We start from the raw sequence: 115,343 nt of genomic DNA on the forward strand, positions 1-115,343 counted from the left end.
CAGGAGGGGGGCCGCGGCGATCGCGGCGGCGGAGAGGGTGAGCGCGGTGCGACGGCGGCGGTGCAAGTGAGCCTCCCGGTCGGAGATTGTGCGGCGGTGCACAAAGTCTTGCGGTGATCGATGTTAGGGAGTGGCCGGTCTCTCGGCCACCTATTCGACCAACGATTCTCCGAGAGTTGGGGCACCCTCGGCCCTCACTAACCCCGCACTTGTCCCAGCCACTGCAACGTCCGCCGGATCTCCGCCGGGAAGGGGTGGCCCACGCCGTGCATGCGTTCGGCGTCCATGAGCAGCCGGGCCAGCGTGTCGTGGGCCGCCGCGCGGTCGCCGAGGGCGAGGAGCAGGTGGCCGATGCGGCGGCGGATCTCCAGGGGGCGGTCGCGGTCGTCGGAGGCGTAACGGTTCTCGTAGTAAGGGAGGAGCGCCCGGTACTCCGCGAGGGCCGCCGCCGGTTCGCCCAGTTGCTCCAGGCACTGCGCGGCCTCGTAGCGGAACTGGAGGGAGTGCGGGTCGGCCTGGCCGGACTCGGCGGCGCGCTCGTCGGCGAGGCGGCGCAGTTCGGGCAGGGCGCGGCGGTACTGCCCGTCGTCCATGAGCGTCGCCGCGTACTGCTTGCGCAGGGAGCGGACCACCGGGGAGTGCTCGCCGTGCTTGGCGGCGGCCGCCGGCAGGATCGAGCCGAGGATGTCCACGGCCTGGGTGATGCGCCCCTCGCCGAGGAGCCGCTTGACCTCGTCGACGGCGTGCACCACGTCGGTGTGGCTGCCGGGGGTCTGCCGGTGGTCGGTCCGGTCCGGCTGGATGGCGGGGGCGGGCGCCGGTGTCGTCGCGCGGTCGGGCCACGGTGCGTGCGGGCGCAGGAAGGGGCGGGTGGGGTCGAGCGGGCCGCCGGTCGGTACGCCGCGCGCGGGGAGCAGCGGGACCAGTTCCTCGTAGACCTCCTGGGCGCTGGCGTGCCGGTGCTGGGGGTCCTTGGCGAGGAGCCGGAGCACCAGGGCTTCCAGGGACTCGGGAACCTCGGCGCGCAGGCGGCGGACCGGGAGCGGCGGTTCGTAGAGGTGGCGGTGCAGGACGCCGAGCGCGGTGGAACCGGAGAACGGCACGTCCCCGCTGAGGAGTTCGTGCAGCAGGACACCCAGGGCGTACAGGTCGGTGTACGGGCCGACCGCGCCGCCCATCGCCTGCTCGGGGGCCATGTACGCGGGGCTGCCGATGGGCGAACCGGTGTGCGTGAGGCGGGTGGTGTCGGTGTCCATGACCGAGGCGATGCCCAGGTCGAGGATGCTGATCGTGCCGTCCTGCTTGACCATCACGTTCCGCGGCTTGAGGTCGCGGTGCACGATCGGCACGGCGTGCACCGCGGAGAGCACGGCGCACACCTGCGCGGCGATGGCGACGGCCCACTGCCACGGGTAGGGGTCGTGTTCGGCGAGGTGGTCGCCGAGGTCCGCCCCGTCCACGTACTGCATGACGAGGTAGAGGTCCTCGCCCTCCGTGCCCGCGTCGTGGACGGTGACGAGGCCCGGGTGGTCGACCTGTGCGGTGACACGGCACTCGCGCACGAAGCGGCGGCGCAGCTCGTCGGCCTCGGCGCCCGCGACGCGGTCGGGCCGAAGCAGCTTGACCGCGACACGGCGGTCGAGGCGTTGGTCGTACGCCGTCCAGACCTGGCCCATGCCGCCCTGGCCGATGAGCGTGGAGAGTTCGTAGCGCCCGGCGACTACGCGGCCGCCCGTCCCCGATGACACGTTCAGTTGCCGCCTTCCTGCTTGCGCAGGTAGTCACTGAGCTCGTCGAGCTCGACCTGTACTTGGTGGATGCGGGCCGGTGCGGGGCGCGTGGGCGGGGGCGGCGTCTGCTGGACCGGCGGCTGGTGCAGTTGGGTGGGCTGGAGGTGGACGGGGGCGGGTGCCTGCTGCTGCGGATAGCCGTAGGCGGGCTGCGGTCCCGCGTAGCCCGGGTACTGCTGCCGGTAGCGGCTGAAGTGCCGGATGTCCGCGAACAGGTAGTAGGCGACGGCCGCCAGGAGCGTGGTCAGGAGGATGACCATGCCCGCGTTGCCCGGTCCCTGGAACTCCTCGTCGCCCGGGTCGACGCCGACGAGCACCAGGGCCGTCACGTCGAGCGCGGTCACGAGACCGAAGAGCACCCAGTCGTACGACCTGCGGGTCACGATCGCGAGGCGCAGCATCGGCGCCCAGGCGAGCAGGCCGCAGGTCACGACGGCGAGGACCACGAACAGCACACGCAGCGTCACGTGGGTGCCGCCGGAGTTCGGCGGCGGTTGCTGCGGCGCATAGCCGTGGCCGTGCATGGCTGCTCCTGATGCCTGATGCGGCCGTACGTTCCCGCGGGGGAACGCACGGCCGAAAGTCGAAATACGAACTGATGCTGATTCGAGCGTATAGGCCGACACGTGGAAGCGGCCCGGGGTTGTACCGAACCGTTGCCGTACTGGTCACGTCCTGATCGCGGCCCGATCCCGCGCCCGCCCGGAACCCGGTCGGCTCATTCCGGCGGAAGCGTGCCGTCCGTCAGTCCGTCGTGCAGTCCCCGCACCAACTGCTCGCCCAGCCTGCCCGCGAGACGCAGGGCGTCCTCGAAGGCGGCGAGTGCGCGGAACCGCTCGCCGTAGCCGCGCTGCCCCTCCAGCGGCAGGCGCGGCAGCCGCAGCCTGCGGACGTCGAGCCTGGCCGCGGTGGAGGCGTAGCTGCTCGCCTGGCGGTTGTTGGCGGTGCCGCGCAGGAAGCCGGCGAGGAACCACGGGTCGAGGGCGGCCGGGTCGGGGCGCAGGAGGGTGAGCCCACGGCCGAGCGCGGCGCCCGCGGTGCTCTCGTCGATGACGCGGGCCGCGGTGCCGCCGCCGGAGACGGGAATGACGACGTCGCCGGGGCGGGTCACCACCGCACTGTCCTGTGACGGATCGGCCGACGGGTCGAGGGTGCCGGATGGTTCCGTCCCGGCCAGCACGTCGTGCTCGGTGAGGACGCGCGTGACACCGGGCGCGGCAGCCCCGGAACCCGCCCCCGCCCCCATCCCCGTACGCAGCAACAGGGCCCCCGCGCGCGCCAGTTCGCCCACGGTGGTCACCGGCCAGCGTTCCGCGTCGCCCGGCTTCGCGGGCGGCGGCATGAGGTCTCCGGTGCGCCGCACGGCTTCCCCGAGCCGCTCGCGGACGGCCGCAAGATCCTCGGCCCCGCCGCCCGCGGCCGGTGGCGGCAGCCGGCGGGCCGGGGCCAGGTCGACCTCGTCGTCGAGGAGTTCGAGCACCGGCACGCAGCGGGCGAGGCCGGGCCGCTCGTCGACGGTGCCGTTCCGGTCGAAGTCGCGCCAGAGGTCCACCACGGCGTCCTGCACCCGACGCCACGTCTGTCGGTCCCTGCCGTCAGCGGCACAGAGCCCCGCCGTCTCGATCAGGAGCAGCTCCGGCGGGGTCTTCGCGCCGGGCGTCGGCCTCTTCAGGACCCAGACGTGCAGGGGGATGTTGTACGGGGGCGCGGCCCCCGCGGGCAGCGCGATCACCGCACGCAGGGCGCCGCGGCGCAGGAGGTCGGCGCGCACCCGGCGCCCGGAGCGGCGGGACGCGGCGGCGGGCGGCATGAGCAGGACGGCGGTGCCGCCGTCCCGGAGCCGGGCCAACGCGTGCTGGACCCAGGCGAGTTCGGACTCCGTACGGGCCGGGAAGCCGTACTCCCAGCGGGGGTCGTAGGCGAGTTCGTCGTGCCCCCAGTTGCGTTCGTTGAACGGCGGGTGGCAGAGCACGGCGTCGGCCCGCTCCTCGCCGAAGGCGTCCGCGCGCAGGGTGTCGGCGGCCGCGGCGCGCACGGTGGCGTCGGAGTGCAGGGCCAGGCGCAGCGCGGTGAGGGCGGCGAGTTCGGGGGCGCTGTCCTGGCCGTGGAGGCGCTGGTCCGGGCGGGGGGCGACGGCTCGCAGCAGGGCGCCTGTTCCGCACGCGGGGTCGAGCACGGTCGGGGCGGGGCCCGCGAGCGCGGCCATCAGGTCGGCGGGCCCGGCCGGAGTGAGCGTGTACTGGCGGGGGTTGGCGTCGATGTACCGGCCGATCAGGAACTCGTACGTCTGCCGGGCCCCCAGCTCGGAGGCGAGCTCGGCCGCGCCGCGCAGCAGCGGGACGGAGGGCAGGAGCTGTCCGGCGTCCGGGACGCGTACCGCCGCTCGCTGCGGGCCGGCTCCGGCGGCCCCGGGGTTCCCGAAGCGCGGGGTGACGACCTGTTCGAGGGCCGCCGGGAGCAGTCGCGCCATCCGCTCGTCCGACACCGCGCTGACCTTCAGCCAGTCCGGATGGCGGTCGTGCACGAGGAGCAGGGCGCAGCCCGCGTGCAGGAGTGCGGTGACGGGGCCCGCGGGGTGACCCGCGAGGTGCTGCCAGACGCGTTCCTTCAGCGGGACCTCGCCGAGCTCACCCAGCTTGCCCTGGGCGCGCAGCCAGTCCTCGACCTGAGCGAGGGCGAAGGAGGGGCTGGTCTCGGTGCCTCCGACGGGCTTGGGGAAGTCGGGGTGGCGGCGGCGCCAGTTGCTGACGGCCGCCCGGCCGACACCGGCGAGCCGCGCGATCCCGGCGGCGGTCACCTCTGTCGCGTCGTCCCGCGCCGACTTGTCCCGCGCCGCCTTGTCCCCCACCGACTGGCTCCCCTCGGTCCCGCTGGCCCCGCCGCACACGTGCCCCGGCGCGGCGCTGTGGCGCCGAGCATACCTACCGCGTGCCGCACGCCCGCATTCACGGGCGTTAACGAACCATTCTTGTGAACTCGTGTTGACTCGGTTCACAAGCTCTGCTGAGATATCGGTAGCACTTCCGAGTTCCCGTGGGGGGATCTTCATGCGCGTCATGCGACGTACCACTCTTGCCGCTGTATGCCTGGCCACCGCCGCGACCGTCGGCCTCACGGCCTGTGGCACCGAGACAGGCGGCTCCAAGAAGAGCGAGGGGAAGGTGACGGAGGCCAAGAAGGAGACCGGCCCCTTCCCCGGCATGTCCGGGCCCGACATCGTCGACAAGGCGGTGAAGGCGACGACCGACGCCTCGTCCCTCAAGGTGAAGGGCAGTGTCCCCGACGAGACCGGCACCGTCGAGCTGGACATGGCCTTCGACACCAAGGGGCAGTGCGCGGGCACGATGGAGATGGGCGGGGAGGGTTCGCTCGACCTGATCACGACCGCGCGCACGGTCTACATGAAGTACGACGAGGAGTTCCTGCGCGCCCAGGGCAAGGGCCGGCCCGCGGCCGAGACCGAGGGCGCCGTGGACATGCTCGCGGGCCGGTGGGTGAAGTCCTCCGCGACCGACGGCGACGCGAAGGAGATCGCCTCGTTCTGCGACCTGGACGTGCTGCTCGCCGCGTTCAAGGACGTCAACTCCGCGGCCCGCAGGGGCAAGGCGACCACGGTCGACGGCACGCCCGCCCTCACGCTCACCGAGAGCGACGGCAAGGACCGGTACACCCTCTACGTCGCGACGGAGGGCAAGCCGTACCTCCTGAAGGTCGTGAACGAGACCGCCAAGACGCCGGAGAGCCTGGCGTTCGGCGAGTTCGACAAGCCGGTCGACGCGCAGCCGCCCGCCGGCGACGTCATGGACATCGACAAGCTGGCGGGCTGACCCTCCCGTCCGGCGCCGACCGGGGTGCGGCCGGGCTCACAGCACGTGCCGCACCCATACGTTCGGCTCCACGTACACCGCGTACCCGCGCTCCGGCTCGCAGAGCACCGGCACCAGCGCGCCCGGCACCTCCACGGGACCGGCGGTGTCGAACGGCAGCCCGGTCCACGCCCGCCACTGCGCGAGCGAACCGGACACCGTCATCGACGCGTGCGCCACCTTCTCGATGGTGCCGCCCGCCCGCACGTGCACCCGCAGCCACGGGTCGGCGGGCAGCCCGTCGTCCCGTTTGCGGACCGCGTACGCGTCGATCAGCGCGGCCGGTTCGAGGTGCTTGGCGTTCGGGCGGACCGGGGCGACGACCTCCGCGAAGCCACGCGCGCGTGCGTTCTCGCGCAGCGCGGCGAGCATCCGTCCGGAGACCCCCTTCCCGAGGAACTCCGGCGCCACGGTGATCTCGATCGCGCTCACCGTGTCCGGCTTCCTGCCGTGCCGCAGGTCCGAGAACGCCCAGAGCATGACCTGGTCCCAGCCGCCGTCCGGCAGTTCCCCGCGCCCGTCGGCGTGCAGCGCGAACGGCACGCTGAACGCCTTGGCCGCGACCGTGCCCCGCTCGTCGGTGGCCACCAGGACGTACTCGGGGAATTCCTTGACGATGCGCCCGATCATCGACCACGCGATGGGGTCGTTGCCGATGAACTCCGGCCAGGTGTCGTCCATCGCCCAGAGCGGCCCGGCGAGTTCGGGCCGCTCGGCCAGCGTCGTGATCTTCAGGTCCATGCCGCGGACGCTAGCGGGCACGGGCCCGCGTGTTAAGTCGTTTTCCGCCGTACGAAGCGGCTCAGCGCGCGTGGAACCGGCCGGGCGCGGCCGTCGGCCCCTCGCCCTCCGGCAGCTTTTCGCGCGGGCAGTCCGACAGGACCCGCTTCATCGCGTCCCGCTCGGCGCCCGTCACCCACACCTCGTACTTCTTCTTGACCGCCACCTGCCGTGCCACGTAGGTGCACCGGTAGCCCTTGTCCGGCGGCAGCCATGTGGCCGTGTCGCCGTCCCCCTTGCCGCGGTTGGGGCCCGCGTCGACGGCCAGGAGGTTGAGCGGGTCGTTGGCGAAGGCGATGCGCTTGCTCGGCTCCCATTTGCCCGCGCCCTTCTGCCAGGCGTCGGAGAGGGCGACGAGATGGTCGATGTCGACCTGGCTGCGGCCGCGCACGAACGTTACGTCTTTGCCGGTGTACGGATCGGGCGAGAGCTCACCGGAGGCCACTTCGCAGTCGCCGTCGCGGTACTTCACGTCCTTGAGGTCGCGCTTGAGTATGTCGTCGCGGGTCCCGCAGCCGTTGGAGTCCGTGTCGGCCCAGGGGCTGCCGAAGCGGTCACGGTCGTAACCCGTCCTGGGCGCGCGGCCCTTGACGGTGAGCGTGTCCACCGCGGCGAGCGCGGGGCCCGCCTCGGCGTCGGGGCCGGAGGAGCCGCCGGGCTGCTCCTCCAGGGTGCAGCCGGTGACGGTCGCGGTGACGGCGAGCGCGAGCAGCAGCGCGGCCCGAACTCCCTTGCCGTGAGCGCTCACCGGACGGTCACCTCCGCCCCGAGTGCGAGCGTGCCGGGCGTCACGACGTCCGCGTACACACCGATGCACATGCCGCGCGAGGCGGTGAGCGTCTTGAGGATGCGGTTGTCGGCCGGGAGGCCGCGCTGGGCCTGGGTGGTCATCACGCAGCGCTCGATGCGCTCCACGACGCGCAGGCGGAGGCCGCCGTCGAAGGCGATCTCCCGGCCCACCCAGTCCTCCTCGACCCACGGCTCGTCGGCGCCGACCACGATGTTCTTGCGCAGCCTGCGTACGTCGACGGGGTCGGAGTCACCGAGCAGTTCGCCGAGCGCGCGCAGCGAGGCGGTGCCGACGAGGGAGACGGCGCCCGCGTCCTGATGGCTCACCTCGTCCTCGCGGGCCAACTCGACGCCCGCGCCGAAGAGTTCGCCGAACCGCGGATCGCCGGGCCGCAGAGTCTCGCCGTCCGGAGTGGTGACGACGGGGTCGCCGCCGCCCTCGTCCCCCTCGTAGACGGCGGTGTACTCCAGCATCCCGGGCGTCCGCCGGAACCGGCGGCTGTTCTTGCCGCTCCCCAGCTTCCCGTCCTCGTGCCGCAGGGCCCACAGCCGGTCACCGGCCACGCCCCGCTCGTCGAGGACGAGCCGCTCGCGCTCCTCCCCCAGCATCGACTTCACCGGAAATTGGATGAGTCCCACAACGGCCCCATGCCCCACGGCACTTCCCCTCCCCTGATCCACGCGTTCGCGTCTCTCACCGCCACCGTACCGAGTGACTGGTTTAGACCATAACGCCCCCGCCGCATTACCTCCGGCGTAATCGACCTCCGCGCCGGCCCGCGGAAGTATCGGCCGTACCAGCAGGGAAGCCGACCGAGGAGCAGCAGATGACCGTCACGCCCGCCACCGAGGACGCCACCCGCGCCGCCGTCCAGACCTTCCTCCAGTGCAGGATGACCGGCGACGCCGAGGGGCTCGCCGCGCTCTTCGGCGACGAGGTCGACTGGATGCTCGCCGAGAACCCGGGCGTGCCGTGGATCCGGCCGCGGTCCACCGCCGCCGAGTGTGCCGCCCAGGCCGCCGAACTCGCCGCGCACACGGTGCCGGAGAAGGCCGGGGCCACGGTCGACACGCTGCTCGTCGACGGCACCGATGCCGTGATCTTCGGCCGGCTGTGGGGCACCGTGCGCGCCACCGGCAAGGCTTTCGAGGGCCCCTTCGCCCTGCGCCTGACGGTTGAGGACGGCCGGGTCACCCGGCACCACCTCTACGAGAACAGCCGCTCGATCGCCGACGCATGCGCCCCCTGAGCGAGCCCCCCTTGAGCGGCCACGCGTCCCCGTACGGCCGAAATCGGTTCACATGACTTGGTCAAACGAACAAGTGCCGTCTACCGTCACAACAGGGAGCCAATAGACCCCCACCAGGACATGGGCAGCCAGAGCTGCGGAAACAGGTGGTCATCGTGCAGAACCCCCAGAGCACACAGAGCGCCCGGAACTCCCGTACCTCCCGTACCTCTCGGACACATCCGAACCCCATCGTCACGGTGCGCCCCGCCGTGCCCGCCGATCTCGACTTCCTCGTCCAGGTCATGGAGACCGCCGCCACCTCCCACCTGGACCGCTGCTGCTGGGAGCCGCTCCTCGGCGAGCGGACCGACGTCACCCGGCGGATCCTGCGCACGCTCGCGCTCTCGCCCCGCACCCACTGGTGTCATCTGTCCCGCTTCTGGGTGGCGGAGGCCGCGCCCGTGACGGAGGGCGACACGGGCCCCCGCCCGGTGGGCGCCCTCACCGCCTACGATCCCGCGACCGAAGGGCACACCGCGATCGGCGAGCAGTGCGCCGCCCTCGCCGCGACCGCCGACTGGCCCGGCACGGCCGCCTTCGAGGACGTGTACGAGCGGCAGCGGATCTTCCTGTCCTGTCTGCCCGCGGACTACGCCGACGCCTGGGGCATCGAGAACGTCGCCGTCATCCCGGAGTTCCGGGGCACCGGCGTGGTGCAGGCCCTGCTCGACCACGCCCTGGCCCTGGGGCGCGAGCGGGGCTACGCGTGCGCGCAGGTCCTCTGCCTCAACGGCAACACGCGGGCCCAGCACACCTGGGAGCGCGCCGGGTTCGAGGTGCGGGCCGACTACCGGGGGCGGGAGTTCGAGGCGCTGATGGGCGCGCCCGGACTCAAGCTGCTCGTGCGGGAGTACGCGTAGTCCCGCACCATGCCCCCGTCGACCCCGCCTACTTGGCGCGCGTGAGGTTCAGCGTCGCCTCCAGGAGGCGCTCCAGGTCGGCCGCGGAGTCCGCGTCCGCCGCCGAATCCCCCTGGCCGTCCCCCATCACCAGGTGCCGCAGCGAGAGGCCGTCGAAGCCCTGGAGGAAGAAGCGGGCGACGACGAGGGGTTCGGCCGCGTGGGCTCCGTCCGTCAGGGCCAGCACGCCCGCGATGAGCTCCGCCGCGGTCTCCTCCAGGTCGCGCTGGTGGCGGCGGAGCAGCTCGTGCAGATCGGGGTTGCGCACGGCGTACGTGGTGAGCTCGATGAACAGCCGGAAGCGGCCGGGCTGTTCGCGCAGCGCCTGCCACAGCGCCTCGGCCATCCGCCGCATGGCCTGCTCGAAGTCGGCGGGCCCCTCCGTCTCCTCGGGGGCGGCGCCGCGCACCAGCTCCACGAGCTCGACGGTCATCTGCTCGATGACGGCGCGGTAGAGGTCCCGCTTGGTGCCGAAGGTGTAGTGCACCGTCGCCTGCGCCACGCCCAGCTCGGCGGCGATGGCGCGGGTGGATCCGGCGTCGACTCCCTCGCGGGCCATCAGCTCGATGGCGGCCTGGACGAGTTGCGGACGCCGCTCGGCGGCGGGGATGTGTGCCATGGCCCCAGAGTATCGGTGGACGTGACTCAATCAGTCGACCCTGACGTACGACTTCGTCACTCGACTTTGTCAGGTGACCAAGTTGCGCGTATGGTGGTCGGCGTAGGCAGGCGAAGGGCTGCTCTCCGGCCCCGCGCCCCGTACGCATCCCGCGATGGAGGCACCTCCCATGGCCCTGCTCCTCTACCGACTGGCCGGGCTCTGCTATCGGCGCCGACATGCCGTGGTGGCCGTCTGGCTCGTCCTGCTGCTCGCGGTCGGCGGCCTCGCGGCGGCGTTCTCCGGCAAGACCACCGACGAGTTCCGGGTCCCCGGCACCGAGGCGCAGACCACCGTCGACCGCATCTCGGACCGCCTTCCCGAGTACGCCAACGCCTCCGCCCAGGTCGTCTTCGCCGCCCCCGAGGGCGAGTCGCTCACCACGCCCGAGCGGCGCGCGGCGGTCTCGGCCGCGGCGGCGGCCATCGGCAAGGCGGACGGCGTCGCCCAGGTCATCGAGCCGTTCTCCGCGCAGGCGGTGTCCGAGGACGGGCGGATCGCCCTCACCCAGGTGGTGTTCGACACCCGTCTGCACGACCTCGGCGACGGACCGCGCGACGCGGTGCGCGAGGCCACCGAGAGCGCCGAGAAGGCCGGTGTCCAGGTCGAGTTCGGGGGTGACGCCTATACGCCGACGGTGACCGTGGAGGGCGGCGAGGCCATCGGCGTCGGTGTCGCGGTGCTCGTCCTGCTCATCACCTTCGGCTCGATGCTCGCCGCCGGGCTCCCGCTGCTCAGCGCGCTGGTCGGCGTGGGCCTCGGCATGGCGGGGCTGCTCGCGCTGACCGGCTCGTACGACATCATCTCCACCGCGCCGGTCCTCGCCCTGATGATCGGCATGGCGGTCGGCATCGACTACGCCCTCTTCATCGTCTCCCGCCACCGGCAGAACCTCGCCGAGGGGATGGAGCCCCGGGAAGCGGCGTCCCGGGCGGGCGGTACGGCGGGCAGTGCCGTGGTCTTCGCCGGGGCGACCGTGGTGGTGGCGCTGGCCGGGCTCGCGGTGGCCGGGGTGCCGTTCCTGACCGTGATGGGCCTGTCGGCGGCCGGGGCCGTGATCATCGCAATGCTGGTCGCCGTCACGCTGCTGCCCGCCCTCTTCGGGTACGCGGGCCGCTCGGTCGACCGGCTGCGTCTGCCGGGGCTCGGCGGCGGCAAGAAGAAGCCGGGCGAGGGACAGGAGAGGCCGGGCGAGGGGCGGACGAGGCCGGGCGGCGGGAAGCCCTCGGCGGGCGAGCGCTGGGTGCGCGGGGTCGCGCGGCGGCCCGTCCTCGTGCTCATCGCCTGCCTGGTGGGCATCGGCGCGGTGGCCATCCCCGCGAAGGACCTGCGTCTCGGGCTCCCCGGCAACGGCTCGTATCCCGAGAGCACCTCGGCACGTCAGGCGTACGACCTGGTCAGCGAGGGGTTCGGGCAGGGGTTCAACGGGCCGCTCATCGCGGTCGCGGAGGCCGAGGGGGCCGCCCCGCTCTCCGAGGGCGGCGTCAAGCAACTCGCGCAGAAGCTCGGCCAGTTGCCCGGTGTGGCGACGCCGCTTCCGCCCTCCGTCGACAAGACGGGGCAGCTCGCCGCGATCCCCGTGATCCCCAAGGGCGGCCCTGACTCGCGGGCCACCGAGGATCTGGTCGCGGACATCAGGGACGAGGGTGAGCGCGCGGCGGCGGACGCCGGGATGAAGCTCACGGTCACCGGCACCACCGCGGCCAACATCGACGTGTCGAAGAAGCTGAGCGATGCGCTGCCGCCGTTCCTCGCGGTCATCGTCGGCATCTCGCTCATCCTGCTCGCCCTTGCGTTCCGCTCGCTGCTCGTCCCGCTCAAGGCCGTCGTCGGCTTCCTGCTGAGCATCGCGGGGTCGGCCGGCGCCGTGGTGGCGGTCTATCAGTGGGGCTGGCTCTCGGACTTCATCGCGGTGCCGAAGGTCGGGCCTGTGGTGAGCTTCCTGCCGATCCTGCTGATCGGGGTGCTCTTCGGTCTCGCCATGGACTACGAGTTGTTCCTCGTGTCCCGCATGAAGGAGGAGAGCGCGCGCGGGGCCGCACCGAAGGACGCGGTGATCGCCGGGTTCCGGGACGGTTCGCGAGTCGTGGTGGCCGCCGCGCTGATCATGATCTCGGTCTTCGCCGGGTTCGTCATCGGCCACGACCCGATCGTGCAGCCGATCGGATTCGCGCTCGCCGTCGGCGTGTTCGTCGACGCCTTCGTGGTGCGGATGGCCCTGGTGCCCGCCGTCATGATCCTGCTCGGCAAGGCCGCCTGGTGGTTCCCGCGCTTCCTGGAGCGGACCGTGCCGCACGTGGACATGGAGGGCGAGCGGCTCTCCGCGCGACTGGCGGGCGACGCGCAGGCCGGGGCGAAGCAGGACACGGACGCCGCGGCCGCCGAGGGAGCCGGCGCCGGCGACCTGGTCGACAGCCACGCGGGCGGCATCGACCGCTCCCCCGCAGACCGGCGTGGGGCCGGCAAGTGACCCGTCCCCACGCGCCGCGTCCGGTTCCGGGCAACTCCATTCCCCCGTCGCCCCGGAACCGGTCGGGCTTGGGCCGGCTACGCGCCCGCGTCGCCGGCCCAAGCCGTCAGGCCGTGCGCGGCCAGCGCCTCGGGCACCCCCGCGAGGCCCGCCGCCTCCTCGATGTGCCGGACGCCTGCGGGCACTTCGCCCTCGTACACCCGTGCCGCGACCTCCGCCGCGGTGAGCCCGGTGAAGCGGGACTGCGACGTGGCGGTCAGGGCCCGCGTCGTCCGGCGCCCGCCCCGGTGCGCGTCGACCCGCACCGCGAACCGGTCGCCGCCCAGGTGGACGCGGGTCAGCGAGGCGGTGAGCAGCCCGTCCAGGCGGGCCCGGCGCGCGGCACGGAAGACGCCCGCCCTGCGCAGCCCGAACAGCAGGCCGGTGAGCGCGCCGGAGTCGAGGCCGAGCCGGGTGGTGACGTCCGGGACGCCGAGGGTGCGGCGCAGGGTGTGCTGGTCGGAGAAGGGGAACGGATGGTGGGTGCGCTCCCGGCCCGGCGGCCAGGTCGCGACGCGCAGCGGACGCGCCCGGCCCGCGTTCCCGTCCATGAGCTGGGCGACGGTCCAGCGCACCGCGTCCTTGCCGTGGGCCTCGCCCGCCCCGAGCACGACGGAGATGTCGAGGCGTTCGGCGCCGCCGACGGCCTCGGCCGCCCGGTGGGCCAGCAGATTGGTCAGGCCGGGGGCGACGCCGACGCTGAGCACGGCGGTCGCGTCGTGCTCGCGGGCGAGGGCGTCGTGCCGCTCGACCTCGGTGATCAGCGCGTGCGTCGCGGTGACGTCGACCAGACCGATGCCCCGCTCGAAGAGAAGCCGCGCGGGATGCGCGGCCGGGGTGCGGGGCTCCACGGAGAGCACCACGAGGGAGACCCCCTCCAGCGCCTGTTCCACTGAGGCCGGGTCGGCGAGGTCGACGCGCGCGGGGAGCAGGGTGCCGCCGCTGCCGGTGGCGAGTTCCACGGCGCGGGCCCGGTCGCGGCCGGCGACGATCACCCGGCCCGGCAGCCGCCCCGCGAGGTCGAGTGCGGTGACGCGGCCGACGGCGCCATATCCGCCGAGCACCAGGATATTCCCGTCCCGCTTCTTCATTTTCGTTAAATTCTGCATGACCCAATGAAATCAATTGGACCGGTGCCGAAGCAAGCGAAGACATCAATTCCGGGTTACCGGACACCGAACAGATTTCAACTTCCACACTTCTACGGGTATTACGTGACCCGCATCACGCGACGCGTCCATTGATCTGCTTGACCCGAAGAACTTCGCTGCTGAATGATGACACTTGAACCAGAAAACCGGGCAACGACGCCCGGTCACGTTCGACAACGGGGGCCCCACATGTGTCACTTCATCGACGAGTCGTAGGCCAACGACCGACCACGTCGGACCGCGACTTCTCCCATTTCCTCAAGGCGTCTGCACAAGTGCAGGTCAAGCGTGCCTCAGGCGTGCGCTGACCTCGTTTGCGACGCCTTGATCAAAGGCTGCCCGTTCCGGGCTGCACGCCTTCCTCACGATACCCTCGCACGAGGTCTTCACGTGTGCGACCGAAGGCCTTTGCGATGCCCTTTTCCGTTTACCCGCATGGGAGCAGCAAAGGTGTCATCGAGCTCATCGAAAGAATCAGCACACCAATTAAGCAACCGCTTTTTCGTCCTCTCCATCAGTAAAAGAGCGGACTTCCACGAGCGGATCGCCACCGGCTTGCACGACCTTATGGAAGAGTCCGCGGACCCCTCCATAAGCACCCCTGTATACCGCGAGACCTTGGCCAGATCCCGACGTTTCCTCGACCGTGCGGCACCCGGTCTCGACATACGGATCCTCACCGCGGACAGCACATCGGCCGCCGCCCGCGCTGTCCGGGAATCGCCCCTCGATGCCGCGCTCTCGCTGGTCCTGATCGACGCCGACGGGGCGGGCCTGAGCGCCGACCCCTTCGACCACTCGCTCCCCGAGGCCCTCGCCGAACTGGCCGACGCCCTGCCCGAGCCGCTGCGCGCCACGCTCTCCGCGCACAGCACCTACGTCTACGGGGTCGGCGCGTCGCCCGAGAGCCTCGCCGCCGCGCAGGTCGCCCGCCCCTACGTGCTGCGCGCACTGCCCGCCGACGCGTGGGTCCTCGCGGCCGACGTCATCTGCGCGTTCACCGACCACGTGCAGCTGCGGCACACCGGTTCCGCCCTACGCGCGGCCACCAAGAAGGGCCCCTCCGCCCTCGCCGCCGCCCTGCACGACTTCCTCGGCCGGCAGCCCGGCGCCGAGAGCGACGGGCCCTGGGGCCTGCACTACTACACGGGCTCCGTGGTCTCCGGCACCATCTCCGACCTGGACCGCCTGGCCACCGCCACCGGCAACCCGGTTCTGCGCGGGCCGAGCGAACACAGCCTGGCTAGCGGGGCGTTGGCGCGCTGGCAGCTGGACCGGGCGCCGTTCGTGATCGTCGTGACCAGCGGCATGGTCGACGAGTTCCGCGGCACCCTGGCCAATCTGCGCGACGCCCGCGCCCGGGGCTTCGTCCTCTGCGCCGACACCCCGCCCGACGCCTGGTTCCCCTTCCAGGGGACGGTCCACGCGGCGGAGGACTCCCGCGCCGTACTGGCCGCCAAGGGCATCCCGTACGTCTATCTCGACGACCCGGAACGCATCGCGGACGACCTCGCCGAGGCGTACGCCGCCTACCACGCGCACCGCGGCCCGGTCTTCCTGCTCGCCACGCCCGCCGTGCTCGACGCGACGGGCACCGCCGCCGAACTGAACCGGCCGGAAGCCGTCGAGCCGCCCGCGACCGCCGCCCTCCAGGTCGAGGAGAGCGACCTCGAACCGGTGCTGCGCATCGTCAACTCCGAGCCGAGCAGGCTTCTTTGGCAGTGCGGTGCGCTGGACGCCGAGGAGTCATGGCTGGTCCACGACATCGCCTCGCGGGCGGGCGTCGGCCTCGCCGACTCCCTCACCCGGCCCGGCAGCGTGGGCCGCCACCGCGGCGGAGCCGTGGTCGAGGAGTATCTGGGCACCCTCGGTTTGTACGCCTTCTCCTCGCGCGTCCACGCCTATCTGCACGAGGACGGCAGACTGCGCCCACGCGGCGAACAGGCCCTGTTCTTCCTCAAGAGCCGCCTGGGCGAGGCCGCCACACCCTTCTCGCCCCGCACGCTCGGCCGCCAGCTGCGCATCGTCCAGGTCACCGACGAGAAGGCACACCTCGCGCCGTACGCCGACCATCCCGTGCACGCCGACGCCCGCGCCTTCCTCAAGGCCGTACGCGAGGGGCTCGACGTCAGGCCGGGCGTCCTCGACGTACGCAAGGAGGCCATCGCCCGCACCCGCGACAGCGCGTCCGACGTGATCCACGGGCTGCCCGTGCTCCCGATGAGCGCCAACTACTTCTTCCAGCACCTTCGCACCGTGCTGGAAGACCTGATCACCCGGCACGGCTACACCTACACGGGCGTCTTCGACGTGGGGCGCGGCGGCATCTCCGCCGTCCGCAACCTGCCGCGCACCGGCCCCGGCTTCTCCGGCTGGTACGGCAGGGCGCTGATGGGCGACGCGCTGCAGGCCGTGCCCACCGTCGCCCTGACCCGCGACGACAACGTCCTCGCGTTCATCGGTGACGGCGCCGCGTCGCTCGTACCGGACATCACGCCGACGCTCGTGCAGCAGTCCGCGCTCTACGGAAGGCGGTTGCGGCAGAACGTCACCGTCTTCCGCCTCGTCGACGGCGGCCACTCCGTCATCCGCACCTACCACGAGGGCCGCACCGGCGCCGAGTCAAGCCGCCAGACACAGGTGCTCTCCCTCCTGGAACCCGAGTGGACCCGCCGTTACGGCGACCTCACCGTCCGCCACCGGCACATCACGGACGCGGCCCGTACGGACCTGCGCGGCCTGCTCCAGCAGCGTGCCGCCGTCACCTTCGCCTCGGTGCTGCTCTCCCACAACAACGAGGGCGACGGCCTGAGCCTGCTCTCCTCGCTCGGCTGGCAGCGCGACGAGCTGCCCGAGCTGACCTTCGCCATGGCGCGCGCGGCCCGCTGACCGCCCGCGTCCGCCCCCGCCCGCCCACGCACAGACGTCTCCAGACCACCACGAATCGGAGTCATCTCCCCATGCCGGCCACCTTCGGCTTCCTCGCGCACCCCATCAGTTCCGGCCACCGCAACCAGGTCCGCGCCCTCGACCTGCTCGGCCGCCTCTTCGACGACCACCGCGGCACACCCGAGCCGCCCGGCACCCGCCGCCACCACGTGCCCGTGCCGCTCCTCACCTCCGTGACCTCCGCCACCGGCGCCACCGCGACCGGCGAGGTCCGCCATCTCCCGTACACCGCCCAGCAGTTGCTGGCCCGGCCGACCACCGCACGTGACCTCGTCGTCGCCGAGGTCAGCGCGCTGCGCGAGGAGGCAGGCGCGCAGCTCGTCGGCCTCGGCGGTGCCACCTCCATCGTCGGCGACCGCGGCCTGTGGACCGCCGAACAGGTCGGCGTCCCCGTCACCAGCGGCAACTCCCTGACCGTGTACGCCGCCCACGCCGAAATCGGCCACGTCGTACGCCTGTTGGGGCTCACCCCCGAGAGCACGCGGGTCGCCGTCGTCGGCTACCCCGGCTCCATCGGCCTGGCCATCGCGAAGCTGCTGCTCGGCGACGGCCACCCGCTCGACCTGGTGGCCCGCATCGGCACCCAGTCGCCCGAGCGGCTCCTGCGCCATCTCGACCCGGTCCACCACGACCGGGTGCGGATCGTCGGGGACGTCGCGCAGTGCACCGCCGAGACCCTCCTCTACGTCACCGCCTCCTCGGTCGGCGGCCTGGTGGACCCCGCCGCGCTGCGGCCGGGATCGATCGTGGTCGACGTGGCGCTGCCCCGCGACGTGGCCGAGCCGCCCGCCCCGGGCAGTGACGTCCTGGTCATCGACGGCGGCCTGGTCAGCGCGTCGGACGAGGTGACGGTCGGCGACGGTTCGCTGCCCGCGCCCGCGCAGCAGCTCAACGGCTGCCTCGCGGAGACCATCGTGCTCGCCCTCGAAGGCCGCGCCGAGTCCTTCTCGCTGGGCCGCGAGCTGGACCTGGAGCGGGTGCGCACCATCGGCGCCCTCGCCGCCCGGCACGGCTTCCGGCCGACACCACTCGCCTCCTTCGGGCGCACCGTCCACGACGACGCCGTGCAGCGCCTGGCCCGCCACCACCGCCCCGCCCGGTCCGCGTCCCCCGCGCCCGCGCCCGACACGGCCGCCGAGACCCCGCGCCGCTTCGAGCAGCACGTCAACCCGCCCATGGCCCGCCTCTTCGCCGCCCACGGACTCGACCGGGTCTTCACCGGCGGCAACGGCGCCACCCTGACGACCGCCGACGGCACCGACTACCTCGACTTCATCGCCGGGTACGGCTGCCTCAACCTCGGCCACAACCACCCCGAAGTCACGGGAAGGCTGCGGCAGTTCCTCGACGCGTCCGCCCCGACCTTCGTGCAGTACGTGTCCATGCCCACGCACTCCGCCGAGCTCGCCGAGCGGCTCAGCGCCGTGTCCCCCGGGCGCCTGGAGCGGGTCTTCTTCAGCAACTCCGGTACGGAGGCCGTCGAGGCGGCGCTCAAGCTGGCGCGGGCCGGCACCGGCCGCAGCCGCCTCGTCTACACGGAGAACAGCTACCACGGCAAGACGCTCGGCGCGCTCTCCGTCACCGGGCGCGCGGGCCACCGCGCCCCCTTCGGCCCGCTGCTCCCCGAGACCGCCGAGGTGCCCTACGGAGACCTCGAAGCCCTGGAGCGGGCCATCGAGGGCGCGGCCGGCTTCATCGTCGAGCCGGTGCAGGGCGAGGGCGGCGTCGTACTGCCGCCGCCCGGATATCTGCGCGCCGCGCGGGAGTTGTGCCGCAAGGCGGGGGCGGCCTTCATCCTCGACGAGATCCAGACGGGCCTCGGGCGCACCGGGGCCCTGTTCGCCGCCGACCACGACGACCTCGAACCGGACATCCTCTGCCTGGCCAAGTCCCTCTCCGGCGGCCTCGTCCCGATCGGCGCGACCCTGTGCGACGCCGATCTGTGGGACGCGGCGTACGGCACCACCAACCGCTCCATGCTGCACTCCTCGACGTTCGGCGGCGGCAACTTCGCCGCAGCGGCCGGACTCGCCACCCTCGACGTCCTGACTGGCGACGACCTGCCCGCCCACGCCCGCAAGGTCGGCGAGCACCTGCGCGGCAGGCTGCGCGAGGTGACCGCACCGTACGGCTTCGTCAAGGACGTGCGCGGCGTCGGCATGATGACCGCCATCGAGTTCGACGGGGACTTCTCCGGCGCGGTGCGGGCGCTCACCGACGAGGCGCTCACCCGCTTCCCGGGCGATCTGCACACCCTCGTGGACTGGCTGCCCGACGAGCTGCGCGGCGCGCTCTCCGGCGTCGGCCGTGCCATGGAGTCGACGCTCGGCGACCTGATGTGCCTGCGGTTCGTCGGCACGCTGGCCCGCGACCACAGGATGCTGACCTTCGTCACCGCCAACCGCACCGGCGTCATGCGCATCCAGCCGCCGCTCGTCCTGGACACGGCGCAGGCCGACCGCTTCGTCGACGCGTTCGCCGAGGTGTGCCAGGGCCTCGCGCTCCACGCCGACCTGGGCGCCTACCGGCGGCCGGCCGCCTGAACTCCGCCCCGTACACACCCTCCTGCACCTTCTCGCACCTTCTTGCACCCGTGAAAGGAACAGCCACCATGAGCAACACCCTTCAGCAGCAGATGACGGACTACCTCGTCGACCGGCTCGGACTGCTCCCCGAGGAGATCGGCCCGCAGGCCCGCTTCAAGGAGGACATGGGCCTGGACTCCCTCGACATGGTCGAGCTCGTCTCCCTCCTGGAGTCCCACCTGGGCGCCGCGGTCGCCGACACCGCCCTGGAGCACCTCACGACCCTCCAGGACGTCGTCACCTACCTGGAGGAGCACGGCTCCACCACCACGTCCGAGGCCGCCGCGTGAGCGCCCGCCGCGTCGTCGTCACCGGTATCGGCCCGGTCACGCCCCTGGCCATCGGCGCCAAGCACTTCCAGGTGGCCCAGATGGAGGGCCGCAGCGGGATACGGCCCATAACCCGCTTCGACGCCACCTCCCTGCCCGTCCGGATCGCCGGCGAGGTGGACCTGCCCGAGGATCTCGCCCCGGACCGGCGCACCGAGAGGATCACCGACCGGGCGACCCACCTCGCCGCCGCGGCGGCCGAACTGGCCCTGCGCGACAGCGCGCTCGACCTGGCCGCCGAGGACACCGACCGGATCGGCGTGGTCATCGGCTCCGGCGTGGGCGGCGGCACAAGCACGGAGGAGAACCTCCGTGCCGCTTACGAGAAGGGCGGCTACCGCGGCCTGTCCGCACGGTTCATCCCGGCGACGATGGTGAACAGTTCAGCGGCCTGGATCGGCATCAAGTACGGCCTGACGGGACCCAGCAGCGCGTCGGTCACCGCCTGCGCCTCCGCGGCGGACTCGCTCGTCGCCGCCCACCAGATGATCACCAGCGGCGAGGCCGACGTCGTCATCGCCGGGGGCACCGACGCCCCGGTGATCGAGTCGGTGCTCGGCGGCTTCGCCAAGATGCGGGCGCTGTCGACGCGCAACGACGAACCGGAGCGGGCCAGCCGCCCGTTCAGCGCCGACCGGGACGGCTTCGTCCTCGGCGAGGGCGCCGCCGTCCTGGTCCTGGAGGAGGCCGGTCACGCGGCGGCGCGCGGCGCCGTGCCGCTCGCGGAGTTCAGCGGCTACGGGCGCTCCTCCGACGCGTATCACATCACCGCCCCGCGGCCCGACGGCTCGGGGGCCGCCAAGGCGGTCCGCGCGGCCCTTCGCTCCAGCGGGCTCACCCCTCAGGACGTCGACCTCGTCAACGCCCATGGGACGGCCACGTCCTTCAACGACGCGGGAGAGGCGGCTGCGTTGCACCTGGCGTTGGGCGAGGCGGCTCGGCGCGTTCCCGTGACGGCCACGAAGTCGCTCACCGGGCACACGCTCGGCGCGTCCGGCGCGATCGAGGCGGTGTCCGCCGTGCAGAGCATCGTGCACCGGGTGGTGCCGCCGACCGCCAACCTCGATGAGCCTGATGCGGCGCTCGGCCTTGATGTGGTGGGCGCGGGGGGCCGGGAGGCGGACGTCGACACCGTGCTGTCGAACTCGTTCGCCTTCGGCGGGCACAACGTTGTTCTTGTGTTCCAGCGGTACGGGAACCGCGGGTAGGCATGCGCAGCTCTCCGTCCGCGGCGCCGTCGTGGCCGTTCGCGCAGTTCCCCGCGCCCCTGACGGGGCGCGGGGGGCTTCGCTCCTACGAACCCAGGATCGACGTCAGGAACTCCCCGACCCAGCCAAGGAGTTCGCGTCCGACCAGTGGCTTTCCGCCGACCTTTGCCGTCTTCGGGCGCGGGACCAGGAGCTGGTGGACGTTGGCCTTGATGACCGTGCCGGGGTAGAGGCGCTTGAGCCTCAGTTCCTGCGACTCCCGCAGTTCCGCGGGGGCGAACCGGATGTTGTTGCCCTGCAGCACGATCTCGCCGACCCCGCACGCACGGGCCAGCATGCGCAGGCCCGCCACCAGGAGCAGGTTCTCCACGGGCTCCGGCAACTTGCCGTAGCGGTCGGTGAGTTCCTCGCGTACGGCCTTGACGTCCTCTTCGCTGCTCGCCGAGGCGATCGAGCGGTAGGCCGCGAGGCGCAGCCGCTCGCCAGGGGCGTAGTCGTGCGGGACGTGTGCGTCGACCGGCAGCTCGACCTTGACCTCCAGCGGCGGCTCCTCCTCCACGCCGCCCTCCAGGGACGCGCGGTAGTCGGCCACCGCCTCGCCGACCATGCGTACGTAGAGGTCGAAGCCGACGCCCGCGATGTGCCCGGACTGTTCGCCGCCCAGGAGGTTGCCCGCGCCGCGGATCTCCAGGTCCTTCATCGCCACGTACATGCCCGCGCCCATCTCCGTGTGCTGGGCGATCGTGGCGAGGCGCTCGTGGGCGGTCTCGGTCAGCGGCTTCTCCGGCGGGTACAGGAAGTAGGCGTAACCGCGCTCGCGGCCACGGCCGACACGGCCGCGCAGCTGGTGGAGCTGGGAGAGGCCGAAGTTGTCGCCGCGTTCGACGATCAGCGTGTTGGCGTTGGAGATGTCGATGCCCGACTCGACGATCGTCGTCGAGACGAGCACGTCGAACTTCTTCTCCCAGAAGTCCACCACCACTTGTTCCAGGGCCTGTTCGGACATCTGGCCGTGCGCGGTGGCGATGCGGGCCTCGGGGACGATGTCCCGCAGGCGGGCCGCCGCGCGGTCGATGGACTCGACGCGGTTGTGGATGTAGAAGACCTGGCCCTCGCGGAGCAGTTCGCGGCGGACGGCCGCGCCGATCTGCTTCTCCTCGTAGGGCCCGACGAAGGTCAGGACGGGGTGGCGCTCCTCGGGCGGCGTGGTGATCGTCGACATCTCGCGGATGCCGGTCACGGCCATTTCGAGCGTACGGGGAATGGGGGTGGCCGACATGGTCAGGACGTCGACGTTGGCCCGCAGCTTCTTCAGCTGCTCCTTGTGCTCGACGCCGAAGCGCTGCTCCTCGTCGACGATGACCAGGCCGAGGTCCTTGAACTTTGTCTCGGAGGAGAAGAGGCGGTGCGTGCCGATGACGATGTCGACCGAGCCGTCGCGCAGGCCCTCCAGGGTGGCCTTGGACTCCGTCTCCGTCTGGAAGCGGCTGAGCGCCCGTACCTTCACCGGGAACTGGGAGTAGCGCTCGCTGAACGTGCCGAAGTGCTGCTGCACCAGGAGCGTCGTGGGGACGAGGACCGCGACCTGCTTGCCGTCCTGCACCGCCTTGAAGGCGGCGCGGACCGCGATCTCCGTCTTGCCGTAGCCGACGTCGCCGCAGATCAGGCGGTCCATCGGGACCGTCTTCTCCATGTCCTCCTTGACCTCGGCGATGGTGGTGAGCTGGTCGGGCGTCTCCACGTACGGGAAGGCGTCCTCCAGCTCACGCTGCCAGGGGGTGTCGGGGGCGAAGGAGTGGCCGGGGGCCGCCATGCGGGCGCTGTAGAGCTTGATGAGGTCGGCGGCGATCTCCTTGACCGCCTTCTTCGCGCGCGCCTTCGTCTTCGTCCAGTCGGCGCCGCCCAGGCGGTGCAGCGTGGGGGCCTCCCCGCCGACGTACTTGGTGATCTGCTCCAACTGGTCGGTGGGGATGTAGAGCCGGTCGCCGGGCTGGCCGCGCTTGGCCGGGGCGTACTCCACGACCAGGTACTCGCGGGTGGCGCCCTGGACGGTGCGCTGCACCATCTCGATGTAGCGGCCCACGCCGTGCTGCTCGTGGACGATGTAGTCGCCGGCCTCCAGGGTCAGCGGGTCGATCGTCTTCCTGCGGCGGGCGGGCATCCGCTGGCCGTCCTTGCCGGCCGCCTTCTGGCCGGAGAGGTCGGTCTCGGTGAGGACGGCGAGCTTGAGCGCGGGGTCGATGAAGCCGTAGTCGATGGAGCCGCAGGAGACGTGCACGATCGAGGGCGTCAGCTCGGTGAGCTCGCCGTCCAGGCGGGCGGCGATGCCCTCGCCGCCCAGGACCTCGACGGTGCGGGCGGCCGGGCCGTGCCCCTCGGTCACGTAGACCGTGCGCCAGCCGTCGGCGAGCCAGCCCTTGGTGTCGGCGAGCGCCTTCGCGGTGTCGCCGCGGTAGGTCTCGGTGGCGTGCATGCCGAGCTTGAGGGTGTCGTCGTCAAGGTCCTCATCTGCCGCGAAGGGCGAGACGGACCACCACATCATGCCGAGGTCGCTCGCGTGGTCGCGGACGTCCGCGATGCCCCACAGGGAGGCCGCGCCCACGTCGATGGGGGCCTCTCCGCCCCCGGCGGTGGCGGCCCAGCTGGCCTGGAGGAACTCCTGCGAGGTCGCCACCAGGTCGGCGGCGCGGGTGCGCACGCGCTCGGGGTCGCAGACCACGGCCATGCTGTCCCGCGGCATGACGTCGAGCAGCAGCTCCATGTCGTCGACGAGGACCGGCGCGAGGGACTCCATGCCCTCGACGGCGATGCCCTCGGCGATCTTGCCGAGCAGCTCGCCCAGCTCGGGGTGCTGCTCGGCGAGGGCGGCGGCCCGCTCCCGTACGTCATCCGTGAGGAGCAGCTCGCGGCAGGGCGGGGCCCACAGGCCGTGCTCGGCGACTTCCAGGGAGCGCTGGTCGGCCACCTTGAAGTAGCGGATCTCCTCGACGTCGTCGCCCCAGAACTCGACGCGCAGGGGGTGCTCCTCGGTCGGCGGGAAGACGTCGAGGATGCCGCCGCGCACGGCGAACTCGCCGCGCTTCTCGACCAGCTCCACCCGGGAGTACGCGGCTGCCGCGAGGGCCTCCACGGTCTCGTTCAGGTCCACGCTCTCGCCGGAGCGCAGGGCCACGGGCTCCAGGTCGCCCAGGCCCTTGACCTGCGGCTGGAGCACGGAACGCACCGGGGCGACGATGACGGAGACGGGGCCGGTCTCGGGGTCGTCGGGCCTGGGATGCGCCAGGCGGCGCAGGACGGCGAGGCGGCGGCCGACGGTGTCGGAGCGGGGCGAGAGGCGCTCGTGCGGAAGGGTCTCCCAGGAGGGGTACTCGGCGACGCCGTCCGGCGGAATGATCGTGCGCAGGGCCGCCGCCAGGTCCTCTGCCTCACGCCCGGTCGCCGTCACGGCGAGGACGGTGCGCCCGGTCTCGCGGGCGAGGGCCGCGATGGCGAAGGGGCGAGCGGCGGGCGGGCCGACCAGGTCCACGTGCATGCGGTTGCCGTCGGTGGCGGCCTTGACCGCTTCGGCGAGTGCGGAGTCCTTGACGACAGCATCGAGCAGACCGTGCAGGCTCATGTGGGCTTTCGCTTTCCGTCCAGGTTCCAGGGCGCGCGGGGCAACGCGAAGGGCCCGGCAACGTCATACGGGCCGGGGGTCTCCAGCGTACGACCACGGACTGACAGCCGCTGGCCGTCAGGGCCCGCCCGGAAAGATCCGGCGCGCGATTCCGGCCCGTCCGGCGCGTGGATCCAGCCGGACCGGCACACACGCGTCGGCCCCCGGCAGGCATCGCCTGCCGGGAGCCGGCTCTCCCGCACCCCCGTGACGGAAGCTATTCCGTGGCGATCGCGTTCAGGACGTTCATCCGGCCCGCCCTGAAGGCCGGGACGAGCGCCGCGAACAGGCCCACGAAGGCCGAGCCGATGAAGACGGTGATGATCGTCGGCCAGGGGATCTCCAGGACCTTCAGGCCCTCCAGGGCGAGCAGCTTCTGGGCCGTCGCGCCCCAGCCCATGCCCAGTCCCAGGCCGAGCAGCGCTCCGAAGAGGGCGATGACCACCGACTCCAGGCGGATCATGCGGCGCAGCTGGCGGCGCGAGAGGCCGATCGCCCGCATCAGGCCGATCTCACGGGTCCGCTCGACCACCGAGAGGGCCAGGGTGTTCACCACACCCAGGATCGCGACGATGATCGCGAGGCCGAGCAGGCCGTAGACCATGTTCAGCATCTGGCCGACCTGGTCCTTCAGGGTCTGCTTGAAGTCGGTCTGGTCCATGACCTTGTACTGCGGGTAGTCGGCCATGGCCTTCTTCAGCGACGCGTACGCCGCCTCCTGCTGGCCCTTCTCCGCCTCGGCGAACATGATCTCGTTCGGCGGCATCCGGTCGGCGGGCACGTACTTCGCGGCGGTCGAGATGTTCACGTACATCGCGCCCGAATCGAGGGACGTGTCGCTCGACGTGATGGCCCGGACCGTCATCTCGGCCGTCCTGCCGTGGTCGAAGGCGAGCTTCACCTTGTCGCCGACCGTGATGCCGTGGTCCTTGGCGAATTCCTCGCCGACCGACATGGAGTCCGGCTTGTAGGCGTCGGCGAGCTTGCCCGCGACGGGCTCGGCGCGCAGGTCTTCGGCGTACGTCGCGTCGGCGGCGCTCAGGCCGACCCCCTTGGCGACCTTGCCGTTCGCGGCCGTCAGGTCCGCCTTGATGTCCTTGTACCGGGTGATGTGGGCGATGTGGTCGGCCTTCTCCAGGGACTTCGCGGCCTTGGGAGTGATCGCCTGCTCGTTCTCGGACTGGATGATGAAGTCCGCGCCGACCGACTTGTCGAGCTCGTCCGTTGCCGACGCGACCATCGAGGAGCCGACCACCGAGAGGCAGGCGACCAGGGCGAGGCCGATCATCAGGGCCGCCCCGGTGGCGCCGGTGCGGCGCGGGTTGCGCAGGGCGTTGCGCTCCGCCATCCGCCCGACGGGCCCGAACATCCGCAGGAGTACGGCGCTGATGACGCGGACCACGCCGCCCGCGAGGACCGGGCCGATGACGACGAAGCCGATGAGGGTGAGGACCACGCCGCCGCCGAGGAAGAGCGAGCCCTCGCTCGCCTTGTCCGCCTGCGAGGCGGTGTAGAGGCCGAAGGCGCCGGCGCCGGTGAGGACCAGGCCGATGAGCGCGCGCAGGACGCTCGCCTTGCCGTCGGCCGGTGTCCCGGCGTCGCGCAGGGCCGCCATCGGGGAGACCTTGGCGGCGCGCCGGGCGGGGAGGTAGGCGGCGAGGACGGTGACGACGATGCCGAGGACCATGCCGACCACGGGGGTCGTCCACTTGACGGTGAGGTCCTGGGTGGACAGTTCCATGCCCATGCCGGACATGAGCTGCATCAGGCCGATGGCGAGCCCGACGCCCGCGCCGACCCCGAGGACCGAGCCGATGACGCCTAGAAGGAGCGCCTCGACGAGCACGGAGCGGTTGACCTGCTTGCGGCTCGATCCGATGGCGCGCATCAGGCCGATCTCGCGGGTGCGCTGAGCGACCAGCATCGAGAAGGTGTTGATGATGAGGAAGATGCCGACGAGGAAGGCGATCCCGGCGAAGCCGAGCATCGCGTACTTCATCACGTCGAGGAATCCGCTGACGCTCTCGCGGCCGTCGTCCGACGTCTCCTGCTGCGTCTTGACCTTGTACGCGGCAGCCTCCGCGCCCATGGTCTCGCCGACGTTCCGCTTGAGGACGGTGTCGCTGACGCCCGCGTCGGCGGTGACGTTGACATGCGTGAACCGGCCTGTGCTGCCGAGGAGTTCGCGCTGGGCGGTCGCGGTGTCGAAGTAGACGATCGCAGCGCCGGGGTTGGTCACCTTGAAGGTGGCTATGCCGGAGATCTTGGCGGTGTGGTCACCGGAGACGGCGATGGTGCGCAGCTCGTCACCGATCTTGAGGTCGTGCTTGTCGGCGGTGTCGGCGTCGACCATCACGTCGGTGGGACCGCGCGGGGCGTGCCCCGAGGTGATGTCCATCGAACGCAGGTCGTTGTGCGTCCAGTTGCCCGCGATGGTGGGACCACCGCCGGTCGGACCCACGTTCTCCTTCTGGGAGTTGACGACGGTGACGGCGGTGCTGCTGACCGCGCCCTCCGCGGACTTCGCGCCCTCGGCCTTCTTCACCTGCTCGACGACCGAGGCGGGGAGCGACTCGGGCCTCCCGCTGTCGGGCGTCTCGCCCGAGTCCTCGGCGTTCTTGTTGGTGACCGTGACATCGGCGGACGTCGCGGCGAAGAGCTTGTCGAACGTCGTGTTCATCGTGTCGGAGAAGACGAGCGTGCCGCAGACGAACGCCACCGAAAGGATCACGGCCACCGCGGAGAGCGCCATACGGCCCTTGTGCGCGAAGAAGTTGCGCATCGAGGTCTTGAGGACGGTCATGACGTGCGCCCCCGGGCGTCGAAGTCCTTCATGCGGTCCAGGACGCTCTCGGCGGTGGGCGAGTACATCTCGTCCACGATCCGGCCGTCCGCGAGATAGAGCACCCGGTCCGCGTACGAGGCGGCCACCGGGTCGTGCGTGACCATCACGATGGTCTGGCCGAGCTCGGTCACCGACTTGCGCAGGAAGCCCAACACCTCGGCGCCCGCACGGGAGTCGAGGTTTCCGGTCGGCTCGTCACCGAAGATGATCTCGGGGCGGGCGGCCAGGGCGCGGGCCACGGCGACGCGCTGCTGCTGGCCGCCGGAGAGCTCGGTCGGGCGGTGCTTGAGCCGGCCCGCGAGACCGACGGTCTCCACGACCTGGTCCAGCCAGCCGCGGTCGGGCTTGCGGCCCGCGATGTCCATCGGGAGCGTGATGTTCTCGATGGCGTTGAGCGTCGGCAGGAGGTTGAACGCCTGGAAGATGAAGCCGATCCGGTCCCGGCGCAGCTGCGTGAGCTTCTTGTCCTTCAGGCCGGTGATCTCGGTCTCGTCCAGGTAGATCTGCCCGGAGGACACGGTGTCCAGGCCTGCGAGGCAGTGCATCAGGGTCGACTTGCCGGATCCGGAGGGACCCATGATCGCGGTGAACTGCCCGCGGGCGATGTCCACGTCGATCTCGTCGAGCGCGACGACCCGGGTCTCCCCGGTGCCGTACGCCTTCACGACCTGGCGCGCCCGTGCCGCCACGGCCGTACGCCCTCCAGTGCCCCCGTGCCTGGGAATGGTTACAGCCGTTGTCACGGTAAGTCTCCTAAGTCGGTTACGCGGTGGATCAGGTGTGCTCGGACGTGTTCGCCGCGCATAAAGAGTCTGGTCGTCCGACGGATCGGGCGCGCTGGTGCCCAGCGCAGTCTTTTGCTGGGGAAAACCCCACCCCCGAAGGGGTGGCTGGTCCGACCCGGGAGGCTTCCCCCGGTCCGCCCCCGTCGGCATAAAGCCAATCTAAGAAGCGGCCGGGGCCTTCTCGTCCTCCGGCAGTACGAACGCTTCTCGGTCCGCAGTACGGAGGTTCCCCTAGGGGATCTCCACCTCCAGGGGGAGCAGTTCTCGGGGTTGCTCCACCCTCCTGCTGACCGGACACCGGCCCACCTGCCGGGATGCTCTCCACCCCTGCCCCGCGGCCCACCCGGGTGAGAAGGTGGCCGGAAGCAATTAGATGCAGGGGGAAGGAATCTCGGTGGGCGGCACAGACGGCGTGGGCGGCACAGGCGACATACCCTCGGCCCCGCAGGACACCCGGCGGCGCGGCCCCGTCGTGGCCGCCCTCATGCTCGCCATGGCGCTCGCCGCCCTCGACTCCACGATCGTCTCGACGGCCATCCCCCAGATCGTCGGCGACCTCGGCGGCTTCTCCGTCTTCTCCTGGCTCTTCTCCGGCTATCTGCTCGCCGTCACCGTCACGTTGCCCATCTACGGCAAGCTCTCCGACACCTTCGGCCGCAAGCCCGTCCTCATCGCGGGCAGCATCCTCTTCCTGATCGGCTCGGCCCTGTGCGCCGTGGCCTGGAACATGGGGGCGCTCATCGCCTTCCGCATCGTCCAGGGCCTGGGCGGCGGCGCGCTCCAGGGGACGGTGCAGACGCTCGCCGCCGACCTCTATCCCCTCGAGGAACGCCCCAAGATCCAGGCGAAGTTGTCCACCGTGTGGGCCGCCTCGTCCATCGCGGGCCCCGCGCTCGGCGGCCTCATCGCCGCGTACGCCGACTGGCGCTGGATCTTCCTCATCAACCTGCCCATCGGCGCGGTGGCCCTCTGGCTGATCGTGCGTCACCTCCACGAGCCGCAGCGCGAGAAGGCACCGCGGGGGCGCACCGACTGGGCGGGCGCGCTCGCCGTCTTCGCCTGCGGCGGCGTCCTGCTCACCGCGCTCGTGCAGGGCGGTGTCGCGTGGGGCTGGCTCTCCGCGCCTTCGCTCGCGCTGTTCACGGGCGGGCTGCTGCTCGCGGCGGCCGTCGTGATCGTGGAGCGGCGCGCGGCGGAGCCGATCATCCCCGGCTGGGTCTGGCGCCGGCGCACCATCGCCGCGGTCAACCTCGCCCTGGGCGCGCTCGGCCTCCTGATGGTCGCGCCGACGGTCTTCCTGCCGACGTACGCCCAGTCCGTGCTCGGCCTCGCGCCGGTCGCCGCCGGGTTCGTGCTCTCCGTGATGACGCTGAGCTGGCCGGTCTCCGCCGCCCTGAGCCAGCACGTCTACCGCAGGCTCGGCTTCCGCGACACGGCGCTCATCGGCATCGGCGGCGCCGCGCTCTTCCTCTTCGCGTTCCCCTTCCTGCCCTATCCGGGGCAGGCCTGGCAGCCGGCGCTGATCATGCTGCTTCTCGGCGCGGCGCTCGGCCTCTTCCAACTGCCGCTGATCGTCGGGGTGCAGTCCACCGTCGGCTGGTCCGAGCGCGGCACGGCCACCGCGTCCATCCTCTTCTGCCGCCAGATAGGCCAGACCCTGGGCGCCGCGCTCTTCGGCGCGGTCGCCAACGGGGTCCTCACCTCGCGGCTCGGCGGCGCGGGTTCCCTGGACTCGGTGGCCCGCTCCCTCGAGAACACCGCGGACCCGGCCTCGGTCGCCGACCCCGAACGGCTGCGGCGCGCCGTCGACTCGGCGGTCGACACGGTGTACGTGGGGGCGGGGTGCGCGGCGGCGCTCGCACTTCTCGTACTGGCGTTCCTTGCGCCTCGGCGGTTTCCGGTAATCGGGGCGGACACCCCGGAAAACGGGGAGGTCAGCGCCCCGGAGAGCGGAACGAGCACCGAACTCGCCCCGCGTGAAAGCCCCGTGAACAGACCGGCGGACTAGACCGACCAATCAGTATGGGCAAAACCCTTCGCGGTTCTACTACTTACAAGTAACGTGCTCGATTCTCACCTCTCGCTCCCTGCGGTCCCGCACCGGACCGACGCCGCGCAAGGAGAACCGGGATGCCCTACCCTCACCAGCCCCAAAACCCTCAGTATCCACAGCACCCACAAAACCCTCAGTACCCGCAGAACCCTCAGAACCCGCAAAATTCTCAGCGCCCTCAGTACCCGCAACACGCCCGCCCCCCGCACCACCCCCCGGGCCTGCACGCCCCCTCGTACCCCACCTACCCCTGGCAGCCCGTCACGCCGCCCCCGCCCCCACCACCCCCACGGCTCCCCCGCCACCCCGCACTCGGCCGGCACAGCGACCTGCGCCACCTGCGCAGCGCCTACCGCTGGCAGCGCCGCGTCGCCACCCTCACCGCGCTCGGCTACTTCACCCTCTTCCTGATCCTGTCCGCCTTCGCCCCGTCCCTGATGACGAACACGGTCTCCGGCGGCCTCTCCACCGGCCTGCTGCTCGGCCTGTGCCAGGTGCCCGTCACGCTGCTCGCCCTAGGGCTCTACGAGTACACGGCCCGCCGCAGGGTCGACCCGATGGCCGAACGGCTGCGCAAGCTGGCGGAGTTGGAGGCCAACCGATGAGCCCCTCCGCTCTGCCGGTGAGCCTCGCCATCGTGAGCCCCGACGTCGGAAGCGGCGTCACGCTGGCCGCCGACTCGGCCCAGGCCATGTCCCTGGTGGCGTTCACCGCCGTCGTCACCCTCACGCTGCTCCTGTGCGTGATGACGGGCCCCGACCGCGACAACCTCGGCGAGTTCTACACCGGTTACGGCGCCCTCTCCCCCATGCGCAACGGCCTGGCCATCGCGGGCGACTACATCTCGGCGGCGACCGTGCTCGGCACCGGCGGCATCATCGCGCTCCTCGGGTACGACGGCGTGGTCCTGGCCCTGAGCACCGCACTCTCCCTGATGCTCCTGATGTTCCTCCTGGCCGAACCCCTGCGGAACGCGGGCCAGTTCACCATGGGCGACGTACTGGCCCGCCGGATGCCCGGACGGGCCGTACGCATCACCGCCTGCGCGGCGACACTCGCCGCGCTGATCCCCCTGATGCTGGTGCAACTGGCAGGCGCCGGCGACCTGCTCTCCTTCATCCTCGGATTCTCCGGCGAGGGCGTGAAGACGGCATGCGTCGTCGCACTCGGCGCCCTCATGATCAGCTACGCGGCGATCGGCGGCATGAAGGGCACCGCCCTCATCCAGATCCTGAAGATCGTGATGCTGCTCGGCTCCGGCGTGGTCATCGCCGCCCTGATCCTGCGCCGCTTCGACTGGGACCTCGGCGCGCTGCTCGCCGCCGCCGAGAAGGGCAGCGGGGCCGGCCCCGCGTTCCTCCAGTCCGGCCTGCAGTTCGCGGGCGGCCCCCACCCCGGCCTGGACATGATCAGTTCGGAACTGACGGTGGTCCTCGGCGGCGCCTGCCTCCCCCACGTCACGATGCGCATGTACACGGCCCGCAGCGCGCCCGAGATACGCCGCTCGATGTCCTGGGCGGTGTCCCTGGTGGCGCTCTTCGTCCTCATCATCACGATCGTCGGCTTCGGCGCGACGGCGATGATCGGGCGCCCGGCGATCGCACAGGCGGACCCGCAAGGCAACACGGCCTATCTGCTGGGCTCCAAGGCGGTGTTCGGCGTGAACGCCTCGACGTTCGAGACCCTCATCTTCACGGCGGTCACCACGGCGATCTTCCTCACGCTCCTCGCCTCGGTCGCCGGAATGATCCTCGCCTGCGCCAACTCCCTGGCCCACGACGTCTTCGCGCACCTGCGCCTGCGCAAAGAGCTCACCCCGCGCCGCGAGATGACCCTGTCCCGCGTCTCGGCACTGGCCATAGGGGGCCTGGCGATCGTCCTCGCGGTCGTGGTCCAGCACCACAACCTGCAACCGCTGGTCACCCTCTCCTTCTGCCTGGGCGCGTCGGCCCTCGCCCCGGCCCTGGTCTACAGCCTCTTCTGGCGCCGCTACACCCGCCGCGGCCTCCTGTGGACCCTGATCGGCGGCACCCTCGGCTCGATCATCCTCATGACGGGCACCAACCTGGTCTCGGGCTCCCCCACTTCAGCCTTCCCGGACCACGACTTCAACTGGTTCCCCTTCACCACCACCGGCATCGCCTCCATCCCCCTCGGCTTCCTCCTGGGCTGGCTGGGGACGGTGACGTCGGGCCCCGGCGAGTCGGACAAACAGCGCAGGCGGTACGAGGCGGTGGAGGGCTGGATCTTGGCGGGGGTGACGAGAAGGTAGAAGCCGCGGGGCAATCGGGTGGGTGGGCGGGTAACAATCCGCCGCGAAGCGGCGGCCTAGGAAACCCGCCCAGTCAGCGCAGCGAGACTGCTCCGCACATGCTCCATGTGCGCCCGCACCTCGTCCCACTCCTCACCGTGCTCCCGCAGCATCCGCTCGGTCTCCCGGGCAATGCCCTCCTCCCGGGAGACCGCGGCGGCGACCAGCTCCGCGCCCCGCGCCTCCGCGTCCTCCTGCCCGTGCCGTGCGGACTCCTCCGCCTCCGCGAAGGCCCGCTTGGCCTCGGACAGGCGCGCCTCGGCGGCGGCCACGAGCGACGCCTCGTGCGCCTCGGCCTCCGCCTCGCGGGCGGTGATCTCCGCCTCCGCTGCCTCCCGGCGCTCGGCGTGCTCCTTCTCCTGCTCCTCCAAAAGCGTGGCACTGCGCTGCCGCATCTCCCGCAGCGCCGCCAGGGCCTCGCCCCGCCACTCCTTCACGTCACGGCGGGCCGCGATCCGCGACTCGTCCGCGCTCGCACGGCAGGCGAGCAGCCGCTGCCGGGCCCGTTCCTCGGCCTCGCCGAGGACTTCGTCGGCGTACGCACGAGCGGCGTCGCGCAGCTCCCCGGCCTCCGTGTCGGCCGCCTCCGTCGCGCGCCGCGCATCGGCCTCGGCCGCCTCCCGTACGGCCGCGGCCTCCGCCTCGCTCAGGGCGAGGATGTGGCGCGCGCGCTCGCTCAGCGTCTCGTACGTCTGCGGGGCGAGCCGTGAGACCACGTCCCGCAGCCGCTCCGCCTCCGCCTCCATCTCCTTGGCGAGGACGGTGAGCCGGGCGGCGCGTTCCCACGCGTCGTCACGGTCCCGGGACAGATCGAGGGCGTACGCGTCCACCTGCTCGGGACGGTAGCCCCGTCCGCGCACGGTGACGAAGCCGTGCTCCGACGCCGCTGAACCGCTGCTCATCCTTGAGTCCCTCCTCCGACGCACCACGCGCGTACTACGCGATTGGCGCACATCTTGATGGATCAAGCGGAAGCGCTCATAACGCGACACTCCGCGCATCTCATCTGCTCAAGGATGCGTCATTTGCCATCAGAAGCCGGAATCGGGGTTCTCGGGGTCAGGTGATGCGGGGCAATCGGGTGGGTGGGCGGGAAAAATCGCCGCGCAGCGGCGGCTGGAAACGCGACGAGGCGCCCGTCCCCGCACCCACGGGGTCGAGCGCCTCGGTCACCTACCGGGGGGCGGGGGCTACAGCAACCCGTCCCACATCTGCTCAAGAAGCACCGACCACCAGCTCTCCGGCGAAGCCAACGCCGCCGGGTCGAGCGCGGCCAGCTGCCCCTGGAAGTCCACGGTCCAGCGGCCCGCCTGCTCCTGGTTGAGCCCGTAGCGAAGGCGCCACATACGGCCGAGCAGCGCCAGGCAACGCGCGAACTCCGGCAGCCCCGTGTTCACGAACTGCGGCGGCACCGGAGCACCACCGGGACCGGACTCCACCGGCACGGCGACGATGTTCGCCGTGCCGTACTGGACACAGATCGCGCGCCCGAAGTCACTGCCCATCACGAGGTACGAACCGGCGTCCGACGCCGGCTGCACCCCGCGCTCCTGCGCCGTCTCGGCGAGCGTCGGCACCGGACGCCCCGGCTGGGCCTGCGCCCAGAAGAACGGACCGAAGTCGACCGGCAGACCCGCCACCACGAGCGTGTGCGCCACGAGGTCGGGCACGCCCTGCCGCGACACCGCCCGCTGATCGAAGCGGAAGATGCCGGGCCCGAACGCGGCCATCAGCTCCTGCGCCACACCCTCCGGCGGGATCGGCGGCGCGGGCTGCACCTGCGGCAGCGGCGCGCGTACCGGCGCGGGGCGCGCCGGGCCGTCCGCGACCTGGTGCAACTCGGCCTGGTGCGCGATGAGCTGCTGCATGCCGCCCTGCCGGGACCCGTGGTCCCTGCCGTACGGGGCGATGCTCGTGATCCGCGCCTGCGGCCAGGTCTCCCGGATCATGCGGGCGCAGTACGCGCCGGGCAGCTCGCACGACTCCAGCTCGGTGTGGAGTTCGAGTACCTGCTGCGGCGGCACGTTCATGCCGCGCAGCTCGTGCAGGATCTGCCACTCCGGGTGCGGCGTACCGGGCGCCGAGCGGCGGATGAGCTGCTGCTCGGAGCCGTCCTGCGCGCGGTAACGGAGTACGGCCTGGTAGCCGGGGCCCACGGTCGGCTGGCCGGTGGGCGGCTGCGGGTAGCCGTAGGGCTGACCGGGTCGACCGGGCTGACCGGGTACGGGCTGACCCGGCGCGGGCGGCGGCATTCCGGGAGCACCCGGAGCGCCCGGAGCCCCGGGAGCCTGCGGCGGCATGGGCGCACCAGGACCGCCGACCGCGGGACCGGCCAGCATCGTCGCGGCGTGGTGAACACCGCCACCGGGAGCACCGGGAGCACCCGGAGCCGCGGGGGGCTGCGGCGCGCCAGGAGCTCCGGGAGCGCCGGGCGGGCCGGGAGGCTGCGGGGCACCAGGAGCGCCGGGAGCACCCGGCGGCTTGATCCCACCAGGGCCACCCAGGCTCGGGTCCGCCAACATCGTCGCCGCATGGTGCACCCCACCGGGAGGCGTGCCCGGAGCACCGGGCGGACCGGGAGGCTGCGGGGCACGGGGAGCCCCCGGAGCACCCGGAGCGCCAGGAGCACCCGGCGGCTTGATCCCACCAGGGCCACCCAGACTCGGGTCCGCCAACATCGTCGCCGCATGGTGCACCCCACCAGGAGGCGTACCGGGAGGCGTGCCCGGAGCACCCGGCGGCTTCGGCGCGTCCGGGGCCGCGGGCGGCTGAGGTCCTTCGGGGCCGAGCGCCGACACGAACTGCGTCGGGACGTAACCGCCCGCAGGAGTGCCCGGAGCACCGGGGCCCGAAGGCGGCGGCGTACCGCCCGGCGGCATGCCCGGAGTCCCCGGGGCGCCGGGAGGCGGCGGCGTACTCGCACCGCCGCTGCCACGGGCACCCCGCGGCGGCGCCTGCGCCTTGCTGGTCGCGGCGTCGGCGATGTCGCCCGCGCCGGGCGGCACGGAACCCTGCGGGTATCCGTACGCGGACGGGTCCGGAGCGCTCACGCCCGGAGGCGGCGGCATGTTCACCGCGGCACCGGCGGGCGGCGGTGGCAGGTTCGGCCCCGGAGCGGCCGGCGGCTGCGTACCGGGAGTGCTCGCCCCCGGAGGCGGCGGCAGGTTCGGGCCGTCCAGCGCGGGTGCCACCGTCGTCGACGGGAGGCCGCTGCCGCCGTGCATCAGCGCGGTCTTGGCCTCCGGCGCCACACCGGGCGGCGGAGCGTCGTCGTCACCGCCGACCAGCGGCGGCGCGAACACCGTGGCGGGCGCGGGCACCGAACGGTCGTCGCCCAGGTCCGCGTTGGTGTCCGTACCGGCCCACGGGGTGGCACCGACAGGCGCGTCATCGGACCCCCCGGCCGCGGGCCACGGCGTACCGCCACCGGGCGCCGCGGGAGAAGCCGACGCGGCGGGAGCCACGGGCGCCGCGTCCGCGGGGCGCGCATCCGACGGGGCCGCATCAGAGGGAGCCGCGTCCGAGGGACCCGCCCCTGGGGACGCGCCCGCGCCCGTGGACGACTCCCCCCTGCGATCCGGGATGCCCAGCTTGTCCGCCGCCTCCTGGAGCCACTCCGGGGGGCTCAACAGGAACGACGTCTGATTCAGGTCGACCCGCTCGGGCGGAGCCGGCGCCGCGTCCTCGGGCGTCAACTCCGGCGTGCCGTACTCCTCCTCGTACCGGCGGATCACCTCACCGACCGGCAGAGACGGCCAGAGCGTGGCGTCGCCGCTGTCCCGCGCGATGACGAGCCGCTGACGGCCGCCGTCGGACACCGGACCGTTCTCACGGTCCTCCGCCCACACGACGAAACCCAGCTCGAACTCCCGTACCCGCACCGCACGGTGCTGGTAGCCGGGCACATCGCCGTTGATCCATTCCTCGGCGCGCTCCTGCGCCTGCGCGAAGGTCACCATCGAGAAGTCACTCCCCCACCGGGACGGCGCGCGCGAAGCCACCGTCCACCATCAGGTTCGCCACGGTCTCCAACTCCGGCGGATTACCCGCGAGCCGGGACAAGAACGCGTCGAAGTCGTCACCGCACGGCAGCAGCAGCCGCTGCACCCGCTCGGCGGGCTGCCAGCCCGCCGTCTCCGAGACGTCCCGTGCGTCGTCGTACGCGCAGAACCACACCGAACCGATCTGGTCACCCTTGACCTTCACGGCCAGAATGCCGCCCTGCACGAACCCGACCCCCAAGTAGTCCTTGGTGAGATGGTCACGCAGGCATTTGTTCACGTACACCAGGTCGTTGACCGCGGCCTCGTCCCGCACCGTGAAGAACGGCTGGTCGATCAGGAGACCGAGCTCCGCGTCGAGCGCCGTACCCACCGGCGCGCAGCCGCCCGCCGCCTTCAGGAACGAACGGTAGGCGCCGGGGAGCCGGTAACCCAGCTCCTCCTCCGCGCCGAGAATCTCCTGCTCGCTCACCGCGACCGCCGACTTCGGCAGCGCCAGATGCGCGGGGCGGGTCTCCTGGAGCGGGCGCGTACCCCTCTTGTCCTGGTCCACCGGCGTCGTGGCGAGCCCGCCGTGGTGCCGCAGAAGCGCCTTCACCTCCACCGGGACCAGCTCGAGACGCCGACCGCCCGGCACGTGGTGCCAGGTCCAGCCGTGCGGGGTCGCCACCGGCGGGATCGTGTCCCACAGCTCATGGTCCGCCTCGGCCATCGCCGCGTTCGCGGAGACATAGTCCGTCAGGCGCAGCTCGTCGACACCGAAGCCCTCCGGAGGCTCGGCGATCTCGGCGGCCGCACGCGCGTAGGCCGAGAAATCCGGATAGCCGTGCTCGTCCACGCGCACGCCTCTGGGATGGCGCGTGGCCCGGACCGGGTCCGGGAAGTGCACGACCTGCCCGGCGTAGGCCGCGTTCGGCGGTGCGGCCTGCTGCCCCAGCCGACCTGTCGTCATGGCGGTTGCCCCCTGCGGCACTGTTAATGGTTTCGCGGATCGGTGTGCGTGGATCGATGTGCGTAGATCGATGTGCGTGGATCGTGCTACTTCGTCCTGCGTTCCGCGGTCTGCGGATGTCGACAGCCTATGCGCAAGGACGACACCGGTCACCGGGCCTCCGGTTCCATGACCAGCAGCCACCGGACCGTCACCGTGCGACGAAAGCCGGGCGTGTCGCGGTGCCCCAGCTTCCGCACCACCCGCCCCATTTGGCAGGCTGTCCCCGCAACGCGGGGGCGTGGCACACGCGGTCACAGCCGCGAGTTGCGGGGAGGGAAGCACCACCATGCACACGGCACAGACCGGTACGGCCCACAGTACGGCGGCCACGACGGCGCCCTCGGCGACCGCCGAACACCTCGCCGACGCGGGAGATCCACGCGTCGGCTGGAGCAGCGCGTCCGCACACGCACCCGTCCTGCGCCAGCGCCGCGACGGCATACTTCCCACCGTCGCCGCCGCACTCTCCGTGCGCGGCGCGACCCTCACGAGCACCGCGGGCCGCGGCGAGGAACCCCCCGCCCTGCACCCCCTCGTACAGGACTTCCTCGACACCCTCACAAGCGGTCAGCGCGAACGCTTCACCGGGCGGTGCGCCGAAGCCATCCTCATCTCGCGCCACCTCACGACGGCCGACGCGAGCCGCTCCAAACGCGCGGCACGCAAACCGATGACCAACGGCGAGGCCCGCAAAGCCCTCAAGCACGCCAAGCTCACCACCCGCCGCATCCGCGAGGACGGCGACCCGCTGCACGGCGGCTTCGCCCGCCCCTGTCGCTCCTGCACCGCCCTCACAGCGCACTTCGGCGTACGGATCGTGGAACCCGCGACACCCGAATCCTGATCTCCGTCACCGAGCCGCTGACCCCGAACCGCAACGAGGGCCACCCATGCACGCCGAACAGCACACCGAGAACCCCGCGCACGCCGGCCCGATCGCCGCGTCACCCCGCTTCCCCGTCCCCGTCGACGCCGCCCTGCGCGCCGCCGGCTGGACCCCCGGACGGTGGGACATAAAGCAGGCCGAGATCTGGGCCGACGTCCTGCGCCGCCACACCTCGCCCGCGGGACACCAGCACGCCGTCTTCCCCGCCGCCGTCGAGGCCTGGGCCGAATTCGGCGGACTGCACATCACCCCGCAGGGCCCCGGCCGCCACATAGCGCCCGCCGCCGTGCACCTGGACCCCCTCTACGGCCTCCACCTCGCCCGCACCCTCGGCGACCTGGGCCGCGCCCTCGACACCGAGGTGTGCCCCATAGGAGAGGAGACGGAGACCCAGGCACTCCTGGCCATCGACGCGGAAGGCCGCGTCTACAGCCTCGACCACAGCGGCGACTGGTACCTGGGCGCCCACATCGACGAGGCCCTCGCCACCCTGGTCTCCGGCACCCAGCCGGAACGCCTCAAGGCGAGCTGACGCCCGGCCGGGCCGCGGAACCTGCGGCCCCTCTGACGGAACCTAGGCAGCCGCCGGCAGCACCGCCGACACCCGGAAGCCACCCGCGTCCGTCGGGCCCGACACAAAGACACCGCCCAGCGCGACGACCCGCTCCTTCATGCCCACCAGGCCGTTGCCGCCACTGGGCAGCCGGGCGTCCCCCGGACCCACCTCCGGCGGCGGCTCGTTCTCCACCTGCATCGCGATCTCCGCACCCCGATGCGCGAGACGCACGTACGTCTTGGCGCCCGCCGCATGCTTGTGCACGTTGGTCAACGCCTCCTGGACCACCCGGTACGCGGTCTGCTCGACGTCCGCCGCGTACGCACGGGACTCACCCTCCACGGACAGATCCACCGCCATCCCCGCCGCACGCGACTGCCCCACCAACTCGTCCAGCTCCGCCAGAGACGGCCCGTCCTCGTCCACCGCACGTGACGCGGCGGCAGCGGCGGCGAACCCCACGGCGGCCAACGGCATCACGTCCGAGACCGACCCGTGCCGGCCCCCCGCGGCGGGCGTCGGCTCCCCCGTCCGCAGCACACCCAGCATCTCGCGCAACTCCGTCAGCGCCTGCCGCCCCATGTCACCCACCAGAGCCGCGTTCTTCACCGCCTTCTCGGGATCCTTCCGCGCCACAGCCTGCAAGGCGGCGGCATGCACGACCATCAGACTCACCCGGTGCGCGACCACATCGTGCATCTCCCGCGCGATCCGGGTCCGCTCCTCGTTACGCGCCCACTCCGCCCGCTCCTCGGCCCGCTCGGCCAGCAGCTGCAACTCACCCTTCAGACTGTCGGCACGCTCCCGCAGACTCTCCATCAGCCGCCGCCGCGCCCCGATGTACAGCCCGAGCAGAATGGGCGGCGCGGTCAGACCGATGGACGTGGTGATCGCGATGAACGGTATGAACCCCTCCGCGAACCCCAGATCCCCGCTCTCCATGTCCTGCCGAGTCCGCACGAGCGTCACGATGAGCGTCCCCAGCAGAGACATCCCGGCGAGCGACCCGATGATCCGCCGAGGCAGCTCGGAGGCGGCCAACGTGTAAAGCCCGACGACGGTAAGAAAAATCCCCATCTGAGCAGGCGTGATCGCAATCGAAATGAGCACCACGGCGATCGGCCACCGCCGCCGCAACACCAGCGAAGCCCCCGCCACCACCCCGAACGCGATCCCCACCCCCGTGGGAATCCCCGTGTCCCCCGCGAACGTGACCCCCTCGGCCCCGCACTCCGCGGCCGAGGCCAACGCGAGCCCCACGTCCAGCACGGCACTGCGCCGCCGCTCCCACCACCACGGCCCGCTCACGGCCGCGCTGTGGTTCTCCCCCGTCGTGGTCATGCCTTCCAGCCTACGGGCGACAAGCCCTCCTTTTCCGGCGAGTTTCCGGCTCGGTGATCGAACGCACGCGCTGTTCGACGCGAAACGAAACGGCCAGAAATCCCTCGAACTGTTGAACCGCTCCCGGTTCCCGGCCGGACGTCCGCATTCCGGACGAGGGTCGTCGCATGACAGAGATCACGGGCAAGTACGCCGACTTCGAGGGACTGCGGGAGCGGGCGATCGCTTTGCGGCGAGAAGGACTGAGCCGCCGCCAGATCCGCGACCGACTGCACGTCGACAACAACGACATACTCAACCGCCTCCTGGAGGGCGAGCCGGCACCGGAGTGGACGAAGCGCCCGAACGCGAAGGATGACCTCCGGGAGCGGGCGCGGGAACTGCGGCTTCAGGGACTCACGTACGACCAGATCCAGGTGGAGCTGGGGTGCTCGAAGAGTTCGATCTCGCTCTGGGTTCGGGATCTGCCGAAGCCGGAGCGGCAACGCACTCGCGAAGAGGCTTCAGCAATCGCGAAGCGCGGCTGGGGGGACACCATGCAGCGACGCGAAGAGAAGCGTCAGCGGACCAAGAAGGCGGCAACCGACGAGATCGGCGCACTGTCCGACCGCGAGCTGTTCCTCGTAGGCATTGGCCTCTACTGGTCCGAAGGGGCCAAATCAAAGTCGCATCGCCCGCAGGAGCGAGTTGACTTCATCAACAGCGATCCCCAGATGATCACGGTCTACCTGGCGTGGCTCCGTCTTCTAGGCGTGAGCGCCGACCGCCTGCGGTTCCATGTGTCGATCCACGAGTCGGCCGACGTGCCTGGCGCCGAGCGATTCTGGGCCGACCGGGTCGGGGCTGCCCCCTCAGCATTCGGCAAGACCACGCTCAAGAAGCACAACCCGAAGACCTCCCGCAAGAGCGTGGGCGAGGACTATCGAGGATGCCTCCTGGTGCGAGTCCAGCAAGGAGCCGACCTCTACCGTCGCATTGAAGGCTGGTGGTACGGCATAGTGTTGTCCGCGCACCAGCCCGATCAACCGAATCGGACATAGTGCACGAACCATCCCGGATCGTCTAAAGGTAGGACAAACGGTTTTGGTCCGTTGAATGAGGGTTCGAGTCCTTCTCCGGGAGCTGTCAAGTTCGGGTCCTGACCTCAAGGTCAGGACCCGCCCTCATTTCCGGCCCGCAACGCCCCGGTATCCTGCGGATGTCCACTCCCCGCACATCCGAAGCCGAAGGGCACCCCCGTGAGCGCCAACAGCCCGGCAGCCGTCGTCGTCCTTGCAGCGGGTGAGGGCACCCGTATGAAGTCGGCCACCCCCAAGGTCCTGCATGAGATCTGTGGGCGTTCCCTCATCGGGCATGTGCTCGAAGCCGCGTACGCGCTGAGCCCTGAGCGGCTCGTCACCGTGGTCGGGTTCGCCCGTGAGCAGGTCATCGCGCATCTGGGGTCGATCGCTCCGGATGTGCGCACGGCGTACCAGAGCGAGCAGAAGGGCACGGGCCACGCGGTCCGCATCGGTCTGGACGAGCTCGGCGGTGCTGTCGACGGGACCGTCATCGTCGTGTGTGGTGACACCCCGCTGCTGACCGGGGCGACTCTGCGGAAGCTGGCCGAGACGCACACCGGTGACGGCAACGCCGTGACCGTGCTGACCGCCGAGGTGCCGGACGCGACCGGTTACGGGCGGATCGTGCGGGACGGCGAGAGCGGCGCGGTGACCGGCATCGTCGAGCACAAGGACGCCACCGAGAAGCAGCGCCTGATCCGTGAGATCAACTCCGGTGTGTTCGCGTTCGACGGGCAGCTTCTGGCGAAGGCGCTGGGCAAGGTGCGTACGGACAACAGTCAGGGCGAGGAGTACCTGACGGACGTCCTGGGGATCTTGCGTGAGGCGGGGCATCGTGTGGGTGCGGCCGTGACCGGCGATCACGAGGAGATCGCGGGGATCAACAACCGTGTGCAACTGGCTGAGGCTCGTCGGACCTTGAACGACCGGTTGCTGACCGAGGCGATGCTGGCGGGTGTCACGGTGGTGGATCCGGCGTCGACGTGGGTCGACGCGACGGTGACGTACGAGCAGGACGCGCTCGTGCACCCGGGTACGCAGTTGCAGGGGACCACGCATCTCGGTGAGGGCGCCGAGGTGGGCCCCAACTCGCGGCTGCGGAACGTCCGGGTGGGCGCGGGGGCGCGGGTGGACAACACGGTGGCGTACGACTCGGAGGTCGGGGAGCAGGCGAGCGTCGGTCCGTTCGCGTATCTGCGGCCGGGCACGCGGCTCGGTCTGAAGGCGAAGGCCGGCACGTTCGTGGAGATGAAGAACTCGAACATCGGTGAGGGCACGAAGGTTCCGCACCTGTCGTACGTGGGTGACGCGACGATCGGTGATTTCACCAACATCGGTGCTGCCAGCGTCTTTGTGAACTACGACGGTGAGGCGAAGCACCACACGACGGTGGGGTCGCACTGCAAGACCGGTTCGGACAACATGTTTGTGGCTCCTGTCACTGTTGGGGACGGGGCTTACACGGCGGCGGGTTCGGTCATCACGAAGGACGTTCCGGCGGGTTCGTTGGCCGTGGCCCGTGGGCAGCAACGGAATATCGAGGGTTGGGTGGCGCGCAAGCGTCCGGGCAGCGCGGCCGCGAGGGCGGCGGAGGCGTCGTCCGGGGAGCCCGGGAATCCGGCAAGCGGGAGCTGACCGGAAACAGGTGCGTCGGACACGGCGTACCGTGATAGATGCACACCATTTCGGCCGGCTCTGCGCTTCGGGACTGTGTTTTCCGGGGCGCGCGAGGACGGCAGCGGGAAGAACTCGTCTGAGGAGACTAGTGCTGTGACCGGGATCAAGACGACCGGCGAGAAGAAGTTGATGCTCTTCTCCGGCCGCGCCCACCCCGAGTTGGCCGAGGAGGTCGCACACAAGCTGGGTGTCGGCATCGTGCCGACGAAGGCCTTCGATTTCGCCAACGGCGAGATCTATGTGCGGTATCAGGAGTCGGCTCGTGGCGCGGACTGCTTCTTGATCCAGAGCCACACGGCTCCGATCAACAAGTGGATCATGGAGCAGTTGATCATGATCGACGCGCTGAAGCGCGCGTCGGCCCGCTCCATCACCGTGATCGTGCCGTTCTACGGCTACGCGCGCCAGGACAAGAAGCACCGCGGCCGTGAGCCGATCTCGGCCCGCATGGTGGCGGACCTGATGAAGACGGCGGGCGCTGACCGCATCCTCACGGTCGACCTGCACACGGACCAGATCCAGGGCTTCTTCGACGGTCCGGTCGACCACCTCTTCGCGCTGCCGGTCCTCGCGGACTACGTGGGCGCGAAGGTCGACCGTTCGAAGCTGACGGTGGTCTCCCCCGACGCCGGCCGCGTCCGCGTCGCCGACCGCTGGTGCGACCGTCTGGGCGCGCCGCTGGCGATCGTGCACAAGCGCCGTGACAAGGACGTCGCCAATCAGGTCACCGTGCACGAGGTCGTCGGTGACGTGGAGGGCCGCGTCTGTGTCCTGGTCGACGACATGATCGACACGGGTGGCACGATCTGCGCCGCCGCCGACGCGCTGTTCGCGCACGGTGCGGAGGACGTCATCGTGACGGCGACGCACGGTGTGCTCTCCGGTCCGGCCGCGGACCGTCTGAAGAACTCCAAGGTGAGCGAGTTCGTGTTCACGGACACGCTGCCCGACCCGGGTGACCTGGAGCTCGACAAGATCACGGTGCTCTCGATCGCGCCGACCATCGCGAACGCGGTGCGTGAGGTCTTCGAGGACGGTTCGGTGACGAGCCTCTTCGACGAGCAGGCGTAGCCTTCGCGGGCTCACTGAAGATCGATTTCTGAGGCGGCCTCCCCGCCGGGTAGACTCACGGAGTTGCTCGGCGAGGGAGGCCGTACTCATTGGAGTACGACTGTCCGTTATCGACGCGCTCTTCGTAGCAGGCCGCCAGTCGTGGCCGGGTGACCGACCTTTCTGTCACCACTTTTACGAGGAGTGCACATGTCCGAGGTGAAGATCTCCGCGGAGCTCCGCAACGAGTTCGGCAAGGGCGCCGCCCGCCGTCTGCGTCGCGAGGACAAGCTGCCCGCCGTTGTCTACGGCCACGGCGCGGACCCCATCCACATCACGCTGCCGCACCACGGCACCCTGATGGCGCTGAAGACCCCGAACGTCCTGATCAACCTGGACATCGACGGCAAGAGCCAGCTGGTCATCCCCAAGGCCGTCCAGCGTGACGCCGTGCGCATCGGCATCCTCGAGCACGTCGACCTGCTCCTCGTCCGCAAGGGCGAGAAGGTCAACGTCGACATCTACGTGCACACCGAGGGCGAGCTCGCCCCGGGCGGCAACCTGCTCGAGCACGTGCTGAACGCGCTGCCCGTCGAGGCCGAGGCCACGCACATCCCGGAGTCGGTCACCGTCTCCATCGCCGGTCTCGAGGCCGGTGCGACCGTCCTCGCCAAGGACATCACGCTGCCCGAGGGCACGACCCTGGCCGTCGAGGACGACACCGTCGTCCTGCAGGTCCTGGCCGCGCAGGCCGAGGAGGCCTCGGAGACCGAGGCCGAGGGCGACGCCGCCGCCGAGGCCTGAGCCTTCGCCTTGCCGGACTGAGCTCCTTGGGGCTCGACTCTGCCGACCGCCGCTCCGCGCTCCTGCGCGGGGCGGCGGTTGGGCTATGAAGGAGACATGCAGATGACGACGGACCCCAGTGCGCCGTGGCTGATCGTGGGTCTGGGCAATCCAGGCCCTGGGTACGCCATGAACCGGCACAACGTGGGTTTCATGGTGGCCGATCTCCTGGCTGAGCGGATCGGGGGCTCGTTCAAGCGGAGCGGGCGTGCGCAGGCGCAGGTGCTCGAGGGCCGGATCGGTCCCGCGGGTCCGGGGAGCCGCCGGGTCGTCCTTGCGAAGCCGATGTCGTACATGAACGTGTCGGGTGGTCCGGTGACGGCGTTGCGTGATTTCTACAAGGTGCCGACGGCGAACATCGTGGCGGTGCACGACGAGCTGGACATCGACTACGGCACGCTGCGGCTGAAGCTGGGCGGTGGCGACAACGGGCACAACGGTCTGAAGTCGATGACGAAGGCGATGGGCAGCGACTACCACCGGGTGCGGTTCGGGATCGGGCGTCCGCCGGGGCGGATGCAGGTCGCGGACTTCGTCCTGAAGGACTTCTCGTCGGCGGAGCGCAAGGAGCTCGGCTACTTCGTGGACCGGGCCGCGGACGCGGCGGAGGCTCTGGTGATCGAGGGCCTGGAGCGGGCGCAGAGTGCGTACAACTCCTGAGCGGTGACCCAGGACTGTTGACTGAGCGCAGGCTCATGGCCAAGGATCGCCGCCATGAACGCGCTCCTACTCCTGCGCCGGGCGGCGATGGGCGCACTCGCGGCGCTGTTGCTCGTCGCGGGTGTCTGGGCGTCCTGGGGCACGGCGCAGCACGTGATGCTCACCGATGAGCGTGAGCGGGGCACGATGCGGGTGGCGCGCTGCTCCTCCGACACCTGCGCCGGTCCGTACGTCCCTTCGACCGCCGGTTCCCGGCCCCGCGCGGAGGTCGTGATCGACCGTTCGATCGCGGAGGAGAAGGGGGTGCGGGTGCCGGTGGCGGTGAGGCCCGGCACCGACGAGGTCGTCCGCACGGGTGGCCCCGGGTTCCTGCACGCGTGGCTGCCGCTGGGCGGCGCGCTGCTGCTCGCAGCGGTGGTGGTGGCGGGAGGCCTGCGCCTGCCCCGCACGGCGTGGGCCCTGGCCTTGGCGGGCGGCGCACTCCTGACAGCGTCGTTCGCAACCCTGACGTTCTAGCCCGGCGAAGCCCGGCGCCCACCAAGACCCGCCGCTGCGCGGCGATCTCCCCCGCCCACCCGCCCGATGCGGGTGATCGGGTGGGTGGGCGGGAAAGATCCGCCGCGCAGCGGCGGGACAGGGGCGCCACAGCGGACCCCCGCGGCGACAAACGCGCCCCGCGAGCCCGCCGCCCCCGCCAGCAAGAATCAGCCCGTGTTCCGCAGCCCCGCCGCCACACCGTTGACGGTGAGAAGCAGCGCCCGGCCAAGGAGCGGATCCGCTTCCTCGCCCGCGGCGGCCGCGTCACGCTGGCGCTTCAGGAGCGCGACCTGGAGGTAGGAGATCGGGTCCAGGTAGGCGTCACGGATGCCGAAGGTCTGCTGGAGCTCCGGGTGGGAGTCGAGCAGCTTCGTGCCGCCGGTGATGCGCAGGACTTCCTGCACGGTGAGCGCGTGCTCGGCCTCGATGACGTCGAAGACGTGCTTGAGCTCGTCCGGGACGAGAGTGTCCACGTAGTGGCGGGCGATCCGCAGGTCCGTCTTCGCGAGGGTCATCTCGACGTTCGAGAGGAAGTTGCGGAAGAAGTGCCAGTGCTCGTGCATCTCGCCGAGGACGGTGTCCAGACCGGCCTCGCGCAGCGCCTTGAGGCCGGACCCGACGCCGAACCAGCCGGGCACGATCTGCCGCGACTGGGTCCAGCCGAAGACCCACGGGATGGCGCGCAGCCCGTCGAGCGAGACGCCCGAGCCGGGGCGGCGGGAGGGCCGCGAGCCCAGGTGCAGGTCGGCGAGCTGGTCCACGGGCGTCGACGCGAGGAAGTACGTCGGCAGGTCCGGGTCCTCGACGAGCCGCCGGTAGGCGGAGTGCGCGGCGTCCGAGACGACGTCCATCGCCGCGTCCCAGCGGGCGAGGGCCTCGTCGGACTGGCGGGGGGCGGTGTGCAGGGCGGATGCCTGCAGCGTCGCCGCCACCGTCAGTTCGAGGTTCTCCCTGGCGAGGGACGGCACGAGGTACTTGTCGGAGATGACCTCGCCCTGCTCGGTCACCTTGATCTCGCCCTCGAGGGTGCCCCACGGCTGCGCGAGGATCGCGTCGTGCGAGGGGCCGCCGCCACGGCCGACGGTGCCGCCGCGGCCGTGGAAGAGGCGCAGGCGCACCCCGTACCGGTGCGCGACGTCACGGAGCCTGCGCTGGGCGCGGTGGATCTCCCACTGCGAGGTGGTGATGCCGCCGAACTTCGACGAGTCGGAGTAGCCGAGCATGACCTCCTGGACGTCGCCCCGCAGTGCGACGAGCCTGCGGTAGGAGGGGTCGGCGAGCATCTCGTCGAGGATGACGTCGGCGGCGCGCAGCTCGTCCGTCGTCTCCAGGAGCGGCACGATGCCGATCTTCGCCCAGCCGGCGTGCAGGTCGATCAGACCCGCCTCGCGGGCGAGGACCGCGGCCGCGAACACGTCGTCGGCGCCCTGGCACATCGAGATGATGTACGACTCGATGACCTCGGGCCCGAAGACCTCCAGGGCCTTCTTGACGGTGAGGAAGACACCGAGGGTCTTCTCTCCCGCGGCGTCAAGGGGGGCCGGCTGGGGGCCGAGCGGCCTGCGGGAGCGCAGCTCCTTGGCGAGCAGCTTCTGCCGGTAGTCGCGCGGCATGTCCACGTACCGCCAGGACTCCTCGCCCAGGCGGTCGAAGAGCTGGCCGAGCGCGTGGTGGTGGGCGTCGGCGTGCTCGCGTACGTCCATGGTGGCGAGCTGCAGACCGAACGCGGCGAGCGTACGGATCGTGCGGTTCATCCGGCCGTCGGCGAACAGGGCGCCCTTGTGCTCGCGCAGCGACGTCTGGACGAGGGTGAGGTCGTGCAGGAGCTCACCGGTGCCGAGGTAGTCGCGGCCGTCCTCGTGGGCGGTGCCGCGGGCCAGGCGCTCCTTGGTGTTCTCCAGCTTCTGCCGGATGCAGGTGGCCTTGAGGCGGTAGGGCTCCTCGGCGTTCAGCCGCTTGTAGCGGGGGCTGATCTCGGGGAGCCGCTCCAGGTCGAGCTGGAGGGACGCCTTCAGTTCCTCGGTGGCTCCGGTGTAGCGGATGGAGTTGGAGAGGAAGCCGCGCAGCTCGTCGACGAGGGCGAGGGCGTCGTTGATGCCGTGCTCGTGCTGGAGGATCAGGACGTCCCAGGTGACGGCGGGCGTCACGTTCGGGTTGCCGTCCCGGTCGCCGCCGATCCAGGTGCCGAAGGTGAGCGGCCGGGTGCCTTCCGGCAGCTGGACGCCGACCCGCTCCAGCTCGGCGGTGAGGTCTTCGAGGACGTCGCCGACGGCGCCCGCGTGCAGCTCGTCCAGGTAGTAGATGGCGTTGCGGGCCTCGTCCGCGGGTTCCGGACGGACGACGCGCAGCTCGTCGGTCTGCCACACCAGGTCGATGCTCTCGGCCAGGCGGGTGTCGTGGCGGCGCCGGTCGGACTCGATGACCGGGGTCTCGAGGAGCTCGGCGATGCGGCGCAGCTTGTTGAGGACGGAGCGGCGGGCGGCCTCCGTGGGGTGCGCGGTGAAGACGGGGCGCACGTTCAGGTGCTCCACGGTCTGGCGCAGGTGCTCGGGGTCGGCGTCCTTGAGCCGGTCGGCGGTACGGGCGAGGAGCCCGCCCTCGGCGGCCCGGCGGGCGCGCAGCTCGCGTCCGCGGTGGACCTGCTCGGTCACGTTGGCCAGGTGGAAGTACGTGGAGAAGGCGCGGACCAGCTTGGCCGCGGTCTCCAGTTCGGTGCCACCGAGCAGGCGTGCGGCGGCCTCGCCGTCCTCACGGGTCAGGCGGCGGACCTTCTCGACCAGTTCGAGGAGCTCGGAGCCCTCCTGACGTACGAGGGTCTCGCCCAGCAGATCGCCGAGGCGGCGGATGTCGGCGCGCAGCTCGGTGCTGGCTGTGGTGGTCTGGTCGTCGGCACTGCTCACAGGTGCGGCTCCTTGCAGTGTTGAAGCACGTCAGGTCTGGGAGGGGGTCCCCGGCAGGATAGGAATCCGTGTTCCGGGGGAACTAGAGAGAGCGGACCGCGCTGTCCGACCGTTTCCAAGGATAGGTGTCACTTCGCGGCACGGACTCGCGGCCTCTTGCCGCCGGGTTCCGCGCTGCCATACTTACGACGCCGTAGGTTACGGGACCGTAGCCAACACGGGACCCGTGATCGTGCGCCCGCCGCACCCGCGCCGTGACCTCACCCTCGACCCCACAGGGGACGTGCCCATGACCACATCTTCCGATGCGTATTCCGACACTGATGTGATCGAAGACGCTTCGCCCTCCCCCACACCCGCCGGCTCCCCCGTCCCCTCCGCGACGCTGGGCGGTGAGCAGAAACGTTCGCTGGAGCAGTTCGCTCTGCTGCTCTTCATCACCGTCCCGTTCCTCGCCCTGATCGCGGCGGTGCCGCTGGTCTGGGGCTGGGGGGTGAGCTGGCTGGACCTCGGCCTGCTGGTGTTCATGTACTACCTGGGCTGCCACGGCATCACGATCGGTTTCCACCGTTACTTCACGCACGGCTCCTTCAAGGCGAAGCGTCCGCTGCGGATCGCGCTGGCCGTGGCGGGGTCGATGGCGGTCGAGGGTCCGCTGGTGCGCTGGGTGGCGGATCACCGCAAGCACCACAAGTTCTCCGACGCCGAGGGCGACCCGCACTCCCCGTGGCGCTTCGGCGAGACGGTCCCGGCCCTGATGAAGGGCCTGTGGTGGGCGCACATCGGATGGATGTTCGACGAGGAGCAGACGTCGCAGGAGAAGTACGCGCCGGATCTGATCAAGGACCCGGCGCTGCGCGCGGTCTCCCGCCAGTTCCTGCTCTGGACGATCGTGTCCCTGGCGATCCCGCCGCTGGTCGGCGGTCTGGTGACGATGTCGTGGTGGGGTGCCTTCACGGCGTTCTTCTGGGGCTCGCTGGTCCGGGTCGCGCTGCTGCACCACGTGACGTGGTCGATCAACTCGATCTGCCACGCGGTCGGCAAGCGCCCGTTCAAGTCGCGTGACCGCTCCGGCAACGTGTGGTGGCTCGCGGTCCTGTCCTGCGGCGAGTCCTGGCACAACCTCCACCACGCCGACCCGACGTCGGCGCGGCACGGTGTCCTGAAGGGCCAGGTCGACTCGTCGGCGCGGATCATCCGCTGGTGCGAGCAGCTGGGGTGGGCGACGGACGTGCGCTGGCCCTCGGAGTCCCGTATCGACTCCCGCCGGAAGCAGAAGACCGTCGGCCCGGCATGATTGACGACGTGGCGACCGACTCCAGCAATTCCAGCCCCTCCAGCAAAGAGAAGCAGCCCCGGCGCGCGCGCCGGACCCGGATGACGGGTGCCGAGCGCCGGGAGCAGTTGCTGGACATCGGCCGCACCCTGTTCGCCGCCAAGGGCTTCGAGGGCACGTCGGTGGAGGAGATCGCGGCGAAGGCCGGGGTCTCCAAGCCGGTCGTGTACGAGCACTTCGGCGGCAAGGAGGGGCTGTACGCGGTGGTGGTGGACCGCGAGATGCGGGCGCTGCTCGACGGCGTGACGGGCGCGCTGACCGCGGGCCATCCGCGTGAGCTCCTCGAACAGGCGGCGTTCGCTCTCCTGGACTACATCGAGACGTACACGGACGGTTTCCGCATCCTGGTCCGTGACTCGCCGGTGGCGCAGTCGACGGGCACCTTCGCCTCGCTCATCTCGGACATCGCGACGCAGGTCGAGGACATCCTGGGCCAGGAGTTCAAGACGCGGGGCTTCGACCAGAAGCTGGCGCCGCTGTACGCGCAGGCGCTGGTCGGCATGGTCGCGCTGACGGGTCAGTGGTGGCTGGACGTGCGCAAGCCGAAGAAGGCGGAGGTGGCGGCGCATCTGGTGAACCTGGCGTGGCACGGCCTGGACGGGCTCGAGCCGAAGCCGCGCCTGATAGGCCACCGCAAGAGCTAGGACCCCGGTCCCGGGCTACGCCTGCTCCGGTTCGAGGAATTCCAGGCGGTTGCCCACCGGGTCGTCGGCGTAGAAGCGGCGGTGGCCCGGCAGGGCGTCGTCCCAGGTGACGGGCGCGCCCCGGGAGGCGAGGCGGTCCGCGTACGCGGCGATGTCCCGCACCCGCAGCCCTGGGTGCGCCTTGCGGGCCGGGCGGAAGCCGGCCTCGATGCCGAGGTGGAGCTGCACGGCCCCCGCGAGGAACCAGCAGCCGCCCCGTGCGGCGAGCGCCGGCGGCTTGGGGATCTCCGTCATGCCGAGCACGTCGCCGTAGAAGGCCCGCAGCTCCGGTTCGCTGCCGGGAGGGGCCGCCAGTTGGACGTGGTCGACGGCCACCAGCATCAGGCCCCGCCCTTCCGGGCCACCCCGAAGACCCTGCGGAAGGGGAACACCGTGCCGCCGGCCCCCGCCGGGTACGCCTTGCGCAGCAGCTCGCGGTACTCGGCGAGGAACGCGTCCCTGGCCTCCGGGTCGTCCTCCAGCGCCGTGAGGACCGGCCGCAGGCCCGTCCCCTTCACCCAGTCGAGGACCGGGTCCTGGCCCTGAAGGAGATGCAGGTACGTCGTCTCCCAGACGTCCGCCTCGCAGCCGAGCCCCACCAGCCGTTCCAGGTAGGCCGTCGGCGTGAGCACCGCGTCCGCGTGCCGCAGCCGCCCGCCTAGCCGGTCCCGCCACAGCTCGGACTCGCTCAGCTCCCGCATCAGTACGTGGCTGGGCGCGTCGAAGTTGCCGGGCACCTGGAAGGCGAAGGTGCCGCCCGGGGTCAGCGCCGCGATCCAGGCGGGGAAGGATTCGGGGTGGCCGGGGACCCACTGCAGGGTCGCGTTGGACAGGATCAGGTCGTACGTCCCCTCGGGCGGGGCCCAGTCGCCCGCGTCCGCCGGGGCGAAGTCGAGGCGGCCACCCCCGGAGGTGGGGCCCGCCAGGCGCTCGGCCTGCTCCAGCATCTGGGGGGAGTTATCGAAGCCCGTGACGTGCGCCGTGGGCCAGCGTTCGGCGAGGAGCCGGGTGACGTTGCCGGGGCCGCAGCCCAGGTCCGCGACGCGCGGCGGGCGGCCGCCGGTGGCGGGGAGTTCGGGGATGCGGGCCAGCAGGTCCACGAAGGGGCGGGCGCGGTGCCCGGCGTGGCGCAGGTACTGGCCGGGGTCCCAGGTGGGAGCGGGGGCTGCGGGCATGGAGCGGGACCTCCTCGATGCGCGGACCCCGACGTCGCACGGGTCCGCTGAAGTTCTGCTCCGCACGACTTCGTAAAGCTCCGTACGGATGCCGTACCGCCATCCTCAACCCGCAAGTATCTTGACGTCAAGAGACTTCATGTCGACAGACCCCCTACACTGATCGTCATGGAGGACGAGGTCGACCGTCTGGTCGCAGCATGGCGCCGGGAGCGCCCCGACCTCGACGTGGAACCACTCGAGGTGCTCAGCCGCGTCAGCAGGCTCGCGCGGCATCTCGACAGGGCCCGCAGGCTCGCGTTCTCCGAGCATCATCTGGAGCCCTGGGAGTTCGACGTGCTGACGTCGCTGCGACGCGCGGGCGCGCCCTACCAGCTCTCCCCCGGGCAACTGCTCACCCAGACCCTGGTCACATCCGGCACGATGACCAACCGCATCGACCGGCTCGCGAAGAAGGGGCTCGTCGAGCGGCTGCCCGATCCGAGCGACCGGCGGGGCGTGCTCGTGCGGCTGACCGAGGAGGGCCAGGACCGCGCGGACCAGGCCCTCGCCGGACTCCTCAAGCAGGAGCGGGCGATCCTCGCCGAGCTCTCGCGCGGACAGCGCGGCGAACTCGCCGGGCTGCTACGCCAGTTGACCGCCCCGTTCGACAACATCCCCGGCTAGGTCGACCGGCCCGACGCCTGCCCTGCGCGCGAGCGCGACGGCCGCGAGCGTGGAGTGGACGCCCAGCTTCCCCAGCACGTTCTGCATGTGCGTGCGCACCGTGTGCGGGGAGAGGAAAAGCCGCTCGGCGACCGCCTTCCTGCCCAGACCCGCCACCATGCAGCGGAGCACCTCGCGCTCGCGCGGGGTCAGCGACTCCACCAGGCGCTCGGATTCCGTGCGGTGCTTGCGGGCGGCGGTCAGCTCGCGCAGGACGCCGGTGAGCAGCGCGGGCGGCAGATGCGTCTCCTCCCGCAGCACCCCCCGGATGACCGTCAGGAGCCGGGAGAGCGAGCAGTCCTTGGCGACCCAGCCCGAGGCGCCGGCCTGCAACGCGAGGGCGGCCCTGCGCGGGTCGTCCTTCTCGGCGAGCACGACCGTACGGACCATCGGCTGGCCCGAACGGACCCCGGCCACCAGGGAGATGCCGTCCACCAGGCCGTCGGCGTTGCCCTCCTGCACGGAAGGCGCGGGACGGACACCCTGCACGGCGCTCGCGGACGCGCCCAGATCGGCGTCGACGAGCAGCACGTCGTATCTGCGCCCCTCGGCTATCGCCCGCTCAAGGCAGCGCAGTGCGGCCGGGCCGCTGCCCGCCGCGGACACGTCGACGTCGGGCTCCGCCGCCAGTGCCGCCGCGAGCGACTCGGCGAAGATGCGATGGTCGTCGACGACCAGGACTCGGATACGAACCACTGAAACCCCCTCCCCCAAGCTCTCCTCGAAGAGCAGGGGATACCCCGACGTCGGAGGACGTACGGTGCGGGCACGACACCCGGAACGGGGGTCGCCGCAGTCGCACGGCCGCCGCCGAGCTGTGACTGCCACCCCCACGCCGGGTGCCGTACCCGACTGTCTCGCCCCCTGATCAGTGCCGGCCCCCACCGGCACTGCCACTCAGAGTAGGGCCGCACGGCAGGAGCGGAAGGTAATTTACAGAACTGACTGGCCAGCGCGTTTAGGGTGAGCCGTATGTTTCGTATTGAGACAGGAGTCGACAAAGACCGGTTCGCTCTGCTCCTCGCCGGTCTCGAGGACGCGAACTCCGCGGCCTCCCCCGTGATCCGCGCCCTGCGCGGCACCCCGCAGGACCGTGAAATACCGCTGGCCGTCTGGCTCATGGAAGAAACGGAAGGCCTCGTCGGCGGTCTCGCCGGACACACCTGGGGCCGCTGGCTCCACGTGAACTACCTCTGGGTCAGCCGTAGTCACCAGGGCGCCGGCCTCGGCGCGAGCCTCCTCGCCGAGGCGGAACGCATCGCACGCGAGGAACGCGAATGCGTCAACTCCCGAGTGGAAACCTGGGACTTCCAGGCCCCGGGCTTCTACCGCGGCCAGGGCTACGAGGTGGTCTCGGTAATCCCGGACTACCCGGAGGGCGCAAAGGAGTTCACCCTGACGAAGAAACTGTCCCTCACAGCTCCTTGAGCGCCTCGGCACTGATGTCGACGTCGATGTCGTACGGGACGGAACTCTTGATCCGGTCGTGATGGATGCCGGTGAGCGCGTACGTCTTGGACAGCGGATCGAGTTCGTAGACCCGCGCCACGGGGTGCTGGTTCGCGTCCGTCATCTCGACCAGCCAGAAGTTCGGGATCCCGGCGGCGGCGTACTTGTGGGGCTTGGTGTCCCGGTCACGGGCCTCCGAATCGGGCGAGACGACCTCGATCGCGAGCAGGACATCGGCGGCCGCGAACCTCGTCTGCTCCATACCGGTGACGGCCTCGGCCCGGACGAGGCTGACGTCGGGCTCGGGACCATTGCGCGGGTCCAGAACGACCGTCATCTCTCGTCTGACCTTGAGTGACCCGGGGACCGTACGGCGCAGGCCGGCCACCAGAAGGTCGATCATGATGCTGTGAAAATCCCGCTGCGGACTCACGAAGACAAGGCTCCCGTCGATCAGCTCGGTGTGCGGCGGGAGGCCGGGCAGAGTGAACAGGTCGTCCACGGTGTACCCGTCCTGCGGCGGCACCGGCCAGCGACAGCCCTGCTCCGGCTCTTGCTCCGGCTCGGGCTCGTGCGCTGCGATCGGCTCGGCGGTCATGGTTCCTCCCATGGACGGGATTCTCGGCATGCTCCACAACGGTAACGGCCGGTTCCGATGATCGTCATCACAACGGGTGACAGGCAGGACCTGTGCCACCGGTCCTGCCTGCCCGTACGTCACTCACCGCAGCGGCCGCCGCACGCGCGAGCCGCTCAGAGCTCCCGCCGCGCCCCCGCCGAAGGCACCGCCGGGAACACCCTCGGGGTCGTGTGGCCCGCCGCGGTGAAGGCCTCCAGGATCGACTTCGTCACCGGGGCCGCGTCCGTCTCCTCCACCAGGACAACTGCCGAGCCGCCGAAGCCGCCGCCCGTCATGCGGGAGCCCAGTGCGCCTGCCGCGTTCGCGGAGGAGACCACCAGGTCCAGCTCTTCGCAGGAGATGCGCAGGTCGTCCCGCAGGGAGACGTGGCCCTCGGTCAGGATCGGGCCGATCGCCCGTACCTCCCCCGCGTCGAGCAGGCCGATGACCTGCTCCACCCGGTGGTCGTCCGAGACGACGTGGCGGACGTAGCGGCGGATCCGGTCGTCCGGCAACTTGCTGAGAGCTGCGGGGAGTTCGGCGTACGGCACGTCCCGCAGGTGGGTGACGCCCAGGATGCGCGCGCCCTCCTCGCAGCCCGCCCGGCGTTCCGCGTACGCGCCGTCGCCCAGTTCGTGCTTGACCCGCGTGTCGACGACCAGGAGCTGCAGGCCGTGTGCCGCCAGGTCGAAGGGCACCTGGCGGGTCGTGAGGTCGCGGCAGTCCAGGTGCAGGGCGTGGCCCTCGGTCGCGCACGCGGACGCCATCTGGTCCATCACGCCGCAGGGCACGCCCACGAAGGCGTTCTCGGCGCGCTGGGCCAGGACCGCCAACTCGGGCCCGGTCAGGCCCAGTTCGTACAGGTCGTTCAGGGCCAGTGCCGTGACGACCTCCAGGGCCGCCGACGAGGACAGGCCCGCCCCCGTCGGCACGGTCGACGCCAGGTGGATGTCCGCGCCGCCGGAGACCTCGTGGCCGGCCTCCCACAGCGCCCACACCACGCCCGCCGGGTACGCGGCCCAGCCGCCCTGCCCGTACTTGGAGAGGGGCGTCAGGTCGTCGACCCGCAGTTCCGTGACCGGGGCGTCGATGTCCGCCGAGTGCAGGCGCAGGACGCCGTCCGTGCGGCGCGCCACCGCCGCCACCGCCGTGTGCGGCAGCGCGAGCGGCATCACGAAGCCCTCGTTGAAGTCCGTGTACTCGCCGATGAGGTTGACCCGGCCGGGAGCCGACCAGACCCCGTCCGCCGCGTACCCGTACAGATCGGCGAACTGCCCCGCTACGTCCATCAGTTACCCCTTGTCCCCAATTACCGCTGGGCGAACGCCCACGCGTCCGCGACGATGCCCGCGAGATCCGCGCGGGACGGGTTCCAGCCGAGCTTCTCGCGCGCGGTGGCGGCGGAGGCGACGAGGATCGCCGGGTCGCCGCCGCGGCGCGGGGCCATGACCTCGGGGATCGGGTGGCCGGTGACCTCGCGGACGGTCTCGATGACCTCGCGCACGGAGAAGCCGTTGCCGTTGCCGAGGTTGCAGATCAGATGCTCGCCGGAGGTGGCGGCCTGCACGGCGAGGAGGTGCGCCTGGGCGAGGTCCGCGACGTGGATGTAGTCGCGGACGCAGGTGCCGTCCGGGGTCGGGTAGTCGTCGCCGTAGACGGAGATCGCCTCGCGCTTGCCCTGGGCGACCTGGAGGACCAGGGGGATGAGGTGCGACTCGGGGTCGTGCCGCTCGCCGAACATGACCTGCGAAGACGCCGCGTACGCGCCCGCCACGTTGAAGTAGCGCAGCGACACCGCGGCCAGGCCGTGGGCCACCGCCTCGCCCGTGATCATGTGGTCGACGGCGAGCTTCGACGCGCCGTACGGAGAGGTGGGGGCGGTCGGGTCGGCCTCCGTGATGGGGGTGTTGACCGGCTCGCCGTACGTCGCCGCCGTGGAGGAGAAGACGAGCTTGCGTACGTCCGCCTCGCGCATCGCGGCGAGCAGCGCCATCGTGCCGCCGACGTTGTTGTCCCAGTACTTCTCGGGCTTCGCGACGGACTCGCCGACCTGCGAGAAGGCGGCGAAGTGCAACACGGCGTCGAAGGAGGAGTCCAGCCACTTGGCGGCATCCCGGATGTCGCCCTCGACGAACGTCGCGTCGGCCGGGACGCCCTCGCGGAAGCCGGTCGAGAGGTTGTCCAGGACGGTCACCTCGTGCCCGGCCTCGATCAGATGCTGGGCCACCACGCTTCCCACATAGCCCGCCCCGCCGGTGACCAGGTACTTACCGCTCATGAACTCGCTACCTCTCGCAGTCGCTGGGCCGCGGCTTCCGGCGGCACGTCGTTGATGAACACGCTCATGCCGGATTCGGAACCCGCGAGGAACTTCAGCTTGCCCGAAGTGCGGCGAATGGTGAAAAGCTCGAGGTGCAGGGCGAAGTCGTCCCGATTGACCCCGTCATGTCCGTCGAGCGCGCCGAAGGGCGCCTGGTGCCAGGCGGCGATGTACGGAGTGAGCGCCGCGCCCCCCTCGGGCCCGCCTTCCCCTTCCCCGAAGATCCGGTCGAAGCGCCTCAACAGTTCCAGATAGACCTGGGGAAACTCTGTGCGCGCGGCTTCGTCGAGCCCGAGCAGGTCCGGCACCCGGCGCTTGGGGTAGAGGTGCACCTCGTAGGGCCAGTGCGCGGAGTAGGGGACGAAGGCCACCCAGTGCTCGGCGTCCAGGACGACGCGTTCACCGGCCGACTCCTCGGCCACGACGTCGTCGAAGAGGTTGTGGCCGGTCGCCTCCTTGTGCGCGGCGAGCGACTTCAGCATGAGGGACGTGCGCGGGGTGACGAAGGGATAGGCGTAGATCTGGCCGTGCGGGTGGCCCAGGGTCACGCCGATCTCGGCCCCGCGGTTCTCGAAGCAGAACACCTGCTCGACGGAGGGGAGGTGTGAGAGCTCGGCGGTCCGGTCGGTCCAGGCGTCCAGGACGAGGCGGGCCTGCGCCTCGGTGAGGTCGGCGAAGGACGCGTCGTGGTCGGAGGTGAAGCACACGACCTCGCAGCGTCCCGCGTCCCCGGCCAGCGAGGGGAAGCGGTTCTCGAAGACGACCACGTCGTACGCGGAGTCGGGGACCTCGCTCAGGCGCTCGCCCTCGGAGGGGCAGAGCGGGCACTCGTCGGCCGGCGGGTGGTAGGTGCGGCCCTGGCGGTGCGAGGCGATGGCGACCGCGTCGCCCAGGAGGGGGTCCCGGCGGATCTCCGATGTGGTGGAGATGGGGTCCAGGGGCCTCCGGTCGATGGCGTCGCGCACCGCGTCGTCGCGCGAGTCGTAGTAGATGAGCTCACGACCGTCGGCGAGACGGGTCGAGGTCTTCTTCACGTCCGGGGCTCCTCACCAACACCCATCCAACATAACCGCACATAACAAATCACAAGGCAACAGCATCGTCAATGGCGCGGCTACAGCGAGGCGCAAACAGGCCCACCTGGGCGGCAGCTATGCGTCCGATCACAATCCAACAAAGAACACCAACAGAAGTCTTCAGTTCTTGAAGCGAGAAGCGTAGGTTCCGGTCTGATCAGTTCGCGCAACGAAGCGAGTTCCCCATGCAGTCCCCCACACAGACCCTGGCCGAGGGGCTTCGGCTGCCCACCAACGGCCTCGACTACGCGATCCTCGCGATCTACTTCGCCGTGGTCCTCGGCATCGGCTTCGCCGCCCGCCGCTCCGTGAAGACCAGCCTCGACTTCTTCCTCTCCGGCCGCTCCCTGCCCGCCTGGGTCACCGGCCTCGCGTTCGTCGCCGCGAACCTCGGTGCCACCGAGATCCTGGGCATGGCGGCGACCGGCGCCCAGTACGGCGTCGCGGTCGTCCACTGGTACTGGATCGGCGCCATCCCCGCGATGGTCTTCCTCGGCCTCGTGATGATGCCGTTCTACTACCGCAGCAAGGTCCGCTCGGTCCCCGAGTACCTGCTCCAGCGCTTCGACAAGTCGGCGCACCTGCTCAGCTCGGTGCTCTTCGCCTTCGCCGCGATCCTCATCGCGGGCGTGAACCTCTACGCCCTGTCGATCGTCGTCGAGGCGCTCCTCGGCTGGCCGCAGTGGGTGGCCATCGTGGTCGCCGGGTTCTTCGTCCTGATGTACATCACCATCGGCGGCCTCTCCTCGGCGATCTACAACGAGGTCCTGCAGTTCTTCGTGATCCTGGCGGCGCTCATCCCGATCTGCGTCATCGGCCTGAAGAAGGTCGGCGGCTGGGACGGCCTGAGCGGCTCGATCGAGAAGTCGCACGGCGCGGACTTCATGAGCGCGTGGGGCGGCACCGGCATCGGCGACGCCAACCCGCTCGGCGCGAACTGGCTGACGATCATCCTCGGCCTCGGCTTCGTGCTCTCCTTCGGCTACTGGACGACCAACTTCGCCGAGGTGCAGCGCGCCCTGTCCGCGAAGAACCTCTCCGCCGCCCAGCGCACCCCGCTGATCGCCGCCTTCCCGAAGATCTTCATCGTCTTCCTGGTGATGATCCCGGGCCTGGTCGCGGCCGTGCTCGTGCCGAAGATCGGCACCGCGGGCTCGGACCTGACGTACAACGACGCGATCCCCTACCTGATGCAGGAGCTGCTGCCCAACGGCGTGCTCGGCATCGCGGTGACCGGTCTGCTCGCGGCGTTCATGGCGGGCATGGCGGCGAACGTGTCGTCCTTCAACACCGTCTTCACGTACGACATCTGGGCGAAGTACGTGGTCAAGGACCGCGAGGACGGCTACTACCTGAAGTTCGGCCGTCTGATCACCGCGATCGGTGTCCTCGCCTCCATCGGAACGGCCTTCATCGCCTCGTCGTTCTCGAACATCATGGGGTACCTGCAGACGCTGTTCTCCTTCTTCAACGTCCCGATGTTCGTGGTCTTCATCATCGGCATGTTCTGGAAGCGCGCCTCCATGAAGTCCGGTGTGTGGGGCCTGCTCGCGGGCACGACCGCCGCGATGGTCAACTACTTCTGGATCTACAAGCAGGGCGTCATCGACATCCCGACCGACCAGGGCGCCAACTTCGTCTCGGCGATCGTCGGCTTCGTCGCGGGCGCCGTGGTGATGGTCGTGGTCACGCTGTTCACCGCCCCCAAGCCGGAGGCCGAACTGGCCGGCCTGGTCTACGGGACGGAGTCGCCGGACCTCGACGAGCCGCCGGCCGAGGGCGACGACGCCTGGTACCGCAAGCCCGCGCTGCTCGGCTGGGGAGCGATCGTGCTCGCCGCGCTCTGCTACCTGCCCTACTCGCTCTAATCCCGATCGGAGGTCTGGAAGAACATGTCTGAACTGCGCAACGAAGTCTCCGCACTGGAGCGCAAGTCCGCCACGGCGGCCCGTCTCTTCGACATCCGGCGGATCATCGGCGGTCTGTTCGTCGTCTACGGCATCATCGTGACGATCGCCGGAATCTCCCCGTCCGACGCCGACATGAAGAAGGCGGAGGGCATCAACATCAACCTCTGGACGGGCCTGGCCATGCTGGCGCTCGGCCTCTTCTTCCTCGGCTGGCTCTGGCTGCGGCCCACACCGCCGCCCACCGAGGCGCCGGAGGAGGACACGTAACACCCCGAGGCGGGGCCCGAGTTCACTGTGCCGGTGACTCGGGCCCCGTCGGCGTCTCCACGTCCTGCGGGTAGGCCGCGACGGGACGTTCCGCGCGGTCGAGCAGTCCCGTGCGCGCGGCGAGCGCGGCTGCCTCCAGGCGGGAGCCGACGCCCAGTTTCATCAGGACCCGCTGCACGTGCGTGCGCGCCGTGCTGGGCGCGATCCCCATGCCGGCGGCGATGAGGCGGGTGTCCTCGCCGTCCGCGACCCGCACCAGGACCTCGACCTCGCGCGGCGTGAGCATCTGGAGCAGCCGCTGCCCCTCGTCGTCGGGCTGCGCGGCCGGATTGAGCAGTTCGCTGAACGCGCCTTGGAGCAGCTGCGGCGCGACGGCCGCCTCGCCGGCTCTCGCCTTCATGATGGCGCGCTCGACACCCTCGATGCGCTCGTCATGGCGTACGTACCCGGAAGCACCCGCGGCGAAGGCCGCCGCGATGCCGCGCGGGCTCGGCACCGGGCCGAGCACCACCACGGCCACCTGCGGCCGCTCCCGCTTGATCTTCACGACCGGATCGAACATGCCGGTCTCCGCGGGTGTCGCCGTGCCGAGCAGGCAGACCTCGGGTGCCCGGCTGATGACCAGCTCCGCCGCCCCGGCCGCGGGCGCGGCCGCGGCGAGCACCCGGTGCCCGCGCAGCTTCAAGGCCGAGGCGAGTGCCTCGGCGAGCAGTCGGTGGTCGTCGACCACCATGAGTCGCACACCCATCGAGCAGCCCCCCACTTTCCCCCACGGAACCCCCACGGATCGAGGGCCCCCCGGCCCCACGCCCACTCATCCCCCGGAAGCTACACGCTTGTTCGACGCTGCGCGCCCCCTCCCGGCGATAAGCGGCCCGGATTGCCGAAATCCCGGCCATATTCGAGTGATAAGGAGTACGTGCGTACGGAACGGTGCACGCGCGGAGACGAAACGGCCCCGCTCCTTTTCGGGAACGGGGCCGTCCGGTGCGTACGCGGAGGTCAGAGGGCTTACTGGGCGACGAAGCCCAGGGCCGTGTACTCCTTCTCGTCCTTCGAGTACGGCTTGCTGATCAGTTCCTTGCCGAGGTACAGCCTGCCGTCGGCGTAAAGGAGTTCGTTCGATTTCGGGACCATGCCGCTGATGGCGCTGCCGACGGATTCGGCCGCGGGGGTCTCCAGGAGCTTGGTCTCCTTCATCGTCTTGCCGTTGAGGGAGACGACCTGGGCGCCCTTGTCGTAACCGGCGTCCTTGTAGGCCAGGATGTTGCCGCCGTCCATGCGGATCGGGAACATCTCGCCGTTCTCGCCCGCGTCGGCACGGTCACCCGTGGTCTTGCCGGTGGCCAGCGAGAACGAGATGATCTCGTTCGTCTGGCTGTAGCCGTCGCCGCCGCCGTCGTGCTGGCGGGTCGGGACGTAGAGCTTGTCGTTGCCGACGGTCAGCGAGGAGCAGGCGTAGACGACGTTGACCTCGCAGTCGTGGTCGTACTTGCCGTCGGGCAGCGAGATCTTGGCGCGGAGCTTGCCCTGGTCGTCGAGGGAGAAGGCGTCGGTGACGCCGCTCGCGGTGATCTCCTGGGTGTCCTGGCCGAAGACGATCGGACGGGTCGAGATGATCTTGGCGTTGTCGACGCCCGGCGTCACCGGGTACGTCCACTTCGACTTGCCGGTCTTGGCGTCGAGGAGCTGGATCTTCAGCTTCTCGTCGCCGTAGTCGCCGCACTTCTGGACGGCGACGAGCTGCTCGCCGCCCGCGTAGCCCTCGTCCTGGCACTCGTCACCCGGGGTGGGCTCCCACAGGTGGTCGCCCGAGGTGAGGTCGAAGGCCGCGCCACCGGCGCTGGAACCGGCCGCGACGGTGCTGCCGCTGATGGTGACCTCCTGGACGCGGGCGTCCATGCTGCCCTCGTCGATGGTCTCCGTCCAGAGGCTCTTGCCGTCCTTCAGGTCGACCGCGGAGATCTGCGAACAGGTCTTGTGGTCACCCTTCTTGGTCCGCTTGCCGTCCTCGTAGGCGACCGCGACGATGCCGTCCTTGGTGACCTCGCGCGATCCCGCGCAGGTCTGCCCCTTCAGCGGCAGCGTCCACAGTTCCTTGCCGTCGGCGGGGTTGTACCCGACGATCTCGTTGACGCCCGCCTTCGCGTAGACGTCCTCGGTCAGCCAGGAGCCCTTGATGCTCCACACGTCGTCCTTGGGCACCTCGGGCTGCGGGAGCTGCATGGAGACGGTGGCGCTGGTGTTGGCCGGGACCTTCTCCTTGCCGGGACCGCTCGGGCCCTGCTCGCCGCCGCCCTTCTTGTCCTCGCCGCCCTTGCCCGTGGGGCCCGCGGAGCTGGCCTCGTCGTCCTTCTTGTCCGAGGTCGAGGCGTAGAAGACACCGCCGCCGACGATCAGGGCGATGGCGACGACCGCGCCGATGATGATCTTCATCTGGCCGCTGAGCTTCGACCCGCCGGAGCCGCCGGGCCCACCTGCCTGCGGAGCCATCGGCATCGTGCCGGGCTGCTGGTAGGCGCCGTACGGAGGCTGCTGGCCGTACGGCTGCGTCGGCTGGTTGTACGGCTGCGTCGGCTGGCCCGGGTAGCCGTAGCCCTGGGGCTGGCCGGGGGGCGGGGTGCCGGGCGCCTGCGGGTAGCCGTAGTTGGGCTGGCCCTGCGGCTGCGTCGGAGGCTGGGCGGGCGGCGCCGGCGGCTGCGCGGGCGGCGGGGTCTGCGGGTAGCCGTACGACGGGTTGTGCGGCTCGGGGGCCTTGCCGAAGCCGACCGGCGGGGGATCCTGGGGGGCGCCGAACTCGCCCTGCGGGGGCTCGTTGGGCGGCTGGGGCGGCTGGGTCATGACGTCGATTCCTTGGGGACGAGAGATGAACTGAGCGACGAAGAGGGCGCGGGCGCCTGCCCGGCGGAGAAGGTCACTTGCCGTAGGCCAGCATCAGCTTCTCCTGGCCCTTCGCGCTGCCCGAGAGCCGCGTGGTGGAGAGGTAGAAGCGACCGTCCACGTAGTCGACGTCCTTCGAGAAGAAGCCGCTCTCGATCTCCGAGGTCCCCTCGGGGTTCTTCAGGAGCGTCTTCGGCTTGTGCGAGCCCGAGAGCGGGATCGAGACGACCTGACCGCCGGAGTCGTACGCGGGGTTGACGTAGGCGATCAGTTCACCGCCCTCGACCTTCATCGGCAGCATCGATTCCTCAAGGGGCGACTTCACGCGCCAGGCCTCCTTGCCGTCGGCCAGGCTGATCGCCACGACCTCGTTGGCACCGGAGGTCGCCTCGGTCGGCAGGTAGAGGTTCTTGTCGTCGGTCGTCGCGCCGAGGCAGCCCTGCAGGCTGCCGCCGAGGAACGTCGAACCGCCGCACTCCGGCGCGAACTTCTCGTCCACGCCGACCTCAGAGCGCGTGGCGCTGCTGTTGGGCCTCAGCGTGGTGATGTTCCACTGCTTCTTGTCCTCGTTGGTGAGGTAGACGATCGTCGGGCTCTCGGAGTAGATCCGCCCGATCTGCCAGCCCTTGGGGAATTTCTTCGTCCACACGGCTTTGCCGGTCTTCGGGTCGATCTGCTGGAGCTCGTCGTGCTCGGTGGGCGAGCTCGCGCCGCACGAGAGCGCGCGGAGCATCTTCTTGCCGCCGGTGAAGCCGCTGGGGAAGCAGGTGCCCTCGTCCTTCTTGCCGGAGACGAAGAGTTCCTTGCCGTCGCTCATCCGCAGCGCCGTGCCGGACTGGGAGCGGCCGACCATCAGCGTGTCACCGGTGATGGAGAGGTCGACGTCGCTGGAGAAGTCGAACAGCCCCTCCTCCTTGACCGGCTTGGTCCAGCCCTTCTCGCCGGTCTCCAGGTCGACGACCTGGACCTGGCTGCACTTGGCGGAGTCCTTCTGGCCGTCCTTGTACGCGACGACGATCTTGTTGTCCTTGGTGACCTGCGGCGTCGTGCCGCAGATCTTCTGCGGGAACTTGACCGTCGGCCAGGCCTCGTCGCCCGTCTTGACCTTGTAGGCGGTGATCTCCTTGTACGCCGCCTTGATGGCGACGTCACCTTGGATCCACATGCCCTTGGCGTCGGCGCCGGAGCCGGGCACCTTGGGCGCCTCCTTGTACCAGAGCACCTTCGCCTCGCCGGGCTGGCGGCCCGCGTTGAGGTCTTCGTGCTGCTCGCCGTCACCGCTGCCGTCGCCCGGGTTGACCGGTGCGGACTCGCTGGACTTGGGGTCGTCGCTCTTCTCGGCGGCCGTCTTCTTCTTGCCGCCGCCGTCGTCACCGCCGACGACCGCCCAGGCAACACCGCCGATGACGAGCGCCGCGGCGGCCACGGCCGCCACGACCAGGCCGGGCTTGCCCTTGAAGGGGTTCTTGCCGCCGCCACCGCCGACGCCGGGCGGGTGGGTGCCGGGCACGCCGGGGGGCGGGAACTGCTGCTGCGGGTACCCGTACTGGGGCTGCTGGGCGTAGGGGCCCGGCTGCGTGGGCTGGCTGTAGGGGCCCGGCTGACCGGGCTGCGTCGGCTGGCCGTACGGTCCGGGCTGACCCGGCTGCGTCGGCTGGCCGTACGGGCCGGGCTGGTTGTACGGTCCGGGCTGCTGCGGGTAGCCGTAACCCGGCTGGGGCGCGGGTGGCGTCTGCGGGTAGCCGTAGCCGGGCTGGGGCGCGGATGCGGGCGGCGGGGTCTGCGGGGCTCCCGACGGCGGGGCCGGCGGCTGACCGGGCATCTGCGGTGGCTGACCCGGTGGCTGCGGCGCGGATCCCTGGTCCGGATCCTGCGGAGCTCCGAAACCGCCGGACGGCGGCTGGTTGGGCGGCTGAGTCATCAGCGCTTCCCCCTTCACTGATTTTTCGGCACGCCAAGTGGTGCTCAGGCCGCCCTTTCTATCACCCTGCGGCACTAGCACAACTGACCGGTCCGTCCCCTGTTCCCAAGGGAGGACCGGCCCGTGATGCGTCTGTTACGAGACCTCTACGCGCTCTCCGCGAGCTCCAGCCAGCGCATCTCCAACTCGTCGCGCTCGCTCACGAGTTCACGCAACTCGGCGTCCAGTTTGGCCACCTTTTCGAAGTCGGTGGCGTTATCGGCGATTTGAGCGTGGAGCCATGTCTCCTTCGTCGACATCTTGTCCAGCTGCCGCTCGATCTTCTGCAGTTCCTTCTTCGCGGCGCGTGCGTCGGCGGAGGAGATCGCCGTCTTCTGCGGGGCCGCGGAGGGCGCCGCGGACGTGGCGACGGGTGCCGACGGAACGCCTGCTTCCGCCATCCGCTTGCGTCGCTCCAGGTACTCGTCGATGCCGCGCGGGAGCATCCGCATCGTGGCGTCGCCGAGCAGCGCGAAGACCTTGTCGGTGGTGCGCTCCAGGAAGAACCGGTCGTGGGAGATCACGACCATGGATCCCGGCCAGCTGTCGAGGACGTCCTCGAGCTGCGTCAGCGTCTCGATGTCGAGGTCGTTCGTCGGCTCGTCGAGGAAGAGGACGTTCGGCTCGTCCATCAGGAGGCGAAGCAGCTGGAGCCGCCGCCGCTCACCACCGGAAAGGTCACCGACGGGAGTCCACTGCTTCTCCTTGTTGAACCCGAACGTCTCGCACAGCTGCCCGGCGGTCATCTCCCGGCCCTTGCCGAGGTCGACCCGCTCACGGACCTGCTGCACGGCCTGCAACACCCGCAGCGTCGGCGAGAGTTCGGCGACCTCCTGCGACAGGTAGGCCAGCTTCACGGTCTTGCCGACGACCACCCGCCCCGCCTCGGGCTGTACGTCGCCGTCGGAGCGCTGCGCCTCGGCCATCGCCCGCAGGAGAGAGGTCTTGCCCGCGCCGTTGACGCCGACCAGGCCGATGCGGTCGCCGGGGCCGAGCTGCCAGGTCAGGTGCTTGAGGAGCACCTTCGGTCCGGCCTGCACGGTCACGTCCTCGAGATCGAAGACGGTCATGCCGAGCCGGGTCGTGGCGAACTTCATCAGCTCGCTGGTGTCACGCGGCGGCGGTACGTCGGCGATGAGTTCGTTGGCGGCCTCGATGCGGTACCGCGGCTTGCTGGTGCGTGCGGGGGCGCCGCGCCGCAGCCAGGCGAGCTCCTTGCGCATCAGGTTCTTGCGCTTGGTCTCCTCGGTGGCCGCGATGCGCTCACGCTCGGCGCGCGCGAAGACGTAGTCGGAGTACCCGCCCTCGTACTCGAAGACGGACCCGCTCTGTACGTCCCACATGCGCGTGCACACCTGGTCGAGGAACCAGCGGTCGTGCGTGACGCAGACGAGCGCCGAGCGCCGCGTCCGCAGGTGCCCGGCGAGCCAGGCGATGCCCTCGACGTCCAGGTGGTTGGTCGGCTCGTCGAGCACGATCAGGTCGGGCTCGCCGATGAGCAGCTTCGCCAGGGCGATACGGCGGCGCTCGCCACCGGACAGCGGCCCGATCACGGTGTCGAGTCCCTGCGGGAAGCCCGGCATGTCCAGGCCGCCGAAAAGGCCGGTCAGCACGTCGCGGATCTTGGCGTTGCCTGCCCACTCGTGGTCGGCGAGGTCACCGATGACCTCGTGCCGCACGGTGGCCTCGGGGTCGAGCGAGTCGTGCTGGGTCAGCACGCCGAGCTGCAGCCCGCCGTTGTGCGTGACCCGCCCGGTGTCGGCCTCCTCCAGCTTGGCGAGCATCCGGATGAGGGTCGTCTTGCCGTCTCCGTTGCGCCCCACGACGCCGATCCGGTCCCCCTCGGACACGCCGAGGGAGACACCGTCGAGCAGGGCACGGGTGCCGTACACCTTGCTGACTGCCTCGACATTGACCAGGTTGACGGCCATTAACGCTCCAGGGAAGGGGATCGATCGACCTCCAGCGTAGTCGGAGACGCCGGCCTCCGGCCCGGGGGCCGGTCGGGGCCGCTGATCAGCAGGACCGCGCCCCTGGGGCCCCGCCCCGCACGCCCCGGCCCGCCCGCTCGACAAGCAGCCATCCCGCCAGGGCCATGCCCACCGCCACCGGCGCCGTCACCCGCACCGCGACCAGCATCGCCGTACGCCCTTCGAGCAGTCCCCCGAAGCCGACCATGGAGAGGCCGAGCACCCCGAAGAGGCAGAGCGTGACGCCCACGGCGGCGGCCGGGCCCGCACCCGGCGCACCGGTCGACTCCCTTGCCGCGACCGGCTTCTCGAACCGGCGGAAGGCGGCGACCAGCAGAGCGGTGAGCATCACGGCGGCCGCCATCCGCAGCGGGACCTGCGTCCACCACTGCGCGGTGGCCGGCTCGGGCAGCCGCACGTCCGCCGCGATCAGCACCCCGTACACCCCGAGCATCGCCGTCAGGTGCCACAGGAACGCCGTCATCGATACACCGTTCGCGGCCACCACGCCCCGCCACACCCGCGGCCGCGCCAGCCACCGGGTCGCGGGTCCCCGCAGCATCTCCACCGCGCCCACCAGCCACACACCGTGGCAGAGCAGGGCGAAGGTCGGCGGAGCCATGTTCGAGACGCGCTCGCCGGGCATGCCCACCATGGAGAGGGGGTACGGCCCGAGGGCCACCAGGGCCGCGGCTCCCGCGAGGCCCGCCCCTGCCATGGCCGCCGGCATCCGCAGCCTGCCGTCCGCCCGCAGGAAGCCCAGCTGGTGCACGGCGAGCCACACGAAGGCGAAGTTCAGGAACTCGACGTACGGGACACCGAACGCGAAGCGCGCCAGGTCCACCGCACCCGCGGCGAGCACAAGCCCCCCGAACGCGCCCCAGCCGTACCGCTCGTGCAGCCTCAGCAGCGGCGGCGTGAACGCCACCATCGCCAGATAGATGCCGATGAACCACAGCGGCTGGGCGACGAGGCGCAGCGTCACGTCCAGCAACGCGCTGCCCTCGCCCGCGAGTTGAACCGCCAGAGCCGCGACGCCCCACACCCCGATGAAGACCATCGTCGGCCGCAGCAGCCGCTGCAGCCGTGCCCGCAGGAACGCCGAGTAGACCGAGCCGCCGCCCTCGGGGGCCTTGCGGCTCAGGGAGCGGTAGGACAGCGCGTGCGAGAAGCCGCCGACGAAGAAGAACACCGGCATGATCTGCAGCGCCCAGGTGAGCACTTGCAGGTCGGGCACGACGGCGAGGAGGTTGCCGACCTCGGTGCGGCCGTCGTCCCCGACGGTCACCGCCGCCATCAGCCAGTGGCCCACGACGACCGTGCCGAGCGAGGCGATCCGCAGCAGGTCGATGTACCGGTCGCGCCCGGCGGGCGTCTTCTCGGCCAGTTCACGAACGCTTGATCCCATGTACGTACGGTCGCGCGCGGCGTACGTCCGGCATCAGCGCGCACGTACTCAGATCGGCGTCTGAGTACGTGCCCCCTATGCGTGCCCTAGAGGATCGTGGCGCCCGGCGCCGGGGAGCCGGCCACCCGGGCGGTACGGCAGGTGCCGGAGGCCGTGAGCGCTCCGGCGATCCGTCGCGCGGACTCCGCGTCCGCGGCCAGGAACGCCGTCGTGGGCCCGGAGCCGGAGACGAGGGCGGCCAGTGCGCCCGCCCCGGTCCCGGCCGCGAGGGTGTCGACGAGCGAGGGGAACAGCGAGAGCGCCGCGGGCTGCAGGTCATTGCTCACGGCACCGGCGAGTGCCTCGGCGTCCCCGGCGCGCAGGGCGTCGAGCAGCGCGGGTGATGCCTGCGGGGCGGGGGCGTCCGGGGTCAGCCGGTCGAACTCGCGGTAGACCGCGGGCGTGGAGAGCCCTCCGTCGGCCACCGCGAACACCCAGTGGAAGGTGCCGCCGACCTCCAGGGTCTCCAGCTTCTCCCCCCGCCCGGTGCCGAGCGCCGCCCCGCCGACCAGGCTGAACGGCACGTCGCTGCCCAACTCGGCGCAGATGTCGAGGAGTTCGTCCCGCGAGGCCTCGGTGCCCCACAGTGCGTCGCACGCCACGAGCGCGCCCGCGCCGTCCGCACTGCCGCCGGCCATGCCACCGGCGACGGGGATGTCCTTGGCGATGTGGATGTGCACGCCGGCGCTGCGCCCGTGCCGTGCGGCGAGCAGTTCCGCGGCCCGCGCCGCCAAGTTCGTGCGGTCGAGGGGCACTTGCTCGGCCCCGGGCCCCGAGCAGGTGATCCGCAGCTCTTGCGCGGGCGTCACCGTGACGTCGTCGTAGAGCCCGACGGCGAGGAAGACATTGGCGAGGTCGTGGAAGCCGTCGGGGCGCGCGGCGCCCACCGCGAGCTGCACATTGACCTTGGCGGGCACGCGGACGGTCACCCCGGCGTTCACAGGCCCGCGCCCTTGTGCTCGGCGATCCGCGCGAACTCCTCCACCGTGAGCGCCTCACCGCGGGCCTGCGGCGACACCCCGGCGGCGACGAGCGCGGCCTCGGCGGCGGCCGCGGAGCCCGCCCACCCGGCGAGGGCGGCCCGGAGGGTCTTGCGGCGCTGGGCGAAGGCGGCGTCGACGACGGCGAAGACCTCCTTCTTTGAAGCGGTGGTCTTCACCGGCTCGGCGCGCCGCACGAGCGACACGAGACCGGAGTCGACGTTCGGGGCGGGCCAGAAGACGTTGCGCCCGATGGAACCGGCGCGCTTCACGTCGGCGTACCAGTTCGCCTTCACGGAGGGCACGCCGTACACCTTCGAGCCGGGAGCGGCGGCGAGGCGGTCGGCGACCTCGGCCTGCACCATCACGAGCGTGCGCTCGATGCTGGGGAAGGTGTCGAGCATGTGCAGCAGCACGGGGACGGCCACGTTGTACGGAAGGTTGGCGACCAGCGCGGTCGGGGCGGGGCCCGGCAGCTCGCGCACGAGCATGGCGTCGCTGTGCACCAGCGCGAAGGAGTCCGCCTTCGCGGGGAGGCGGGCCTCGATGGTCGCCGGGAGCGCCGCCGCGAGCGTGTCGTCGATCTCGACGGCGGTCACATGGTCCGCGGTGTCGAGCAGGGCGAGGGTCAGCGAGCCGAGCCCCGGGCCGACCTCGACGACCACATCCTCCGGGCCCACTTCCGCGGTGCGGACGATGCGGCGGACGGTGTTGGCGTCGATGACGAAGTTCTGGCCGCGCTGCTTGGTCGGGCGTACGCCCAGGGCAGCGGCCAGCTCGCGGATGTCGGCGGCGCCGAGAAGGCTGCCGGGCTCAGTGTTGCTCACCGCACCAGATTACGGGTCCTGACCTCTGGGCCCCCACCAGCCGCCGGTGCGGACCGGCCCTGCTACAACCGCCCCCCGCAGTGCGGCCACGGGCTCGCGCCCCGTTGTACGTACAGCTTCTTCGCGCGGAACGTCTGTTCCTCCGACGACGCGTCCTGCGGGCGGCCCGAGCCGCCGAGGCCCTGCCAGGTCCGGGTGTCGAACTGGTACAGGCCGCCGTACGTCCCCGACGCGTCCACCGCGTTCGGGCGGCCGCCCGACTCGCAGTGGGCCAGCGACCCCCAGTTCAGGCCCTCCGCCCCCGCCACCGAACTCGGGCGCTGCTTGGTGCCCACCTTCACGATCTGCGTCTGCGGCTCCCGCACGATCTCCGACCGCAGCCGCCGCGGCTTCTGCTTGACGCCGTTGACCGTCCGCAGCGCGTACGTCACCCGCCGGGTCCCCTGGTGCCCCTGCCGCTCCACGACCTCCGTACCGACGAACAGGGAGGAGTCATCGGTCCGCCGCACGTCGAACGGGATCGGCTCGTCCCGCACCTCCTTGCGCCCGGAGATCCGCATGACGGTGATCGTCTGCCCGTCGCGCGGGAAGCTCTCGGGCGCGACGGACGTGGTGTCCTGGCCGTTCAGGCTGATCCCGGACTCCTCGACGGCCTCCCGTACGGTCGCCGCGTTCGTACGGATGGTCCGCTCACGGCCGTCCGCCATGATCGTCACCGTGCGCTCGGTACGTACGTCGAGGTCGAGGCCGCCCCGGTCGATCCGCTTGCTCCGCGAGGCCGACAGATACGCGCCCTCGGCCCGCACCCCGAGCTGGCGCAGCGCGCCGTCCACCGTGCGGGCCGTCGTCCACACCTCGCGCCGCTGCCCGTCGAGGGTGAGCTCGACCGGTCTGCCGTAGCGGACGGCGATCTCGTCGCCGCTGGCCAGGGCCGTGCTCGCGGTCGGCGCCACGATGTCGTGGGCGCCGAAGTCCACGCCCTCGTCCTCGAGCAGCTCGCCGACGTCGTCCGCGAAGGTGTGCAGGGTGCGCGACTCGCCGTCGACGCTCAGCTCGATCGCCTTGTCGTCGGCGACGAAGGCCGAGGTGCCGCCCGCGAGGAAGGCGACGACCAGCGCCTGCGGGAGCAGCCGCCGCAGCGTCTCGGGCCGCTGCGTGTCGGGCCGGTCCGACGCGGCCGGGTCCGGGGTCCTCGACCCGGACTGCGGCTTGGACTTCGGCTTCGGCTTCTTGCGCCGGGCCGCCCGCCGCGCCTCGGCCCGTCCACCGTCACGGATGACGTCAGGGATGACCACGGTGGCCTGCCGGGGGAAGAACTCCGGCTCCGGCTCCGCCCCCTGCTCCGGCTCCGGGTCCGGGTCATAGGTCGCGGCGCCCCCATAAGACGTCTCGTACTGCGGCGCATGACTCACGACGACGCTCCAGCGTTCTCGTTCCGGTCCGGATCGGGCGAGGCGGACCAGAACCTAGCGGAGCGATCGTCACTCTCCAAAGCAGCGCGACCACGCAGTGTCGTGACGCTGCCCTGAACCGCGGGGGTATGGGCGTTATCGGTCAGTAATCAAAGGCGCGTGCCGTGTTGGCCGAGATCGCCTCGGCCATGGCGTCCTCGCCGATCCCCCGTACCTCGGCCATGGCCCGCAATGTGACCGGAATGAGATACGGCGCGTTAGGCCGTCCGCGGTAGGGGGCGGGCGTGAGGAAGGGCGCGTCGGTCTCCACGAGGACCAGTTCGAGGGGGGCCACGGCCAGCGCGTCCCGCAGGCCCTGCGCGTTCTTGAAGGTCATGTTGCCGGCGAAGGACATGAAGTAGCCGTTCTCCGCGCACACTTGCGCCATCGCCGCGTCTCCCGAGTAGCAGTGGAAGACGGTGCGCTTCGGAGCCCCCTCCTCCTTCAGGACCCGCAGCACATCCTCGTGGGCCTCGCGATCGTGGATGACCAGGGCCTTGCCGTGCCGCTTGGCGATCTCGATGTGCGCCCGGAAGGACCGCTCCTGGGCGGCCTTGCCCTCGGGCCCGGTGCGGAAGTAGTCGAGGCCGGTCTCGCCCACGCCCTTGACGTGCGGCAACGCGGCCAGCGCGTCGATCTCGGCGAGCGCGGCGTCCAGCGCCTCGTCGCCGCCGGCCTGGCGCGCGCCCTGCCGGGACCAGCCGTCGGGGTCGCCGTGCACGATGCGCGGCGCCTCGTTGGGGTGCAGGGCGACGGTGGCGTGCACGCTGCCGTACGCGGCTGCCGTTTCCGCGGCCCAGCGCGAACCCGCCACGTCACAGCCCACCTGCACGACCGTCGTCACCCCGACCGCCGCGGCCTTGGCGAGCCCCTCGTCCACCGTGCCCGACTGCATGTCGAGGTGCGTGTGGGAGTCGGCGACCGCCACCCGAAGGGGTTCGGGCAGCGGCGGCGCGGCGTTCTTGGCGTCGGCGTTCTTGCGGTCGGCGTTCTTCGAAGGCATGCCCCCGATCCTACGAAGGGGACGTCACCCCGCCTTGCGGTGGTGGAAGGGATGCAGCAGCGCCGAGAGGTGCCAGTGGTGGTGCTTGGGCTCGCGGGGCTCGGGCACCCCGGCGCCGGGCTCGTCCCCCGTCGCCTTGCCCGCCCCGGCCGCCGCCCGCGGGGCGTGGTGCCGCTGCATCAGGTCCAGGACCGACGACACCTGCCCGGCCCGCATGATCCGTACGACATGTCCGCCGCAGTTCGTACACGTCGGCCGGGTCAGCGGCGACGGCACATGAAGGCCGTCCGCCATATACACCACGAATTCCTTGCCCTTGCCGTCCACGTGATGCTCGATCTCGTAGGACTGTTCCCAGCCGTGCCCGCACCGCATACAGGCGAATGCATAAGATTCGTGAACGGTGTTGGTCGCTTGTGTCGCACGCGTCGCATCGGGCGCCGTGGTGTGGTGACCGGTGTCGGCGATCTCGCTCATGCCAGCTCCTCTTGTCCGCTGGACAAGCGCTGCCGGACCGGGGATTTCCTCCCGGCCGGAAGCGTGGGGACGGGTGCGTCCCCTTTGACCAGTGGACGCCTTTCCCGAGGCGAAAGCATCAGACCTGTCGACAGTTGAAGGCGATTTGGCCTTTCCTTAGCCTTCAGGCCCGGTGCACGGCCCGCACTTTGCTTTTCACGATAGTCCTTTGCCTTCCGATGGGGCGGCCCGAGCCGCATTCTTTGCCGCCACGACGGCATCGAACACGTCGCGTTTGGGCAGCCCCGCGTCGGCCGCGACGGCGGCGATCGCCTCCTTGCGTCGCTCCCCCGCCTCCTCGCGCACCCGCACCCTGCGCACCAGCTCGTCCGGGCCCAGGTCACCGGGGCTTTTCTCCGGTGCCCCCTCGACGACGACGGTGATCTCACCGCGTACGCCGTCGGCCGCCCACTCGGCGAGTTCCCGCAGCGACCCGCGCTTGACCTCTTCGTACGTCTTGGTCAGCTCGCGGCAGACCGCGGCCCTGCGTTCGTCGCCGAACGCCTCGGCCATCGCGACGAGGGTGTCGTCGATCCGGTGCGGTGCCTCGAAGTAGACGAGGGTGCGACGGTCATCGGCCACCTCGCGCAGACGCGAAAGCCGCTCGCCCGCCTTGCGCGGCAGGAAGCCCTCGAAGCAAAAGCGGTCCACCGGGAGGCCCGAGAGGGCCAGCGCGGTGAGCACCGCGGACGGCCCCGGCACGGCGGTGACCCGGATGTCCTTCTCCACGGCGGCGGCGACGAGGCGGTACCCGGGATCGGACACCGACGGCATCCCGGCGTCCGTCACGAGCAGCACCCGCGCGCCGCCGGCCAGGGCCTCGACCAGCTCGGGCGTCCGCGCGCTCTCGTTGCCCTCGAAGTACGAGACGACCCGGCCGCCCACCTGCACGCCGAGCGCCTGGGTGAGCCTGCGGAGCCGCCGGGTGTCCTCGGCGGCCACCACATCGGCCGCCGCCAGCTCGGTGGCGAGCCGCGGCGGAGCGTCCGCGACATCCCCGATGGGCGTGCCCGCGAGGACGAGGGTTCCGCCGGAGGAATGTCCGGGGGACGGGCTTGAGGGGGGCGGGCCGTCGGGAAAATCTGCGCTTCCAGTCACTGTTCCATCCTCGCAGGGGCCGGGTGGGGCCCAGGAGCGGGACTCACACAGTCGGGTTCCCTACGATGGCGCGGTGACCAGTACCGCGTCTTCCCCGGACACCCGCCAGGGCCAGGCAGCCGAGGAGCAGCAGCCGTCGTGGCAGCACAGGCTGCGCCGCTTCGGTTACGTGGCGCGGCCCGGCGAGCCCACGGACGATGTCCGGGCCCGGCTCGTTCCCGCGTACACCGAACCGAGCCCGCGCCTGTGGGCGACGATCGGCCTGCGCAAAAGCTCCGCCGACCTGCTGGTCCGGTGGTCGGGCTGGATCGGCCCGCTGCTGATCACGCTGGTCGCGGGACTCACCCGGTTCTGGAATCTCGGCAACCCGAAGGCCGTGATATTCGACGAGACGTATTACGCCAAGGACGCCTGGGCGCTGATCCACCGGGGCTTCGAGGTCAACTGGCCCGAGAAGGTCAACCCCGACGTCCTGAAGCACGGATCGGACATCACGATCCCCACGGACGCCGCGTACGTGGTGCATCCGCCGGTCGGCAAGTACGTCATCGGCATCGGTGAGTGGATCTTCGGTTTCGATCCGTTCGGCTGGCGCTTCATGACGGCGGTGCTCGGCACCCTGTCGGTCCTGATGCTGTGCCGGATCGGGCGGCGGCTCTTCCGCTCGACGTTCCTGGGCTGTCTGGCGGGCGGGCTGCTCGCGGTGGACGGGCTGCACTTCGTGATGAGCCGCACCGCGCTGCTCGACCAGGTCCTGATGTTCTTCGTTCTCGCCGCGTTCGGCTGCTTCCTGATCGACCGGGACAAGGCGCGCGCGAAGCTCGCGGCCGGGCTTCCGGCCGACGAGGACGGACGGGTGCGCCCCGACGCGTGGGTCGCCGAGACGCTGCGCCTTGGGTGGCGTCCCTGGCGCTGGGCGGCCGGTCTCTGCCTGGGTCTCGCCTTCGGCACCAAGTGGAACGGCCTCTACATCATGGTCTTCTTCTGCTTGCTGACCGTCCTGTGGGACGTGGGCGCCCGCCGCGTCGCGGGCGCCGAGCGTCCCTACCGCGCGGTCCTGAAGCGGGACGTGCTCCCGGCGTTCGTCTCGACGGTGCCGGTCGCGATCGGCGTGTACGTCCTGTCCTGGCTCGGCTGGATCCTCTCCCCGACCGACGGCACCGGCGGCTACTACCGCAACTGGGCGGCGACGGACGGCAAGGGCGGCTCCTGGACGTTCCTGCCGGACTGGCTGCGCAGCCTGTGGCACTACGAACACGCGGTCTACGACTTCCACGTGGGGCTCTCCTCTCCGCACACCTACCAGTCGAACCCGTGGAGCTGGATCGTCGACGGCCGCCCCGTCTCGTACTTCTACGAGTCGCCGCTGCCCGGCAAGGACGGCTGCCCCGCGGGGACCGCGGAGAAGTGCGCCCGCGAGGTGCTCGCGCTCGGCACGCCGATGCTGTGGTGGGCGGGGGCGTTCGCGCTGCTCTACGTGCTGTGGCGGTGGGTGTTCCGCAGGGACTGGCGTGCGGGCGCGATCGTGTGCGGGGTCGCGGCGGGGTATCTGCCGTGGTTCATGTACCAGGAGCGGACGATCTTCTTCTTCTACGCCGTGGTCTTCGTGCCGTTCCTGTGCCTGGCGGTGGCGATGATGATCGGCGCGATCCTCGGTCCGCCCGGTTCGAGCGAGCGGCGGCGGGTCGTGGGGGCCGCGGCGTCGGGCGTCCTGGTGCTGCTGATCCTGTGGAACTTCATCTGGTTCTGGCCCATTTACACCGGCCAGGCCATTCCGATCGATTCCTGGCGGGCCCGCATGCTCCTGGACACGTGGGTCTAGACATCTGGTTGTAGGGAGCACCTAGGACACCTTCGGATAACAGCTCCCTCGTTCCTCACCTCCGCCGCTTAAGGTTCTGTTCGAACCACCCTTCCGGACACACATTCGGGAGGGCTCCTGGGGAGGGGGCGCGGAATGCGCAAAGGGGTAAAGGTCACTTTGGTGGGGGGCGTGTTCGCCGTCATGGTCGGGGGCGCGGGGTACGGCGCGTACAACCTGGTGAACGGCGTGACCGGGGGCGGCGGTTCATCGGCGTCAGGCCCGCACACGGTGAAGACGGGACCGCCGACGAGCGGCGAGGTCGGCGAGACGACGAAGAACTTCCTCGCGGCGTGGGCCAAGGGCGACGCCAGGCAGGCCTCGTCCTACACGAACAACGCGGAAGCGGCCTCGACGCTCCTGACCGGCTACCGCGAGGACGCCCGTCTGACGAAGGTGCGGCTCACACCGGGCAAGGCCGCGGGCACGACCGTGCCGTTCTCGGTCGAGGCGACGGTCTCGTACAAGGGGAAGACCAAGCCCTTCGCGTACGACTCCGAACTGACCGTCGTGCGGGGCGAGACCACGGGGCGTGCGCTCGTCGACTGGGACCCCTCGGTCGTGCACCCGGACCTGAAGAAGGACGACACCCTGGAGACCGGCGAGGCCGCCGTGCCCCCCATCCAGGCCGTCGACCGGAACGGCACGGCCCTGGACAAGAAGACCTACCCCTCGCTCGGCCCGGTCCTCGACCAGCTGCGCGCGAAGTACGGCGACAAGGCGGGCGGAACGCCCGGCGTCGAGCTGTACGTCCGGCACGCGGACGAGAACGCCGGCACCAAGACGCTGCTCACGCTCGCCAAGGGCAAGGCGGGGAAGCTGAGGACGACGCTGAGCGCGCCCGCGCAGCGCGCCGCCGAGAAGGCGGTGACCCGGCACGCGGACTCCTCCGTGGTCGCCGTGCAGCCGAGCTCCGGCGAGGTCTTGGCCGTGGCCAACAACCGGCAGGACGGGTTCAACGCGGCCTTCGAGGGCAAGATGGCCCCCGGCTCGACGATGAAGATCGTCTCGGCGGCGATGCTCATCGACAAGGGCGTGACGAAGGCGAGCGGCCCCGCGCCCTGCCCGGACACCGCGACCTGGCAGAGCAACACCATCCAGAACCTCCCCGGTCTCGCCCCGAACGAGAACGCGACCCTGGCGGACAGCTTCGCGCGCTCGTGCAACACCGCGTTCGTGAAGCTGGTCGACGAGGACGGCGTCACGGACTCCTCCCTCACCGAGGAGGCGCAGAACGGCTTCGGCCTCGGCCTCGACTGGCAGGTGGGCGTCCGCACGGTGGACGGCTCGGTCCCCGCCTCCCCCGGCCCCGACCGCGCGCAGAACATGATCGGCCAGGGCCAGGTGCAGCTGAACCCGCTCAACATGGCCTCGGTCACGGCGACCGCGACCACGGGAGCCTTCCGGCAGCCGGTGATCGTGGACCCGTCCCTTGACGGCCGGGAGCTGGCCACGGCGCACGGCCTGCCCGCGTCCACCGTCGGGCAGCTGCGGCAGATGATGAACGCCACGGCGGTCAGCGGCACCGGCGCGCCTGCCATGTCCGGGCTGAGCGGCAGCATCGGCGCGAAGACGGGTTCGGCGGAGGTCGCGGGCCAGGAGAAGCCCAACAGCTGGTTCGCCGGATACCGCGGTGACGTGGCGGCCGCGGCCGTGGTGGAGCGAGGCGGCCATGGCGGCGACGCGGCCGGCCCTATCGTGGCGGCGGTGCTTGCCGCAGGCAGTTGAGGTGATTGGTAGGGGGCTTCATGAAAGCCCCCTAGTGTGGGGCCTTCCGGTGCAGAGCCTGGGGGTTCTGTGATCTGGGATCTGCGGAGGGTCAGTGGGTAAGCGAGGGCGCGCCAGCGAGCGCAAGGGCATCAGGAACATCACGGGCACATCGGGCGCCAAGAGCGCCAAGGTGCACCCTGGTGTGCTCGGCGGCGCCGCCGCCGTGGTCGTGTGCGGCGTAGGTGTCGCCGCGTACAGCCTGATCGGTGGCTCCGGCGACGGACCGACGGTCGACGAGAAGCCGGTGGCCGCGGGCCCGCCGACGGCCGCCGAGGTGCGGGCCACCACGCGGGACTTCCTCGCGGCGTGGGAGAAGGGCGACGTCACGGGGGCCGCGGCGCTCACGGACGACCGGACGACGGCGAAGACCGCCCTCACCGCGTACGCCAAGGACTCCCACCTCACGAAGGTGAAGCTGACGCCGGGCAAGCGCTCGGGCGCGAAGGTGCCGTTCTCGGTCACGTCCACGGTCTCGTACGAGGGAACGAACAAGCCCTTCGCGTACGAGTCCGAGCTGACCGTCGTACGAAGAAAGCACGACGGCAAGACGCTGGTCGGCTGGCAGCCCTCCGTCGTGCACCCGGACTTGAAGGCCGGCGACCGGCTGGTCACCGGTGAGGCCGGGGACCCGCCGATCAAGGCTGTGGACCGGGACGGCGGCGAGCTGACGAAGGAGAAGTACCCCTCCCTCGGCACGGTCCTCGACAGCCTGCGCGAGAAGTTCGGCGACAAGGCCGGCGGCAAGGCGGGCGTCGAGCTGCGGGTCGTGCGCAAGGACAGCGCGAAGGAAGCCGAGAAGTCGGCGACGACGAAGGACGACGCGAAGGCGACGCCCGACAAGACGCTCCTGACGCTCTCACCGGGCACCCCCGGCACCCTGAAGACCACCTTCGACGCCTCGCTCCAGGCGGCGGCGGAGAAGGAGACGGGCAAGCGCAAGCAGGCCTCCGTCGTCCTGGTGAAGCCGAGCACGGGCGAGATCCTCGCGGCGGCCAACTCGAACCCGACCGGCTTCAACATCGCCTTCCAGGGCTCGCTGGCCCCCGGCTCGACGATGAAGGTCGTCACGTCGTCGTTGCTCCTGGAGAAGAAGCTCGCGGGAGTGGACAAGAAACATCCCTGCCCGAAGTACGTGACGTACGGCGGCTGGAAGTTCCAGAACGACGACAAGTTCCAGATCAAGGACGGCACGTTCCGCGCGAGCTTCGCCCGGTCCTGCAACACGGCCTTCATCAGCCAGGCCAAGAAGCTGCAGGACGACTCCCTGACCAAGCAGGCGCAGGAGGTCTTCGGCCTCGGCCGCGACAACTGGTCGATCGGCGTCCCGAGCTTCGACGGGGCGATCCCCGTCCAGAGCGACGCGCAGATGGGCGCGTCGCTGATCGGTCAGGGCGGCGTCCGCATGAACCCGCTGAACATGGCGTCGGTGGCGGCCACGGTGAAGTCGGGCGAGTTCAAGCAGCCGTACCTGGTCTCCCCGGACATCGACAAGCGCACCCTCGCGACGGCCCCACGCAAGATGTCGGGCGCGACGGCATCGGCCCTGCGCGACCTGATGCACTACACGGCTGTCGCCGGGACCGCGGTGAAACCCATGTCCGGCCTCGGCTCCGACATGGGCGCGAAGACCGGCTCCGCGGAGGTCGACAACCAGAAGAAGCCCAACGGCTGGTTCACGGCGTACCGCGGTGACCTGGCTGCGGGCGCGGTGGTGCAGGAGGGCGGCCACGGCGGCGACTCGGCGGGGCCGCTGGTACGGGCGATGTTCCTGGCGGCGAAGTAGGTCGCTGCCGCTGTGGGCAGGCGTTCCGCAGGGCGGAACGGGTGGGCACAGCCCACGGCCGCCGGGTGCCGATGAACAAGACGCCCAGACCGACATCCGGAACTCGTTCGCATGCCCCGTACACGGACCGCTAGCGTGCGGCGCATGACGGCAACAGAATCCCACGCCAGCCCCCGTTTCGCCGAGGCCCTGCACCAGCTGGGCCTCGGCGAGCTGATCGCAGAGGTCCGCCGCTTCCCGGAGGCGACGCGCACCGCCCAGGAGGCCGCGGCGGCCATCGGCTGCGAGCTGAGCCAGATCTGCAAGTCCCTGATCTTCGCGGCGGACGGCGTCCCGGTCCTGGTCCTGATGGACGGCGCCTCGCGGGTGGATCTGGAGCGCGTGCGGTGGGAGTTGTGCGCGGCGAAGGTGACGCGCGCGAAGGCGGACGTCGTCCGCGAGACCACGGGCTACGCGATCGGCGGGGTACCGCCCTTCGGCCACGCGACCAAGACACGGGTCCTCGCGGACCGCTCGCTCCTGAACCACGACGTGGTGTGGGCGGCGGCGGGCACTCCGTACGCGGTGTTCCCCATGGCGCCCGCGACACTGATCTCCCACGCGAACGGCACCCTGGTGGACGTGCGCGAGACCGCCAAGTGACGCCGCTGGTCGCGTCGGCGGTGCTGCTTGCCGCCGTCACGCACGCGAGCTGGAACGCGATCGCGCACCACATCACGGACAAGCTGGTCGGCTTTACGTTGATATCCGGTGGTGGGCTGCTGATAGGCGTACTCATCACCCCGTTCGCGGCGATACCGGCGGCGGGTGCGTGGCCGTACCTGGTGCTGTCCGCGGTGATCCACGTCGGCTACTACGCCCTGCTGATGAAGTCGTTCAAGCTCGGCGACTTCGGCCAGGCGTACCCGATCGCCCGGGGCACGGCGCCGCTGGTGGTGACGGTCCTCGCCGCGATCTTCGCGGGCGAGATCCCGGACGGCTGGCAGGCGGCGGGAGTCGCGGTCTCCTGCGCGGGCCTGACGGGGCTGGCGCTCTGGGGCATACGCGGCTCGGGCCGGCGCCCCGACTGGGCGGCGATCGGCGCGGCGCTCGCCACGGGCGTCTCGATCGCGGCGTACACGGTGGTGGACGGCCTGGGCGTCCGCGCCTCCGGCTCGTCCATGGGCTACATCGCGTGGCTGATGATCCTGGAGGGCCTCGCGATCCCGCTGTACGCGGCATACCGCTGGCGGGGCGAACTGGTCCCCCGCCTACGCCCGTTCGCAAAGGTGGGCCTACTGGGCGCGGCCCTCTCCGTGGCAGCGTACGGCCTGGTCCTGTGGGCCCAGACAAAGGCAGAACTGGCCCCCATCTCGGCACTCCGCGAGTCCTCGATCATCGTGGGCGCGGCAATAGGGGCGATCTTCTTCAAGGAGAGGTTCGGGGCGCCGAGGCTGGTGGCGGCGGGTTTGATGGTGGCGGGGATCGGATTGATGCTGCACGCGGGGTGAGACAGGTGAGGCGGCTTCAGCCCTGCGTCGCGTACGAGAGGCAACTCACCTCGCGATGAAGTCCGCTATCGCGGCAGCGACAGCCTCGGGCTGCTCGTCGGGGATGAAGTGGCCTGCGTCGGGCACGACGATTCGGGTGGTGTCGTCGGCCCACGGGCTGATGGAAGCGGCCATGTCCGGAATGGAGCCGTGGCTGCTGGAGATGCCGAGGATCGGCACAGCCAGGTGTCGCCGCGCGAGCGACTCGCGGTTCTTACGCGCCGACTCCGCGGCGTCTCGGTAGTACGCGAGGGAAGCGCGCAGGCCGCCGTCGGCGGCGACGGCCGCCGCGTAGTGGCCGATCTCGGCGTCGTCGAACGTGTCGGGAGACAGGGCCTTCATCTTCAGGAACCAGCCGACGTACTCGCGTTCGCGGCCGGCGAGCAGCGTCTCGGGCAGGTCGGGCACGGTGTGGAACGCGAAATGCCAGGTTTTCCACGCTCGTTCCGGGTCGGTGGGAATCGTCTCCGGGAGAGTGATGCCGGGAATCCCGGCGTCGAGCAGGGCGACCCCGCGCAGGTGGCTCTCGAAGTTGAGGGCGAGGGAAAAAGCGACCCAGGCGCCGATGTCGTGGGCGACCAGGGAGTAGGTCGACTCTCCCAGAGCCTTCACGGCGGAGTGGACGTGCGCGGCGACCGTGTGCGTGTCGTAGCCGCGCTCCGGACGCTCGGAGTGCCCCTGACCCGGCAGGTCGATCGCGATGACGCGGAACCGCTGGGCGAGGCCGGGCATCACCTTTCGCCAGGCCCACCAGGTCTGCGGGAATCCGGCGAGCAGGACGACGGCCGGGCCGCTCGGCCGTCCGCCGTCGACGGCATGAAGGCGGACGCCGTCCGCGTCGACCCAGCGGTGAGTGAATCCGGCCAGATGCTGCAGGGGCAGGTCGGGGATGAGGCTGCTTTCGGAAAGGTCCACGCTGGGAGGCTACACATCTTGAACTGATTAGTTCAAGATAGAATGGTGCGCAACACCGTCCCGACCATCGACGCATCGGCGAGGAAGTGCCGCGTGGCAGGCAAGAAGCAGTTCGACATGGATACGGCGCTCGATGCCGCGATGGTCCAGTTCTGGCGCGAGGGCTACGCCGACACCTCATTGGACGATTTGTCCCGGGCAACCGGCCTGAACCGCAGTTCCATCTACTCCTCACTCGGCTCCAAGGACACGCTCTTCCTGCGCTGCCTGGATCTCTACGCCGCGCGCTACGGCGAGAAGTACGACGCCGCCCTGTCGTGTGCGGCGTCGGACCCCGTTGCCGCCGTTCGTGCGTTCTTCGACGTCACCCTCGAGCGCATCGCCGATCCCGACGTGCCTGATGGATGCCTGGTTGCCCAGTCGGCCATGGCGATCCCGGTGCTGAGTCCGGGCGCCGGAGCGCACGCCGAGCAGGTGCTCGGCTTCCAGCTCGTGCGCCTGCGCACCGCGCTGAAGGCCGGAGGACTGACCGACCAGAAGGCCGACGCCTTCGCTGTACACGCGGCGGCTGTGAACCAGTCGCTCGCCGTCATGAGCAGGGCCGGGGCGAGCCCGGCGCAGCTCCTGGCCGTCGTGGGCGTGACCGTGGACGCACTGTCGCAGGCGTTGCGCGCCCCGCACCAGCCGTACTAGGTGGGGCTCCTACAACAGCTTCCGCAGGGCCCGCACCAGCCCCTGAGCCCGCGGATCCGCCGTAACCCCCTTGTTCATGCCGTTCGTCACGTACCCGAAGCCCACCCCCGACTCCGGATCCGCGAAGCCCAGCGCGCCACCCCGCCCGGGGTGTCCGAACGATCCGGCACCCAGCAGCGGCGACGCACCGCCATGCAACATGTAGCCGAGGCCGAAGCGGGTATTCACGATCAGGACGCGGTCGGGACCCGATGACGCCTCCGCGCGGGCCAGTTCGACCATCTCCGGCGTGAAGAGGCGCCCGCTGCCGTCCACTTCACCGATGAGCGAGGCGTAGAAGCGGGCCAGACCGTCAGCGGTGGCGACACCGTTGGACGCGGGAAGGGAAGCCGCCCGGTAAGCGGGGTCGTTCTCGTCGGGCTCCGGAGTCATCGCGGCGAACGCTCGCCGCGTGAGCGAGGCGGGATCCGCGTAAGCCTCCGCCACGTCCCGCTTGGGCCGCACCCTGAGACCCCCCGGAGCCGAGGCCGCCTCGATCCGTCCCAGCCGCCCCACGCGCCCCGCCTCCGCCGACGGAAGCCCCACCCACAGCCCAAGGCCCAGGGGCCCGGCGACCTCCGTGGACACGAACTCCCCGAGAGACCGCCCCGTCACCCGCCGCACCAACTCCCCGGCGAGCCAGCCGTAGGTGTGCGCGTGATAGCCGTGCCCCTCCCCCGGCTCCCAGAACGGCGCCTGCGCCGCGACCGCCGCAGCGGCGAGATCGGGATCGAACGCCTCCGCGGGCGTCAACGGCCGGTCGAGCGCGGGGACACCCGCCCGGTGCGCGAGGACATGCCGGACCAGGACCCCTTCCTTGCCCCGCGCCTTGAACTCGGGCCAGTAGGACCCGACCGGGGCGTCCAGGTCGAGCTCGCCGCGCTGATGCAGAAGGAGCAGAGCAGCGGCAGCCACACCCTTGGTCGCCGAACGGACGATCTGCGCGGTGCCACGCTCCCAGGCCCCGCCGCCCCCGTCGACGTCCTTCGTGCCGCCCCACAGATCCACGACCGGCCGCCCGTCGCGGTACACCACGACCGCAGCGCCCCGCTCGCCGAGCTCTGTGAAGTTCCGTACGAAGGCGTCCTTCACCGGCTCGAAGCCCGGGGCCACCGACCCGTGCACATCAACATCCATGCCACACCCAACAGCCGCCCGCAGCCGTGGATTCCCTACCTGTTCGCCTGCGCCGTCTTCGGATCGAAGCCGAACGGCAGCTCAAGCCGGTGCGCACCCATCAAGTCCTCGTCGGCGAGGAGCTCCCCCGTCGGGCCGTCCGCGGCGATCACGCCCTCGCTCAGGATCAGGGCCCGGGGGCACAGTTCGAGGGCGTACGGCAGGTCGTGCGTGACCATCAGGACCGTCACGTCCAACGAGCGGAGGATGTCGGCCAGTTCGCGGCGCGAGGCGGGGTCCAGGTTCGATGACGGCTCGTCCAGGACCAGGATCTCCGGCTCCATCGCGAGGACCGTCGCCACCGCGACCCGCCTGCGCTGGCCGAAGGAGAGGTGGTGCGGCGGGCGGTCCGCGAACTCCGCCATGCCGACCTGGCCAAGGGCTTTCCGCACCCTGGCCTCCAGCTCCGGGCCGCGCATCCCCGCCGCCGCCGGGCCGAACGCCACGTCCTCCCGCACCGTCGGCATGAACAGCTGGTCGTCCGGGTCCTGGAAGACGATGCCGACCCGGCGCCTGATCTCGGCCATGTGCTTCTTGCCGACGGGAAGTCCCGCGACGGTGACCGTGCCCGCGCCGCCCGTCAGGATGCCGTTCAGGTGCAGGACGAGCGTCGTCTTGCCCGCGCCGTTCGGGCCGAGCAGCGCGACCCGCTCGCCCCGGCCGATCCGCATGTCGACGCCGAAGAGCGCCTGGTGCCCGTCGGGGTAGGCGAAGGCCAGTCCGGCCACTTCCAGGGAGGGTGCAGTAGTCACAGGGTCCATCCCAGCAGGCAGACGACAAGAGCGGCGCCCGGGAGGGCGAAGGCGTACGTCCATTGGGCGCGCGAGGCCGTCACCTCGTCGATCACCGGCATCGAACCGGCGTACCCCCGGCTGACCATGGCCAGGTGCACCCGCTCGCCCCTCTCGTACGAGCGGATGAAGAGCGCCCCGGCGGACTTCGCGAGGACACCCCACTGCTTCACGCCTCGCGCCTCGAAGCCGCGCGACTCGCGTGCGATCTTCATGCGGCGCATCTCGTCCGTGATCACGTCTCCGTACCGGATCATGAACGAGGCGATCTGGACGAGCAGCGGCGGCAGCTTCAGGCGCTGCAGGCCCAGGAGCAGCGAGCGCAGTTCGGTGGTGGAGGCGAGCAGCACGGATGCCGCGACGCCGAGCGTGCCCTTGGCCAGGACGTTCCAGGCGCCCCAGAGGCCGTTCACGCTCAGGGACATGCCGAGCACCTCGACCCGCTCCCCCTCGGCCACGAACGGCATGAGCACCGCGAACGCCACGAACGGGACCTCGATGAGCAGCCGCTTCAGGAGGAAGGGGAGCGGGACGCGGGACGCGTACGCCACTGCGGCAAGCAGGAGCGCGTACAGACCGAACGCCCACATCGCCTCGCGCGGTGTGGAGACCACCACGACCACGAAGCAGAAGACCGCCGCCAGTTTGGTGTGCGGGGGCAGGGCGTGGACGGGTGAGTGGCCGTGCCGGTAGAGCCGGTGGGCGTGGCCCGCTCCCATGTCAGGCGTTCTCGGAGGTCTCGGAAGAGGAAGTGACGGATGCCGTGGACGCCGGGTCCGTGTCCGTCGTACGGCGGCGCCGCAGCGCCCAGAAGACCGCCGAGCCCGCCACGACGGTGACGCCGACACCGATCACGCCGGCGAGGCCGCCGGAGAGGCGGGTGTCGGTGATGTCCTCGACGCCGTAGTCGGCGAGCGGGGAGTCCGAGGTGGCGTGCTCCTCGACCTTCTTGTCGATGCCCTTGTCGGCCGCGACCTTCTCCAGGCCGTCGGGGTTCGCGGAGGCGTAGAAGCTGACGAAACCGGCGAGGACGAGGGAGGTGACCAGGCCGGCGATCCACACCTTGCGGTGCGAGCGTGCGGCGACGGGGACGGGCTTTTCGGCGGCGGCATCCGGGGCGTCGACGAGCTCACCGCCGACCCGGAGCTTGAGCTTCTGGGTCAGGCCGCGGGCGCCGTACACGAGGTCGGGGCGTACGGCGATGACGGCGCCGACGGTGAGCGCGGTGATGGCGGCCTCGCCGATGCCGATCAGGACGTGCACGCCGACCATGGCCGTGGCGACCTTGCCGATGGAGACGTCGGTGGTGCCGCCGAGCGCGTAGAGGAAGGTGAAGGCGATCGCGGCGGCGGGCACCGAGATCAGCGCGGCGACGAAGGAGGAGGCGGTGAGGGAGCGGCGGGTGCGCGGCAGCACCTTCACCAGGCCGCGGAAGGTGAGATAGGCCACGACGGTCGTGACGATGGCCATGTCGGTGATGTTCACGCCGAGCGCGGTGAGGCCGCCGTCGGCGAAGAGGACGCCCTGCATGAGGAGGACGACGGACACGCACAGGACGCCCGTATAGGGGCCGACGAGTATCGCGGCGAGCGCGCCGCCGAGCAGATGTCCGCTGGTCCCGGCGGCGACGGGGAAGTTCAGCATCTGCACGGCGAAGATGAACGCGGCCACGAGTCCGGCGAGCGGCGCCGTCCGCTCGTCCAGTTCACGCCGCGCTCCGCGGAGGCTGACGGCGATCGCTCCGGCGGCGATGACCCCGGTGGCGGCGGAGACGGGGGCGTTGATGAATCCGTCGGGGACATGCATGCGCGCGCTCCTGGGCAGGACAGGAAGAGGAAGGCAGAGCGGATCGCTCGTGAACCGTTCAATGATAGTGCCCTGTTGCGAACGGTTTGCAAGAGCGGTGACTACCCAGTTATCCCGGTCACACCTGGAGCAGGAATCGGAATATATGGGACATTAGAGGGCAGAAAGCGCGTGACGGCGTGCGCGATGGTGAGGAGTTCGGCGATGTCCGCAGTAGAGCAGTTCGCACGTGCCCACGTCGTCACGGACTCCCCTGACGACCAGCTCGCCGTCCCCGCCGTCCTGCGGTACGACGCGGAGGCCGACCCGCTCTCGGTGCGGATCGGCCTCCCTGGTTCACCCGAGGGTTCTCACGAGTGGACCTTCGCCAGGCAGCTGCTCGAACAGGGCCTGCGGGCCCCGGCCACCAGCGGCGACGTACACATCTGGCCCTGTGGGCGGGTGCAGACCGTGATGGAGTTCCACTCGGCGCACGGGGTGGCGGTCGTGCAGTTCGACGCAGCGGCACTGATCCGCTTCCTGCGCCGCACGTACGCGGCCGCCCCCGTGCCCCACTGACGCGTCAGACGCGCTCCAGCTCCCGGCCGTCACCACTGCGCCCGGCGGCCGCCTCATCGGCGTCCCGCAGGGCCTCGCCCTCGACGTCCACGTTCGGCAGCGCCCGGTCGAGCCACCGCGGCAGCCACCACGCCTTCTTGCCGAGCAGCGCGAGCACTGCCGGGACCAGCGCCATGCGCACGATGAACGCGTCGAAGAAGACGGCGATCGCGAGGCCGAAGCCGATCATCTTCACCATCTGCTCGGACGAGCCGATGAATCCCGCGAAGACCGCGATCATGATCACGGCAGCTGCCGAGACCACCCTCGCCCCGTGCCGGAAGCCGGTCACGATGGCCTGGCCCGGCCGCTCCCCGTGGACGTACGCCTCACGCATGCGCGTCACGAGGAACACCTCGTAGTCCATCGCGAGGCCGAAGACGACGCCCACCATGAAGATCGGCATCATCGACATGATCGGGCCGGTCTGCTCCACGCCGAAGAGCGAGCCGAGCCAGCCCCACTGGAAGACCGCGACGACCGCGCCCAGGGCCGCGAGGACCGAGAGCAGGAAGCCGAGGGCCGCCTTGAGCGGGACCAGGATGGAGCGGAAGACGACGATCAGGAGGAGGAAGGCGAGGCCGACGACCAGTGCCAGGTAGGGCAGCAGCGCGTCGTTCAGCTTCTGGGAGACGTCGATGTTCATGGCCGTCGTGCCGGTGACCATGACGCTCGCACCGGTGTCGGACTTGATGTCGGCGCCCGCGTCACGGATGGCGTGCACGAGGTTCTCGGTCTCGATGCCGCTGGGCTTCGAGGACGGGACGACGCTGATGATCGCCGTGTCGCCCGCCTTGTTGATCATCGGCGGGGCGACCGAGAGGACGTCGTCGAGCTTGGAGATCGTCTTCTGGATCTCCCCGGCCGCGGCCTTCGGGTCGTCGGAACCCTTGAGGTCGGCGACCGTCATCAGCGGGCCGTTGAAGCCGGGGCCGAATCCGTCGGAGACCAGGTCGTACGCCTTGCGCTGGGTCGTGGACGTCGGCTGCGCGCCGTCGTCCGGCAGGCCCAGTTCGAGGGAGGACACGGGCAGCGCGGCGGCACCGAGGCCGATGACGCCGACGAGCAGGACGGTCAGCGGGCGGCGCACGACGAAGCGCGCCCAGCGCGTGCCGAGGTTGTCCTTCTTCTCCGTGACGGCCTCGGTGGCCGCCGCCTTCTTTCCGCCGCCGAGCAGCTTGCTCTTCTCACCCGTGGGCTTGACCTTCTTGCCCGCGTAGCCGAGCAGCGCCGGGATCAGGGTGAGCGCGATGAGCACGGCGATGACCACCGTGCCGGCCGCCGCGAAGCCCATCTTGGTGAGCATCGGGATGTTCACCACGGCGAGGCCGACCAGCGCGATGACCACGGTGAGCCCGGCGAAGACCACGGCCGAACCGGCGGTCCCGACAGCGCGGCCCGCGGCCTCCTCACGGTCACGCCCGTCGGCGAGTTCGCCGCGGTAGCGGGAGACGATGAAGAGCGCGTAGTCGATGCCGACCGCGAGGCCGATCATCATGGCGAGCGTGGAGGTGGTCGTCCCCAGGTCGAGCGCGCTGGCGAGCGCGGTGATCGAGGAGACCCCGATGCCCACACCGATCAGCGCGGTCAGCAGCGGCAGACCCGCCGCGATCAGCGAGCCGAAGGTGATGACGAGGACGACGGCCGCGACCGCGATGCCGATGATCTCGGTGGCCCCGGTCTCGGGCATCGCCTGCAGCGCGTCACCGCCGACCTCGACCGTGAGCCCGGACTCGCGAGCCTGCTCGGTCGTCTTCTCCAGGGCCTCACGGCTGTCCTCGGTCAGCTCCATCGAGGTGACCTTGTAGGAGACCGACGCGTACGCCGTGGAGCCGTCCTTGCTGACCGTCTTGGTCCGGAAGGGGCTGTCGGCCCTCGCGACCTCGTCCGAACCGGACTTGAGGGCGGCGACGGTCTTCTCGATCTCGGCCTTGTTGCCCGCGTCGGTGACCTTCTCGCCGTCCGGCGCCTTGAACACGACCCGGGCGCTCGCCCCGTCGGCACTGGCTTCGGGCACGCGCTCTTCGAGCAGGTCGAAGGCCTTCTGGGCCTCCGTACCGGGAATGGAGAAGGAGCTGGAGGCGGCGGTGGGCGCGGACGCGGCGCCGACTCCGGCGAGCGTCAGGAGCGCCACCCATATCAGGGCGACGAAGTGCCGTCGCCTGAAGGCGAGTCGGCCCAGTTTGTACAGGAAAGTGGCCACGGGGGCGTACTCCCGGTCAGGTCGTGGTGTCTACAGGGCAGGGGGGATCAGCCCGACGACGTGAGCGGTCGCGTCAGGTGGAGGTGTCCGGTGAGGGAGCTGGGTCAGACGCCGAGAGCGGGGAGGATCACGGCGTCGATGTAGGAACGGAGGAACTCACGGTCGACCGTGCGCTCCTCGATCAGGTCACGGGCGACGAAACCGCCGACCATCATGTGGATGACGAAGCCCAGCGCGGGGTTGTCCGGGGACACTTCGCCGCGTTCCACGGCCCTGCGCAGCAGTGCGTTCAAGCCGGTGATCTCCGGCTCGATGAGCACCTGCCGCAGCGCGTGGTGGAGTTCGGGATTTCCGTGGATGACGTGGAACAGGCTCCGCATCAGCGCGGCGTCCCGCTCCATCTGGCAGTCGTCCGAACGCTCGACGGTCTCCAGGAGGTCGCCGCGCAGGGAACCGGTGTCGATGTCCTCGATGGACACCGGCTTGTTGTGCCGCAGCGCCCTCGCGATCAGCTCGGGCTTGCTCCCCCACTGGCGGTAGAGGGTGGCCTTGCTGGATTTCGTGCGGGCCGCGATGGCGTCCATGGTGAGCGCCTCGTACCCGACTTCGCGGAGCAGGTCGAGCGCGGCCGCGTAGAGCTCCGCCTCGCGCTCGGGTGTGATCCGACTGCGCCGCACCGTTGCCGCCTCAGCCATGATCCCTCCGCCCGTCGTCGCAACCCTTGCGTGCCGTTCCGTACGCCATGACTGTACCCGCGGGCTTAACGAAACGAAACCGTTTCGTACGTGTGCTGCGTCACGCGTCGCCCGGACCGCGTCGCGCGCCCCTTTTCACCCCACGTACGAGTTGCCGGGCCCTGCGCACCGGAAAAGCATGGTGAAGTGACCGACGCGCGCGATGAAGCCCATGCTGACCACGCCTACCTGCGATTTCCGCACCTCAGCGGCGACCGTCTCTGCTTCGCGGCCGAGGACGATCTCTGGGTGGCGCCGCTGAGCCCGGACGGCGCGCCCGCGGGCCGGGCCTGGCGGGTGACCGTCGACCGGACCAAGGTGAGCCATCCGCGCTTCTCGCCGGACGGCCGCCACATCGCGTTCACGACCTGGCGCAGTCTCGACCCGGAGATCCATCTGGCCCCGGTCGACGGCGGCCCGGCCCGGCGCCTCACCTACTGGGGGAGCACGGACACCCGGGTCTGCGGCTGGTCCCCCGACGGAGACATCCTCGCCGTCTCCTCGCACAATCAGCCCTTCTCGTACTTCTGCTGGGCCTACAGCGTGCCGACCGACGGATCACCCGGCGGCAAGCTGCCCTGGGGTCCGGTGTACGACATCGCGGTCAACGACATCGAGGGCGAGCGCAAGACCCTCCTCCTGACCGGGAAGCCGCCGCACGAGCCCGCCGCCTGGAAGCGCTACCGGGGCGGCGCGACGGGCCGCCTGTGGCTGCACGGCGACCAGCTCCTGCCCGACCTCGACGGGCATCTGGACTCCCCGATGTTCGTGGACGGCAGGATCGCCTTCCTCTCCGACCACGAGGGCGTCGGCAACCTCTACTCCTGCCTGCCCGACGGCTCCGACCTGCGCCGGCACACCGATCACGACGCGTTCTACGCCCGGCACGCCTCCAGCGACGGCGCCCGCGTCGTCTACCAGTGCGCGGGCGACGTCTGGCTGGTGGACGACCTGTCCGCCGGTTCCGTGCCGCGCCGGCTCGACGTACGCCTGGGCGGGCCGCGCGCCGGGCGGCGGATCTATCAGGTGCCCGCCGCGCAGCACGTCGACTCGCTCTCCGTGGACATGACGGGCCGGGCCAGCGCCGTCGTCGTACGCGGCAGCCTGTACTGGCTCACGCACCGCGATGGGCCCGCCCGCACGATCACCGACACCCCGGGCGTGCGCGTCCGGCTCCCGGAGATGCTCGGCAAGGGCGGGCAGGTCGCCTACGTCACCGACGCGGAGGGCGAGGACGCCGTCGAGATCGCCTATCTGCCGCGCGCCAGCGGCGACCGCGCGCCGCGCAGGCTCGCGCAGGGCAAGCTCGGCCGGGTCCTCGAAATGATCTCCGACCCCGAGGGCGAACGGCTCGCGATCGCCTCGAACGACGGGCGGCTCCTCCTGATCGACGCCTCCGAGAAATCCGAGGGCGAGGATTCGGAGGGCGGGGAGTCCGAGGGCGAGGCATCCGAGGGCGAGGTGACGGAGCTGATCCGCTCCGACAACGGTCCGGTGCGCGACCTGGCCTTCTCCCCGGACGGGGCCTGGCTGACCTGGTCGCATCCGGGCGTCGGCCGCTCGCTGCGGCAGATCAAGATGGCCCGTATCGAGGGCCCCGGCTGCCGCATCATCGTCGACGTCACCAATGGCCGCTTCGAGGACGAGAACCCGGTCTTCACCAGCGACGGCCGCTATCTGGCCTTCCTGTCCTGGCGCGGCTTCGACCCGGTCTACGACGTGCACACCGGCGACCTGTCCTTCCCCCTCGGCTGCCGCCCCTATCTGGTCCCCCTGTCGTCGGCGACCCCCTCGCCCTTCGCCCTCTCCCCCGACGGCCGCCCGGCGGCGGGCGGACTCGACCCGGCCGACGGCCTCTCGCCCGCCGGTTCCGCCATCGTGGAGGTGGAGGGTCTGGAGAGCAGGGTCACGCCCTTCCCCGTCTCGGCGTCGAAGTACTCGGCGCTCTCCCCCGTCAGCGGCGGCGGCCTGGTCTGGATGCGCTGGCCGATCTCGGGCGCGCTCGGCGAGACCTTCGCCAACCCGTCGGACACCTCCGGGCGCCCCACCCTGGAGTACTTCAACATCACCAAGGGCAAGAAGTCCGAACTGGTCGACCATCTCGACTGGTTCGCGCTCAGCGGCGACGGCTCGCGGCTCGTGGTGGTCGACGAGGGCGAACTGCGCGCGGCCCCCTCGACGGAGACCGGCGACAGCGACACGACCGTCTGGATCGACCTGCGCCGCATCCTGCACGAGGTCGACCCGGCGGCCGAGTGGCGCCAGTCCTACGACGAGGCGGGCCGCCTCATCCGGGCCTACTTCTGGGAGCCGCACATGTGCGGCATCGACTGGACCGCGATTCTGGACCAGTACCGTCCCCTCGTGGAACGGGTCGCGTCCCCCGACGAGTTCGCGGACCTGCTCCGCGAGGTCCTCGGCGAGCTCGGCACATCGCACGCGTACGTCTCGGCCGCGCGCCGCAACGAAGGCCCGCCGCACTACCAGCGGGCGATGGGCCTGCTCGGCGCCAACCTGGTGTGCCGCGACGGCAGTTGGATGATCAAGCGCATCCTGCCCGGCGACTCGTCCGACTCCAAGGCGCGCTCCCCGCTGGCGGGCGCGGGCATCCGCGAGGGCGCGGTCCTGACGCACATCGACGGCCGCCCGGTGGACCCGGTGACGGGCCCCTTCCCGCTGCTCGCGGCCGCGGGCGGCACGACGGTGGAGCTGACGTTCCGGCCGGCGGAGGGAGAGGGCAGGTCGAGGAGGGTGGCGATCGTCCCCCTCATCAACGAACGCCCCCTGCGCTACCAGGACTGGGTGGCCAAACGCCGTGACGTCGTACGGGAGTTGAGCGGAGGCAAGTGCGGCTACCTACACATCCCCGACATGGGCGGCTCCGGATGGGCCCAGTTCAACCGCGACCTGCGCCTGGAGGTCTCCCGCCCGGCCCTGCTCGTGGACGTACGCGGCAACGCGGGCGGGCACATCAGCGAGCTGGTGGTGGAGAAGCTGACGCGCAAGATCCTGGGCTGGGACCTGACACGCAACGCCCAGCCGGTCTCGTACGCGTCCAACGCGCCCCGCGGCCCCGTGGTGGCCCTGGCGGACGAGGCGACGTCGTCCGACGGCGACATGATCACGGCGGCCTTCAAGCTGCTCGGCCTCGGGCCCGTGGTGGGCCAGCGCACGTGGGGCGGCGTCGTCGGGATGACCGGGCGGCACGTGCTCGGTGACGGGACGGTCATCACGGTGCCGATGAACGCGGGGTGGTTCGACGAGTACGGCTGGTCCGTGGAGAACCACGGCGTGGCCCCCGACCTGGAGGTGCTCCGTACGCCGCTCGACTGGGCGGAGGGGCGGCACGCGCAGCTGGACGACGCGGTGCAGGTCGCTCTCGACCTCCTGGAACGGCAGCCCGCGGTGACGCCGCCGAGCCTCGACGACGTACCGGACCGACGGCGTCCGAAGCTTCCGCCGCGCGGCTGAGGGGACGCTTCCGGGGCCCGCGATCACTGCCCGTCATTGATCGAAATGCGGTGAATGTCCCCCCATGTAAGTCTGGTCGAGGCCCCTCCCACCTCACCCTCTAGGAGTGAACAAGCATGGGCATCAAGGACCAGTTCCAGGACAAGGCCAACGACCTCGCCGGCAAGGCGAAGGGCGCGATGGGCGACCGCAAGGACGAGGCGAGCGAGCGGGCTTCGCAGGGCAGGGACGAGGCGAGCGAGCGCACCTCGCAGGGCCAGGACGAGGCCCAGGACGCCGCGCAGGAGCAGCGGGACAAGTTCGACCGCTGACACGCCTGGTGCTGCACCGAGCTTGACGAGATGAGGCCCTCCGGGACGCCGGAGGGCCTCATCGTCGCGACGTCAACTACTTGCTGGTACGCGCCTGTTCGTCGGCGGAACCGCCCGCTCCGACGAGGCCCGTGGACACCGACGAGAGCCGCGGCTCGAAGCGCCGCATCTCGCGCTGCCCGACCGTGCCGATGAGCGCCGGCAGGTAACCCCGGATGCCCTGCATCCCCCGCAGCCACCACTGCGCGTACACATGGCTCGACCGCCGCTCGATCCCGGCGACGATCCGGTCGACGGCCGGACCCAGCGGGTACGTCTTGTTGGACGGCCACGGCAGGCGCTGCCGCAGCTCCCGCATGACGTCGTTCTCGTCCGCGCCCCGCACCATGTCCGTGTCCGTCCAGGACAGGTAACCGACGCCCACCTTCACGCCCTTGTAGCCGACCTCGGCCCGCAGACAGTGCGCGTACGCCTCGACGCCCGACTTCGACGCGCAGTACGCCGTCATCATCGGCGCCGGCGTGATCGCCGCGAGCGAGGCGATCTGCAGGAGATAGCCGCGGCTCTCCATCAGGACCGGCAGGAACGCCCGCCCCGTCACCGCGCTGCCGATGAGGTTGACCTCGATCACCCGGCGCCATGCCTCGGGGTCGGACTCGACGAAGGGGCCGCCGTTGGCGACGCCCGCGTTGGCGACGACGATGTCGACCTTGCCGAACCGCTCCTTGACCTCCTGGGCGACCCGGGCCATCGCGGCATGGTCCGTGACGTCCGCGTGCCAGGCCTCGGCCTCGGTGTGCAGCCGCCCCGCCACCTGCTTCAACTCGTCCGGCTCCAGGCCGACGAGCGCGATCTTCGCCCCCCGCGCCGACAGCTTGCGCGCGAGCAGCTCTCCCACGCCGCGCGCCGCCCCGGTGACGACCGCGACCTGACCCTCAAGGCTGACCTTGCTCATGCGCTGCTCCCTTCGAGCCCCTGAACCTGTCCCTGAACCTGCTGACCGGCCACCTCCACGTACCTCCGCACGAGGTCCCTGATCCCCGCCGTGACCGCTTCCGGAGCCTCCACCGGGGTCATGTGTCCGATCCCCGGCAGCTCGGTGAGACCGAGGGAGTCCGGCAGCATCCCGGCCAGGCGCCGCGCGTGCGTGACGGGGGTCATCCGGTCGGCCGTGCCCGCGATGACCGCGGTCGGCACGGTCAGCTCCAGGACCCCGGCGTCGAGTGCGATCTCGTCCAGTACGTGCGACCAGCGGTAGCGCACCACCCGCGGGCAGCCGTGCACGATCCGGGCGCACACCTCGACCCGCTCCGGCGCCGAACCCGGCCCCATCGTCGCGTACTTGAGGATCTTGCGGGCCATCGGCGTCACGGGCCCCAGCGGCGCCTTCGCCCCCAGGACCGACCGCGTCAGCCGCGTCCGCAGCCACCCGGCCCGCAGCGGCACCACCAGCGACTCGGCGACGAGGCTCGCGCTGCCCGTGCTGCACAGCAGGACCGCCGCCGCGTGCTCCCGGAACCCGGGGCGCGTGCTCGCGGCCATGATCGTCATGCCGCCCATGGAGTGCCCGGCGACCACGGCCTGCTCCCCGGGCTCCAGCGTCGCCGCGAGCACCGCCTCGAGATCGTCGGCGAGGGCGTCCGTGCTGTACCCCTCCACCCCGTCCGGCGCGACACTGCGGCCGTGCCCCCGCTGGTCGTACGCGATCACCCGGTGGTCGACCGCGAGGTCACGTATCTGCGCCGCCCAGAAGGCCGTCGAGCAGGTCCATCCGTGCGCGAGCACCACCGCGGGCGCGCCGTCGGGGCCGTGCACCTCGGCGTGCAGCCGCGCGCCGTCCGCCGACACGACGGTCAGTTCCCGCGCGGCGGCAGGCGGCGCGAACGGCCCACTCGTCACATGCGTCAGCCTGCTCATGCCCCTGCCTCGACCTTCTTCGCCTTGCCGGACTTCGGCGCCGCCACCACCGCACTCACCTCGGGCGGCCGCACCACCTCGTACTCGGCGAGATCGACCCGCCGCGTCGCGGCGCGGAACTCGCTCGTCGTGCCCGGCCAGATCGTCGTGTTCACGCCGTTCTCGTCGAGGTACCAGCTGTTGCAGCCGCCGGTGTTCCACACGGTGCGCTTCATGCGCTCCTGCACCTTGCCGTTCCACGCGTCCACCGCGCTGGTGCGCGCGGCGAGCGCGGCCCGGCCGCCCAGCACGTCCAACTGCCGCATGTAGTCAGCGAGATAGTTCAGCTGCGACTCGATCATCAGGATCATCGAGGAGTTGCCGAGGCCGGTGTTCGGGCCGATGACCGTCATGAAGTTCGGGAAGCCCGCGGCGGTCGCGCCGCGCAGGGACTTCATGCCGTCCTTCCAGGACTCCATCATCGTCCCGCCGTCGGCGCCCACCACGCGGTCGGCGATCGGCATGTCCGTGACGTGGAATCCCGTGCCGAAGATGATCGCGTCGACCTCGGTCTCGGTGCCGTCCGCGGCGACGACGGTGTTCCCGCGCACCTCGCTGAGCCCGCTGGCGACGACGTCGACATTGGGCTGCGCGAGCGCCGGGTAGTAGGTGTTGGACAGCAGGATGCGCTTGCAGCCGATGCGGTACGACGGTGTCAGCTTGGCCCGCAGGTCCCGGTCCTTGATGGCGCGGGCGATGTTCCGCTTGGCCAGCTGCTCGACCGCGCCCAGCTCGTTCGGCCGCTTGGTGAACGCCTGGACCTGCAACTCCCGTATGCCCCACAGGATTCCGCGCCGGGCCTGCGTGGTGAACGGCAGCTGCCGGTGCACCCAGCGCTCGGCCCTGCTGATGGCGCGGTCCATGCGCGGCATCACCCAGGGCGGGGTGCGCTGGAAGAGGGTCAGCCTGCCGACCTCGGGCTGAATCGCCGGCACGATCTGGATGGCGGAGGCGCCGGTGCCGATCATCGCTACGCGCTTGCCGCGCAGGTCGTAGTCGTGGTCCCAGCGCGCGGAGTGGAAGACCTTGCCCTCGAAGGTGTCGAGGCCGGGGATGTCCGGGAGCTTGGGGTCGGAGAGCGGCCCGGTGGCGGAGACGACGACATCGGCGGTGAGCGTGCCGTTGCTCGTCTCGACCTCCCACCACAGCTGCTCGGCGTCCCAGCGCAACTGCGTGACCTCGGTGCGGAGGCGGATGTGCGGGCGCAGCCGGAAGGTGTCGGCGACCCGCTCCAGGTACTCCTGGATCTTCTCCTGGCCGGAGAAGGTGCGCGGCCAGTCGGGGTTGGGCGCGAAGGAGAACGAGTACAGGTGCGAGGGCACGTCGCACGCGCAGCCCGGATAGCTGTTGTCCCGCCAGGTGCCGCCGACGGCGCTCGCCCGCTCCAGGACCACGAAGTCGGTGATGCCCTCGCGGCGCAGCCGGACCGCGGCCCCGAGCCCGCCGAATCCGGTCCCGATCACCGCCACCCGCACGTGTTCGCGTTCGCGCTCCTGCTGGCGCTCGTCCTCGGCCATGCCGCCGCCTCCCGAACTGCTTCACGACTCTGCCAGTGACCACTGGCGCAATGGGGAGCGTAGAACACCTGCCTACTGATGGGTAGGGGTCTGGCGTACCGAGTTACCGCCGGTAGATCGCGACCGAACGCACGCACGATCCACGCGCGATCCGGCAGCACATAGGCTGCTGCCGTGGCAGAGACACGCGAGTACCGCATGGAGGAGCTGGCCAAGGCGGCCGGCATCACGGTGCGCACCGTGCGCTTCTACCGGGAGCGGGGCCTGATCCCGCCGCCCCGCCGCGAGGGCCGCATCGCCTGGTACGACGACCACCACCTGGCCAGGCTCCGGACCATCGCCGCACTCCTGGACCGCGGCCACACCCTGAGCGGCATCGCGGAACTCGCGGAGGCCTTCGAGAACGGCCGGGACGTCGGCGAGCTCCTCGGCATCGGCGAACCCACCGAGGAGACCCCGGTCCGCCTCACCCCCGAAGAACTGGCCGACCACTTCGCGGGCGAGGTCACCCCCGAGAACCTCGCCGCCGCCCTCGACCTCGGCTATCTCGGCACGGACGGCGAGGAGATCGTCCACGTGAGCCGCCGCCTCCTGGACGTCTCCTCGACGCTGGTCCGCGAGGGCATCCCGCTGGCCGCGGTCCTGGAGGCGGGCCAGCGCGTACGCGAACACGCCGACGCGCTGGCCGAGTTGTTCATCACGATCATCCGCACGCACACGCCGCCCGAGGCGGGCGACGTCAGCATCGAACGCCTGCGCCCGCTGGCGAAGAGCGTGGTGGAGGCGGAACTCTCGATGGCGCTGGACCGCCGCATGGCATCGGAGAAGCCGGAAAGCTTGTAGCCCGGCCGGCGTTTGAGGCCATCTTTTCGGGGGTCCAGGGGGCGGAGCCCTCTGGTTTCGGGAAAGGGCGGGATTGGGGAAAGCCCCGCAGGGCCGCCCTCACCTCGGCAGGAACCACCGAGCCTTGTAGATCCCGCCGTTGACCAGCTTGTACTCACCGGCAGGCCGATGGACACTCACCTTCGTCGTCCACCAGGTCTCCTCGAGCCCACCCTCCGGCACGGTGGAGATGACCTGCCCCGTCCGCGGATCGTCGCCGACACCCTTCACCGACTTCCGGGCGATCTCCTCGGCCCCCGCGAAGTCCTGCACGAACGCCTCGCCCCGGATGTCGTACTGGAAGACGGACGCGTTCGTCGTCACCCACAGCCGCCCGGAGCGCCCGGCCACGGGGAAGAGGTCGTGCCCGCCGGGCGTCCTGCCCGGCGTCCCGACCGGCAGCCCGACCGAGGACCGGCGCCGCAGCGTGGGCCTGGCCCGCGTGCCGCCCACCTCGTACGTGACCAGCTCGTCGTCACCGATGGCCCACAGCACCTCGCGCGCACCGTCCCAGTGCAGCCCGTGCGCGCCCTTCAGCTCCGCCTCGGCGAACCGCGATGCACGCGGCCCCTGCGACGCCGCGTACAGCCTGACCAGCGCACCCGTGCTGCACGCCACCGCGACGTTGCCGTCCGGCAGGATCTCCGCGCTGTGCGGATTGAAGAGGTCGTCGCCCGGTCCGATCGCCGCACCCCAGTAGCGCTTGCCGGAGGGGTAGTCGACGACGGCGACGAAGCCGAAGGACGCGGTGGTCAGGACGTACGTACGCTTCTTGTGCCTGCGCACCTTCGACTCGCTCGGATACACGAAGCTGTCGTCGGGCCGCAGATCCTCGTACCCCTCGCGCTCCCGCGGCGAGAACGCCCACCGCACGACGGAAGGATTCTGCTCCGGGTCCCAGACCCGGCGCCGCGGATCGAGCACCAGGATCTGCTGGGTCGCCTGCTCGGTGAGGAGCACCGGCGGCGTCCGCCGGGGAACCCCTCCGGCACCTCCACCGTCACCGGCCACGGCGGGCGACGCGGCCGCCAACGGCAGCCCCGCCCCGATCCCCGCACCCAGAGCCCCGAGCAGCACACCCCGACGAGACGGTCTCGACATACCGGACATGAAGTTACCCCCACACGGCTGACAGTTGAGACATTGTCAGGTACGCGCTCGCAACATGCCATGGCGCCGCGCGGCATCACATGTCGTAGACCACCGTGACGGGCGCATGGTCCGACCACCGCTGCTCGTGCGTGGCCGCCCGCTCCACGAAACCCTTGACCGCGCGCTCCGCGAGACCCGGCGTCGCCACGTGGTAATCGATCCGCCAGCCCGTGTCGTTGTCAAAGGCGCGCCCCCGGTAGGACCACCAGGAATACGGGCCTTCGACATCGGGATGCAGCGCCCGCACGACGTCGACGTACCCGGCGTCCCCCTCGAAGACCTCGCTCAGCCAGGCACGCTCCTCGGGCAGGAAGCCCGAGTTCTTCTTGTTGCCCTTCCAGTTCTTGAGGTCGGCCTCCTGGTGCGCGATGTTCCAGTCACCGCAGACCACGACCTGCCGCCCCTCGGCAGCCGCCCGCACCTTGAGACCCTTCAGATAGGTGAGGAACTCCCCCATGAAGCGGACCTTCTCGTCCTGCCGCTCCGTGCCGACCTCGCCCGAGGGCAGATACAGGCTCGCGACCGTGACGCCGGGCAGATCGGCCTCGACGTAGCGCCCGCTGCCGTCGAACTCCTGCGACCCGAATCCGATCTGCACGCGGTCCGGCTCACGGCGCGTGTAGAGGGAGACACCCGCGCGCCCCTTGGCGGCGGCCGGCGCGTGGACCACATGCCAGCCCTCGGGCTCCCGCACCTCGGCCGGCAGCTGCTGGGGCTCGGCCCGCACCTCCTGGAGGCAGAGCACGTCGGACGAGGTCTCGGCGAGCCACTCGACGAAGCCCTTCTTGGCGGCGGCGCGCAGCCCGTTCACATTCACACTGGTCACTTGGAGCATCCCGGCACGATACCGGCACACTTGATGGACACCAGCACACGTCCACGGACACCCACACACCACAGATCGACTCCCACACCCCACCGCATAGAAGTACGATGTTTCGCATGAGTATTCAGTCACCGTCGCAGCGGGCCGCCGTAGAGCTGCGCCCCACCCCCTTCGACCACCCCGACGCGGTCAGACTCAACGACCGCGTCCAGCTCGAGTACGCGGAGCGGTACGGAGATGAGGGCGACGTCACACCCCTCGACCCCGCCATGTTCACCGCCCCGCGCGGTCTGTATCTCCTCGCGTACGACGAGAGCGGCACCCCGGTGGCCACCGGCGGCTGGCGCGGCCACGAGGAGAACGACGAGGGGTACGCGCACGGCGACGCCGAGATCAAGCGCATGTACGTCACCCCGGAGGCCCGCGGCCTGGGCCTGGCCCGGCTCATCCTGGCGGCCCTGGAGGACGACGCGAGGGCGGCGGGCCGTACGCGCATGGTCCTGGAGACGGGCACGAAGCAGCCGGAGGCCATAGCCCTCTACACGTCGACCGGCTACACCCCGGCCCCCTCGAAGTTCGGCCACTACCGCTTCGAGGACCTGAGCCGCTGCTTCGCGAAGCCGCTGTAGGCGGCGCGCGCGGGGCGCACGCAAAGATCCCGCCCGGTTCGAGGAACCGGACGGGATCTCATGTGCAGTGGACCTGTGGGGATTTGAACCCCAGACCCCCTCGATGCGAACGAGGTGCGCTACCAGACTGCGCCACAGGCCCTTGCAACGAGTGAAACTCTAGCATCCCGATCCGGGTGCTTGGAAATCCGTTCCTGCCCGACCCCTCGCTGGTCAGGCATCACTCGTTGGCGGCCCGCGGCCGCTCCCCGTCGTCGTACTGATCGAAGAGGGGCGTGCGTCCGCGCTCGCGGGCCCTGCGCGCGGACGCGGCCCGGCGTGCGTCGCTGCGGCCACCGCCGCCGTCCGCGCCGTCGGCGCCTTCCGCGGGCTCGGCGTGATCGGCGTACTCGCCCTCGGCTGCCTCGCCCCGCGCCTCGTCCGCGCTGGGCCCCACGGCGCTGGACCGCGCCGAGCTCCACGCGTCGGGTGCGCCCAAGTCGACGTCACCGGTGGCCCGCGGGGCGACCGGCGCGGTCACGTACGTCGGCAGGGGCACCGGCACCGGGTCCCAGCTGTCGCCGTGGCCGGGGCGGCGCTGGCGCTCACGCTGCTGGTCCACCCACTCCGCGTGGTCGGTCTGCTCGACCAGGGCGCGGCGGTCGGCGGCGAGCGCGGAGAGACCGGTCTCCGTCTCGGGGCCCGGTCCTTCCTCCGGTTCGTCGACGGCCGCGTCCGCGCCGCCGCCCGGAGCGCGCCTGCGCGGCTGGCGCTCGCGCAGCCGCTGCGCGGCGACCTCGGCCCGGCGCCGGTCCATGGTGTAGGTGTAGCGGCGCCGCTCCTGGCCCCGCAGGTACACGATGTACGCGCTCAGGAGCGCGGCCGGTGCCGCGGGCGCCCAGAGGAACGCGAGCCCTCCGACGGCGGCGACGACCGTGCCGGCCGTGAAGGCGATGAACAGCATCACCGTCGTACGCCGTCGGCGCGCGAGCACCTTCGTGCGCCGGGCGCGCGCGGCGGCTTCCGCCGACGCGGCCCGCCTGGCGGCCGACTGCTGGGACCGGGGTCCTGTCGGGGCCGGGGTGGGGGCCGGGGTCGGAACCGGGGCCGGGGTCGGGACCGGGGCCTTCACGGAGGGCTTGGCCGGGGGTTTCGCCGCGGGCCGTTCCTCCTGGGCGCCCTGCCGATGCGGGGGCGCGACGAAGGCCCGGACGTCCACCGCGCCGGTGGCGTTGTCCGGGTCGCGCGACTCCTCCTCTTCAGGCGAGCGCGCTTGCAGGTCCTTGGCGTACCGGCGCTCCATCCCCGCACGTCCGGACAGGAGCCGGATGGCGGTGCTGAAGCGTTCCGTCGGACGGGCTTCATTGAGCTCGTCCTGCCTACGGAGCCACATCGGCACCAAGTAGGCGGCCCAGGCCCCGACGATGACTGCGTAGATGAGGCCGCTGCTGCTCACGCCTCACACGGTAGAGGGGTTTGCTGGAGGCCATCTGCCAATTGAGCCGGTGTGTCGCACGATCTGGCTGATATCTCGAACTTTTTTTGTGACTGATGCGATCAACAGGCCACCGAGACCGTGAAATTAATGCCTCAGAGGGACCAAGTCGGGCCCCAGACGGTCGATCACGGATTTATTTCAAACACTTATTCTATTTACGCGGTGTTCCGAGGTCGTGCCTGGTGCCAGCGCCGCAGCAACCCTTCCGGTACCTCTTCCGCGGTGAGCGCGAAGACAAGATGGTCGCGCCAGGCGCCGTCGATGTGGAGATAGCGTGGACGAAGTCCCTCCTCGCGGAATCCGAGTTTCTCCACGACCCTGCGGCTCGGCCCGTTCTCGGGGCGAATACAGACCTCGATACGGTGCAGCCCGACCGAGCGGAAGCAGTGATCGACTGCGAGCGCAACGGCGGTCGGCATCACACCGCGCCCCGCGACCGACTGGTCGACCCAGTAGCCGACATGGCCCGAGCACATCGATCCCCAGGTGATCCCGGCGACCGTCAACTGCCCCACGAGCCGCCCCTGGTACTCGATCACGAAGGGCAGCATGCGCCCGGCGTGCGCCTCGGCGCGCAGGTGACGGACCATCTGACGGTACGTCGGCCGGTGCACGATCGGGCCGCTCGGCGTGGGCGGCGGAATGGTCGCCTCCCAGGGGCGCAGCCAGTCCCGGTTGCGCCGGTTGACCTCACGCCAGGGCCGCTGGTCGCGCATCTTTATCGGACGGAGGGCGACGTCGCCGTCCGTCAGCTCGACGGGCCAGGAAGGGCTGTTCAGCTCGCACCACCCGGGGGTCTGGGATGGTCGCCGCCCCGCAGCTGCTCGACGGCGTGCGTCAGCAGGGGCTCGAGGACGGCGATGCCGTCCCGCACGCCGCCGGTGGAGCCCGGCAGGTTCACGATGAGGGTGCGACCCGCGACCCCGGCCAGACCACGGGAGAGCACGGCCGTGGGGATCTTCTCCCTGCCGTACGCCCGGATCGCCTCCGGGATGCCGGGCACCTCGTGGTCGATGACGGCGCGGGTGGCCTCGGGGGTGCGGTCGGTGGGCGAGATGCCGGTGCCGCCTGTGGTGAGGATCACGTCGAAGCCGGCCTCGGCTCCGGCGCGCAGGGCCTGCTCGACGGGGTCACCGTCCGGGACGACCTGCGGACCTTCGACCTCGAAGCCGAGAGCGGTCAGCGCCTCGGCGATGATCGGCCCGCCCCGGTCGGCGTAGACCCCGGCGGCCGCGCGGTTGGAGGCCGTGACGACCAGTGCGCGGTAGGCGGTCATGCTCCGGCTCCTTCGCGGCTCCAGTCCCCGGACTTGCCGCCGGTCTTCTCCTCGACGCGCACATCCGTGATGACCGCGCCCTTGTCGACGGCCTTGACCATGTCGATGACCGTGAGGGCGGCGACGGTCACCGCGGTGAGCGCCTCCATCTCGACGCCCGTACGGTCGGTCGTCTTGACCGTGGCCAGGATCTCCACGGCGTCGTCCGCCACGGAGAGGTCCAGCTTCACCCCGGAGACGGCCAGCGGATGGCAGAGCGGGATCAGGTCGGGCGTGCGCTTGGCGCCCATGATGCCCGCGATCCGCGCGGTGGCCAGGGCGTCGCCCTTGGGCACGCCCTCGCCGCGCAGCAGCTCGATCACGCGGGGCGAGACAAGGACGCGGCCACTGGCCCGGGCGGTGCGCGCCGTCACGTCCTTCGCGGATACGTCGACCATGCGGGCGGCGCCCGCTTCGTCGATGTGCGTCAGTCGCTGCTCGGTACTCATGTGCTGTCGCGCTCCCGGTCCGGGCCCTCCGGCGGTGCGGCGCAAGGGGGCCTATGTGCGCGACACCGTACCGCGCGGACGCGCCCTTCAGCCGAGCAGGACCACTTCGACGTCCGTACCCGGCTCCACCGAAGTGATGTCCTCCGGGACGACGATCAGCGCGTTCGCGTGCGCGAGGGCCGCGACGAGGTGGGAGCCCGCGCCGCCCACGGGGCGCACCTCGCCCGCCTCGGCGTCGTACTGCCCGCGCAGGAACTGACGCTTGCCCGCGGGTGAGGTCAGCGCCTTGTCGGCGGTGAGCGCCGCGCGCGCCGTGGCCCGGTGGACGTCCGGCAGGCCCATCAGGGCACGCACCGCGGGACGCACGAAGATCTCGAAGGAGACGTACGACGACACCGGGTTGCCCGGCAGGGCGAGCAGCGGGGTGTGGTCGGGGCCGATGGAGCCGAAGCCCTGCGGTTTGCCCGGCTGCATGGCGAGCTTGCGGAACTCGATGCCGCTGCCGTCCTCGTCCTCGTCCCCCACGGAGGAGAGGGCTTCCTTCACGACGTCGTACGCCCCGACGCTGACGCCGCCCGTGGTCACGATGAGGTCGGCGCGGATCAGCTGGTCCTCGATGGTGGAGCGCAGCGTCTCCGCGTCGTCGGCGACCGCGCCCACGCGGTAGGCGATCGCTCCGGCCTCCCGGGCCGCCGCGGTCAGGGCGAAGCTGTTGGAGTCGTAGATCTGGCCCTTGGCCAACTCCTCGCCGGGCTGGATCAGTTCGCTGCCGGTGGACATGACGACCACGCGGGGGCGGGGGCGCACCTTCACCGTGCCCCGGCCGATCGCGGCGAGCAGGGCGATCTGCGGGGCGCCGAGGACCGTGCCCGCGGTCAGCGCGCGGTCGCCGGCGCGGACGTCGCTGCCCTGCGCCCGCACGTGCGCGCGTGCCTGTGCGGGACGGTGCACGCGGACCTCGCCGGAGGCTCCTTCGGGGGCGCCGCTGTGGGCGCGCATCCCGGAGACGGGGCCTTCGCCGAGGCCTCCGTCGGTCCACTCCACGGGGACGACGGCCTCGGCGCCGGGCGGCAGCGGGGCGCCGGTCATGATGCGGGCGGCCTGGCCCGCGCCGACCTCCGGCTGCTCGCCCTGACCCGCGGCCACGTCACCGATGACCGTCAGGACGGCGGGGAACTCCTCGCTGGCGCCCGTGATGTCGGCGACCCGGACCGCGTACCCGTCCATGGAGCTGTTGTCGAAGGGCGGCAGCGAGACGGGCACCGTGACGTCCTCGACGAGGACGCAGCCCTGGGCGTCGAGGAGTTGGAGCTCGATGGGCTCCAGGGGGCGGACGGATCCGAGGATGTCGTCCAGGTGCTCGCTCACCGACCAGACGTGTTCCTGGCCGGTGACTTCGGTCGTCGCGCTGCTGCTCAAAGTGCTACATCTCCTCGGACACGTAACTGCGAAGCCAGGCCTGGAAGTCCGGGCCCAGGTCTTCACGTTCGCACGCGAGTCTGACAATGGCACGCAGATAGTCGCCCCGGTCGCCGGTGTCATAGCGGCGGCCCTTGAAGACGACGCCGTGCACGGGGCCGCCGACCTTCTCGTCGGCGGCGAGCTGCTGCAGGGCGTCGGTGAGCTGGATCTCGCCGCCGCGGCCCGGCTCGGTCTTGCGCAGTATGTCGAAGACATGGGGGTCGAGGACATAACGGCCGATGATGGCGTAGTTGCTGGGGGCGTCCGCCGGGTCGGGCTTCTCGACCAGGCCCGTCACCTTCACGACGTCGCCCTCGTCTGTGGCGTCCACGGCAGCGCAGCCGTAGAGGTGGATCTGCTCCGGGGCCACCTCCATGAGGGCGACGACGCTGCCGCCGTGCCGCTCCTGGACCTCGACCATGCGGGCGAGGAGCGGGTCGCGCGGGTCGATCAGGTCGTCGCCGAGGAGCACCGCGAAGGGTTCGTTGCCCACGTGCGGGGCGGCGCACAGGACGGCGTGACCGAGTCCCTTGGGGTCGCCCTGGCGTACGTAGTGCATCGTGGCGAGGTCGCTGGACTCCTGGACCTTCGCCAGCCTCGCCTCGTCGCCCTTCTTCAGGAGGGCCGACTCCAGCTCGTAGTTGCGGTCGAAGTGGTCCTCGAGCGGGCGCTTGTTGCGGCCCGTGATCATGAGGACGTCGTCGAGGCCGGCGGAGGCGGCCTCCTCGACCACGTACTGGATCGCCGGCTTGTCGACGACCGGCAGCATCTCCTTGGGAGTGGCCTTGGTCGCCGGCAGGAACCGGGTTCCGAGACCTGCTGCGGGAATGACAGCCTTGCTGATCCGCGGGGGGTGAGACTCAGTCATGTCCGTAACCATAACCGGTGAGTATGTGCGGAATCTGTGGCTCAGGACATTTTGTTCTCATATGAGCGCACCTGGAAGGATTTGTGAGCGCACCATGCAAGAAACCGGCCCCGCCGAGCCAACCAAGCGCACATTGCGCGGAGAAATCCTCGCGGTGAGAAGCCGGTTGACTAGGGATGACGCACAGAAGGCCGCCGCGGTTCTCGCCGACCGCGCATTGGAGTCACCGGAGCTCTCCGGGGCGCGCACGGTCGCCGCGTACGTCTCCGTGGGGAGCGAACCGGGGACGCGGGCCCTCCTCGACGCCCTGCACGCGCGCGGGACACGGGTCCTGCTGCCGGTGCTCCTGGACGACAACGACCTGGACTGGGCGGCCTATGAGGGCGCGGACTCGCTGGCCCCCGTGCAACACCCGGGAAAGATCCGGCTCTTGGAACCCTCGGGACCACGCCTTGGGCCCGACGCGGTCGTGGCGGCCGACGTCGTGCTGCTGCCGGGCCTGGCCGTGGACGCGCGCGGGATGCGCCTCGGGCGTGGCGGCGGCTCGTACGACCGGGTGCTGGCCCGGCTCGGACGGGCCGGGGCCGATCCGGCCCTCGTGGTGCTCCTGTACGACACCGAAGTCGTCGCGCACGTCCCCCAAGAGCCGCACGACAAGCCGGTGCACGCCGTCGTCACCCCGTCGGGAGTCCGCCACTTCCGCTGAGGCCCCCGACGACGGAAAGGGCCCTCCACGCGCGCGTGGAGGGCCCTTTCACTGCTGCGTGCGGCGGTTCAGGGCCGCAGCACCAGGGTGTCGTTCGTGCTCTTCTTGACGGCGTCGCCCGAGTAGGACCACGGCAGCAGCTCGCCCTTGACCCACTTGCTGGTCTGGTCGGTGTAGTGCGCGCTGTAGGCGTGGCCCGAAGCACCGGTGAGGTTGATCCACTTCGACTTGTCGAAGTCGTCGAGGTTCACCACCATGCGCATCGAGGGCACCCACTGCACCCCGTAGCCGCCCGCCGCGTTCCAGCCGGTCGCGTTGACCGCCGCCTCGCCGCCGCCCAGCTTGAACGGGCCGCGGTTGAGCATGAACTGGAGCCAGCCGGGGCCTTCGACGCCCAGGGTCTGGTTCTTCAGGGTCAGCCGGTGCAGGCGGCCCCAGCTCCAGGTGTCGACGTCCTTGCCGAGCTTGGCCGTCAGGTCCCAGCGCGCGTCCTCCATGGCCCGGCCGAACAGCTGGTCGCGGGTCTTGGTCTCGGCGTCCGTGCGGGTCTTCGGCGACTTCCACCAGTCGTTGTCCTGGTCGTCCATGATCGACCGGATCACTTCGTAGTAGCGGTCGCCGCCATCGGGCTGCGCGGATTCGGCATCACGCTGGCCGCACTCGCGCACCGGCTCGGCCTCGTCGGCGGGGCCGGTGTTCCCGGCCGGCTCGACGTTCAGGCACTGGCCCTTGACCCGCAGCTCCTTGGGCAGCTTGTTGCCGATGGAGAGCTTCAGGATATTGCGCCAGACCGAGTTGAAGTACGCGGCAGCCGCCGAATCGGGGTCCTGGGTGTAGTCCCAGCCCTCGAGCAGCTTCTGCGCCTCACGGACGTAGCTGTCCTTGACGTCGATCTTGAGCAGCTTGGGCACCAGCAGCTTGGCGATCTCGCTGCTGTTGTCCATCTGCATCGTGCGCATGTCCTCGGTGGAGACCTTCCCACCGTCCTTGATCTTCGACTGGATCAGGTCGGTGATGCGCTGGCTGCGCGCCCCGTAGCCCCAGTCCGACGTGAGCTTGTACGGGTAGTCGGACTTCTCGTCGTCGATGACGGCCTGGTTGGCGGTCACGATGTAGCCGCGCTTGGGGTCGTACTCGTAGGGCAGCGCGGCCTGCGGGATGTAGCCGGTCCAGCGGTAGTCCGAGTCCCAGCCGGGCGCGGGAAGCGCGCCGTCACCCTTGCCGCGGACCGGGATCTTGCCCGGCGCCTGGTAGCCGATGTGGCCCTTGGTGTCCGCGTAGATCAGGTTCTGCGAGGGCACTTCAAAAGAAGCGGCTGCCTTGCGGAAGCCCGCGAAGTCCTTCGCCTTGTTGAGCTCGAAGACGGCGTCCATCGACTTGCCCGGCTTGAGCGCGGTCCAACGCAGCGAGACTCCGTAGCCGTCGCCCCGGTCGGGGGCTGCGCTGTCGACGGTGGCCTTCTTGCCGACCTTCACCAGTTCGTCGTCGCGGTCGGACAGCAGGGGGCCGTTGCCGGTCTCCCGGACGGTGATCTTCTTGGGACTGCCGCCGGCGACCTTGATGGTCTCCGTGCGCGTCTTGAAGGGCAGCACCTTGTTGTCGTACTCGTAGCCGTCGCCCTCGAACTTCTCGAGGTAGAGGTCGGTGACGTCGGCGCCCAGGTTCGTCATGCCCCAGGCGATGTCCTGGTTGTGGCCGATGACCACACCGGGCATGCCCGCGAAGGTGTAGCCCGAGACGTCGTACTGGCAGTCCTTGGAGACCGTCCGGCAGTGCAGGCCCATCTGGTACCAGACGGACGGCAGCTGCGGCGACAGGTGCGGGTCGTTGGCGAGCAGCGGCTTCCCGGTGATCGTGTGGTCGCCGGAGACCACCCAGGAGTTGGAGCCGATGCCGTTGCCGTTCGGGCCGAGGCCCGCGTCCGGGACGCTGTCCAGGATGTCGGAGAGGCCCGACAGCTGGGACTGCAGGCCGTCGGGGGCCTGGGTGTTGCCCGCCAGGCCCGTGCCCGCGGCGCCGCCGGTCTGCGACTGGCTGCCCGTGCTGCCGGCCTTGCCGTCGTACTCCTTGGTGACGCTGTTGAAGGCGCCCTCCTGGACGATCGGCTTGTTCCGCGCGTACGGGTACTCCGGGTACAGCGCCTTGATCTGCGACGGGCCGAGACGGCTGGTCATCAGGGAGCGGTCGATCTCGTCCTGCATGTTGCCGCGCAGGTCCCAGGCCATGGCCTTGAGCCACGCCACGGAGTCGACGGGGGTCCACTCCTGGGGCTCGTAGTCGTTGGTGAAGCCGAGGGCGGCGTACTCCAGGGAGATGTCCTTGCCGCTCTTGTCCTTCAGGTAGGCGTTGACTCCCTTGGAGTACGCCTGGAGGTACTTCTTCGTCGCGGGCGAGAGCTTGGTGTCGTACTCCTTCTGCGCCACGCGGTGCCAACCGAGCGTCCGCAGGAACTCATCGGTCTTTACTTGGCCCTTGCCGAACATCTCGGAGAGGCGACCGGAGGTCATATGGCGGCGGACGTCCATCTCCCAGAACCGGTCCTGCGCCTGGACGAAGCCCTGGGCCATGAACAGGTCGGCGTCGGACTCGGCGTAGATCTGCGGGATGCCGTTGCCGTCGCGCTTCACGTCGACGGGCCCGGCGAGGCCGTCGAGTTTGATCGTCCCCTTGGTCTGCGGGAAGGAGGCACGCACCGTACTGACGCTCCAGTACGCCCCGTAGCCGATGCCCGCCACGATGGCCAGGACCAGGACGACGACGAGGAGGCGGGCTCGGCGCCCCTTCTTCTTGCCGGACTTATGACCGGAAGAGGCGGTGGTATTCGAGGGCATCGCTGTCCTTGCTGTCCTTACGCGAGCGGCAGGGCTGGCTGGGCGGTGGTGGGAGCGCTGGAGCAACTGTAGGCGCAGGGCACTGCGGCCTCGGACGCGGAGTCAGGAACCTACATGGCGACGTGCCGTACACGAGTTCGATGGCGTCAAGGAAGCGTTAACAATTAGGTAAGGTAACGAAGTACTTGGCTCGCGCGGAGAGGAACGGCCCCTGACTGTCCACGACCTCAACCAGCTTCTGCTCATCTGCTCGCTCGTCCTGCTCGTCGCTGTCGCGGCGGTCCGCATCTCGTCGCGCAGTGGGCTCCCCAGCCTGCTCCTCTACCTCGGCATCGGCATTGCCATGGGCCAGGACGGCATCGGCAACGTCACCTTCAACAATGCCGAGTTGACGCAGGTCATCGGCTATGCGGCGCTCGTCGTGATCCTGGCCGAGGGCGGCCTCGGCACGAAGTGGAAAGAGATCAAACCCGCGTTGCCCGCGGCCGCCGTCCTGTCGATCGTCGGCATCGCGGTGAGCGTCGGCGTGACAGCCGCCGGCGCCCACTACCTGGTCGGCCTCGAGTGGCGGCAGGCGCTCATCATCGGCGCGGTGGTCTCCTCGACGGACGCGGCGGCGGTCTTCTCCGTGCTGCGGAAGGTGCCGCTCCCCTCTCGCGTGACGGGCATCCTGGAAGCGGAGTCGGGGTTCAACGACGCCCCTGTGGTGATCCTGGTCGTGGCCTTCTCCGCCGCGGGTCCCGTGGAGCACTGGTACGTCCTGATCGGCGAGATCGCCCTGGAGCTCGCGATCGGTGCCGCGATCGGCATCGCGGTGGGCTGGCTCGGCTCGTACGGCCTGCGGCACGTGGCACTGCCCGCGTCCGGCCTCTACCCCATCGCCGTGATGGCCATCGCTGTCGCCGCCTACGCGGCCGGAGCCATGGCGCACGGCAGTGGATTCCTCGCCGTCTACCTCGCCTCGATGGTCCTGGGCAACGCGAAACTTCCGCACTGGCCGGCGACCCGCGGCTTCGCCGAGGGGCTCGGCTGGATCGCGCAGATCGGCATGTTCGTCCTGCTCGGCCTCCTGGTCACCCCGCACGACCTGCTCGACGACACCTGGCCGGCGATCATCATCGGCTTGATTCTGACCATGGTGGCCCGGCCCCTAGGGGTCATCGCCAGCCTCCTGCCGTTCCGCATGCCCTGGCAGGAGAAGGCCCTGATGTCCTGGGCGGGCCTGCGCGGAGCCGTGCCCATCATCCTGGCGACGATCCCGATGGTGAACGGCGTCGACGACAGCCAGCGCATCTTCAACATCGTCTTCGTCCTGGTCGTCGTCTACACCCTCATCCAGGGTCCTACGCTGCCGTGGCTGGCCAGGAAGCTGCGCCTTGGCGACTCCTCGGGCGCCGCCGACCTGGGCATCGAGTCGGCGCCCCTGGAGCGCCTTCGCGGGCACCTGCTCTCGGTGGCAATCCCGAAGGGGTCGCGGATGCACGGCGTCGAGGTGGGCGAACTGCGGATGCCCGCGGGCGCCGCGGTCACGCTCGTCGTTCGCAACGGCGAATCCTTCGTGCCCCAGCCCACGACCGTGCTGCAGCGCGGGGACGAGCTCCTGGTGGTCGCGACCGACCCGGTGCGCGACTCGGCGGAGCGGCGGCTGCGGGCCGTCGGCCAGGGCGGAAAGCTGGCCGGATGGCTGGGAACCGCTGGTCAGGACGCAGATGACCGGGGGAATCGCAGGTGACAGGCGCCTCATTCTCGGTATTCACAGGCCCCATCGGCCCCAACCCCTGTACGATGAAGGCACACTTCTTCTGTAACAACTGATCGAACCAACTCTGTCTGAAGCAGAGCTGGCGCCGACCGTATGGCGGCCGCGTGCCCTCGCAGTGGGCAACCCGGCATCTACCGCAGTTCCGCGCAAGAGGACAGCTCTCGGCGCCGCCACCCTGAACAAGGGGGCCGCGCTACCAGGCGGCAGAAAGGCACGGGCCGTGGCATCCACGGTCACCTCCCGCCCCGGATACGGACAGCTGCTGCGCACCCGCGGCGCCTGGACGTTCCTCCTGCCCGGCTTCGCGGCGCGCCAGCCCTTCGCGATGCTGACCATCTCCATCGTGCTGCTCGTGCAGCACACCACCGGCTCGTACGGCGTCGCCGGCGCCGTCTCGGCCGTCACCGGCGTCTCCATGGCGGTGTTCGCCCCCTTCGGCGGCAAGCTCGCCGACCGGTTCGGCCAGCGGGCCGTCCTGGTGCCAGGCGTCCTCATCCACACCGTCTCGGTGCTCTCCCTGACGGTGCTCGCGCTCTCCGACGCCCCCTTGTGGGCCCTCTTCGCCGCCGCGGTGCCCACCGGCGCCTCGCAGCCGCAGATCAGCCCCATGGTGCGGGCCCGCTGGGGCGTCAAGCTCCAGGACTCCCCGCTCGCGGGCACGGCGGCCGCCTTCGAGTCGGTCACCGACGAGCTGACGTTCGTGCTCGGCCCGCTCTTCGCGACCGCGCTGTGCACGACCATCGACCCGGCGGCCGGACTCTTCACGGAGGCCGGACTCACCCTGGTGGGCGGCCTGCTGTTCGCCGCGCAGAAGAGCACCCAGCCCAAGCCCGCCTCCCGCGAGGAGCACGCGCGCGTGGAGCACACCTCCGCGCTGCGCATCCCCGGTGTGCGGGTGCTGATCGTGACCTTCCTGGGCATCGGCGCCGTCTTCGGCGGCATGCAGGTCTCGCTCGCCGCCTTCACCGAGTCCATCGGGGAACCCGGCCTGAACGGCGTCCTGTACGGCACGTTCGCGGCCGGCAACATGCTCTCCGGGCTCGTCTGCGGTGCCATCGCCTGGAAGATCGCCCCGCAGCGGCGCCTCCTCGTCGGGTACGCGGCGCTGACCCTGATGGCCTCCGGCCTCTGGGCCGCGCACTCCGTGGTGCTCCTCGCCGGGCTCGGCCTTCTGGTCGGCGTCTGCATCGCGCCCGCGCTGATCACCGGCTACACCCTGGTCGACCGCCTCGTGGACCCCTCCGGGCGCACCGAGGCGTTCACCTGGCTCACCGGCGCCGTCGCGCTCGGCCAGGCCGCGGCCGTCACCGTCGCGGGACAGCTGGAGGACCGCTTCTGGGACGGCGCCGGATTCCTGGTGCCGCTGGGCGGTACGGCACTGGCCCTCGTCGTGCTCGTGACCCTGCGCTCGCGGCTCGTCCCGCGCTCGGTCGGACGCACCGTGGCACGTGGCGTGGGTCACCGCGAGCCGGTCACGGTGGACTGATCTCGCGGAATACGTCACTATGGACCGTCGTTAGCACTCATCGAGTGAGAGTGCCAGGAGGAAGCAAGTGCCGACGTACCAGTACCAGTGCACCGAATGCGGCGAGGGCCTCGAGGCGGTGCAGAAGTTCACGGATGACGCTTTGACCGTGTGCCCCAGCTGCGACGGACGCCTCAAGAAGGTGTTCTCGGCCGTCGGCATCGTCTTCAAGGGCTCCGGCTTCTACCGCAACGACAGCCGTGGCTCGTCGTCGAGCAGCACGCCGTCGACGGCGACCGCGTCGAAGTCCTCGGACTCCAAGTCGTCGGACTCCAAGTCCTCCGCGAGCGCTTCGTCGTCCTCGGCGTCCTCTTCGTCGTCGGACTCGAAGTCGTCCGGCTCCTCCTCGGGGTCGTCGGCGGGTTCGTCGAGCTCGTCGGCCGCCTAGTCCTCGGGCTTCTCGGGCAGACCGCCCCGGGCACGTCTTTCTTCCAGGTCCCCGCTGTCCTCCGACAGCGGGGCTCTCGGCGTTTTCGGGCCCGGCTACTGTGCTCGGCATGGTGAATACGGCGAACGCGAGCACACCGGAAGCGATGCGGGCCGAGATCGGTGTCATCGGCGGCTCCGGCTTCTACTCCTTCCTCGACAACGTGACCGAACTCCAGGTCGACACCCCCTACGGAGCGCCCAGCGACTCCCTGTTCGTGGGGGACCTCGCGGGGCGGCGGGTCGCGTTCCTGCCCCGGCACGGCCGCGGACACCATCTGCCGCCGCATCGCATCAACTACCGCGCCAACCTGTGGGCGTTGCGCTCCGTGGGGGTGCGGCAGGTGCTCGGCCCGTGTGCGGTGGGCGGGCTGCGGCCCGAGTTCGGGCCGGGGACGCTGCTCGTGCCCGATCAGCTCGTGGACCGCACCAAGTCGCGTACGCAGACGTATTTCGACGGGGTGCCGCTGCCCGACGGGAGCATTCCGAACGTCGTGCACGTGTCGCTCGCCGACCCGTACTGCCCCACCGGGCGCAGCGCCGCGCTGAAGGCGGCCCGTGGGCGGGAGTGGGAGCCGGTGGACGGCGGGACGCTCGTGGTGATCGAGGGGCCGCGGTTCTCGACCCGGGCCGAATCGATCTGGCACGCCGCGCAGGGCTGGTCGGTGGTGGGCATGACCGGGCACCCCGAGGCCGTGCTCGCCCGTGAACTGGAGCTCTGCTACACGTCGTTGACGCTGGTCACGGACCTGGACGCGGGCGCGGAGAGCGGCGAGGGCGTCTCGCACGAAGAGGTGCTGCAGGTGTTCGCGGCGAATGTGGACCGGCTGCGGACGGTGCTGTTCGACGCGGTGGCCGCGCTGCCCGCCGAGGGTGAGCGGGACTGCCTGTGCGCGGGGGCGCTGGGCGGGATGGAGCCGGGGATTCAGCTGCCGTGAGCGGTCCGCATCACCTGTCTTGGGCCGGAGCTTTTGCTGGGCCGGCCCGAGGGCGGAACTTCGCCTTCGGGTGAGCGAGTTGTCCACAACCGGTGAGTAGTGCACGGGGCTCAGCGGGATTCGGCGCGGGCCTGCATCGTGAGAGCGCAGGGCAAGATCCGCAGCTCTCCCGAGCTCCCGAACTCTCCGCAGGTGGTGGCCGACATGCCGCAGGTTTCCTCAGACATCTCCTCTCCTTCGCCTCCCCCGCCGTGCCCGGTCCCGCACTTCGCTCCCGTACGGGTGCGGGGCGGGCGCCCGCTCCTGCGAAGG

The 115,343-nt window shown here is 70.8% G+C and carries 96 protein-coding genes and 2 tRNA genes (2 of these 98 running past the window's edge); 43 read left to right on the top strand and 55 right to left on the bottom strand.

All coding sequences use genetic code 11. The features are described from left to right. The 4 genes from AB0M70_RS19670 to AB0M70_RS19685 all read right to left on the bottom strand — a co-directional run. Positions 1-66: the 5' portion of a SurA N-terminal domain-containing protein gene (locus AB0M70_RS19670; protein ID WP_365821235.1), read on the bottom strand. 600 nt of this gene lie to the left of the window's left edge; the window shows 66 of its 666 coding nt (coding positions 1-66); it begins with the start codon at positions 64-66; the stop codon falls past the left edge of the window. Between the two features lie 131 nt (positions 67-197). Further along, positions 198-1,748: a serine/threonine-protein kinase gene (locus AB0M70_RS19675; RefSeq protein ID WP_365821236.1), complete on the bottom strand. Its 1,551-nt coding sequence runs from the start codon at positions 1,746-1,748 to the stop codon at positions 198-200. Positions 1,749-1,750: 2 nt separating this feature from the next. Further along, positions 1,751-2,314: a hypothetical protein gene (locus AB0M70_RS19680; protein WP_365821237.1), complete on the bottom strand. Its 564-nt coding sequence runs from the start codon at positions 2,312-2,314 to the stop codon at positions 1,751-1,753. A 194-nt stretch (positions 2,315-2,508) separates the two neighbouring features. After that, complete coding sequence (locus tag AB0M70_RS19685; protein ID WP_365821238.1) at positions 2,509-4,638, bottom strand: N-6 DNA methylase; 2,130 nt, start codon at positions 4,636-4,638, stop codon at positions 2,509-2,511. A 208-nt stretch (positions 4,639-4,846) separates the two neighbouring features. Between AB0M70_RS19685 and AB0M70_RS19690 the strand changes: the two genes are divergently transcribed. Next, complete coding sequence (locus tag AB0M70_RS19690; protein ID WP_365821239.1) at positions 4,847-5,617, top strand: hypothetical protein; 771 nt, start codon at positions 4,847-4,849, stop codon at positions 5,615-5,617. Positions 5,618-5,653: 36 nt separating this feature from the next. Here the strand turns inward: AB0M70_RS19690 and AB0M70_RS19695 are convergent, their stop codons facing one another. From AB0M70_RS19695 to AB0M70_RS19705, 3 genes are all read right to left on the bottom strand, one after another. Then, a complete protein-coding gene (locus AB0M70_RS19695) occupies positions 5,654-6,397 on the bottom strand; it encodes an N-acetyltransferase (RefSeq protein ID WP_365821240.1) in 744 nt (247 codons plus the stop codon). 61 nt (positions 6,398-6,458) lie between these two features. Further along, positions 6,459-7,106: an HNH endonuclease family protein gene (locus tag AB0M70_RS19700; RefSeq protein WP_365821549.1), complete on the bottom strand. Its 648-nt coding sequence runs from the start codon at positions 7,104-7,106 to the stop codon at positions 6,459-6,461. Positions 7,107-7,180: 74 nt separating this feature from the next. Next, positions 7,181-7,864 (bottom strand): MOSC domain-containing protein, encoded by a 684-nt coding sequence (locus AB0M70_RS19705; protein ID WP_365821241.1) that lies wholly within the window; start codon positions 7,862-7,864, stop codon positions 7,181-7,183. Between the two features lie 188 nt (positions 7,865-8,052). Between AB0M70_RS19705 and AB0M70_RS19710 the strand changes: the two genes are divergently transcribed. Both AB0M70_RS19710 and AB0M70_RS19715 read left to right on the top strand, forming a co-directional pair. Next, complete coding sequence (locus tag AB0M70_RS19710) at positions 8,053-8,475, top strand: nuclear transport factor 2 family protein (RefSeq protein ID WP_365821242.1); 423 nt, start codon at positions 8,053-8,055, stop codon at positions 8,473-8,475. A gap of 251 nt (positions 8,476-8,726) precedes the next feature. Beyond that, a complete protein-coding gene (locus tag AB0M70_RS19715; protein ID WP_365821243.1) occupies positions 8,727-9,377 on the top strand; it encodes a GNAT family N-acetyltransferase in 651 nt (216 codons plus the stop codon). A gap of 28 nt (positions 9,378-9,405) precedes the next feature. On the opposite strand, the gene AB0M70_RS19720 is transcribed toward AB0M70_RS19715, so the two are convergent. Continuing rightward, the gene (locus tag AB0M70_RS19720) at positions 9,406-10,035 is read right to left on the bottom strand and encodes a TetR/AcrR family transcriptional regulator (RefSeq protein WP_365821244.1); all 630 of its coding nucleotides are present in this window, start codon (positions 10,033-10,035) and stop codon (positions 9,406-9,408) included. Positions 10,036-10,189: 154 nt separating this feature from the next. On the opposite strand from AB0M70_RS19720, the gene AB0M70_RS19725 reads away from it, so the two are divergent. Next, the gene (locus tag AB0M70_RS19725; RefSeq protein ID WP_365821245.1) at positions 10,190-12,544 is read left to right on the top strand and encodes an MMPL family transporter; all 2,355 of its coding nucleotides are present in this window, start codon (positions 10,190-10,192) and stop codon (positions 12,542-12,544) included. A 77-nt stretch (positions 12,545-12,621) separates the two neighbouring features. Here AB0M70_RS19725 and AB0M70_RS19730 read toward each other — a convergent pair whose 3' ends face one another. After that, a complete protein-coding gene (locus tag AB0M70_RS19730) occupies positions 12,622-13,692 on the bottom strand; it encodes a saccharopine dehydrogenase NADP-binding domain-containing protein (RefSeq protein WP_365821246.1) in 1,071 nt (356 codons plus the stop codon). A 660-nt stretch (positions 13,693-14,352) separates the two neighbouring features. Here AB0M70_RS19730 and AB0M70_RS19735 point away from each other — a divergent pair. The 4 genes from AB0M70_RS19735 (at position 14,353) to AB0M70_RS19750 (ending at position 20,805) form a co-directional block, all read left to right on the top strand. Further along, positions 14,353-16,623 carry a hypothetical protein gene (locus AB0M70_RS19735; RefSeq protein ID WP_365821247.1) on the top strand — a complete coding sequence of 757 codons (2,271 nt, stop codon included), beginning with the start codon at positions 14,353-14,355 and terminating at the stop codon, positions 16,621-16,623. A 71-nt stretch (positions 16,624-16,694) separates the two neighbouring features. Continuing rightward, entirely contained in the window at positions 16,695-19,226 is a 2,532-nt protein-coding gene (locus AB0M70_RS19740; RefSeq protein WP_365821248.1) for an aminotransferase class III-fold pyridoxal phosphate-dependent enzyme, read from the top strand. Positions 19,227-19,294: 68 nt separating this feature from the next. Then, complete coding sequence (locus AB0M70_RS19745) at positions 19,295-19,558, top strand: acyl carrier protein (protein ID WP_365821249.1); 264 nt, start codon at positions 19,295-19,297, stop codon at positions 19,556-19,558. After that, positions 19,555-20,805: a beta-ketoacyl-ACP synthase II gene (locus tag AB0M70_RS19750; protein ID WP_365821250.1), complete on the top strand. Its 1,251-nt coding sequence runs from the start codon at positions 19,555-19,557 to the stop codon at positions 20,803-20,805. The genes AB0M70_RS19745 and AB0M70_RS19750 overlap by 4 nt, the downstream gene beginning before the upstream one ends. Positions 20,806-20,890: 85 nt before the next feature. Here the strand turns inward: AB0M70_RS19750 and mfd are convergent, their stop codons facing one another. The 3 genes from mfd to AB0M70_RS19765 all read right to left on the bottom strand — a co-directional run bounded on the left by mfd (position 20,891) and on the right by AB0M70_RS19765 (position 28,048). Beyond that, positions 20,891-24,421 carry a transcription-repair coupling factor gene (gene mfd, locus AB0M70_RS19755; protein ID WP_365821251.1) on the bottom strand — a complete coding sequence of 1,177 codons (3,531 nt, stop codon included), beginning with the start codon at positions 24,419-24,421 and terminating at the stop codon, positions 20,891-20,893. 256 nt (positions 24,422-24,677) lie between these two features. Then, positions 24,678-27,263: an FtsX-like permease family protein gene (locus AB0M70_RS19760; RefSeq protein ID WP_365821252.1), complete on the bottom strand. Its 2,586-nt coding sequence runs from the start codon at positions 27,261-27,263 to the stop codon at positions 24,678-24,680. Further along, entirely contained in the window at positions 27,260-28,048 is a 789-nt protein-coding gene (locus AB0M70_RS19765) for an ABC transporter ATP-binding protein (RefSeq protein WP_365821253.1), read from the bottom strand. Before AB0M70_RS19765 ends, AB0M70_RS19760 begins: the two co-directional genes overlap by 4 nt. A gap of 415 nt (positions 28,049-28,463) precedes the next feature. On the opposite strand from AB0M70_RS19765, the gene AB0M70_RS19770 reads away from it, so the two are divergent. The 3 genes from AB0M70_RS19770 (at position 28,464) to AB0M70_RS19780 (ending at position 32,415) form a co-directional block, all read left to right on the top strand. After that, positions 28,464-30,098 carry an MFS transporter gene (locus AB0M70_RS19770; protein ID WP_365821254.1) on the top strand — a complete coding sequence of 545 codons (1,635 nt, stop codon included), beginning with the start codon at positions 28,464-28,466 and terminating at the stop codon, positions 30,096-30,098. A 122-nt stretch (positions 30,099-30,220) separates the two neighbouring features. After that, positions 30,221-30,748, top strand: coding sequence for a DUF485 domain-containing protein (locus AB0M70_RS19775; RefSeq protein WP_365821255.1), 528 nt, complete (start codon positions 30,221-30,223; stop codon positions 30,746-30,748). An 86-nt stretch (positions 30,749-30,834) separates the two neighbouring features. After that, entirely contained in the window at positions 30,835-32,415 is a 1,581-nt protein-coding gene (locus AB0M70_RS19780; protein ID WP_365821550.1) for a cation acetate symporter, read from the top strand. A gap of 56 nt (positions 32,416-32,471) precedes the next feature. Here AB0M70_RS19780 and AB0M70_RS19785 read toward each other — a convergent pair whose 3' ends face one another. The 3 genes from AB0M70_RS19785 to AB0M70_RS19795 form a co-directional block, all read right to left on the bottom strand. Then, a complete protein-coding gene (locus AB0M70_RS19785) occupies positions 32,472-33,356 on the bottom strand; it encodes a cellulose-binding protein (protein WP_365821256.1) in 885 nt (294 codons plus the stop codon). Between the two features lie 288 nt (positions 33,357-33,644). Next, positions 33,645-36,413, bottom strand: coding sequence for an SUKH-4 family immunity protein (locus tag AB0M70_RS19790; protein ID WP_365821257.1), 2,769 nt, complete (start codon positions 36,411-36,413; stop codon positions 33,645-33,647). A 7-nt stretch (positions 36,414-36,420) separates the two neighbouring features. Next, positions 36,421-37,407 (bottom strand): SMI1/KNR4 family protein, encoded by a 987-nt coding sequence (locus AB0M70_RS19795; protein WP_365821258.1) that lies wholly within the window; start codon positions 37,405-37,407, stop codon positions 36,421-36,423. Between the two features lie 328 nt (positions 37,408-37,735). Here AB0M70_RS19795 and AB0M70_RS19800 point away from each other — a divergent pair, with 328 nt between their 5' ends. Both AB0M70_RS19800 and AB0M70_RS19805 read left to right on the top strand, forming a co-directional pair. Next, positions 37,736-38,293 (top strand): YwqJ-related putative deaminase, encoded by a 558-nt coding sequence (locus AB0M70_RS19800; RefSeq protein ID WP_365821259.1) that lies wholly within the window; start codon positions 37,736-37,738, stop codon positions 38,291-38,293. A gap of 46 nt (positions 38,294-38,339) precedes the next feature. After that, positions 38,340-38,867 (top strand): SUKH-3 domain-containing protein, encoded by a 528-nt coding sequence (locus AB0M70_RS19805; protein WP_365821260.1) that lies wholly within the window; start codon positions 38,340-38,342, stop codon positions 38,865-38,867. A 42-nt stretch (positions 38,868-38,909) separates the two neighbouring features. Here AB0M70_RS19805 and AB0M70_RS19810 read toward each other — a convergent pair whose 3' ends face one another. After that, positions 38,910-40,232 (bottom strand): histidine kinase, encoded by a 1,323-nt coding sequence (locus tag AB0M70_RS19810; RefSeq protein WP_365821261.1) that lies wholly within the window; start codon positions 40,230-40,232, stop codon positions 38,910-38,912. 167 nt (positions 40,233-40,399) lie between these two features. Here AB0M70_RS19810 and AB0M70_RS19815 point away from each other — a divergent pair, with 167 nt between their 5' ends. From AB0M70_RS19815 to AB0M70_RS19845, 7 genes are all read left to right on the top strand, one after another. After that, positions 40,400-41,272: a hypothetical protein gene (locus AB0M70_RS19815; RefSeq protein ID WP_365821262.1), complete on the top strand. Its 873-nt coding sequence runs from the start codon at positions 40,400-40,402 to the stop codon at positions 41,270-41,272. A gap of 11 nt (positions 41,273-41,283) precedes the next feature. Continuing rightward, positions 41,284-41,354, top strand: a tRNA-Gln gene (locus AB0M70_RS19820). A 116-nt stretch (positions 41,355-41,470) separates the two neighbouring features. Continuing rightward, positions 41,471-42,928 carry a bifunctional UDP-N-acetylglucosamine diphosphorylase/glucosamine-1-phosphate N-acetyltransferase GlmU gene (gene glmU, locus AB0M70_RS19825; RefSeq protein ID WP_365821263.1) on the top strand — a complete coding sequence of 486 codons (1,458 nt, stop codon included), beginning with the start codon at positions 41,471-41,473 and terminating at the stop codon, positions 42,926-42,928. A gap of 135 nt (positions 42,929-43,063) precedes the next feature. Next, positions 43,064-44,041, top strand: a complete 978-nt coding sequence (locus tag AB0M70_RS19830) for a ribose-phosphate diphosphokinase (protein ID WP_365821264.1) — start codon at positions 43,064-43,066, stop codon at positions 44,039-44,041. Positions 44,042-44,230: 189 nt separating this feature from the next. Then, positions 44,231-44,824 (top strand): 50S ribosomal protein L25/general stress protein Ctc, encoded by a 594-nt coding sequence (locus AB0M70_RS19835; RefSeq protein WP_365821265.1) that lies wholly within the window; start codon positions 44,231-44,233, stop codon positions 44,822-44,824. A 96-nt stretch (positions 44,825-44,920) separates the two neighbouring features. Further along, positions 44,921-45,523: an aminoacyl-tRNA hydrolase gene (pth, locus tag AB0M70_RS19840; RefSeq protein WP_365821266.1), complete on the top strand. Its 603-nt coding sequence runs from the start codon at positions 44,921-44,923 to the stop codon at positions 45,521-45,523. Between the two features lie 54 nt (positions 45,524-45,577). Continuing rightward, positions 45,578-46,039, top strand: a complete 462-nt coding sequence (locus AB0M70_RS19845; RefSeq protein WP_365821267.1) for a hypothetical protein — start codon at positions 45,578-45,580, stop codon at positions 46,037-46,039. A 188-nt stretch (positions 46,040-46,227) separates the two neighbouring features. Here the strand turns inward: AB0M70_RS19845 and ppc are convergent, their stop codons facing one another. Further along, a complete protein-coding gene (ppc, locus tag AB0M70_RS19850; protein WP_365821268.1) occupies positions 46,228-48,960 on the bottom strand; it encodes a phosphoenolpyruvate carboxylase in 2,733 nt (910 codons plus the stop codon). A gap of 289 nt (positions 48,961-49,249) precedes the next feature. On the opposite strand from ppc, the gene AB0M70_RS19855 reads away from it, so the two are divergent. Both AB0M70_RS19855 and AB0M70_RS19860 read left to right on the top strand, forming a co-directional pair. Next, a complete protein-coding gene (locus AB0M70_RS19855) occupies positions 49,250-50,257 on the top strand; it encodes a fatty acid desaturase (RefSeq protein WP_365821269.1) in 1,008 nt (335 codons plus the stop codon). Beyond that, positions 50,254-50,940 carry a TetR/AcrR family transcriptional regulator gene (locus tag AB0M70_RS19860; RefSeq protein WP_363211715.1) on the top strand — a complete coding sequence of 229 codons (687 nt, stop codon included), beginning with the start codon at positions 50,254-50,256 and terminating at the stop codon, positions 50,938-50,940. Before AB0M70_RS19855 ends, AB0M70_RS19860 begins: the two co-directional genes overlap by 4 nt. 15 nt (positions 50,941-50,955) lie before the next feature. Here the strand turns inward: AB0M70_RS19860 and AB0M70_RS19865 are convergent, their stop codons facing one another. Together AB0M70_RS19865 and AB0M70_RS19870 are read right to left on the bottom strand one after the other, a co-directional pair. Continuing rightward, a complete protein-coding gene (locus AB0M70_RS19865; protein WP_365821270.1) occupies positions 50,956-51,321 on the bottom strand; it encodes a VOC family protein in 366 nt (121 codons plus the stop codon). Further along, positions 51,321-52,154, bottom strand: a complete 834-nt coding sequence (locus AB0M70_RS19870) for a trans-aconitate 2-methyltransferase (RefSeq protein ID WP_365821271.1) — start codon at positions 52,152-52,154, stop codon at positions 51,321-51,323. Before AB0M70_RS19870 ends, AB0M70_RS19865 begins: the two co-directional genes overlap by 1 nt. A gap of 168 nt (positions 52,155-52,322) precedes the next feature. Here AB0M70_RS19870 and AB0M70_RS19875 point away from each other — a divergent pair, with 168 nt between their 5' ends. After that, positions 52,323-52,820, top strand: a complete 498-nt coding sequence (locus tag AB0M70_RS19875) for a MarR family transcriptional regulator (RefSeq protein WP_365821272.1) — start codon at positions 52,323-52,325, stop codon at positions 52,818-52,820. On the opposite strand, the gene AB0M70_RS19880 is transcribed toward AB0M70_RS19875, so the two are convergent. After that, entirely contained in the window at positions 52,779-53,555 is a 777-nt protein-coding gene (locus AB0M70_RS19880; protein ID WP_160505515.1) for a response regulator transcription factor, read from the bottom strand. The genes AB0M70_RS19875 and AB0M70_RS19880 overlap by 42 nt on opposite strands. 276 nt (positions 53,556-53,831) lie before the next feature. On the opposite strand from AB0M70_RS19880, the gene AB0M70_RS19885 reads away from it, so the two are divergent. Then, complete coding sequence (locus AB0M70_RS19885) at positions 53,832-54,287, top strand: GNAT family N-acetyltransferase (protein WP_365821273.1); 456 nt, start codon at positions 53,832-53,834, stop codon at positions 54,285-54,287. On the opposite strand, the gene AB0M70_RS19890 is transcribed toward AB0M70_RS19885, so the two are convergent. The 4 genes from AB0M70_RS19890 to galT form a co-directional block, all read right to left on the bottom strand. After that, complete coding sequence (locus AB0M70_RS19890; RefSeq protein ID WP_365821274.1) at positions 54,274-54,918, bottom strand: Uma2 family endonuclease; 645 nt, start codon at positions 54,916-54,918, stop codon at positions 54,274-54,276. The genes AB0M70_RS19885 and AB0M70_RS19890 overlap by 14 nt on opposite strands. Positions 54,919-55,061: 143 nt before the next feature. Further along, on the bottom strand, positions 55,062-56,216 hold the full coding sequence (galK, locus tag AB0M70_RS19895; protein WP_365821275.1) for a galactokinase: 1,155 nt from the start codon (positions 56,214-56,216) through the stop codon (positions 55,062-55,064). 20 nt (positions 56,217-56,236) lie between these two features. Next, positions 56,237-57,205, bottom strand: a complete 969-nt coding sequence (galE, locus tag AB0M70_RS19900) for a UDP-glucose 4-epimerase GalE (RefSeq protein WP_365821276.1) — start codon at positions 57,203-57,205, stop codon at positions 56,237-56,239. Next, positions 57,202-58,281: a galactose-1-phosphate uridylyltransferase gene (galT, locus tag AB0M70_RS19905; protein ID WP_365821277.1), complete on the bottom strand. Its 1,080-nt coding sequence runs from the start codon at positions 58,279-58,281 to the stop codon at positions 57,202-57,204. The genes galE and galT overlap by 4 nt, the downstream gene beginning before the upstream one ends. A gap of 227 nt (positions 58,282-58,508) precedes the next feature. Here galT and AB0M70_RS19910 point away from each other — a divergent pair, with 227 nt between their 5' ends. Beyond that, a complete protein-coding gene (locus AB0M70_RS19910; RefSeq protein ID WP_365821278.1) occupies positions 58,509-60,191 on the top strand; it encodes a sodium:solute symporter family protein in 1,683 nt (560 codons plus the stop codon). Positions 60,192-60,215: 24 nt separating this feature from the next. Then, complete coding sequence (locus AB0M70_RS19915) at positions 60,216-60,500, top strand: hypothetical protein (RefSeq protein ID WP_365821279.1); 285 nt, start codon at positions 60,216-60,218, stop codon at positions 60,498-60,500. 22 nt (positions 60,501-60,522) lie between these two features. Here AB0M70_RS19915 and AB0M70_RS19920 read toward each other — a convergent pair whose 3' ends face one another. The 11 genes from AB0M70_RS19920 to rsmI all read right to left on the bottom strand — a co-directional run bounded on the left by AB0M70_RS19920 (position 60,523) and on the right by rsmI (position 74,632). Further along, positions 60,523-61,248 (bottom strand): response regulator transcription factor, encoded by a 726-nt coding sequence (locus AB0M70_RS19920; RefSeq protein WP_365821280.1) that lies wholly within the window; start codon positions 61,246-61,248, stop codon positions 60,523-60,525. 263 nt (positions 61,249-61,511) lie between these two features. Then, positions 61,512-63,341 (bottom strand): PQQ-binding-like beta-propeller repeat protein, encoded by a 1,830-nt coding sequence (locus tag AB0M70_RS19925; RefSeq protein ID WP_365821281.1) that lies wholly within the window; start codon positions 63,339-63,341, stop codon positions 61,512-61,514. A gap of 73 nt (positions 63,342-63,414) precedes the next feature. Further along, entirely contained in the window at positions 63,415-65,301 is a 1,887-nt protein-coding gene (locus AB0M70_RS19930; protein WP_365821282.1) for a PQQ-binding-like beta-propeller repeat protein, read from the bottom strand. 146 nt (positions 65,302-65,447) lie between these two features. After that, a complete protein-coding gene (locus tag AB0M70_RS19935; protein WP_365821283.1) occupies positions 65,448-67,271 on the bottom strand; it encodes an ABC-F family ATP-binding cassette domain-containing protein in 1,824 nt (607 codons plus the stop codon). Positions 67,272-67,356: 85 nt separating this feature from the next. Continuing rightward, complete coding sequence (locus AB0M70_RS19940; protein ID WP_365821284.1) at positions 67,357-68,718, bottom strand: acyltransferase; 1,362 nt, start codon at positions 68,716-68,718, stop codon at positions 67,357-67,359. An 86-nt stretch (positions 68,719-68,804) separates the two neighbouring features. Beyond that, the gene (locus AB0M70_RS19945; RefSeq protein ID WP_365821285.1) at positions 68,805-69,698 is read right to left on the bottom strand and encodes a 4-(cytidine 5'-diphospho)-2-C-methyl-D-erythritol kinase; all 894 of its coding nucleotides are present in this window, start codon (positions 69,696-69,698) and stop codon (positions 68,805-68,807) included. After that, positions 69,695-70,564 carry a 16S rRNA (adenine(1518)-N(6)/adenine(1519)-N(6))-dimethyltransferase RsmA gene (rsmA, locus tag AB0M70_RS19950; protein ID WP_365821286.1) on the bottom strand — a complete coding sequence of 290 codons (870 nt, stop codon included), beginning with the start codon at positions 70,562-70,564 and terminating at the stop codon, positions 69,695-69,697. The genes AB0M70_RS19945 and rsmA overlap by 4 nt, the downstream gene beginning before the upstream one ends. A 62-nt stretch (positions 70,565-70,626) precedes the next feature. Then, positions 70,627-71,976 carry a ubiquitin-like domain-containing protein gene (locus AB0M70_RS19955; protein ID WP_365821287.1) on the bottom strand — a complete coding sequence of 450 codons (1,350 nt, stop codon included), beginning with the start codon at positions 71,974-71,976 and terminating at the stop codon, positions 70,627-70,629. A 142-nt stretch (positions 71,977-72,118) separates the two neighbouring features. Next, a complete protein-coding gene (locus tag AB0M70_RS19960) occupies positions 72,119-73,018 on the bottom strand; it encodes a TatD family hydrolase (RefSeq protein ID WP_365821288.1) in 900 nt (299 codons plus the stop codon). Between the two features lie 24 nt (positions 73,019-73,042). After that, a complete protein-coding gene (locus AB0M70_RS19965) occupies positions 73,043-73,393 on the bottom strand; it encodes a hypothetical protein (protein WP_365821551.1) in 351 nt (116 codons plus the stop codon). A 297-nt stretch (positions 73,394-73,690) separates the two neighbouring features. Then, positions 73,691-74,632, bottom strand: a complete 942-nt coding sequence (gene rsmI, locus AB0M70_RS19970; protein ID WP_365821289.1) for a 16S rRNA (cytidine(1402)-2'-O)-methyltransferase — start codon at positions 74,630-74,632, stop codon at positions 73,691-73,693. 73 nt (positions 74,633-74,705) lie between these two features. Here rsmI and AB0M70_RS19975 point away from each other — a divergent pair, with 73 nt between their 5' ends. From AB0M70_RS19975 to AB0M70_RS19995, 5 genes are all read left to right on the top strand, one after another. Beyond that, positions 74,706-76,454, top strand: a complete 1,749-nt coding sequence (locus AB0M70_RS19975) for a phospholipid carrier-dependent glycosyltransferase (RefSeq protein WP_365821290.1) — start codon at positions 74,706-74,708, stop codon at positions 76,452-76,454. A gap of 135 nt (positions 76,455-76,589) precedes the next feature. Next, positions 76,590-78,221 carry a penicillin-binding transpeptidase domain-containing protein gene (locus AB0M70_RS19980; protein ID WP_365821291.1) on the top strand — a complete coding sequence of 544 codons (1,632 nt, stop codon included), beginning with the start codon at positions 76,590-76,592 and terminating at the stop codon, positions 78,219-78,221. A gap of 184 nt (positions 78,222-78,405) precedes the next feature. Continuing rightward, on the top strand, positions 78,406-80,046 hold the full coding sequence (locus tag AB0M70_RS19985; RefSeq protein WP_365821552.1) for a penicillin-binding transpeptidase domain-containing protein: 1,641 nt from the start codon (positions 78,406-78,408) through the stop codon (positions 80,044-80,046). A gap of 144 nt (positions 80,047-80,190) precedes the next feature. Beyond that, on the top strand, positions 80,191-80,688 hold the full coding sequence (locus AB0M70_RS19990; protein WP_365821292.1) for a YbaK/EbsC family protein: 498 nt from the start codon (positions 80,191-80,193) through the stop codon (positions 80,686-80,688). After that, entirely contained in the window at positions 80,685-81,536 is an 852-nt protein-coding gene (locus AB0M70_RS19995; protein WP_365821293.1) for a DMT family transporter, read from the top strand. Before AB0M70_RS19990 ends, AB0M70_RS19995 begins: the two co-directional genes overlap by 4 nt. Positions 81,537-81,581: 45 nt before the next feature. On the opposite strand, the gene AB0M70_RS20000 is transcribed toward AB0M70_RS19995, so the two are convergent. Next, entirely contained in the window at positions 81,582-82,490 is a 909-nt protein-coding gene (locus tag AB0M70_RS20000) for an alpha/beta hydrolase (protein WP_365821294.1), read from the bottom strand. Between the two features lie 93 nt (positions 82,491-82,583). Here AB0M70_RS20000 and AB0M70_RS20005 point away from each other — a divergent pair, with 93 nt between their 5' ends. Then, positions 82,584-83,183, top strand: a complete 600-nt coding sequence (locus tag AB0M70_RS20005; protein ID WP_365821295.1) for a TetR/AcrR family transcriptional regulator — start codon at positions 82,584-82,586, stop codon at positions 83,181-83,183. Between the two features lie 9 nt (positions 83,184-83,192). On the opposite strand, the gene AB0M70_RS20010 is transcribed toward AB0M70_RS20005, so the two are convergent. The 4 genes from AB0M70_RS20010 to AB0M70_RS20025 are packed head-to-tail and all read right to left on the bottom strand — an operon-like array spanning position 83,193 to position 86,995. Continuing rightward, positions 83,193-84,359 (bottom strand): serine hydrolase domain-containing protein, encoded by a 1,167-nt coding sequence (locus AB0M70_RS20010; protein WP_365821296.1) that lies wholly within the window; start codon positions 84,357-84,359, stop codon positions 83,193-83,195. A gap of 35 nt (positions 84,360-84,394) precedes the next feature. Further along, positions 84,395-85,159, bottom strand: coding sequence for an ABC transporter ATP-binding protein (locus AB0M70_RS20015; protein ID WP_365821297.1), 765 nt, complete (start codon positions 85,157-85,159; stop codon positions 84,395-84,397). Beyond that, entirely contained in the window at positions 85,147-85,908 is a 762-nt protein-coding gene (gene cbiQ, locus AB0M70_RS20020) for a cobalt ECF transporter T component CbiQ (protein WP_365821298.1), read from the bottom strand. The genes AB0M70_RS20015 and cbiQ overlap by 13 nt, the downstream gene beginning before the upstream one ends. A 1-nt stretch (position 85,909) precedes the next feature. After that, positions 85,910-86,995, bottom strand: a complete 1,086-nt coding sequence (locus AB0M70_RS20025; RefSeq protein ID WP_365821299.1) for an energy-coupling factor ABC transporter permease — start codon at positions 86,993-86,995, stop codon at positions 85,910-85,912. Positions 86,996-87,199: 204 nt separating this feature from the next. Between AB0M70_RS20025 and AB0M70_RS20030 the strand changes: the two genes are divergently transcribed. Beyond that, entirely contained in the window at positions 87,200-87,553 is a 354-nt protein-coding gene (locus tag AB0M70_RS20030; protein ID WP_365821300.1) for an SsgA family sporulation/cell division regulator, read from the top strand. Between the two features lie 4 nt (positions 87,554-87,557). Here AB0M70_RS20030 and AB0M70_RS20035 read toward each other — a convergent pair whose 3' ends face one another. Continuing rightward, positions 87,558-89,795 carry an MMPL family transporter gene (locus tag AB0M70_RS20035; RefSeq protein WP_365821301.1) on the bottom strand — a complete coding sequence of 746 codons (2,238 nt, stop codon included), beginning with the start codon at positions 89,793-89,795 and terminating at the stop codon, positions 87,558-87,560. A gap of 104 nt (positions 89,796-89,899) precedes the next feature. Continuing rightward, positions 89,900-90,490, bottom strand: a complete 591-nt coding sequence (locus tag AB0M70_RS20040; RefSeq protein WP_365821302.1) for a TetR/AcrR family transcriptional regulator — start codon at positions 90,488-90,490, stop codon at positions 89,900-89,902. Positions 90,491-90,676: 186 nt separating this feature from the next. Here AB0M70_RS20040 and AB0M70_RS20045 point away from each other — a divergent pair, with 186 nt between their 5' ends. Together AB0M70_RS20045 and AB0M70_RS20050 are read left to right on the top strand one after the other, a co-directional pair. Then, positions 90,677-94,000: a S41 family peptidase gene (locus AB0M70_RS20045; RefSeq protein WP_365821303.1), complete on the top strand. Its 3,324-nt coding sequence runs from the start codon at positions 90,677-90,679 to the stop codon at positions 93,998-94,000. A gap of 116 nt (positions 94,001-94,116) precedes the next feature. After that, positions 94,117-94,311, top strand: coding sequence for a hypothetical protein (locus AB0M70_RS20050; RefSeq protein WP_365821304.1), 195 nt, complete (start codon positions 94,117-94,119; stop codon positions 94,309-94,311). A gap of 76 nt (positions 94,312-94,387) precedes the next feature. Here AB0M70_RS20050 and AB0M70_RS20055 read toward each other — a convergent pair whose 3' ends face one another. The 3 genes from AB0M70_RS20055 to AB0M70_RS20065 are packed head-to-tail and all read right to left on the bottom strand — an operon-like array spanning position 94,388 to position 97,784. Then, entirely contained in the window at positions 94,388-95,266 is an 879-nt protein-coding gene (locus tag AB0M70_RS20055; RefSeq protein WP_365821305.1) for an SDR family oxidoreductase, read from the bottom strand. Beyond that, positions 95,263-96,228 carry an alpha/beta hydrolase gene (locus AB0M70_RS20060; protein ID WP_365821306.1) on the bottom strand — a complete coding sequence of 322 codons (966 nt, stop codon included), beginning with the start codon at positions 96,226-96,228 and terminating at the stop codon, positions 95,263-95,265. Before AB0M70_RS20060 ends, AB0M70_RS20055 begins: the two co-directional genes overlap by 4 nt. Next, positions 96,225-97,784 carry an NAD(P)/FAD-dependent oxidoreductase gene (locus AB0M70_RS20065; protein WP_365821307.1) on the bottom strand — a complete coding sequence of 520 codons (1,560 nt, stop codon included), beginning with the start codon at positions 97,782-97,784 and terminating at the stop codon, positions 96,225-96,227. Before AB0M70_RS20065 ends, AB0M70_RS20060 begins: the two co-directional genes overlap by 4 nt. A gap of 174 nt (positions 97,785-97,958) precedes the next feature. Between AB0M70_RS20065 and AB0M70_RS20070 the strand changes: the two genes are divergently transcribed. Beyond that, positions 97,959-98,627, top strand: a complete 669-nt coding sequence (locus AB0M70_RS20070) for a MerR family transcriptional regulator (RefSeq protein WP_365821308.1) — start codon at positions 97,959-97,961, stop codon at positions 98,625-98,627. Positions 98,628-98,726: 99 nt separating this feature from the next. On the opposite strand, the gene AB0M70_RS20075 is transcribed toward AB0M70_RS20070, so the two are convergent. Together AB0M70_RS20075 and AB0M70_RS20080 are read right to left on the bottom strand one after the other, a co-directional pair. Next, positions 98,727-99,767 carry a DUF6528 family protein gene (locus tag AB0M70_RS20075; RefSeq protein ID WP_365821309.1) on the bottom strand — a complete coding sequence of 347 codons (1,041 nt, stop codon included), beginning with the start codon at positions 99,765-99,767 and terminating at the stop codon, positions 98,727-98,729. Positions 99,768-99,852: 85 nt separating this feature from the next. Next, positions 99,853-100,653 (bottom strand): exodeoxyribonuclease III, encoded by an 801-nt coding sequence (locus tag AB0M70_RS20080; protein WP_365821310.1) that lies wholly within the window; start codon positions 100,651-100,653, stop codon positions 99,853-99,855. 107 nt (positions 100,654-100,760) lie between these two features. On the opposite strand from AB0M70_RS20080, the gene AB0M70_RS20085 reads away from it, so the two are divergent. Next, a complete protein-coding gene (locus AB0M70_RS20085; RefSeq protein WP_365821311.1) occupies positions 100,761-101,273 on the top strand; it encodes a GNAT family N-acetyltransferase in 513 nt (170 codons plus the stop codon). 68 nt (positions 101,274-101,341) lie between these two features. On the opposite strand, the gene AB0M70_RS20090 is transcribed toward AB0M70_RS20085, so the two are convergent. From AB0M70_RS20090 to galU, 7 genes are all read right to left on the bottom strand, one after another. Continuing rightward, positions 101,342-101,415 (bottom strand) — tRNA-Ala (locus AB0M70_RS20090). 78 nt (positions 101,416-101,493) lie between these two features. Beyond that, entirely contained in the window at positions 101,494-102,708 is a 1,215-nt protein-coding gene (glpR, locus tag AB0M70_RS20095; RefSeq protein WP_365821312.1) for a gephyrin-like molybdotransferase receptor GlpR, read from the bottom strand. A gap of 197 nt (positions 102,709-102,905) precedes the next feature. Further along, positions 102,906-103,529, bottom strand: a complete 624-nt coding sequence (locus AB0M70_RS20100; protein WP_272902883.1) for a GNAT family protein — start codon at positions 103,527-103,529, stop codon at positions 102,906-102,908. Next, positions 103,526-104,026: a MogA/MoaB family molybdenum cofactor biosynthesis protein gene (locus tag AB0M70_RS20105; protein ID WP_365821313.1), complete on the bottom strand. Its 501-nt coding sequence runs from the start codon at positions 104,024-104,026 to the stop codon at positions 103,526-103,528. Before AB0M70_RS20105 ends, AB0M70_RS20100 begins: the two co-directional genes overlap by 4 nt. Then, positions 104,023-104,514, bottom strand: coding sequence for a cyclic pyranopterin monophosphate synthase MoaC (gene moaC, locus AB0M70_RS20110; RefSeq protein WP_363211760.1), 492 nt, complete (start codon positions 104,512-104,514; stop codon positions 104,023-104,025). The genes AB0M70_RS20105 and moaC overlap by 4 nt, the downstream gene beginning before the upstream one ends. Before the next feature lie 87 nt (positions 104,515-104,601). Continuing rightward, positions 104,602-105,933, bottom strand: coding sequence for a gephyrin-like molybdotransferase Glp (glp, locus tag AB0M70_RS20115; protein ID WP_365821314.1), 1,332 nt, complete (start codon positions 105,931-105,933; stop codon positions 104,602-104,604). 4 nt (positions 105,934-105,937) lie between these two features. Then, positions 105,938-106,843 carry a UTP--glucose-1-phosphate uridylyltransferase GalU gene (gene galU / locus AB0M70_RS20120; protein ID WP_363211763.1) on the bottom strand — a complete coding sequence of 302 codons (906 nt, stop codon included), beginning with the start codon at positions 106,841-106,843 and terminating at the stop codon, positions 105,938-105,940. Positions 106,844-106,937: 94 nt separating this feature from the next. Here galU and AB0M70_RS20125 point away from each other — a divergent pair, with 94 nt between their 5' ends. Then, positions 106,938-107,549, top strand: a complete 612-nt coding sequence (locus tag AB0M70_RS20125; protein ID WP_365821315.1) for a 5-formyltetrahydrofolate cyclo-ligase — start codon at positions 106,938-106,940, stop codon at positions 107,547-107,549. A gap of 68 nt (positions 107,550-107,617) precedes the next feature. Here the strand turns inward: AB0M70_RS20125 and AB0M70_RS20130 are convergent, their stop codons facing one another. Next, the gene (locus AB0M70_RS20130) at positions 107,618-110,380 is read right to left on the bottom strand and encodes a penicillin acylase family protein (RefSeq protein ID WP_365821316.1); all 2,763 of its coding nucleotides are present in this window, start codon (positions 110,378-110,380) and stop codon (positions 107,618-107,620) included. 211 nt (positions 110,381-110,591) lie between these two features. Between AB0M70_RS20130 and AB0M70_RS20135 the strand changes: the two genes are divergently transcribed. The 5 genes from AB0M70_RS20135 to AB0M70_RS20155 all read left to right on the top strand — a co-directional run. Further along, positions 110,592-112,112 (top strand): potassium/proton antiporter, encoded by a 1,521-nt coding sequence (locus AB0M70_RS20135; protein ID WP_365821553.1) that lies wholly within the window; start codon positions 110,592-110,594, stop codon positions 112,110-112,112. A 250-nt stretch (positions 112,113-112,362) separates the two neighbouring features. Beyond that, complete coding sequence (locus tag AB0M70_RS20140; RefSeq protein WP_365821317.1) at positions 112,363-113,628, top strand: MFS transporter; 1,266 nt, start codon at positions 112,363-112,365, stop codon at positions 113,626-113,628. Between the two features lie 67 nt (positions 113,629-113,695). Beyond that, positions 113,696-114,055, top strand: coding sequence for an FmdB family zinc ribbon protein (locus AB0M70_RS20145; RefSeq protein ID WP_365821318.1), 360 nt, complete (start codon positions 113,696-113,698; stop codon positions 114,053-114,055). Between the two features lie 145 nt (positions 114,056-114,200). Further along, positions 114,201-115,031 carry an S-methyl-5'-thioadenosine phosphorylase gene (locus tag AB0M70_RS20150; RefSeq protein WP_365821554.1) on the top strand — a complete coding sequence of 277 codons (831 nt, stop codon included), beginning with the start codon at positions 114,201-114,203 and terminating at the stop codon, positions 115,029-115,031. 204 nt (positions 115,032-115,235) lie between these two features. Beyond that, positions 115,236-115,343: the beginning of a hypothetical protein gene (locus AB0M70_RS20155; RefSeq protein WP_365821319.1), read on the top strand. Its footprint extends 447 nt past the window's final position; only the first 108 of its 555 coding nucleotides appear in the window; its start codon is at positions 115,236-115,238; its stop codon lies off the right edge, out of view.

The sequence above is a fragment of the Streptomyces sp. NPDC051214 genome (genome assembly GCF_040682375.1).
Classification (GTDB): Bacteria; Actinomycetota; Actinomycetes; order Streptomycetales; family Streptomycetaceae; genus Streptomyces.

Bases quoted from the DNA above. Each gene is read 5' to 3' on its own strand.
- AB0M70_RS19865 (WP_365821270.1), bottom strand. From the start codon at position 51,321: ATGCTGGTGGCCGTCGACCACGTCCAACTGGCGGCCCCTCCCGGCAGC.
- AB0M70_RS19940 (WP_365821284.1), bottom strand. From the start codon at position 68,718: ATGGGATCAAGCGTTCGTGAACTGGCCGAGAAGACGCCCGCCGGGCGC.
- AB0M70_RS19930 (WP_365821282.1), bottom strand. From the start codon at position 65,301: ATGACTCAGCCGCCCAACCAGCCGCCGTCCGGCGGTTTCGGAGCTCCG.
- galU (WP_363211763.1), bottom strand. From the start codon at position 106,843: ATGACTGAGTCTCACCCCCCGCGGATCAGCAAGGCTGTCATTCCCGCA.
- AB0M70_RS20130 (WP_365821316.1), bottom strand. From the start codon at position 110,380: ATGCCCTCGAATACCACCGCCTCTTCCGGTCATAAGTCCGGCAAGAAG.
- moaC (WP_363211760.1), bottom strand. From the start codon at position 104,514: ATGAGTACCGAGCAGCGACTGACGCACATCGACGAAGCGGGCGCCGCC.
- AB0M70_RS19855 (WP_365821269.1), top strand. From the start codon at position 49,250: ATGACCACATCTTCCGATGCGTATTCCGACACTGATGTGATCGAAGAC.
- AB0M70_RS19805 (WP_365821260.1), top strand. From the start codon at position 38,340: ATGCACGCCGAACAGCACACCGAGAACCCCGCGCACGCCGGCCCGATC.
- AB0M70_RS19745 (WP_365821249.1), top strand. From the start codon at position 19,295: ATGAGCAACACCCTTCAGCAGCAGATGACGGACTACCTCGTCGACCGG.
- AB0M70_RS19965 (WP_365821551.1), bottom strand. From the start codon at position 73,393: ATGCGGTGCGGGCACGGCTGGGAACAGTCCTACGAGATCGAGCATCAC.
- AB0M70_RS20030 (WP_365821300.1), top strand. From the start codon at position 87,200: ATGTCCGCAGTAGAGCAGTTCGCACGTGCCCACGTCGTCACGGACTCC.
- AB0M70_RS19890 (WP_365821274.1), bottom strand. From the start codon at position 54,918: ATGGGAGGAACCATGACCGCCGAGCCGATCGCAGCGCACGAGCCCGAG.
- AB0M70_RS19885 (WP_365821273.1), top strand. From the start codon at position 53,832: ATGTTTCGTATTGAGACAGGAGTCGACAAAGACCGGTTCGCTCTGCTC.
- AB0M70_RS19875 (WP_365821272.1), top strand. From the start codon at position 52,323: ATGGAGGACGAGGTCGACCGTCTGGTCGCAGCATGGCGCCGGGAGCGC.
- AB0M70_RS19870 (WP_365821271.1), bottom strand. From the start codon at position 52,154: ATGCCCGCAGCCCCCGCTCCCACCTGGGACCCCGGCCAGTACCTGCGC.
- AB0M70_RS19780 (WP_365821550.1), top strand. From the start codon at position 30,835: ATGTCCCTGGTGGCGTTCACCGCCGTCGTCACCCTCACGCTGCTCCTG.
- AB0M70_RS20060 (WP_365821306.1), bottom strand. From the start codon at position 96,228: ATGAGCAGGCTGACGCATGTGACGAGTGGGCCGTTCGCGCCGCCTGCC.
- pth (WP_365821266.1), top strand. From the start codon at position 44,921: ATGCAGATGACGACGGACCCCAGTGCGCCGTGGCTGATCGTGGGTCTG.
- AB0M70_RS20075 (WP_365821309.1), bottom strand. From the start codon at position 99,767: ATGTCGAGACCGTCTCGTCGGGGTGTGCTGCTCGGGGCTCTGGGTGCG.
- AB0M70_RS19740 (WP_365821248.1), top strand. From the start codon at position 16,695: ATGCCGGCCACCTTCGGCTTCCTCGCGCACCCCATCAGTTCCGGCCAC.
- AB0M70_RS20125 (WP_365821315.1), top strand. From the start codon at position 106,938: ATGCAAGAAACCGGCCCCGCCGAGCCAACCAAGCGCACATTGCGCGGA.
- AB0M70_RS20040 (WP_365821302.1), bottom strand. From the start codon at position 90,490: ATGGCTGAGGCGGCAACGGTGCGGCGCAGTCGGATCACACCCGAGCGC.
- mfd (WP_365821251.1), bottom strand. From the start codon at position 24,421: ATGAGCCTGCACGGTCTGCTCGATGCTGTCGTCAAGGACTCCGCACTC.
- AB0M70_RS19760 (WP_365821252.1), bottom strand. From the start codon at position 27,263: ATGACCGTCCTCAAGACCTCGATGCGCAACTTCTTCGCGCACAAGGGC.
- AB0M70_RS19815 (WP_365821262.1), top strand. From the start codon at position 40,400: ATGACAGAGATCACGGGCAAGTACGCCGACTTCGAGGGACTGCGGGAG.
- AB0M70_RS20010 (WP_365821296.1), bottom strand. From the start codon at position 84,359: ATGGATGTTGATGTGCACGGGTCGGTGGCCCCGGGCTTCGAGCCGGTG.
- AB0M70_RS19680 (WP_365821237.1), bottom strand. From the start codon at position 2,314: ATGCACGGCCACGGCTATGCGCCGCAGCAACCGCCGCCGAACTCCGGC.
- AB0M70_RS19690 (WP_365821239.1), top strand. From the start codon at position 4,847: ATGCGACGTACCACTCTTGCCGCTGTATGCCTGGCCACCGCCGCGACC.
- AB0M70_RS20015 (WP_365821297.1), bottom strand. From the start codon at position 85,159: ATGGACCCTGTGACTACTGCACCCTCCCTGGAAGTGGCCGGACTGGCC.
- AB0M70_RS19770 (WP_365821254.1), top strand. From the start codon at position 28,464: ATGCAGGGGGAAGGAATCTCGGTGGGCGGCACAGACGGCGTGGGCGGC.
- AB0M70_RS19795 (WP_365821258.1), bottom strand. From the start codon at position 37,407: ATGACGACAGGTCGGCTGGGGCAGCAGGCCGCACCGCCGAACGCGGCC.
- AB0M70_RS19860 (WP_363211715.1), top strand. From the start codon at position 50,254: ATGATTGACGACGTGGCGACCGACTCCAGCAATTCCAGCCCCTCCAGC.
- AB0M70_RS19730 (WP_365821246.1), bottom strand. From the start codon at position 13,692: ATGCAGAATTTAACGAAAATGAAGAAGCGGGACGGGAATATCCTGGTG.
- AB0M70_RS20150 (WP_365821554.1), top strand. From the start codon at position 114,201: ATGCGGGCCGAGATCGGTGTCATCGGCGGCTCCGGCTTCTACTCCTTC.
- AB0M70_RS19695 (WP_365821240.1), bottom strand. From the start codon at position 6,397: ATGGACCTGAAGATCACGACGCTGGCCGAGCGGCCCGAACTCGCCGGG.
- AB0M70_RS19710 (WP_365821242.1), top strand. From the start codon at position 8,053: ATGACCGTCACGCCCGCCACCGAGGACGCCACCCGCGCCGCCGTCCAG.
- AB0M70_RS20105 (WP_365821313.1), bottom strand. From the start codon at position 104,026: ATGACCGCCTACCGCGCACTGGTCGTCACGGCCTCCAACCGCGCGGCC.
- AB0M70_RS20065 (WP_365821307.1), bottom strand. From the start codon at position 97,784: ATGGCCGAGGACGAGCGCCAGCAGGAGCGCGAACGCGAACACGTGCGG.
- AB0M70_RS19910 (WP_365821278.1), top strand. From the start codon at position 58,509: ATGCAGTCCCCCACACAGACCCTGGCCGAGGGGCTTCGGCTGCCCACC.
- AB0M70_RS19720 (WP_365821244.1), bottom strand. From the start codon at position 10,035: ATGGCACACATCCCCGCCGCCGAGCGGCGTCCGCAACTCGTCCAGGCC.
- AB0M70_RS20085 (WP_365821311.1), top strand. From the start codon at position 100,761: ATGAGTATTCAGTCACCGTCGCAGCGGGCCGCCGTAGAGCTGCGCCCC.
- AB0M70_RS20025 (WP_365821299.1), bottom strand. From the start codon at position 86,995: ATGCATGTCCCCGACGGATTCATCAACGCCCCCGTCTCCGCCGCCACC.
- AB0M70_RS19835 (WP_365821265.1), top strand. From the start codon at position 44,231: ATGTCCGAGGTGAAGATCTCCGCGGAGCTCCGCAACGAGTTCGGCAAG.
- AB0M70_RS19725 (WP_365821245.1), top strand. From the start codon at position 10,190: ATGGAGGCACCTCCCATGGCCCTGCTCCTCTACCGACTGGCCGGGCTC.
- AB0M70_RS20080 (WP_365821310.1), bottom strand. From the start codon at position 100,653: ATGCTCCAAGTGACCAGTGTGAATGTGAACGGGCTGCGCGCCGCCGCC.
- galK (WP_365821275.1), bottom strand. From the start codon at position 56,216: ATGGACGTAGCGGGGCAGTTCGCCGATCTGTACGGGTACGCGGCGGAC.
- AB0M70_RS19810 (WP_365821261.1), bottom strand. From the start codon at position 40,232: ATGACCACGACGGGGGAGAACCACAGCGCGGCCGTGAGCGGGCCGTGG.
- AB0M70_RS19915 (WP_365821279.1), top strand. From the start codon at position 60,216: ATGTCTGAACTGCGCAACGAAGTCTCCGCACTGGAGCGCAAGTCCGCC.
- AB0M70_RS19935 (WP_365821283.1), bottom strand. From the start codon at position 67,271: ATGGCCGTCAACCTGGTCAATGTCGAGGCAGTCAGCAAGGTGTACGGC.
- AB0M70_RS20050 (WP_365821304.1), top strand. From the start codon at position 94,117: ATGGGCATCAAGGACCAGTTCCAGGACAAGGCCAACGACCTCGCCGGC.
- galE (WP_365821276.1), bottom strand. From the start codon at position 57,205: ATGAGCGGTAAGTACCTGGTCACCGGCGGGGCGGGCTATGTGGGAAGC.
- AB0M70_RS19785 (WP_365821256.1), bottom strand. From the start codon at position 33,356: ATGAGCAGCGGTTCAGCGGCGTCGGAGCACGGCTTCGTCACCGTGCGC.
- AB0M70_RS19980 (WP_365821291.1), top strand. From the start codon at position 76,590: ATGCGCAAAGGGGTAAAGGTCACTTTGGTGGGGGGCGTGTTCGCCGTC.
- cbiQ (WP_365821298.1), bottom strand. From the start codon at position 85,908: ATGGGAGCGGGCCACGCCCACCGGCTCTACCGGCACGGCCACTCACCC.
- AB0M70_RS19845 (WP_365821267.1), top strand. From the start codon at position 45,578: ATGAACGCGCTCCTACTCCTGCGCCGGGCGGCGATGGGCGCACTCGCG.
- AB0M70_RS19920 (WP_365821280.1), bottom strand. From the start codon at position 61,248: ATGGGTGTGCGACTCATGGTGGTCGACGACCACCGACTGCTCGCCGAG.
- AB0M70_RS19990 (WP_365821292.1), top strand. From the start codon at position 80,191: ATGACGGCAACAGAATCCCACGCCAGCCCCCGTTTCGCCGAGGCCCTG.
- AB0M70_RS20055 (WP_365821305.1), bottom strand. From the start codon at position 95,266: ATGAGCAAGGTCAGCCTTGAGGGTCAGGTCGCGGTCGTCACCGGGGCG.
- AB0M70_RS19800 (WP_365821259.1), top strand. From the start codon at position 37,736: ATGCACACGGCACAGACCGGTACGGCCCACAGTACGGCGGCCACGACG.
- AB0M70_RS19790 (WP_365821257.1), bottom strand. From the start codon at position 36,413: ATGGTGACCTTCGCGCAGGCGCAGGAGCGCGCCGAGGAATGGATCAAC.
- AB0M70_RS19775 (WP_365821255.1), top strand. From the start codon at position 30,221: ATGCCCTACCCTCACCAGCCCCAAAACCCTCAGTATCCACAGCACCCA.
- AB0M70_RS19925 (WP_365821281.1), bottom strand. From the start codon at position 63,341: ATGACCCAGCCGCCCCAGCCGCCCAACGAGCCCCCGCAGGGCGAGTTC.
- AB0M70_RS19960 (WP_365821288.1), bottom strand. From the start codon at position 73,018: ATGCCTTCGAAGAACGCCGACCGCAAGAACGCCGACGCCAAGAACGCC.